76 protein-coding genes and 1 tRNA gene (1 of these 77 running past the window's edge) are annotated in these 115343 nt (G+C 66.6%); 34 read left to right on the top strand and 43 right to left on the bottom strand.

Annotated features, from left to right (window positions below; all coding sequences use genetic code 11):
• From HF877_RS00385 to HF877_RS00375, 3 genes are all read right to left on the bottom strand, one after another.
• Positions 1-16723, bottom strand: the 5' portion of a protein-coding gene (locus HF877_RS00385) for a non-ribosomal peptide synthetase (protein WP_169618989.1). It extends 995 nt beyond the left edge of the window; only the first 16723 of its 17718 coding nucleotides appear in the window; its start codon is at positions 16721-16723; its stop codon lies off the left edge, out of view.
• 73 nt (positions 16724-16796) lie between these two features.
• Positions 16797-17969, bottom strand: a complete 1173-nt coding sequence (locus HF877_RS00380) for an alkane 1-monooxygenase (protein ID WP_169618987.1) — start codon at positions 17967-17969, stop codon at positions 16797-16799.
• Between the two features lie 197 nt (positions 17970-18166).
• Complete coding sequence (locus HF877_RS00375; protein WP_169618985.1) at positions 18167-18370, bottom strand: cold-shock protein; 204 nt, start codon at positions 18368-18370, stop codon at positions 18167-18169.
• A 201-nt stretch (positions 18371-18571) separates the two neighbouring features.
• On the opposite strand from HF877_RS00375, the gene HF877_RS00370 reads away from it, so the two are divergent.
• Together HF877_RS00370 and HF877_RS00365 are read left to right on the top strand one after the other, a co-directional pair.
• Positions 18572-19792: a pyridoxal phosphate-dependent aminotransferase gene (locus tag HF877_RS00370; protein ID WP_169619573.1), complete on the top strand. Its 1221-nt coding sequence runs from the start codon at positions 18572-18574 to the stop codon at positions 19790-19792.
• A gap of 346 nt (positions 19793-20138) precedes the next feature.
• Positions 20139-21422, top strand: a complete 1284-nt coding sequence (locus tag HF877_RS00365; protein WP_169618983.1) for a YibE/F family protein — start codon at positions 20139-20141, stop codon at positions 21420-21422.
• A gap of 1 nt (position 21423) precedes the next feature.
• Here HF877_RS00365 and HF877_RS00360 read toward each other — a convergent pair whose 3' ends face one another.
• On the bottom strand, positions 21424-22851 hold the full coding sequence (locus HF877_RS00360) for an Hsp70 family protein (protein ID WP_169618981.1): 1428 nt from the start codon (positions 22849-22851) through the stop codon (positions 21424-21426).
• 146 nt (positions 22852-22997) lie between these two features.
• On the opposite strand from HF877_RS00360, the gene HF877_RS00355 reads away from it, so the two are divergent.
• On the top strand, positions 22998-23513 hold the full coding sequence (locus tag HF877_RS00355) for a protein tyrosine phosphatase (protein WP_169618979.1): 516 nt from the start codon (positions 22998-23000) through the stop codon (positions 23511-23513).
• On the opposite strand, the gene HF877_RS00350 is transcribed toward HF877_RS00355, so the two are convergent.
• Positions 23484-25100, bottom strand: a complete 1617-nt coding sequence (locus tag HF877_RS00350; RefSeq protein WP_169618977.1) for a polysaccharide biosynthesis tyrosine autokinase — start codon at positions 25098-25100, stop codon at positions 23484-23486. The two genes, HF877_RS00355 and HF877_RS00350, sit on opposite strands and share 30 nt — an antisense overlap.
• Positions 25100-43972 (bottom strand): non-ribosomal peptide synthetase, encoded by an 18873-nt coding sequence (locus HF877_RS00345; RefSeq protein ID WP_169618975.1) that lies wholly within the window; start codon positions 43970-43972, stop codon positions 25100-25102. The genes HF877_RS00350 and HF877_RS00345 overlap by 1 nt, the downstream gene beginning before the upstream one ends.
• A gap of 235 nt (positions 43973-44207) precedes the next feature.
• On the opposite strand from HF877_RS00345, the gene HF877_RS00340 reads away from it, so the two are divergent.
• Positions 44208-46040 (top strand): DUF4012 domain-containing protein, encoded by a 1833-nt coding sequence (locus HF877_RS00340; protein ID WP_169618973.1) that lies wholly within the window; start codon positions 44208-44210, stop codon positions 46038-46040.
• 39 nt (positions 46041-46079) lie between these two features.
• Here HF877_RS00340 and HF877_RS00335 read toward each other — a convergent pair whose 3' ends face one another.
• The 13 genes from HF877_RS00335 to nhaA form a co-directional block, all read right to left on the bottom strand.
• On the bottom strand, positions 46080-47051 hold the full coding sequence (locus HF877_RS00335; protein WP_169619572.1) for a GDP-L-fucose synthase: 972 nt from the start codon (positions 47049-47051) through the stop codon (positions 46080-46082).
• A complete protein-coding gene (gmd, locus tag HF877_RS00330; RefSeq protein WP_169618971.1) occupies positions 47051-48079 on the bottom strand; it encodes a GDP-mannose 4,6-dehydratase in 1029 nt (342 codons plus the stop codon). The genes HF877_RS00335 and gmd overlap by 1 nt, the downstream gene beginning before the upstream one ends.
• 71 nt (positions 48080-48150) lie before the next feature.
• Positions 48151-49395, bottom strand: coding sequence for an O-antigen ligase family protein (locus HF877_RS21580; protein ID WP_169618969.1), 1245 nt, complete (start codon positions 49393-49395; stop codon positions 48151-48153).
• A 113-nt stretch (positions 49396-49508) separates the two neighbouring features.
• Positions 49509-50741: an oligosaccharide flippase family protein gene (locus tag HF877_RS21575; protein ID WP_346765040.1), complete on the bottom strand. Its 1233-nt coding sequence runs from the start codon at positions 50739-50741 to the stop codon at positions 49509-49511.
• 119 nt (positions 50742-50860) lie between these two features.
• Positions 50861-51760, bottom strand: a complete 900-nt coding sequence (locus tag HF877_RS00315) for a glycosyltransferase family 2 protein (RefSeq protein ID WP_169618965.1) — start codon at positions 51758-51760, stop codon at positions 50861-50863.
• On the bottom strand, positions 51757-52551 hold the full coding sequence (locus HF877_RS00310; RefSeq protein ID WP_169618963.1) for a hypothetical protein: 795 nt from the start codon (positions 52549-52551) through the stop codon (positions 51757-51759). The genes HF877_RS00315 and HF877_RS00310 overlap by 4 nt, the downstream gene beginning before the upstream one ends.
• Before the next feature lie 178 nt (positions 52552-52729).
• Positions 52730-53509 carry a WecB/TagA/CpsF family glycosyltransferase gene (locus HF877_RS00305; RefSeq protein WP_169618961.1) on the bottom strand — a complete coding sequence of 260 codons (780 nt, stop codon included), beginning with the start codon at positions 53507-53509 and terminating at the stop codon, positions 52730-52732.
• On the bottom strand, positions 53502-54491 hold the full coding sequence (locus HF877_RS00300; protein ID WP_240951893.1) for a Coenzyme F420 hydrogenase/dehydrogenase, beta subunit C-terminal domain: 990 nt from the start codon (positions 54489-54491) through the stop codon (positions 53502-53504). Before HF877_RS00300 ends, HF877_RS00305 begins: the two co-directional genes overlap by 8 nt.
• Positions 54492-54748: 257 nt before the next feature.
• Positions 54749-55828 (bottom strand): polysaccharide pyruvyl transferase family protein, encoded by a 1080-nt coding sequence (locus tag HF877_RS00295; RefSeq protein ID WP_169618957.1) that lies wholly within the window; start codon positions 55826-55828, stop codon positions 54749-54751.
• Positions 55829-55841: 13 nt separating this feature from the next.
• Positions 55842-56210, bottom strand: coding sequence for a DapH/DapD/GlmU-related protein (locus HF877_RS21460; protein WP_346765025.1), 369 nt, complete (start codon positions 56208-56210; stop codon positions 55842-55844).
• A 334-nt stretch (positions 56211-56544) separates the two neighbouring features.
• A complete protein-coding gene (locus HF877_RS00285) occupies positions 56545-58014 on the bottom strand; it encodes a sugar transferase (protein ID WP_346765024.1) in 1470 nt (489 codons plus the stop codon).
• A 1270-nt stretch (positions 58015-59284) separates the two neighbouring features.
• Positions 59285-60205 carry an SDR family oxidoreductase gene (locus tag HF877_RS00280; RefSeq protein WP_169618953.1) on the bottom strand — a complete coding sequence of 307 codons (921 nt, stop codon included), beginning with the start codon at positions 60203-60205 and terminating at the stop codon, positions 59285-59287.
• Positions 60206-60314: 109 nt separating this feature from the next.
• Positions 60315-62168, bottom strand: a complete 1854-nt coding sequence (gene nhaA, locus HF877_RS00275) for a Na+/H+ antiporter NhaA (RefSeq protein WP_169618951.1) — start codon at positions 62166-62168, stop codon at positions 60315-60317.
• A gap of 492 nt (positions 62169-62660) precedes the next feature.
• Here nhaA and HF877_RS21195 point away from each other — a divergent pair, with 492 nt between their 5' ends.
• On the top strand, positions 62661-63200 hold the full coding sequence (locus HF877_RS21195) for an alpha/beta hydrolase (protein ID WP_240951839.1): 540 nt from the start codon (positions 62661-62663) through the stop codon (positions 63198-63200).
• Between the two features lie 30 nt (positions 63201-63230).
• On the opposite strand, the gene HF877_RS00265 is transcribed toward HF877_RS21195, so the two are convergent.
• Together HF877_RS00265 and HF877_RS00260 are read right to left on the bottom strand one after the other, a co-directional pair.
• Positions 63231-63779 carry a nuclear transport factor 2 family protein gene (locus HF877_RS00265; protein WP_169618950.1) on the bottom strand — a complete coding sequence of 183 codons (549 nt, stop codon included), beginning with the start codon at positions 63777-63779 and terminating at the stop codon, positions 63231-63233.
• Positions 63780-63800: 21 nt separating this feature from the next.
• A complete protein-coding gene (locus tag HF877_RS00260; RefSeq protein ID WP_169618948.1) occupies positions 63801-64286 on the bottom strand; it encodes a nuclear transport factor 2 family protein in 486 nt (161 codons plus the stop codon).
• Positions 64287-64523: 237 nt separating this feature from the next.
• On the opposite strand from HF877_RS00260, the gene HF877_RS00255 reads away from it, so the two are divergent.
• The 4 genes from HF877_RS00255 (at position 64524) to HF877_RS00240 (ending at position 68323) form a co-directional block, all read left to right on the top strand.
• Positions 64524-65696 carry an acyl-CoA dehydrogenase family protein gene (locus HF877_RS00255; protein WP_169618946.1) on the top strand — a complete coding sequence of 391 codons (1173 nt, stop codon included), beginning with the start codon at positions 64524-64526 and terminating at the stop codon, positions 65694-65696.
• A 30-nt stretch (positions 65697-65726) separates the two neighbouring features.
• Complete coding sequence (gene bphC / locus HF877_RS00250; protein ID WP_169618944.1) at positions 65727-66638, top strand: biphenyl-2,3-diol 1,2-dioxygenase; 912 nt, start codon at positions 65727-65729, stop codon at positions 66636-66638.
• Between the two features lie 154 nt (positions 66639-66792).
• Positions 66793-67458 (top strand): IclR family transcriptional regulator, encoded by a 666-nt coding sequence (locus HF877_RS00245; protein ID WP_169618942.1) that lies wholly within the window; start codon positions 66793-66795, stop codon positions 67456-67458.
• Positions 67459-67564: 106 nt separating this feature from the next.
• Positions 67565-68323: an IclR family transcriptional regulator gene (locus HF877_RS00240; protein WP_169618940.1), complete on the top strand. Its 759-nt coding sequence runs from the start codon at positions 67565-67567 to the stop codon at positions 68321-68323.
• 20 nt (positions 68324-68343) lie between these two features.
• On the opposite strand, the gene HF877_RS00235 is transcribed toward HF877_RS00240, so the two are convergent.
• Positions 68344-69132 carry an SDR family oxidoreductase gene (locus HF877_RS00235; protein WP_169618938.1) on the bottom strand — a complete coding sequence of 263 codons (789 nt, stop codon included), beginning with the start codon at positions 69130-69132 and terminating at the stop codon, positions 68344-68346.
• Between the two features lie 110 nt (positions 69133-69242).
• Between HF877_RS00235 and HF877_RS00230 the strand changes: the two genes are divergently transcribed.
• Entirely contained in the window at positions 69243-69830 is a 588-nt protein-coding gene (locus HF877_RS00230) for a TetR/AcrR family transcriptional regulator (protein ID WP_169618936.1), read from the top strand.
• A gap of 35 nt (positions 69831-69865) precedes the next feature.
• Here HF877_RS00230 and HF877_RS00225 read toward each other — a convergent pair whose 3' ends face one another.
• Together HF877_RS00225 and HF877_RS00220 are read right to left on the bottom strand one after the other, a co-directional pair.
• On the bottom strand, positions 69866-71002 hold the full coding sequence (locus HF877_RS00225; RefSeq protein ID WP_169618934.1) for a Rieske 2Fe-2S domain-containing protein: 1137 nt from the start codon (positions 71000-71002) through the stop codon (positions 69866-69868).
• A gap of 55 nt (positions 71003-71057) precedes the next feature.
• Positions 71058-71336, bottom strand: a complete 279-nt coding sequence (locus tag HF877_RS00220) for a hypothetical protein (RefSeq protein ID WP_169618932.1) — start codon at positions 71334-71336, stop codon at positions 71058-71060.
• A gap of 174 nt (positions 71337-71510) precedes the next feature.
• On the opposite strand from HF877_RS00220, the gene HF877_RS00215 reads away from it, so the two are divergent.
• On the top strand, positions 71511-72293 hold the full coding sequence (locus HF877_RS00215) for an enoyl-CoA hydratase (RefSeq protein ID WP_169618930.1): 783 nt from the start codon (positions 71511-71513) through the stop codon (positions 72291-72293).
• On the opposite strand, the gene HF877_RS00210 is transcribed toward HF877_RS00215, so the two are convergent.
• Complete coding sequence (locus HF877_RS00210) at positions 72290-73015, bottom strand: WYL domain-containing protein (RefSeq protein WP_169618928.1); 726 nt, start codon at positions 73013-73015, stop codon at positions 72290-72292. The genes HF877_RS00215 and HF877_RS00210 overlap by 4 nt on opposite strands.
• Before the next feature lie 73 nt (positions 73016-73088).
• On the opposite strand from HF877_RS00210, the gene HF877_RS00205 reads away from it, so the two are divergent.
• Both HF877_RS00205 and HF877_RS00200 read left to right on the top strand, forming a co-directional pair.
• Positions 73089-73865, top strand: a complete 777-nt coding sequence (locus tag HF877_RS00205; RefSeq protein WP_169618926.1) for an alpha/beta hydrolase — start codon at positions 73089-73091, stop codon at positions 73863-73865.
• A gap of 54 nt (positions 73866-73919) precedes the next feature.
• Positions 73920-74798, top strand: a complete 879-nt coding sequence (locus HF877_RS00200) for an alpha/beta hydrolase (RefSeq protein WP_169618924.1) — start codon at positions 73920-73922, stop codon at positions 74796-74798.
• Between the two features lie 10 nt (positions 74799-74808).
• Here the strand turns inward: HF877_RS00200 and HF877_RS00195 are convergent, their stop codons facing one another.
• Both HF877_RS00195 and HF877_RS00190 read right to left on the bottom strand, forming a co-directional pair.
• A complete protein-coding gene (locus tag HF877_RS00195; RefSeq protein ID WP_169618922.1) occupies positions 74809-76794 on the bottom strand; it encodes an APC family permease in 1986 nt (661 codons plus the stop codon).
• The gene (locus HF877_RS00190; protein ID WP_169618920.1) at positions 76781-77848 is read right to left on the bottom strand and encodes a potassium channel family protein; all 1068 of its coding nucleotides are present in this window, start codon (positions 77846-77848) and stop codon (positions 76781-76783) included. Before HF877_RS00190 ends, HF877_RS00195 begins: the two co-directional genes overlap by 14 nt.
• Positions 77849-77955: 107 nt before the next feature.
• On the opposite strand from HF877_RS00190, the gene HF877_RS00185 reads away from it, so the two are divergent.
• Complete coding sequence (locus tag HF877_RS00185; protein ID WP_240951836.1) at positions 77956-78882, top strand: PaaI family thioesterase; 927 nt, start codon at positions 77956-77958, stop codon at positions 78880-78882.
• On the opposite strand, the gene HF877_RS00180 is transcribed toward HF877_RS00185, so the two are convergent.
• Entirely contained in the window at positions 78867-79151 is a 285-nt protein-coding gene (locus HF877_RS00180; protein ID WP_169618918.1) for a hypothetical protein, read from the bottom strand. The genes HF877_RS00185 and HF877_RS00180 overlap by 16 nt on opposite strands.
• Before the next feature lie 447 nt (positions 79152-79598).
• Between HF877_RS00180 and HF877_RS00175 the strand changes: the two genes are divergently transcribed.
• The 8 genes from HF877_RS00175 (at position 79599) to HF877_RS00140 (ending at position 87065) form a co-directional block, all read left to right on the top strand.
• Positions 79599-80273, top strand: coding sequence for a hotdog domain-containing protein (locus HF877_RS00175; protein WP_169618916.1), 675 nt, complete (start codon positions 79599-79601; stop codon positions 80271-80273).
• Between the two features lie 338 nt (positions 80274-80611).
• Complete coding sequence (locus HF877_RS00170; protein ID WP_346765023.1) at positions 80612-81997, top strand: ABC transporter substrate-binding protein; 1386 nt, start codon at positions 80612-80614, stop codon at positions 81995-81997.
• On the top strand, positions 81997-84120 hold the full coding sequence (locus HF877_RS00165) for an ABC transporter permease (protein WP_169618912.1): 2124 nt from the start codon (positions 81997-81999) through the stop codon (positions 84118-84120). Before HF877_RS00170 ends, HF877_RS00165 begins: the two co-directional genes overlap by 1 nt.
• Positions 84098-84811, top strand: coding sequence for an ABC transporter ATP-binding protein (locus tag HF877_RS00160; protein ID WP_169618910.1), 714 nt, complete (start codon positions 84098-84100; stop codon positions 84809-84811). The genes HF877_RS00165 and HF877_RS00160 overlap by 23 nt, the downstream gene beginning before the upstream one ends.
• On the top strand, positions 84808-85512 hold the full coding sequence (locus tag HF877_RS00155; protein WP_169618908.1) for an ABC transporter ATP-binding protein: 705 nt from the start codon (positions 84808-84810) through the stop codon (positions 85510-85512). The genes HF877_RS00160 and HF877_RS00155 overlap by 4 nt, the downstream gene beginning before the upstream one ends.
• Entirely contained in the window at positions 85509-85862 is a 354-nt protein-coding gene (locus tag HF877_RS00150; RefSeq protein WP_169618907.1) for a hypothetical protein, read from the top strand. Before HF877_RS00155 ends, HF877_RS00150 begins: the two co-directional genes overlap by 4 nt.
• 135 nt (positions 85863-85997) lie before the next feature.
• Positions 85998-86522 carry a hypothetical protein gene (locus HF877_RS00145; protein ID WP_169618906.1) on the top strand — a complete coding sequence of 175 codons (525 nt, stop codon included), beginning with the start codon at positions 85998-86000 and terminating at the stop codon, positions 86520-86522.
• A 96-nt stretch (positions 86523-86618) separates the two neighbouring features.
• Positions 86619-87065, top strand: coding sequence for a hypothetical protein (locus HF877_RS00140; protein WP_240951835.1), 447 nt, complete (start codon positions 86619-86621; stop codon positions 87063-87065).
• A gap of 416 nt (positions 87066-87481) precedes the next feature.
• On the opposite strand, the gene HF877_RS00135 is transcribed toward HF877_RS00140, so the two are convergent.
• Positions 87482-87697 carry a hypothetical protein gene (locus HF877_RS00135; protein WP_169618904.1) on the bottom strand — a complete coding sequence of 72 codons (216 nt, stop codon included), beginning with the start codon at positions 87695-87697 and terminating at the stop codon, positions 87482-87484.
• Positions 87698-87824: 127 nt separating this feature from the next.
• Between HF877_RS00135 and HF877_RS00130 the strand changes: the two genes are divergently transcribed.
• From HF877_RS00130 to HF877_RS00115, 4 genes are all read left to right on the top strand, one after another.
• On the top strand, positions 87825-88496 hold the full coding sequence (locus HF877_RS00130) for a pentapeptide repeat-containing protein (protein WP_169618902.1): 672 nt from the start codon (positions 87825-87827) through the stop codon (positions 88494-88496).
• Between the two features lie 40 nt (positions 88497-88536).
• Entirely contained in the window at positions 88537-89862 is a 1326-nt protein-coding gene (locus HF877_RS00125; RefSeq protein WP_346765022.1) for a glycosyltransferase 87 family protein, read from the top strand.
• Positions 89863-89960: 98 nt separating this feature from the next.
• Positions 89961-90215: a hypothetical protein gene (locus HF877_RS00120; protein WP_206036410.1), complete on the top strand. Its 255-nt coding sequence runs from the start codon at positions 89961-89963 to the stop codon at positions 90213-90215.
• Positions 90216-90278: 63 nt separating this feature from the next.
• Positions 90279-90875 (top strand): phosphoribosylanthranilate isomerase, encoded by a 597-nt coding sequence (locus tag HF877_RS00115; protein WP_169618900.1) that lies wholly within the window; start codon positions 90279-90281, stop codon positions 90873-90875.
• Positions 90876-90896: 21 nt separating this feature from the next.
• On the opposite strand, the gene HF877_RS00110 is transcribed toward HF877_RS00115, so the two are convergent.
• Positions 90897-92429: a sugar transferase gene (locus tag HF877_RS00110; RefSeq protein ID WP_169618898.1), complete on the bottom strand. Its 1533-nt coding sequence runs from the start codon at positions 92427-92429 to the stop codon at positions 90897-90899.
• A 518-nt stretch (positions 92430-92947) separates the two neighbouring features.
• Positions 92948-94042 carry a glycosyltransferase gene (locus tag HF877_RS00105; protein ID WP_240951833.1) on the bottom strand — a complete coding sequence of 365 codons (1095 nt, stop codon included), beginning with the start codon at positions 94040-94042 and terminating at the stop codon, positions 92948-92950.
• A gap of 181 nt (positions 94043-94223) precedes the next feature.
• On the opposite strand from HF877_RS00105, the gene HF877_RS00100 reads away from it, so the two are divergent.
• From HF877_RS00100 to HF877_RS00080, 5 genes are read left to right on the top strand one after another with little or no spacing between them, the layout of a single operon-like run.
• A complete protein-coding gene (locus tag HF877_RS00100; protein WP_169618894.1) occupies positions 94224-95960 on the top strand; it encodes an alpha/beta hydrolase in 1737 nt (578 codons plus the stop codon).
• Positions 95957-97354 (top strand): O-antigen ligase family protein, encoded by a 1398-nt coding sequence (locus HF877_RS00095; protein ID WP_169618892.1) that lies wholly within the window; start codon positions 95957-95959, stop codon positions 97352-97354. Before HF877_RS00100 ends, HF877_RS00095 begins: the two co-directional genes overlap by 4 nt.
• On the top strand, positions 97300-98319 hold the full coding sequence (locus HF877_RS00090) for a glycosyltransferase family 1 protein (RefSeq protein ID WP_240951831.1): 1020 nt from the start codon (positions 97300-97302) through the stop codon (positions 98317-98319). The genes HF877_RS00095 and HF877_RS00090 overlap by 55 nt, the downstream gene beginning before the upstream one ends.
• A gap of 12 nt (positions 98320-98331) precedes the next feature.
• Positions 98332-100023: an oligosaccharide flippase family protein gene (locus HF877_RS00085; protein WP_346765021.1), complete on the top strand. Its 1692-nt coding sequence runs from the start codon at positions 98332-98334 to the stop codon at positions 100021-100023.
• A gap of 32 nt (positions 100024-100055) precedes the next feature.
• Entirely contained in the window at positions 100056-101141 is a 1086-nt protein-coding gene (locus HF877_RS00080) for a cellulase family glycosylhydrolase (protein ID WP_346765020.1), read from the top strand.
• Here the strand turns inward: HF877_RS00080 and HF877_RS00075 are convergent, their stop codons facing one another.
• The 10 genes from HF877_RS00075 to HF877_RS00030 all read right to left on the bottom strand — a co-directional run bounded on the left by HF877_RS00075 (position 101142) and on the right by HF877_RS00030 (position 112081).
• The gene (locus tag HF877_RS00075; RefSeq protein ID WP_169618889.1) at positions 101142-102224 is read right to left on the bottom strand and encodes a GNAT family N-acetyltransferase; all 1083 of its coding nucleotides are present in this window, start codon (positions 102222-102224) and stop codon (positions 101142-101144) included.
• Positions 102225-102437: 213 nt separating this feature from the next.
• A complete protein-coding gene (locus HF877_RS00070; RefSeq protein ID WP_169618887.1) occupies positions 102438-103655 on the bottom strand; it encodes an aminotransferase class I/II-fold pyridoxal phosphate-dependent enzyme in 1218 nt (405 codons plus the stop codon).
• Positions 103652-104116, bottom strand: coding sequence for a DinB family protein (locus tag HF877_RS00065; RefSeq protein WP_169618885.1), 465 nt, complete (start codon positions 104114-104116; stop codon positions 103652-103654). The genes HF877_RS00070 and HF877_RS00065 overlap by 4 nt, the downstream gene beginning before the upstream one ends.
• A gap of 74 nt (positions 104117-104190) precedes the next feature.
• Complete coding sequence (locus HF877_RS00060; RefSeq protein ID WP_169618883.1) at positions 104191-104844, bottom strand: PhoU domain-containing protein; 654 nt, start codon at positions 104842-104844, stop codon at positions 104191-104193.
• Between the two features lie 348 nt (positions 104845-105192).
• A complete protein-coding gene (locus HF877_RS00055) occupies positions 105193-106881 on the bottom strand; it encodes a hypothetical protein (protein WP_169618881.1) in 1689 nt (562 codons plus the stop codon).
• 96 nt (positions 106882-106977) lie between these two features.
• Positions 106978-107721, bottom strand: a complete 744-nt coding sequence (locus tag HF877_RS00050) for an N-acetyltransferase (protein WP_296550475.1) — start codon at positions 107719-107721, stop codon at positions 106978-106980.
• Between the two features lie 683 nt (positions 107722-108404).
• Complete coding sequence (locus tag HF877_RS00045; protein WP_169618876.1) at positions 108405-109496, bottom strand: glycosyltransferase family 4 protein; 1092 nt, start codon at positions 109494-109496, stop codon at positions 108405-108407.
• Positions 109493-110638: a glycosyltransferase family 4 protein gene (locus tag HF877_RS00040; RefSeq protein ID WP_169618875.1), complete on the bottom strand. Its 1146-nt coding sequence runs from the start codon at positions 110636-110638 to the stop codon at positions 109493-109495. Before HF877_RS00040 ends, HF877_RS00045 begins: the two co-directional genes overlap by 4 nt.
• Positions 110639-110809: 171 nt before the next feature.
• On the bottom strand, positions 110810-111400 hold the full coding sequence (gene dcd / locus HF877_RS00035) for a dCTP deaminase (protein WP_169618873.1): 591 nt from the start codon (positions 111398-111400) through the stop codon (positions 110810-110812).
• 45 nt (positions 111401-111445) lie between these two features.
• Positions 111446-112081: a TetR/AcrR family transcriptional regulator gene (locus HF877_RS00030; protein WP_169618871.1), complete on the bottom strand. Its 636-nt coding sequence runs from the start codon at positions 112079-112081 to the stop codon at positions 111446-111448.
• An 83-nt stretch (positions 112082-112164) separates the two neighbouring features.
• Here HF877_RS00030 and HF877_RS00025 point away from each other — a divergent pair, with 83 nt between their 5' ends.
• From HF877_RS00025 to HF877_RS00015, 3 genes are all read left to right on the top strand, one after another.
• Positions 112165-112986 (top strand): oxygenase MpaB family protein, encoded by an 822-nt coding sequence (locus tag HF877_RS00025; RefSeq protein WP_169618869.1) that lies wholly within the window; start codon positions 112165-112167, stop codon positions 112984-112986.
• 83 nt (positions 112987-113069) lie between these two features.
• Positions 113070-113140 (top strand) — tRNA-Gly (locus HF877_RS00020).
• A 107-nt stretch (positions 113141-113247) separates the two neighbouring features.
• Positions 113248-113826: a restriction endonuclease gene (locus tag HF877_RS00015; protein WP_169618867.1), complete on the top strand. Its 579-nt coding sequence runs from the start codon at positions 113248-113250 to the stop codon at positions 113824-113826.
• Here the strand turns inward: HF877_RS00015 and HF877_RS00010 are convergent.
• Complete coding sequence (locus HF877_RS00010; RefSeq protein ID WP_169618858.1) at positions 113823-114686, bottom strand: site-specific DNA-methyltransferase; 864 nt, start codon at positions 114684-114686, stop codon at positions 113823-113825. The genes HF877_RS00015 and HF877_RS00010 overlap by 4 nt on opposite strands.
• 112 nt (positions 114687-114798) lie before the next feature.
• Positions 114799-115152 (bottom strand): DUF1844 domain-containing protein, encoded by a 354-nt coding sequence (locus HF877_RS00005; protein ID WP_169618856.1) that lies wholly within the window; start codon positions 115150-115152, stop codon positions 114799-114801.
• Positions 115153-115343: the final 191 nt, after the last annotated feature.

Genomic DNA, 115343 nt, shown 5'->3' with positions numbered 1-115343 from the left:
CGTCGGCCACAGCACGTTCGGTGTCGCCCGACGGGCGCCGGAACTCGCGTGCCCGAACCTCGGGCTGTCGCAGCGCTTTCCGATCGACCTTCCCGTTGGGTGTCGTCGGCAACGCATCGAGCACGACGAACTGCGCCGGCACCATGTACGACGGCAGCACCCGGCCCAGTGCCTCCCGCAGTCGCTGCGTATCGAGTTCACCGGTGGGCACGACGTAACCGACGAGTTGTTCCGGCCACGCCACCACTACCCCGGCCGCAACATCCTCGTGTGCGCGCAGCACCGAGTCGATTTCCCCGAGTTCGATCCGCTGGCCCCGCAGCTTGACCTGCATGTCGTTGCGGCCTACGTATTCGAGTTCGTGATGTGCGTTCCACCGCACCAGATCTCCCGTGCGGTACATCCTCGTCCCCGCACCGTCGAACGGGTTCGCCACGAACCTGTCGGCCGTCAGGTGTGCGCGTCCCGCATAGCCGCGGGCCAACTGGACACCCGAGAGATAAAGCTCGCCCACGACTCCCACCGGCACGGGATGCAGACGTGTGTCGAGCACCAGGGCACCGGTGTTCCGAACGGGTGTACCGATGGGGACGCGCCCACCGCCGGAATCGGGATCGCTTCGGCGGTGCGTGGCCTGCATCGTCGTTTCGGTCGGGCCGTACAGGTTGTGCACCCCGCACCCGAGCATCCTCCGCGCGCGGTCGGCCGTCGCACCCGACAGGGCCTCACCGCCGGCAAATACCAGCCGCAACGACGGAGTGGGTTCCTCCAGCACGTCGAGCACCGCGTCGAGCACGACGGGCACGAACTGTGCCACGGACACCTCGAAATCCACCAGCGCACGCGCGAGGTACTGCGGATCGCGGTGACCGTCCGGTGCCGCGACGACCATCCGCGCTCCACTGTGCAAGGGCCAGAAGAGCTCCCACACCGATGCGTCGAACGTCAGCGGAGTCTTGAGCAGAACGGTGTCGGCAGCATCGGCGCCGAACTCCTCCTGCAACCAGTCCAGCTGGTTCACAGCCGACGCGTGCGAGACCGCCACACCCTTCGGGCGCCCCGTCGAGCCCGACGTGAACAGCACGTACGCCGTGTTGTCCGGGCGCAGTGGGCCCCGTCGCTCGGCATCCGAGATCGGCCCGTCCGGTACACCGGTCGCATCGAACGTGCCGATATCGAACACCGTCCGATCCGCGCCCAGGTGGTGGCGCGAGTCCGACAACACCAGTATCGGATCGGCGATCTCGAACACGTAGGAGATCCGCTCGGCCGGTTGCCCGGGGTCGACGGGCACGTAGGCACCGCCGGCGGCGACCACGGCGTGGACCGCGATCACCGCGTCGATCGATCGCTCCATCGCGATGGCAACGTTCGTCTCAGGGCCCACACCCAGCGAAATAAGATGCCGGGCAAGACTGTTGACTCTCGAAGCGAATTCCGCGTAGGAGTACGAGGTGTCTTCGTCGGCGACGGCGACGGCATGCGGTGTCGTCGCGGCCTGCGCGGCCGACCGATCCGGCAGGGTGGCGCCGCCCGGGCCGGTGCGCACCGCGGGGAGGCCCATCTCGTGTAGGGCCGCACGCTCCGGCGGCGCGAGCCATTCCAGGTCGCCGACGGGAGTTTCGGGATCGCGCACTGCTGCGGTGAGGATGCGGACGAACCGATCGGCGAATCCCGCGACGGTGGAAGCGTCGAAGAGGTCCGTGGCGTAGGTCCACGTCAGGTCGATACCGTCCGGAGTGCCGCCCTCCGAGAATGCTTCGTGCGCGGTGACCTGGAGATCGACCATCGCCTGGTTCAGGTCGGCCTCGACGGGTTCGATGTCGACGCCACCGAGACGGAAATCGACGGGCTGCATGTTCTGCAGCGTCAGCATCACCTGGAAGAGCGGGTTACGCGCCTGCGAACGGGCCGGTGCGAGGACCTCGACGAGGCGCTCGAACGGCACGTCGGCGTGCGCGAACGCGTGCAGATCCGTTTCCCGCACCGAGCGGAGCAGGTCCGCGAACGACCGGCCCGGGTCGATGTCGGTACGCAGGACCAGCGTGTTGACGAACATCCCGATCAGATCGTCGAGTTCGGCTTCACCACGACCGGCAACCGGCGTACCGAGCGCGATGTCGGAGGTGCCGCTGAGCCGGGCGAGAGCGGACGCCAGGGCGCTGTGCAGCACCATGAACAGCGTGGCGTGGTGTGTTCGCGCGAGCCCGAGCAGACCTCGGTGGAGCGACGCGTCGAGACCGACCGTGTGCGACGCACCCCGATGGGACGCCACCGGGGGACGCGGCCGATCCCAGGGCAATTCGAGCTGATCCGGCAGCGACGCCAAAGTCTCGCTCCAGTACGAGATCTGCTTCGACACCACGCTGTCCGGGTCGTCCTCGGAGCCGAGGATCTGCCGCTGCCAGAGGGTGTAGTCCGCGTACTGCACCGGTAGCGGAGCCCACGTGGGCGGCTGACCGCCGACGCGCGACGCGTACGCCGTCATCACATCCCGGGTGAGCGGTCCCATCGAGAATCCGTCACCCGCGATGTGGTGCACCACGAAGACCAGGATGTATTCCTCCGGCCCGGCGCGGAGCAGCCGCACTCGTACCGGCACCTCCGCCGTCACGTCGAACCCCGCCGAGATCAATTCTCCGACGACGGCGAACACGTCGTCCGGTTCGACCGGGACAGGCGTCGGATCCGCGTCCACCTCGGACAACGGCACGACCCGCTGGATACCCGCGCCGTCGGCCTCCGGGTACACGGTGCGCAGGATGTCGTGCCGCAGCAGCAGGTCCTCGACCGCTGCCTTCAGTGCTGCGTGGTCCAGGTCGCCCGACAACCGGAGCGCGACCGGGATGTTGTAGGTCGCGGCGCCGGGGTCGAACCGGTTGAGGAACCACATCCGCTGCTGCGCGAGCGACAGCGGAATGCGAGCGGGACGCTCCTGCACGACCAGCGCCGGGAGCGCTACCCGTCCCATGTACTCCTGCGCTGCCGCGGCGAGCGCACCCACCGTGGGCTGTTCGAACAGGACGCGGAGGGGGATGTCCGCTCCGAGTTCCGACCCGATCCGCGACATGACCCGCGTGGCGATCAGGGAGTTGCCGCCGAGGGCGAAGAAGTCGTCGTCGAGCCCGACCCGGTCGGCGCCGAGCAGTTCGGCGTAGACCGAGGCGACGGTCTGCTGGACCGCGTTTTCCGGTGCGCGGAATGCTCGCGTCTCGAAAGCCGGGACCGGCAGCGCTTTCCGGTCGAGTTTGCCGTTCGCGGTGATCGGCAGTGTGTCGAGCACGAGGATCTGCGCGGGCACCATGTAGGACGGCAGTTCGTCGGCGATCCGGTTGCGGAGCAGGTGCGTGTCGGCGGTATTGCCTTCGGTGGGGACGACGTAGCCGATGAGCCGGTCGCCGGTGCGGGCGTCGTTGTGCACCAGCACGACAGCCTGCGCGACCTCGTCGGTGCGGGTGAGGACGGCTTCGATTTCACCGAGTTCGATGCGCAGGCCCCGCACCTGCACCTGGGCGTCGCGGCGGCCGACGAAGTCGAGCTCGCCACCGGCCGTGCGCCGCACCAGGTCTCCGGTGCGGTACATGAGCCCACCGGTGTAAGGGTTGGCGACGAAGCGGGACGCCGTCAGCTCGGGCCGACGGTGGTAGCCGCGGGCCAGTCCGGCACCGGACAGGTACAACTCGCCGACGACACCGTCGGGCACGGGGTGCAGGCGGTCGTCGAGGACGACGGCCCCCGCACCGCGGATCGGCGCGCCGATGGTGATGATGTCGCCCGCGGTCAGCGGCGCGGTCTCCGTAATGATGATGGTGGTTTCGGTGGGGCCGTAGCAGTTGACGAACCGGCACACGGAGCCGAACTTGGCAACCAGTTCGGGAGGGCAGACGTCGCCGCCGACCATGACCGCTTCGAGGTCGGGCAGGTCGTCGGGTGTGACGGTGCCGAGCGCGGCGGGCGCGGTGAGGATGTGCGTAACCCGTTCTCGCCGCAGCAGATCGGACAGTTCTGTGCCACCGACGATCTCCGGCGGCGCGACGATCATCGTGGCACCGACGGAGAACGCGGCGATCTGCTCGAACACCGAGGCGTCGAAGCTCGACGACGAGAACCGGAGCATCCTCGACCCGGAGCTCAGGCCGAGTTCGGGGCGGTGTTCGCCGGTGAAGGCCGCCAGCCCGCGGTGGGTGACGACGACACCCTTCGGGGTGCCGGTCGATCCGGAGGTATAGATCATGTAGGCGGCGGACCCGGCCGAGGTCGTCCGCCGGATCGGCGCGTCGGAGTATCCGGCGGCGGCGTCGACGCGGAGCCACGAGATGTCGGTCGACGGTGCGTCACCGTGTGTGAGCCCGAGAAGCGCACCGGAATCCGACAGCAAATACGCGATGCGCGCGGCGGGCAGCGCGGGGTCGACCGGTACGAACGCCGCACCGGTCTTGGCCACGGCCCACAATGCGATGATCGCGTCGACCGACCGCGGGAACGACAGCGCCACGAACGTTTCCGGGGCTGCGCCGTGCTCGGCGAGCATGCGGGCGAGACGGTTCGACGCACGATCCAGCTCGGTGTACGTCAGGTGCCTGGCCCCGTCGGTGGCCGCGATGCCGTCCGGGTTCGCGGCGACACCCCCCGCGAAGATCTCCGGCAGCACGCGTACCGGCAGATCCGCGGGCACGGCGTGCCGGAGCGCACGGGCGGCATCGGCGTCCTCCATGAGCGGCACCTCGCCCACCGGCACCGCGGGGTTCTCGGTCACGGCGTCCAGCAGGCGCAGCCATCGCCGCGTCAAGGATTCCGCGGTACCGGCATCGAACAGGTCGGTCGCGTAGGTCAGCGACCCGGCGAGGCCGCCGTCGTCGTCGCGGAGGGTGAATTCGAGGTCCACCTTCGCGACATCGATACCCGGCTCGACGGGTTCGATCTCGAGGCCGGGTAGTTCGAGGACACCCGTGCCCTGGTTCTGGAGCGACAGTGTCACCTGGAACAGCGGCGCGTGGCTTTGCGAGCGGACAGGGTCGACGGCGTCGACGATCTGCTCGAACGGCACGTCGGCGTGCCCGAACGCGGCGAGGTCGGCGTCGCGGGTCTGCTCGAGGGTCCGATCGAAGCCGGCGGCCGGGTCGAACCGGGTGCGCAGCACGAGGGTGTTGACGAACATGCCGACGACGTCGTCGAGCGCTGCCTCCCCGCGACCGGCGACGGGGGTGCCGACGCTGACGTCGTCGGTGTTGCCGAGCCGCGCGAGCAGCACGGACAGGGCGGCGTGGAGTGCCATGAAGCGCGTGGCGCCGTGTGCCCGGGCGAGGGCGTCGAGTGCGTCCACGGTGTCTGCACCGATGCGGAAGTCGGTGCGTGCGCCGCGTTGCGAGGCGACTGCCGGGCGGGGCCGGTCGGCGGGCACCTCGAGCACGGCCGGGACGTCGTCGAGTGCCTCGGTCCAGTAGGCGAGCTGACGCGCTGCAAGCGATCCGGCGTCGGCGGGGTCGCCCAGCACGGCGCGCTGCCACACCGCGAAATCGGCGTACTGCACAGCGAGCGGCGCCCACTGCGGAGCGGCGCCGGCGAGCCGGGCGCTGTAGGCGACGAGGATGTCGCGGGCCAGCGGCACGGTGGAGGCGCCATCGGCGGCGATGTGGTGCACGACCACCACGAGCACGTGCTCGTCGGCTGAAGCCTGGAGCAGGGCGCCGCGAATCGGGACCTCGGTCGTGACGTCGAATCCGCGCGAGAGCACGGCGAGGATCTCGTCACGCTCGGTATCGGCGGTGATCGGGCGCGGCGTCAGGTTCACCGGGGCGTCGTCGAGGACCACCTGGTGTGGACCGTCGGCGTCGGGGAAGACCGTCCGCAGGGTCTCGTGCCGCTGCACGACGTCGTGCACCGCGGCGCGCAGCGCGTCGTGGTCGAGTCGGCCGCGCAGTCGCACGGCGACGGGGACGTTGTAGACCGGCGACGTGGGATCGAACCGGTTGATCAGCCACATCCGCTGCTGCGCCGGCGAGAGCGGAATGCGGTCGGGGCGGGGCCCGGCGACGAGCGGCGGGCGCGTGCCCGGCCCACTGTCACCGACGACGGCGGCCAGTGCGGCCACGGTCGGGTTCTCGAACACCGCGCGCACCCCGAGCGACGCGTCGAGTCGCGCCACCACACGGGTCGCCGACAGGGAGTTACCGCCGAGGGCGAAGAAGTCGTCGTGCGCACCTGCCTGCTCGAGACCGAGCACGTCGGCGTACACCGCCGCGACCCGCCTTTCGGCGTCGGTACGCGGTGCGACGAACTGTGCGGCGGCGAAGACGGGTTCGGGCAGTGCCCGCAGATCGACCTTGCCCGCACCGGTGAGGGGGAAGGCGTCGACGACGGTGATCGCCGAGGGCACCATGTAGTCGGGCAGGGCGCGGGCAGCGTGAGCGGTCACGTCGGCGGCGACGATCGCGTGACCGGGTGCCGGCACCACGTAGGCCACCACGGCGCCGGTTGCGGCGTGGGGCACGCTCACCGCGGCGTCGACGGACGGATGCCCGGACAGGACGGCGTCGATTTCGGACAGTTCGATTCGATGGCCGCGAACCTTCACCTGGAAGTCGTTGCGTCCCAGGTATTCCAGTGTCCCGTCCGCGGTCTTCCGGACGCGGTCGCCCGTCCGGTACATGAGTCCGCCACCGACGGGGTCGGCGACGAACCGCGTTGCGGTGAGCTCGGCGCGATCGTGGTAACCCCGCGCGAGCCCCGCGCCGGATACGTACAGTTCGCCGGGCACTCCGATGGGCACCGGTTGCAGCCGGTCGTCGAGAACCATCGCGGACGTGCCGAGCACGGCACGGCCGATGCGCACCGGTTCTCCCGGCGTCATCGGACCGAAATGCGTTGCCATGATGGTCGACTCGGTGGGGCCGTAGGCGTTGAACATCGCCCGGCCCGGCGCCCATCGTGCCACCAGCGACGGTTCGCATGCCTCACCGCCGACGACGACCACCCGGACGTGCGGCAGCGTCTCGGGATCGAGTGTCGCCAGTGCCGCGGGCGTGAGGAAGAGGTGGGTCACGCCGGTGTCGGCGAGCACCGTCCCGAGTTCGGTGCCGCCGTAGATACCGGTGGGGACGAGCACGAGGGTCGCTCCCCCACCGACCGCCATCAGCAGTTCGAGCAGCGACGCGTCGAAGCTGGGTGACGCGAATGCCGCGACGCGGTCACCGGGCCGCACGCCGTAGTGGCGTTGCTGCTCGGCGACGAATGCGGCGAGGCCGCGGTGGGTGACGACCACGCCTTTGGGCACGCCTGTGGAACCGGAGGTGTAGATCAGGTAGGCGGGATGGTCGGGGTGCGGTTCGCGCGCAGGGACGGGCCGGTCGTCGCCGGTCTGCGCGGCAGCGTCGAGCCACCGCACCTCGTCGGGCAGGGCCTTGCGGTGTGCGTCGGTGGTGAGACCGAGGCGCACACCCGAGTCGGTGAGCATGTGCTCGATGCGAGCCGCCGGATAGGTCGGATCGACGGGCAGGAATGCGGCGCCGGTTCGGGCGACCGCCCAGACTGCGAGTACCGATTCCACCGAACGTTCCACGGCGACGGCAACGACCGTCTCGGGGCCTGCGCCGGCCTCGATCAGCGTGTGTGCGAGCGCTGAGGAGCGGCGGTCGAGTTCGCCGTAGGTGACGATGCGCGTCCCGGAGACGAGCGCGGGTGCGTCGGGATCGGCGGCAGCCTCGGCAAGTAGCTGCGGGAGCGTGCGTACGCCGACGGATTCGGGGCGGCGCAGCAGTTCGCCGTGCTCGGCGTGCGAGAGCAGGTTCAGCGAGCCGACGGAGGCATCCGGAGCTGCCACGGCCGACTCCAGCACCCGCACGTAGCGCTCGACCAGCAATGCGGCGGTGGTGTCGTCGAACAGGTCGCGGGCGAAGGTCAGCGTGACGGTCGCGTGCCGCTCGTGCTCGGTAACGGCGAATTCGAGGTCGAACTTGGCGATCCCGAAATCGACGGGCAGCACCTCGATGTCGAGACCGGGCAGCGTCACCGCACCCGGCTGCGGCACGTCGAGCGCGAGCACCGTCTGGAACAGCGGTTGGTGCGACGTCGAGCGCGCCGGGGCGAGTGCCTCGACGAGTTGCTCGAACGGGAGATCGGCGTGGGAGTACGCGGCAAGGTCGGTGTCGCGCACCGCGGTCAGGGCCGCTGCGAACGAGAACGAGGCATCGAACCGGGTGCGCAACGGGAGGGTGTTGACGAACATGCCCACCACGTCGTCGAGGTCACGATGGCCGCGACCGGCGACGGGCGTGCCGACGGTGACGTCGTAGGTCCCGCCGGTTCGGGAGAGCAGTACCGCAAGGGCGGTGTGCAGCACCATGAACAGCGATGCGTCGTGCGCCCTCGCCAGTTCTGCCGCGCGGCCATATACCGGTGCGGGCACGTCGACGGTGACCGTGCCGCCCCGGAACGAAGGGACCGCCGGTCGACGACGGTCAGCGCGCAGGTCCAAGACCTCGGGGGCATCGGCCAGGGCGTCCCGCCAGAAGGCGAGTTGACGGGCCGCCACCGAGTCGGGGTCGTCGGTGCTGCCGAGTCGTCCTTGCTGCCAGAGTGCGTAGTCGGCGTACCCGACCGGCAACGGCTCCCACGCCGGGGCGCTGCCGGCGCTGCGTGCACCGTAGGCGGCGACCAGATCGCGGGCGAGCGCTTGCATCGACCAGCCGTCGATCGCGATGTGATGCACGACCAGCACGAGGACGTGCCGGTCGGCGTCTTCGCGGACGATGTTCAGCGCGAGGGGAATCTCCCGGGTGACGTCGAAGCCGCGGGCGACGACCTCGAGGAGCCATTCGTCGAGCGTCCCGTGCAGGGCGTCGGCGTCGAGTGTGAGTGCATCGATCACCTCGGCGGCCGGCAGGATCTCCTGCCGGGGACCGTCGCCGGTATCCGGGTAGCGGGTGCGCAGCGTCTCGTGCCGGTCCACGATGTCGGTGACCGCGGCGCGCAGCGCGTCGATGTCGAGCGTGCCGGTCAGGCGTAGCGCGACCGCCACGTTGTAGGCACCCGAGGCCGGGTCGAAGCGGTTGACGAACCACATGCGCGCCTGCGCCGGTGAGAGCGGGATGTGTTCTGGGCGCGGCCCCGCGACGAGCGGCGGACCCGCCTGCCGGTCTTGTTGTCCGTCGATGAGACCGGACAGTCCGGCCACCGTGGCGTTGTCGAACAGATCGCGGATCTGCAGACGGGTGTCGAAGGTGTCGTCGAGGCGGGCGAGCAGCCTGGTCGCGGTCAGCGAGTTACCGCCGAGATCGAAGAAGTTCGCCGTCGCGCCGAGGCCGTCGCGTCCGAGCACGTCGGCCACGATCGCCGCCACTGTCTCCTCGGTTGCGGTGGCCGGGGCGACGTACTCGGTGCCGGAGCCGAATTCCGGTGCGGGGAGGGCTTTGCGGTCGAGCTTGCCGTTGGAGGTCACCGGGAGCGCGTCGAGCACCATCGCGACGGTGGGAACCATGTGCCGCGGGAGGCGCGCTGCGGCGTGCGCGAGGACGGCCTCGCTGTCCACGGCGCCGACCACGTACGCGACCAGGTGTTCCCCGGCTGCGTGGTCGCGATGCAGTGCGACCACGGCCTGAGCGACGGCGTCGTGGTCGAGTAGCGCGGACTCGATCTCTCCGAGTTCGATGCGCTGACCCCGGAGCTTCACCTGGAAGTCGCTGCGGCCCACGTACTCGAGGACGCCGTCGGCGCGCCACCGGACCACGTCGCCGGTGCGGTAGAGACGTGCTGGGCCGGACGGGTCGGCGACGAACCGCGCTGCCGTCAGGCCGGGTGCCGCATGGTATCCGCGAGCGAGTTGCACTCCCCCGAGATACAGCTCGCCCTCGACGCCCACCGGGACCGGACGGAGGCGCGAGTCCAGCACGCGCACAGTCGTGTTCCAGACCGGTGCTCCGATGGGCACCGGGTTCTCCCCGGCCACCGTCGGATGAGCGGTGACGTCGACCGCGGCTTCCGTCGGCCCGTACAGGTTGTGGAGGGGCACGCCGAGGCTCTCGGCGAACCGTGAGACGGTGGTGGCGGGCAGCGCCTCCCCACTGGTGAACACCTGCCGCATGCTGCCGCAGCGCCCGAGGTCGGCACCGGCGAGGAAGACGTCGAGCATCGACGGCACGAAATGCAGTGTGGTGACGCCGTATTCGTCGATCACGCGAGAGAGGTAGCGCGGGTCGCGGTGCCCGTCCGGGCTCGCGAGCACCACCGAGGCACCGGTCAGCAACGGCCAGAACAGCTCCCACACCGACACATCGAATGTCGCGGGAGTCTTCTGCAGCACCACATCGTCGACCGTGAGCGGATAGGTGCCCTGCATCCACAGCAGGCGGTTGACGATGCTGCGATGCGAGATGGCGACACCCTTGGGGCGTCCGGTGGACCCGGAGGTGAACAGCACGTAGGCCAGGTCGTCGGGGTGGAGCGGCGCACGGCGGTCGAGATCGGTGAGCGGAGCGCCGGAGAACCCGGCCGTGTCCGGCAGAGCGCTGAGCACCCGGGCGGGGGCAGCCGTATCGAGTACGTGTGCGGTGCGCGACGCGGGTTGTTCGGGGTCGATCGGCACGTAGGCGGCGCCGGCGGTGACGACGGCGTGGATCGCGGTGAACTGGTCGAGCGACCGCGGCATCGCGACGCCCACCAGGCCGCCGGGGCCGATGCCGTCGGCGACGAGGGCACGGGCGAGGCGGTTGACCCGCGACGCGAATTCCGAATACGGCAGTGCGGGAGCGCCCTCGACGAGGACGGCCCGCGTGTCGGGAGTCCGCTGCGCTTTCTGCGCAAGAAGGTCCACGAGCGTGGTGGGTGGCAGATCCCGATCCGGGCCGCGTTCGAATCCGGCGACGGTGTCTCGTTCGCCGGGCAGGAAGACGTCGACGTCCCCGACGTGCGTGTCGGGCCCGGTCGCCGCGGTCTCGAGTACTCCGACGAGGCGCCTCGCGATGCGGTCCACGGTGGCGCGGTCGAACAGGTCGGTGCGGTAGCGCACGCTCAGGCGCAACCTCGGTTCGAGGATCGCCATGACGGTGAGCGGGTAGTGCGTGGCGTCGCGGGCGTCGATACCCGTGACGCGCATGCCGGCGAAGTCGGTGGTCTCGTCGAAACCGGCGCGGTCGACGGGGTACGACTCGAAGACGGTGAGGGTGTCGAACAGGGTTCCGGCGCCGATGTTCTGCTGGATGCTGCCCAGACCCACGTGGTGATGGTCGAGCATCGACACCTGCGCGTCCTGCACGCTGCGCAGCACGTCGGCGACGGTGTCCCCGGGCTCGAACTCGACGCGCACCGGCACCGTGTTGATGAACAGGCCCAGCATGTTCTCCACACCGGGCAGTTCTGCGGGGCGACCGGACACGGTCGCGCCGAAGACCACATCCGAACGCGTGAGCATCCGGCCCAGGACGAGCGCCCACGCGACCTGCACGACCGTGTTGACGGTGATCCCGGTCTCACGCGACTGCTCGGTGAGCGCGGTGAGCAACTCGTCGGGCAGATCGATGTCGATCTCGCCGGGGTTGTCCTCGAAGGACGTCTCGGCGTTCGGCGCGACGAGCGTCGGCTCGGTAACGCCGGCGAGCAACTCGCTCCACGCCTGGAGCGACCGGTCCGTGTCCTGCTCGCGCCACCATCGGAGATAGTCCCGGTACGGCGCGGGCTCGGGCAGCGCGTCCCGGGATATGTAGTGGGTGAGGATCTCTCGCACGAGAAGGGGCATCGACCACCCGTCGAGCACGAGGTGGTGGTTGGTCAGTACGAGCGTCGCGCGGTCGTCGGCGGTGCGGACGAGTACTGCCCGCAGCAGGGGCGGCCGGGCGGGGTCGAAGGGTGTTCCGCGCTCGGAGTCGAGTATCTCGGCGGCTCCACCCGCACCGGCCCGCACCTCGCGCCACGGCACGGCGACGCGATCGAGCACGAGTTGCACCGGGTCCCCGTTCTCGTCGTGGACGAACGCGGTGCGCAGGCCGGCGTGCCGGGCGACGACCGCGTCGACGGCGCTGCGCAGCCGGTCGCTGTCCACGGCACCGGCCAGTTCGAGGGTCAGTTGCGCGACGTAGACGTCGAGCGAGCCGGCGGCGAGCCGGGCGTGGAACAGCAACCCTGCCTGGAGCGGCGGGAGGGGCCAGATGTCGCGCACGGCCGGGTACTCGGCTTCCCACTGCTCGATCTGGCGCTGGCCCACGGCGACGAGCGGCACGTCGGACGGGGTCAGGCCACCCGCGTCGGGACGATCGAGGTGCGCGGCGAGACCGGTGAGGGCGCTGCGCCACAGTTCGGCCAGTTCGGCGACGTCCTCGGAGGAGACCAGGCGCGGCACGTACGCGAACGACGCGGTGAGGTGTGGTCCGTCGGGACCGTCGACGACCATGGCGTTGATGTCGATCGCCGCTGCGGCGGCGAGCCCGGAGGTCCGGTTCGGATCGAGATCGAGGTCGTCGGGTACCCAGCCGATCTCGCGGATCTCGTCGGGGATGTGACCCGAGGTGAGCCGGCCGAGGTAGTTGAACGAGAGCTGGGATGCGGGCAGATCCGCGAGCACCGTTCCGGTCTCGTCGTCGAGGTACCGCAGGATGCCGTAGCCGATACCGTGGTTCGGCACGGCGGCAAGCTGTTCCTTCACCGCTTTGACCGCGGCGGCCGCTGCGGATCGGCCGGCCAGGGCGTCGTCGAGGTCGCCGGTGACGGCGAGACGCACCGGGTAGGCACTGGTGAACCAGCCGACGGTGCGCGCCAGGTCTGCCGGGTCCGGCGTATCGAGATCGCGCCCGTGGCCTTCGAGGGTCAGCAGCAGCGAGCGCTCGGCACCGTCGTCCCAGCGTGCGGCCGCCAGCGCGAGGGCGGTGAGCAACCCGTCGGCGGCGCCGCTGCCGTAGAGCGCGGGCAGCCGGGTCAGGACGGCGTCGGTGACCGCCGGGTCGAGTGCGACGTCGATGCGCCGGGTGGCGGCGAGGGTGTCGACGTCCGGGTCGAGGGTGCCGATCCCGCGCAACGGACGGGCCCCGGTCAGCGTGCGCTGCCAGTAGACGAGTTCGTCGGCGAACGCGCCGTCGCGAGCGGCGTCGTGCAGGGCGTGCGCCCAGCGGCGGAAGGACGTACCGATCGGCGGGAGAACAGGCTCCTGGGCCGCCGCGACCTGCATCCAGGCCTGTCCGAGGTCGGGGAGCAGCACCCGCCAGGACACCCCGTCGACGACGAGGTGGTGCGCGACGAGCAGGAGTTTGCCCTGCGTATCGGCTGCGTCCACGTCGAACCACACGGCCTGCAGCGTCACACCCGCGGCAGGATCGAGCGCCGCTGCGGCACTGTCGCATCGGGACGCGATCAGATCCTCGATGTCGTCGAGGTCCGCGACGGGAACGCGCGTGACGAGGGTTCCGGGATCGGCGGCGCCGGCACGGACCTCCCAGGTGCCGCCGCGCATCACCGAGCGCAGCATGTCGTGGCGGTCGAGCACGGCACCGAGCGCTGCGGACAGGTGTTCGGCGGTGAGGCCGGCGGGGGTGGTGACGAGTACCGCCTGCGCGAACGTGGAGTAGTCGCCGCGCCGGAGCATGTCGTGCACGATGGGCGTCAGCGGAATCTGGCCGGCACCGCCACCGGGCAGTTCTGCCATGACCGTGGTCGCCGACACCGCGGTGGCGACACGAGCCAGCGCGGCAATCGTCTTGTGCTCGAAAATCTGCCGTGCCGTGATGTGCAGCCCGGCATCCTTGGCGCGGGCGGCGAACTGCATCGCCACGATGCTGTCGGCGCCGAGCGCGAAGAGCGAATCGTCGACACCGACCCGTTCGACGTCGAGGAGCCCCACCGCGAGTTCGGCGAGCGCAATCTCCGAATCTGTCCGGGGCGCGCGGAATTCGGCCGACTCGAACCGTGGTGCCGGTAGGGCGGCGCGGTCGAGCTTGCCCGCGGGCGTCACCGGAATGTGGTCCAGTTCCATCAGCGCGGCGGGAATCATGTGCGACGGCAGCATCCGGCCGACGCCCTCGAGGAGCGTCGCTGCGTCGAAGAGGTGGTCCGATTCCATCCGCACGTACGAGATCGGCACGCTCGAGTGCCCGGTGTCGTGGACGACGGACGCCGCGTAGTCGACACCCGGTTGTTCGAGCAGCGCCGTGTCGATTTCACCGAGTTCGATGCGGAATCCGCGGATCTTCACCTGGAAGTCGGAGCGGCCCAGGAATTCGAGTTCGTGGTCGACGGTCCAGCGCACGTCGTCACCGGTGCGATAGAGGCGGCCACCGGGCTCGAACGGGTTGGCGACGAACCGGTCGGCGGTCTGTCCCGGCCGGGAGTGGTATCCCCGGGCCAGCGCAGGGCCCCCGAGATACAGCTCACCCACGAATCCCACTGGGACGGGCCGCAATCTGCGGTCGAGGACCACGGCTGCGACACCGTCGAGCGGCCGCCCGATGGTGATCCGGTCACCCGAGTGCAGCGGGCTCCCCGCGGTGACCACGATGGTGGTTTCGGTCGGCCCGTAGCTGTTGGTGAACCGGCTGACGGCACCGAAACGCTCGACGAGGTCGGGAGTACAGACGTCACCGCCCACCACGACGGCGTCGAGAACGTCGAGTCCGGTGGGGTCGACGGTGGTGAGCACGGTCGGCGCCGACACGATGTGGGTGACACGGCTGCTACGCAACAGATCGGCGAGATCCTGCCCGCCGAGGATGTGCGGCGGGGCGACCACCATCGCCGCGCCGGCGCTGAACGCCTGCAGCATCTCGAAGATCGATGCGTCGAAACTCGCCGACGAGAAACGCAACATCCTCGATTCGGGAGTGAGGCCGAGTTCCGGCCGGGCGTCGGCGTCGAACGCGGCGAGCCCGGAGTGGGTGACCACCACGCCCTTCGGTGTGCCGGTCGAACCGGAGGTGTAGATCATGTAGGCGGGATGCTCGGGCCTGGCCGCGACGACCGGCGGCGCATCCACAGCCGGATGCGCGTCGTCCGCGGCGAACCAGCGCGGACCCGTGGGCAGGTGGGGTATCCGGTCGCGCGTGCTGATGCCGAGTCGCGCCCCGGAGTCCCGGATCATGTACGCGAGACGTTCCGCGGGCAGCGCCGGATCGATCGGTACGAACGCGGCGCCGCTCTTCGCCACGGCCCAGAGGGCGACCAGCGCTTCGGCACTGCGCTCCATGCTCAGCACGACGAACGTTTCGGGAACGGCGCCGGCGTCGGCGAGTACCCGGGCGAGCCGATCGGAGCGCTCGTCGAGGGCGCGGTAGGTCAGCGTCCGGTCGCCGTCGAGGACGGCGATGCCGTCGCGGTTGCGCCGCACCCCTTGCGCGAGAAGGTCCGGCAGCATCCGGACGGGGCGCGGCGGGCGGCCGCGGAACGGGACGAGCGTGTCCCGCTCGTCCTCGTGGAGCACGTCGAGCGCGCCCACGGTGCCGTCGCATTCCGCGAAGTCGGCAAGGAACTCGATGAATCGGCTGTGGTGGGAGCGTAATTCGTCGATGGAGTACAGGTTCGGGTTGGCTTCGAGGTCGATGTGCGCCGGATCGCCGGGTTTGCTCGGGTAGATGTTGAGCGAGAGGTCTTCGACCGGTCCCGTGCTGACCACGTGGAGACGGCCGACGAGATCGCCGAGACGGATCTCCGTTCCGAACATCATGATGTTGACGGCGGGACCGAAGAAGCCGCGATCGGCTCCGCCCCTCCCGGTGTCGCGCCGCATGTCCTCGTGCCGGTACCGCTGATGACGCAGCGCTCCGGTGAGTTCGAGTTGCACGCGGGACGTGATGTCGGGAGCGGTGTCCGCGGGGTCCACGCCCACTCGGATCGGCACGACGTTGGAGACCATGCCCCCGGATCGTCGCAACTTGACGGTCGTGCGTGCCGAGACCGGCAGGCTGAGCACGATGTCGGATTCACCTGTGACCCGGGCGAGGAACGCAGCGAAGGCAGCGATGACCACGCTCGTGAAGGTGGCCTGCTCGTCACGGGCGATGACCCGTTCGATGGACGCCGCCACCTCGTCGGGCAGCGGCGCGCTGTAGCGGACCGGATTGGGGCCGACCGGCGCCGCCCGGCCGGAGAGGCCGATCGGGTGCGGCAGGTCGCGGGCCCGCGCGGCCCAGTACTCCCGGTCGGTCTCGAACCGGCCCGATTCGCGGTAGCGGTTCTCGTCGTCGACGATCTCGTGGAGCGCGCTGACGGGGAACGACGCGGGTTCGCGGCCCTCCTTGACGGCGGTGTACCGCTCGGCGATCCGGTTGACGAAGGTTGTGGCGCCGAATCCGTCCAGCGCGACGTGGTGGATCCGGGTGTAGACGAAGTACCGGGCCTCGGCGATGCGCAGAATCGCGCACACGATGAGCCGGTCCTCGAGCATGTCCAGCGGGGTGCGGTACTCGGCCCGCATCCACGCGATCGCAGCGGCCTCGGGATCGGGGCGCTCACGCAGGTCGAGGACGGTGGCCCGATCGTTGAGATCGGGATCGATCACCTGGTAGGGCTGCCCGTCGTGCTCGAACAACCGGAGCATTCCGGTGCCGATTTCGCGACCGGTGGCCGCACCGGCGTCCGCGAACGCCTCGACGTCGAGATCACCGTGGACGTCGATGTACTGGGCAATGGTGAGCGGAATGTCGCCGAGCAGATGCTGGGCGAACCAGATCCCGCGCTGCGCCGTCGAGAGTGGGAAGCCCACCTGAGGCTCGTCGTCGACGAGCACCGGTCCACGCGCATACTGCTGTTCCACTCGGCTCCCGACGCTGGTGAAAAAGATTCCGGATCGTTATTCGGACAAGATCGTTCCGTAATATAGCTTCGCGTCAGTCCGAGAATCTGGCAAGGAGCAAATCTCGCTTCGGGGGGTGGATGTTGATGCGTGACAAATCCCGGCCGTAATGCTCCAGCAACCGCTGATCCATGATCCGTCGCCAGAGCGGCGGGACCAGGGACAACACGATCAGGACCGCGTATCCGGCGGGAAGCTGAGGCGCGTCGGGCATGGAGCGCAGCGTCTGGTAGCGGCGCAGCGGGTTCGCGTGATGGTCGCTGTGCCGCTGGAGGTTGTAGAGGAAAACGTTCGAGCAGACATGATTGCTGTTCCAGCTGTGCTCCGGAGCGACCCGTTCGTACCCGCCGCCGGGACGGCTCCGCCGCAACAACCCGTAGTGCTCGATGTAGTTCGCGCCTTCGAGAAACATGATGGCAAGGGCTGCCTGCACTACCAGCCACGGCGCGATCGACCAGCCGAACACCGCGATGAGCGCCGCGTACAGCACTGTGCTCATGAGCCAGGCACTGAGCACGTTGTTATGCCGCACATTCCACCACGAGAGGCCACGTCGCTTCAGCCGCGCGTTCTCGTACCGCACCGCCGAACCGAGACTGCCGAACACCGAACGCGGCAGGAATCGCCAGTACCCTTCACCGAAGCGTGCGGTCGCAGGATCCTCCGGTGTGGCAACCCTGATGTGGTGCCCGTGATTGTGCTCGACGTAGAAGTGGCCGTAGAAAGATTGGGCGAGCGCCACTTTCGCAAGGTTTCTTTCGATCGACGTGCGCTTGTGCCCGAGCTCGTGCGCTGCGTTGATGCCGACTCCGCCGACGATGCCCAGGGTCGCGGCCAGGGCGAACTTTTCGGCGCCGCCCATGGGCTGCGACACCCAGAGCCAGCAGCCGAAGACGAACCCGGCGTACTGCAGCGGCAGGTAGAGGTACGTGCAGTACCGGTAGTACCGGTCGTTCTCGAGGGGTTTCATCACCTCGTCGGGCGGGTTGCCGGTGTCGACCTTGGCAAGCGCATCGATCAGCGGGCAGATCACCGCGATGATGATGGCGCCGGTCGCCCAGAACACCCCGAGGTGGAAGTGCTGCACCAGAACGTAGGCGAGAAACGGGCTCAACGGGATCGCCAGTCCGTACAACCAGAGGTAGCGCTTCGGATCCCGCCATCGCGCACCCGAGCTTGCGCGCTCGGTGTCGCCCCCCACGCTCATTCCCACCTCACACCGGTTCCGTCTCCGACGGCTTATCGAATCCCCACCGACCACAACGCGACTCGCACGCCGGATCGGCTACACAGTATCCATGGGGCCAGATGTGCGGTGAGACCCGGATCGGCACCGGGAGCAGACACGGCGACGGCGCCGCACCCTGAGATGCGACGCCGCCGCTCGGTCAGCAGAGATGCGCTTCAGATAGCGCGCACACCCTGGGCCTGCGGGCCCTTCTGACCCTGGCCGATCTCGAACTCGACGCGTGCTCCCTCGTCGAGCGACTTGAATCCCGAGCCCTGGATCTCGGAGTAATGAACGAAAACGTCCGCGCCCCCACCGTCCTGCTCGATGAATCCGAAGCCCTTTTCTGCGTTGAACCACTTGACAGTGCCCTGCGCCATACCACTTGCTCCTAATCTTCCCGTACGTCACCCCGACGTACGGCCTTGCTGGAATCCCAATCATCGCACTTATCCGGACATTCGTCGCGGTGGATCCCGCCTTAATTCCGCGTGTCGGGAAAATGCGGATGAAATCGGTTTGCGGGACGGTGGCACCATAGAGGCGTGACTAACGAGGAACAGGGCCAGCTTCACCACCGCATGAGCCGCCGTCTGGAGCAGTCGTCCAAGCTCCAGAACGTGCTGTACGAGATCCGCGGACCGGTGCACGCGCATGCGGCACGGCTCGAAGCGGAGGGCAATCGCATCCTCAAGCTCAACATCGGCAACCCCGCACCCTTCGGGTTCGAGGCGCCGGACACGATCGTGCAGGACATGATCGGGTCGCTTCCGCATGCCCAGGGGTACTCGGAGTCCAAGGGCATCGCGCCGGCCCGGCGCGCGATCGTCACCCGCTACGAGCTGGTCCCGGGCTTCCCCAAGTTCGACATCAACGACGTCTACCTCGGCAACGGCGTGTCCGAACTCATCACCATGACGATGCAGGCGCTGCTCGACGACGGCGACGAAGTGCTCATCCCCGCACCGGACTACCCGCTGTGGACTGCGATGACATCGCTCGGCGGCGGCACACCCGTCCACTACCTGTGCGACGAGACCAACGGCTGGAATCCCGACATCGAGGACATCGAGTCGAAGATCACCGAGCGCACCAAGGCGATCGTGGTGATCAACCCGAACAACCCCACCGGCGCGGTGTACTCCCGCGAGGTGCTCGAGCAGATCGTGCGACTGGCACGCAAGCACCAGCTGCTGCTGCTCGCCGACGAGATCTACGACAAGATCCTCTACGACGACGCCAAGCACGTCTCCCTCGCGACGCTGGCCCCCGACCTGCTGTGCATCACGTACAACGGGTTGTCGAAGGCGTATCGCGTCGCCGGCTACCGGTCGGGCTGGATGGTCATCACCGGCCCGAAGGACCACGCCGCCGGATTCCTCGAGGGCATCGATCTGCTCGCATCCACTCGCCTGTGCCCGAACGTTCCGGCCCAGCACGCCATCCAGGTGGCCCTGGGTGGCTACCAGAGCATCGACGATCTGGTGCTGCCCGGCGGGCGCCTGCTCGAGCAGCGGGACGTCGCGTGGGAGCGCCTGAACGCGATTCCGGGCGTGAGCTGCGTCAAGCCGCGCGGCGCGCTGTACGCGTTCCCCCGGCTCGACCCCGAGGTGTACGACATCCACGACGACGCGCAGCTGGTCCAGGATCTGCTGTTGCAGGAGCGCATCCTGGTCACGCAGGGCACGGGCTTCAACTGGCCCGCCCCGGATCACTTCCGGATCGTCACGCTGCCGTGGGCCCGGGACCTCTCCGTTGCCATCGAGCGGATCGGCAACTTCCTCTCGAGCTACAAGCAGTAGCGGCACGCCCGCGAAAGCGATCGTTGCGGAACGGTGACGCAGGGGCGCTAGAGGCGAAAGTCCCTGTTCGGTGCCCTCGGAGTCTGTTCGGACCTGGACGGTCCGTCCGATTCGTGAGGAGCGCCACAGAATCGCGGGCCCCGCGGACCCCCAAAAGCAAGTAGCTTGGATTTCGGCACTCAGTGCCGGGCTCCCTGACCGACGCCATCCCCCCTGTGCGAGGTCAGGTGACGGTGGCGGGGACACCCCCCTGCTCCCCGCCACCCCCAGCCCACTGTCTTCGGTTCACTCCTCGTGGTCGGCCACCGCCTGCGCGTGTCGCGCGGCGGGTGGTTAGCCTGTGGCCGTGAGTCACGGACACGGACACGGCCACTTCGACGGACCTGCACCACTGGGCCCGCTCGCCGCGAAGATCGTCATCGGATTGCTGGTGGCCATCGGCGCCGTCGTCCTCTTCGGAACGGTGCTGCTCTGGCCGAGCAGTCAATCCATCGACGTTCCGGCCCCGTTCCAGACCACCGGCGGTGACGCAGTGGTCACGGAAGCCGGAACAGTGGTGGAGCAAGGTCCGGGTGCGTGCGGGAGCCCGTCGTCCGGGCGTGTGTTCCCCGGCGACCCGCTGCCCCCTCCCGTCGGCGGGGCCTACGAGTGCGAGCGCAGCATCATCGCGATCGAGTCCGGTCCCAACGCCGGCGCGTTCACCTTGCTCGAGGTGGTCCCTGGTCCCGGGCAGCCCGAATTGAGCACCGGCGACGACATCCGGATCGTCCGCCAGACCGACCCCACCGGTGCCACCCAGTACTCGTTCTACGACTTCGCGCGAGGCCTGCCACTGACCCTGATCATCGCGGCGTTCGCGATCGTCATCGTCGCCGTCGCCCGCTGGCGCGGCCTGCGGGCGCTCATCGGCCTCGGCGTCGCCTTCGCGGTGCTCGTGATGTTCATGCTCCCGGCCCTCCTCGACGGAAAACCGGCCGTCCCGGTCGCACTGGTCGGCGGAGCGCTGATCCTCTACGCCGTGCTGTATCTCGCCCACGGGGTGAATCTCCGGACCAGTTCGGCGTTGCTCGGCACTCTCGCGTCGATGGCCCTCGCCGCGCTGCTCTCGTACGTCGCGATCCGGATGACGCACCTGACAGGTCTGTCCGAAGAACAGAACACCGACGTCCAGATGTACATCGGCACCGTGTCGATCAGCGGACTGCTGCTGGCAGGCTTCATCATCGGCTCGCTCGGTGTGCTCAACGACGTCACGATCACTCAGGCGTCGTCGGCGTTCGAACTGGCATCCCTGGATCCGCGCGCGTCGCGCCGGGAGATCTTCGCGTCCGCGATGCGGGTCGGCCGCGACCACATCGCCAGCACCGTCTACACGCTCGTGCTCGCCTACGCGGGTGGCGCGCTGCCGTTGCTGCTGCTCTTCTCCGTCGCCGGCCGGTCGATCTCCGACGTGGTCACCGGTGACGCGGTGGCAGTCGAGATCGTGCGCGCGTGCGTGGGCGGTATCGCGCTGGCGCTCTCGGTTCCCCTCACCACGGCGATCGCCGCCGTGCTGTCCCGTGCCGGAAGCCTGCCGGTCGCGCCCGGCCGGCACTCCCGCGCCAACGGGAGCGGGCAGCCGGGCCGGTAGGTCACAGACCGGGTACGCGGAGTTCCGGCAGCCGGGGCAGTTCGATCGTCGGGAGCGGCGGCAACGTCGGTACCGGAATGTTCAGGCCCGGGATCTGCGGTTCCGGAGTCGGTTCCGGCGACGGAGGCGGCGGTACCGGTCGCGGCTCGTAGGTGGTCGTGGGCGACTCGGTGGTGGTCGTAGGAGTGACCGTCGACGGTGACACAGCGGGCGCGGGCCGCGGCCGCGTCGAGGACGTCGTGGGCTGATCGAACGACTGCGTAGGACTCGTCCCGCGACCGTCCGCGGGCGCCCCGAACACGGAGTTCCCCGCGCTCAAGGCGATACCGATCACCGCGACGACAGCCAGCGCCGACCCGGCCAGTCCGGCACCGGAGATCTGCTTGCCGCTGACCGAAGGTCCCCGCCACGACAGCGCGGCCCACCACGGCTTCGCGTCGTCGTCCGTCTTCTCCGCAGCCTTCTCCGGCGGCGGCGAGGACACCGCCGCCTTGACCACCGGAATGCGGTCGGTGTCTTCGCTGACCGGCGCGGGACGCGGAGGCACGATTCGGGTGAGCGGACTGATGGGCTGCGACGACGGCGGCCGCGCAGCGACGATCGCACCGCCCTTGGCCAGGACGAGTTCGGGTTCGTGAGGTACGACCAGCGGCAGCTTCAGCCAGGACCGCAGCACTTCCTGGACCAGCGGCACGTGCGCGCCGCCCCCGAGCAGCACCACGGCCTCGGGATTGCGGTTCGAGCGAGCGATGACGTTGTGCACGAACTGCGCGGACGACTCGACGCACTGGGAAATCAGCGGGTCGAAGGTGTCCCGCGACAGGAACACCACACCGGCCGCACCGGGCACCGCCACGGTATCGCTCTCGGAGAGCTTCTCTTTCGCCTGCCGGCACTGCGCCGACAATTCGTTGTCGGTGCTCGGGTCGTCGGGACGCCACACGCCGTTGGTATCGAGGGCATGTTCGCGGATGGCTTTGTCGAAGACGCGGCCACCGATCGAGTCGGTCCGTTCGGCGAGGACCTGACCGGCGCGCAGGTCGACCACGGTGACCGTCAGACCGGCGTCGCCGAGGTCGTAGAAGACCGCGGTGTTGCTGCCCAGCTCGCCGGTCGCCTGCAGATAAGTCAAGGCCGCTTCGGGCTCGGACACGAGCGTGAAGTGGTCGAGCTTCTCGGCGGACAGCGCGGCCCGCAGGCGTTCGGCCTGTGCCTGATCGCGGTAGACGAGCCCGACCGTCTCGATCGGATCCCCCGCCACGCCTGCCTGGAACAGCGCGCCGAGTGTGCTCGCCGCGAGTCGCGCCGGATCGTCCTTACCGGTCTCCACGACCTGGAATTGAAAACCCGCAGAGGGTGCGGTCCGATCCACCGGACGCACGATCCGGACGGCGCTTTCCCCCACGGTTACACCGAGAACCGAACTCATGAGCCGCCTTCGACAGTTGGTCGCGCCAGCCGCATTGTGTCTCCCCGGCGCCTTTCGAATCGCTCCGATGCTACCCAATGCCGGATACGACGCCAGGGCCGGTTCGTGGGACAGCCCTTCACGGCGGCGTCCCCTACGATCGGCGGATGCGGATTCTCTTCGTGTGCACCGGAAACATCTGTCGCTCGCCCACCGCCGAACGGTTGACCACAGCATTTGCCGCCGAGTCGGGGCGGGAGGACCTCGACGCCCACAGTGCGGGCACCAGGGCCGTGGTGGGACACGGCATGGAGCCCACCGCCGCGCTCGTGTTGCAGCAACTCGGGGGTGACCCGGAAGGATTCGCCGCGAGACGGCTGACTCCGGATATCGCAGAGGACGCCGACCTCATCCTCACGATGAGCGAACAGCATCGGGGCGACGTGATCACGCTCGCACCACGGATGATGCGCGTGACGTTCTCGCTGCCGGAAGCCGCGCGCGTGCAGCAGGCTTCGGGCGCCGCGTCCGTCGCGGAACTGGCGGCGGCCCGGGCACAGTTTCCTGCGTCCGGGCCGGAAGACATCGTCGACCCGATCGGCCGCGACGAGGAGACATTCGTCGCGGTCGGATCGGAGATCGCCGACCTGCTGTTACCCCTGCTCGCCCGCATCCGGGCCTGAGCCGTCCGTCGGACGCCGCGGTGTGTGGACCACGGGCCGCGGCTCCGACGAGTGACGACCCTCACCGTTCCGCACGGTCGGCGGGAACTGACCACCCAGAGACCGGCCTTTGCCCGGGGACGACCGCGGCGGGCTCGGTGGGCTCGGCGGACCGGGCGGCGCGACGGGTGCGCCGGTGACGGCAGGGTTTTCCACAGACTGCGTGGGCGCCTCGACCTGCTGTTGCGCCTTCTCGGTGTCGTAGTAGTACCGGTACTCGTACGACGCACCGCGTCGCTTCGCGGGAACCATCGTGAGAATCGTTCCGAGCACCGTCGCGTTGACCGCCTGCAGATTGCCCACCGCGCGGGCGAACTGCTCCCGGGTGGTCTTCCCGTATCGGGCGATGAGCAGGGCACCGTCGGAGATGCGTGTGAGGATCGCCGCGTCGGTGACGGGCAGCAGCGGCGGCGCGTCGATGATGACGTAGTCGAACCGCGACCGCAGTTCGGTGACGACCTCCTCGGCGTGTGCCGAGCCGAGCAGTTCCGACGGATTCGGCGGCAGCGTGCCGGCGGCGAGCACCCACAGCGAATCGAAGCGCGTGGACTGCAGCACGTCGTCCAGGGACGCCTGGTGCGCCAAGACCGTCGACAGGCCTGCCTCACCGAGAGCGCCGAGATACTTCGACACCCGGGGACGCCGGAGGTCGGCCTCGACGAGGACCACCGACTTGCCCGCTTCCGCCAGTACGAGGGCTGTGTTGATGGCCGTGGTGGTCTTGCCTTCGGACGGCACCGAACTGGTGAACACCAGCACGCGCGGAGGGTTGTCCACCTCGAGGAACTGCAGGTTGGTGCGCAGTTCCCGGTATGCCTCGGCGTCGCCGCTGCTGGAATCGGAGAACGAGATGGCCGGCTCTTCGTGACGCAACTTCTCGAGCGGAATGACACCCACGACGCCCGTGCCCGCGATTTCCTCGATGGCGTTGCGATCTTTGACGGTGTTGTCGAGGCGGTCGCGCAAGACGGCCAGTGCGATGCCGAGCAACAGCCCTACCGCGAGCCCCAGCGCGACGTTGCGGGTCGTCTTCGGAGCGATCGGGGTCGACGGGGTCGCGGCGTACTGCTCGACGACCACTCGGGCGGTCGGCTCCCCGCCCCCTTCGGGGGTTTCGAGTTCGCGTGCCATCACGACGAATTCGTCGGACAGGGCGTTCGAGAGGTCACGTGCGCGCTCGGGCGACTCGTCGGTCACGGCCGTGTCGATGAGGACTGTGTCCGGTGTGGACGACGCGGTCACGTTGGCCGCGAGCTCGACCGGCGTGATGTCGGTGATACCGAGCTTGTCGAGCGCGCGCGACGCGACGGTGGTGCCGGCCAGCAGTTCCGTATAGGAGGTCACGCGCTGCTGCGAGAAGAGGTTGCCCTGGTAGATCTCCTGGACCGACGCGCCCGACGACGTCGACACGAACAGCCGTGTCTTCGCTTCGTACTGCGGCGTCGTCAGCAGAGACACGGTAAGTGCGGCGAGCACCGCGACGACGGTCACCCCGGCGATGATCTTCCAGCGCGCCTGGAGAATCCGCATGTAGTCGTGTACTTCCATCAGGTCGTCTCCCTCATTGCGGTGGCAGTGCGTGCGCGTCCTACCGGCGGCGGCGCGGTGTGGAGGCTTTCGAAACTCGACAGCGCACGGTCGAGTAGCGGTCCGATCACCCGAAGCGCGTCCGGCGCGGCCAGTTCGGAATGCCCGAACGGCACGGGATGTTCGACGACGCGACCGTCGACGTATCGTTGCCAGGAGGCAGCGAGGCCGGGGTTCCGGCCGGGATCGGCTGCGGCGACGAACAACTCGATGTCGCCGCGGTAACGCTGTGGTGAGTGGTTCCGGGCGGCCGCTTCGACCGCTTCGGACGCGGCGTGACTGCGTCGACGCACGTCGGCGACCACAGCCTCGGGAACTACGCCCGGATCGGGGGTGATTTCGGCGTCGCCGCCTCTGCCCGTGTCGCCGGCCGGCGGTTCGGGGTGGGACGGTACGAGTTCCGGAGTCAGGGTATCGAGCAACGCGACCACCCCGACACCGTCGCCGGATGCTCTCAGTTGCACAGCCATCTCATGCGCTATCGTGCCGCCGACCGACCACCCGAGCAGGTGATACGGACCTTCCGGCTGCACCCGGCGGATCTCTTCGACATAGCGGGCGGCGAAGTCATGGACGGTATCCGGAAGTCCCGGGTGCGACGGGTCGTCGTCGAGCCCGGTCGCCTGCACCCCGTACAGGGGGCGCCCGCCGAGATAGGGCGCGAGCCCGGCGTACATCCACGACAGTCCGCTCACGGGGTGCACACAGAACACCGGTGGATGCGTGCGGACTCCGGCGGCCAGCGTGACGAGGGTACCGAGGGGATCGACGGCGGCACCGTGCTGCCAGTGCTCGATCCGATCGGCGAGTTCCGCGACCGTCGACGTGGTGAACAGCCATTCGACGGGCACCTCCCGCCCGAGTTCGGTGCGCAGGTCGGTAGCCACGGCCACCGCTCCCATCGAACTGCCTCCCAGGTCGAAGTAGCCGCGGTCCGCGGACACCGACTCCGCAGCCAGACCGAGGTGCCGCGCGAAGAGGGCTGCGACGACGGTCGCGACCTCACCCTCGGGCGCGATGTAGGCGTCGGCGGCGACATGCATGTCGGGTTCGGGAAGAGCGACGCGATCGACCTTGCCCGAGGATGTCAGCGGCAGAGCGTCGACAACGGTCACGGAAGACGGCCGCAGGTGCCGGGGCAACAGGGTGAGCAGATCCCGATTCAGCTCGGCGCCATCGATATTCGTGTGACCTGCCTGGACGTACGAGGCCAGGGCGAGTTCGCCGGCGGGGCCCGGACGCGCGACGGTCACCGCGGCCTCGACCCCCGGCCGGCCCAGCAGGGCAACATCGACCTCGGCGGGCTCGACCCGGATTCCGCGGATCTGCACCTGATCGTCGACACGCGCCGTGTATTCGAGCACCCCGTCCGCCGTCACCCGCACGAGGTCACCCGTGCGATAGAGCCGCTCCCCCGGCACACCGAACGGGTTCGCCACGAAATGACACGCGGTGAGGCCGGACCGGTGGTGGTAGCCCTGTGCCAGCCCCGCACCGCTCACGTACAGTTCGCCGACCGTGCCCGGCGGGACGGGATGCAGGCGCACGTCGAGGATGTGGACGCACGCGCCCGCGACCGGCGTGCCGATCGCCGGCGTCGCCGCGCCGTCCACCGGCCCACCGAGCGACACGGCCACCGTGAATTCCGTGGGGCCGTACCCGTTGAAGAGACGGTGCCGCGACCATCGCCGCGCGAGTGCGGACGGCAATGCCTCGCCCACGGCGAGGACGGTCAGGTTGTCGCGCACTCCGGGGTCGACGGTGGCGAGAACGCTGGGGGTCGCGAACAGATGCGTGATGCCTTCGGCTGCAACGAGGTGCTCGAGTGGTGATCCCGCGAAGGTGTGCTCGGGTGCCACGACGAGCGTCGCCCCGTGGGCATGCGCGGAGAGCAATTCGAAGACCGCCGCGTCGAACGTGTGCGACGACGCGTGCAGCACGCGCGAGCCCGCCGTCAGCCCGAGCCGTCCGCGCTGGATCTCGAGCAACGAGGCGAGACCCCGGTGCGGCACGTCGACGCCCTTGGGCTGCCCGGTGGTGCCGGACGTGTAGACGAGATAGGCGATGTCGTCGGGGGTGACCGCCGGTTTCCGAACGCGATGATCGCCGTGGTCGGCGCTCGCGTCGATCCACGGGAGGCCACCGAGGCCGGAGACGCCCACGGTCAGGCCCACGACGGCTTCCGAGTCGGTGAGCAGTGCGGTCACGCGGGCGGCCGGTTGTGCGAGGTCGAGCGACACCCACGTCGCACCGGCCTTGGCGACCGCCCACACCGCGAGGGGCCAGTACTCGCCGCGCGGAACCGCGATGGCGACGACATCACCTCGACGTACCCCACGGTGGGCGAGTTCGCCGGCGATGTCGTCGGACCGGGCGTCGAGTCCGGCGTACGTCCACGCCACAGTGCCGGTGCGCACGGCGATCTGCCCGGGGTGCCGGGCGACGGTGTCGGCGAAGATCTCGGACAGCGTGCGGGGTTCGACGCCGGGCGTCGCGAGAGGTTGCGGTGCCGGCGAGGCGAGGTCGCCGACGGGCCGTTCGGGTTCGGCGAGGGCGCCGTGCAGGAGGGTGACGAACTCGGTGAGCAGACCGTCGGCGGTGCTGCCGTCGAACAGTTCGGTGGCGTAGATCAGACGCAGGTCGATGCCCGCGTCGTCGTCGGGTCCCGCCGCGTGTTCTACAACTTCGACGACGAGGTCGAACTGCGCGGCGGGTTCTCCGGCCGTGACATCGGCCACGGTGACTCCCGGCAGCAGGGCGCCGGGATCGCGGCCGCTCTCGGCCCGGTGGGTGAGCAACACCTGGAACAGCGGGTGATGCGACGGGTCACGGCGCGGTGCGAGTCGGGCGACGACCTGTTCGAACGGCACGTCGGCGTGGCCTACCGCACCGAGATCCGCCGCCCGCACCGCCCGAAGCAGGTCGGTGAACGGTCTGGCCCGGTCGACCGGGGTGCGGAGCGTCACCGTGCCGACGAACATCCCGACGAGCCGTTCGAGGTCCGGATCGCCGCGACCGGCAACTGCCGTGCCGACCGCGATGTCGTCACGTCCGCTGCGGCGCGCGAGCAGCGTGGCAAGCACGGCGTGGACCACCATGAACACCGTCACGTCGTGCCGGCGGGCGAGCGCACGCAGACGCAGGTGCGTGGACGGGTCGAGATGCGAGACGATCTGCGCACCGAGGTAACTCGGCCGCACGGGACGCGGCCGGTCGAGCGGCAACGGCAGCGGGGCGTCGGGCAGACCGGCGAGTGTGTTCGACCAGTAGTCCAGTTGCCGCGCCGCGAGCGAGTGGGGGTCGTCGGGATCGCCGAGTAGTTCGTGCTGCCAGTGTGCGTAATCGCGGTAGGTGACGGGAAGGCGCTCGAAGTGCGGGGCGCTCCCGCCCAGACGCGCCGTGTACGCGGTCGACAGGTCGGCGAGCAGCGGCCCCAGGGATGCGCCGTCGAAGGCGATGTGGTGCACGGCCGCGGCGAGAACCCAGCGGCCCGGCTCCACATCGAACAGCCGGATGCGCAACGGCGCTTCGGTGGTGAGGTCGAACGGCGTGGCGACCGTCTCGGTCACGGCCCCGGTGAGGTCGGCGGGTGCGCGGTGTACGAGCACCGGGGGCCGGATCGGGACCTGTCCTTCGTCCGTGAACACCGTCCGCAGGATCTCGTGCCTGGCGACGACGTCGCCGAAGGCTGCGCCGAGCGCTGCGGCATCGAGTTCACCGGTGAGCGAGAGTACGACGGGCACGATGTACGCGGTGGTGCCGGGTTCTGCGCGTGCCAGCAGCCAGAGGCGCCGTTGTGCGGGTGCGAGAGGTGCCGGGCCCCCGCGCTCGTAGCGGCGCACCGGGAGAGGCTGTGCGTCGTCGTGTCCGATCCGGGCGGCGAGCGCGGAGAGCGTGGGCGCGGCGAGGATCTCCCGGACCGGAACATCCATCCCGAACGCCTCGGTGAGACGGGCGGCGAACACCACCGCGGACAGCGAGTCTCCACCGGCCGTGAAGAACCCGCGGTGCGCGGCAGGACGCACGCCGAGCACGTCCTCGGCCACTGTCACGACGAGTTCTTCGGCGTCGGAGAGCAGGAGGCCGGCCTGGGCATCGTCTGCGTTCACGAGTGAGGTATCGGCGAGCGCATCGAGTTGTTCGAGGGCATCGAGTTGTTCGAGGACACGGCGGTCGAGTTTGCCGTTGGGCGTGACGGGCAGCGTGCCGATCACGTGCACGCGGGACGGCATGCGGTGCGGCGGAACGACGAGCGCGAGGCGCGAGTGGACATCCTCTGCCGTGAGCCCGGTTCCCGCCGCGAAGGCGACGAGCGTGTCGCCGGTGGTGAGCACTGCAGCCTGCCGGATACCGGGCTGGGCCAGCAGCGTGGCCTCGAGTTCTCCGGGTTCGATACGGACACCGCGCACTTTGAGTTGCCGGTCGGTTCGGCCGAGATACGCCAATGTGCCGTCACTGCGCCGGTGCACGCGGTCGCCCGTCCGGTACATACGGGTGCCGCCGATCGCCGCCACGAATCGTTCCGCGGTCTGCGCCGGTGCGTCGAGGTACCCGTCGGCGAGGCCCTCGCCGGCGAGGTACAACTCGCCGACGGCGCCGCTCGGCACAGGGTGCAGGCGTGCGTCGAGCACGTGGGCGACGGTCCCCGGCACAGGCCGTCCGATACCGGCACTGCGTCCACCGGATGTGGTGTCTGCGTCGATGTCGACGAGGGTGGCGACGATGGTCGATTCGGTGGGACCGTAGGCGTCGAGCATCATGCGACCGGCCGCCCACCGCGCTGCCAGCGCACCCGGCAGCGGTTCACCCCCGGAAGCAACGACTTTCAGCTCCGGCAGCCCTTCCGGGTCGAGGGTGCCCAGAACCGTCGGTGTCGAGAGGTAGTGGGTGATGTGCTCGCGAATGAGGAGCCGGTGCAGGTCGGGTCCCGCGTACACGTCGGGGGGCGCGACGACGAGTGTGGCACCGGTGGTGTGCGCGAGCATCAGTTCGAGCAGCGCGGCATCGAACGCCGGGGAATAGCCGTGCAGTACGCGGTCACCCGGCCCCACCCGGTACCGGCACGCCACTTCGGCTGCGAGGGGCGCGAGCCCCCGGTGCGTCACCGCGACCTGCTTGGGAACGCCGGTCGACCCGGACGTGGTGACGACGTATGCGACCTCCGGCGGGCACGTCTGGCCGACGTCGGACGAGTCGGTGAAGGCCGCACCGGTTTTGGTGATCGCCCAGAGTGTCCTGATGTACCCGGTACTGCGAGGCAGGCCGATCGGCACGACGACACCCGGCCCGGCACCCTGTGTCCGCAGTTCGTCGGCCAGTTCGTCGGACTGCTCGTCGAGTTCGCGATAGGTCAGGACCGCATCGGCGCCGCGCAGCGCCTCTCGGTCGGGATGCGCTGCGGCCGCCGCCCGCAGCAGGTCGGCGAGGGTGCGGACGGGTGCGGGGGTGTCCCCTACCAGCGGATCGGCGGGCGCGTCGAACACCGCGTCGCCGACCGGGGCGTCCGGGGTATTCACCAGCACGCCGAGCAGTGCCACGAAGCCGGTCGCGAGAAGCCCTGCGGTGTGGTCCGAGAATCGTGATCGGTCGTAGAGCACCGTGCCCGCATATCCGGACGACTCCGGTGCAAGTGCGAAGTGCAGGTCGAATTGCGCTGCGCTCTCGATCCTCTCGCGAGCTTCGATGGTGAGGTCGCCGAGAGGTGCGATGCCGGTACCGAAATCCTGGAGGGCGAGCGCAACCTGGGGAGCCGGAACCTTCAGTTCCGCCAGGGCATGTTCGAACGGCACCGATGCGTGGTCGAGGGCCGCGACGTCGAAGTCCCGGACCTGTGCGAGCAACCCGCTGAACGGCATGTCGGGTGCCACCCGGGCACGCAGCACGAGGGTGGTGAGGAACGGCCCGATGAGGTCTTCGAGTTGCGACCAGCGCCGGCCGCCGACGACTGCTGCCACGGCGATGTCATCGTGTGCGGCGAGGCGCGCGAGCAGTACCGACAGGGCCGCGTGCAGCACCATGAACTCGGTGGCGCCGTGAGCGCGCGCCATCTCGGACACGGCGTCGCGAACATCGGCGGGCACCCTGAACTCCACGGCCCGGGCGGCGGGCCCGGCACCGGTGGGCTCGACCGGGAGTTCCGCGGCCACCAGGCCGTCCAGCGCCTGCCGCCAGTGTGCGATGTCGGCTTCGGAGACGCCACGTTCGGCTTCCCACAGCGCGTAGTCGGCGTACTGCAGAGGCAGCGGCTCCCACCGCGGGCTGTGCCCGGCCGTGCGCGCCAGGTAGGCGACGCCGACATCCCGCAGCAACGGTCGCAGCGACGTGCCGTCGGCTATCGAATGGTCCACGTCGAAGTGCAGGATGTGGCGGTGGGTGTCGACGCGTTCGAGATGCGCGTGCCACAGCGTGCTGCGGGGTTCGTCCCCGATCACCTGATACACGTCGTCGCCGGTGACGACGTACTCGGTGCGCAGGATGTCGTGCCGGTGCGCGACATCGGCGAGGGCGGAGTGCAGCGCGTCCACGTCGAGTGGTCCGTCGACGCGCACCTCGCTGCGCAGCCGGTAGGCACCGGGCGCGAGGGCGTTCAGTCCCCAGAGGCGGCGCTGGGCGCGGCCGAGCGGGATGCGCTCGGGCCGCGGCGACACCGCCACCGGTCCGGCGTCTTCCTCGAACCCTCCGGCCTCGAGCGCGGCCGCGAGCGCGTCCACGGTCGGGTGGGCGAACACTGTTCGCAGCGGCACAGCGGCGCCCGTCTCTTCCCGCAACCGGCCGACAAGCACGGTGGCGAGCAGCGAGTTCCCGCCGATGGCGAAGAAGTCGTCGGTCCGGCCCACCCGCGCGGGCTCTGCACCGTCGCCGAGGATCTCGCCGAGTATCCCGGCGATCACCGCTTCGGTCTGCGTCGCCGGTGGCACGGTCCCGTCCGCCGGGTCTCCGGCAGGACGAGGTTCGGGCAACGCGGCGGTGTCGACCTTGCCGTGCGCCGTCAGCGGGATGGCATCGACCGGAACCACCACCGCCGGTACGAGATGCGCCGGAAGCACGGACCGCAGACGCCGGCGTACGTCGTCGGTCTCGACTGCCGCGGGAGTGATGTACGAGACGAGCCGGCCGTCGCGCGCGACGGTGACGGCGCGGTCGATGCCCTCGAATGAGCTGAGCGCGGCGTCCACCTCCCCCGGTTCGATGCGGACACCGCGGAGTTTGATCTGAGCGTCACTGCGCCCGACGAAGTCCAGGGTTCCGTCGTACCGCCACCGAACGAGGTCGCCGGTGCGGTAACGCCGAGTGCCACGGGGTCCTGCGACGAACCGTTCGGCTGTTCGGGTGGGGGCGTTGCGGTACCCGTGGGCGATCCGTCCGCCCGAGACGTAGAGTTCGCCGATCACCCCGACGGGTACCGGCTGGAGTCGCTCGTCGAGGACATCGGCGGTGACGCCGCGCACGGGGACACCGATCCCGAGACCGCCCCCGGCGCGCATCGGCTGCGACGCGGTGACGAAGACCGTCCCCTCCGCGGGACCGTATCCGTTGAGAAGCGCACGCTGCGATCCCCAGCGTTCGACGAGCGCCGGAGTTACCCGGTCACCCCCGAGCATGACCATGCGCAGGTGCGGCAGGTCGCGGACGGGGATCGTGGCGAGCGTCGAGGGCGTCAGCACTGCGTGCGTGACGGCGTGGCGTTCGAGAAGGCCGCCCAGCGCGTCACCGGCATAGCTCTCGGAGTCTGCGATGACGAGAGTCGCGCCGGAGATGCCCGCGACAAGAAGTTCGAGCATCGCGGCGTCGAAACTCGGTGCCGCGACGTGCAGTACCCGATCACCCGGCACCGCTCCGAAGTATTCGCCGACGTCCTCGGCGAGTGCGCTGACGCCGCGCTGGGTGATGGTGACGCCCTTCGGGTTTCCGGATGTTCCGGAGGTGAACACGATGTAGGCGGGCGAGTCCGGCGCCGGTTCGGCCGCGAGGTCGAGTGGTTCCTCCTCGTCGGCATCCACGTCGAGCCACACCAGCGTGGCGGGCAGCGTGGCGGCGTCACCCACACCGACGGTGACATGCCCGATCATGGTCTCGAGGCGCGCCGCGGGCTGGTCCGGATCGACGAGCATCGGCGCAGCGCCGCACCGCACGATTCCCCACACGGCGACCACCGATTCGAGCGAGCGGGGCAGCGCGCAGGCGACCGCGTCGCCCGGCCGGACTCCCACAGCCTGAAGGCGTGCCGCGAGAGCGTCGGCGCGGTGCAGCAGTTCGGGATAGGTGAGGCCGCGATCACCGTCGCGTGCTGCCTGGTGCGCACCTCCCAGTTCTGCTCCTGCCGTGAGCCACCGGCGCAGCGAGCGCACCGGTCCGGCCACGGGTCCGACGTGCCGTACGACGGCCGGCCCGGGGAGTTCGATGTCGCCGACGCGCACCGCCGGGTCGTCGACAGCGGCGTCGAGGATCGCCTGATAGCGGTCCGCGTACACCGCGATCGTCTCGTCGTCGTACAGATCGGTGCTGTAGAAGAATTCGAGATCGAAGCCGGCCGGAGTCTCGGTTGCGGTGAGTTGTACGTCGTGGTTGGCGTATTCGGCGTCGACGGGCAGGACCGTCGCCGCCAGTCCGGGCAGGTCCATCGTCGTCGGCACCGGGCGCGCGAGCGACAGCGCGACCTGGAACAGCGGGTGCCGGGCTTCCACGCGGGTGGGGTTGAGCATCTCGACCAGCGTCTCGAACGGCGCATCGGGCTGCATGTACGCATCGAGGTCGCGGGCGTGCGCCTCGGCAAGGAGGTCCGCGAAGGACCCATCGGGGTCGACCGCGGTCCGCAACACCAGGGTTCCTGCATACATGCCGACGAGTTCGTCGAGTTCCGGCGCGCCGCGGCCGGAGACCACCGTGCCGATGGGGATGTCCCGCCCCGCGCCGTGCCGGGTGAGCAGGGCGGCGAGCGCCGCATGGAGGACCATGAACACCGTGGCGTGGCGGTCACGCGCGAGGTCGTGCAGTCCGCGCACGAGTCGGGCGTCGAGCGTGATCGTGTGGCTCCGGCCTCGGCCTGTGGGCCGCGCGGGCCGGGGACGATCCGTGGGCAGCGTCGCTTCGTCGGGGAGTCCGGCGAGGCGATCGGCCCACGGTGCCACCTGGATGCCGGCGATACCGCGTTGCCAGCGAGCAAAGTCGGTGTAGTGCAACGGAAGTGGCGGAAGTTCCGAGCCGGAACCTACGGTACGACTCTCGTAGGCCGCGGCCAGGTCACGCACCAGCGGCGTCAGCGACCAGCCGTCGGCCGCGATGTGGTGCACCACCACGACCAGTACGTGCCGGTCCGGGCCGGTGCGGTACAGCCGCACACGCATCGGCCGGTCGACGGTGAGATCGAAACCGGTGGTGGCGACGTCTCGGACGAAGTCGTCGAGCGCGTCGGCGGGAACGGCGACGGGACCGAGATCGGGTGCCTGGGCGGGCAGCACCGTGTACCGGCCGGCCGCGGGATAGATCGTGCGCAGCGTGCGGTGCCGCTCGGTCACATCCGCGACGGCGGCGGCGAACGCGGCGATGTCGAGGGCGCCGTCGAGCCGCACTGCGAAGGGCAGGTTGTAGCCGGCCGACGAGGTGTCGAGCCGGTTCACGAACCACAGGCGCTGCTGGGCGGCGGACAGCGGCGCGGGAGCAGTGTCGTCGGCGACGATCGGCGCCCGGCTTCCGGCACCCCGGTGCAGCGACACCCGTTCTGCCAGAGCGGATACCGTGCGCGCCTCGAAGACGTCGCGGATCGTGACGTCGACGTCCGCCACGGCGGACAGTCGTCCCGCGAGCCGGGTGGCGAGCAACGAGTGGCCGCCCAGGTGGAAGAAGTCGGCGTCGGCCGCCACTGTCCCCTCGATACCGAGCAGTTCGCGGTAGACCTCGGCGACGAGTTCCTCGACGGGACCGTGCGGAGCGGTGCGGCCACCGGCGGATACCGCGGGTGCTGGCAGCGCGTCGTGGTCGAGCTTGCCGTTGGCAGTGCGGGGCAGCGTGTCGACGACGACGGCAGCGGACGGAACGAGGTAGTCCGGCAGCACAGTGCGCAACTCGCGCAACACCTCCGGGCCACTGCCGCCGACCAGGTACGCGACCAGCATGCCGTCCCGCAGGACGACCGCGGACTGGGCGACGCCCTCGCACCGCAGCAGGGCGGCTTCGACTTCGGCGGGTTCGATCCGGTAGCCGCGCAGTTCGATCTGCTGATCGGCCCGCCCGAGATACTGCAGCGTTCCGGCGCGATCGCTGCGGCCGAGATCGCCGGTGCGATAGCGGCGCGCACCACCGGGCGCGGCGACGAAACGGGCGGCGGTGAGCGCGGGCCGGTCTCGGTATCCCCGAGCCACCTGAGCCCCTGTGACATACAGTTCGCCGACGGCACGCGGCAGGGCAGGCCGCAGCGAGGCGTCGAGTATCGAGACCGACACTCCCGGCAGAGGCACGCCGATGCCGGCAACGGTGGCGTCGCCGGCGGTGACGTGCACGGTGGTCTCGGTGATGCCGAACATGTTGACGGTGCGCACATGCGGGTGCGTATCGGCCCACGGCACGACGCGGTCGGGTTCGAGCGCTTCGCCACCGAAGATGAGCAGCCGCAACGATGTCAGGTCCGCCTGAACAGTGGAGAGTTGCGAGAAGGCGGTCGGTGTCTGGTTGAGCACCGTCACCTGTTCGCGGTCGATCAGCGCTGCGACGGCCTGCGGGTCGCGGGCCGTGAGGTGATCCACGACCACGAGACGGCCGCCGGTGGTGAGCGGACCCCACATCTCCCACACGGAGAAGTCGAACGCCGGCGAGTGGAACAGGGTCCATACGTCGGCAGGTCCGAAGCCGAAGCCGGTGGTCGCGGCGAGCAGTGCCAGCACGTTGCGGTGGGTGACGAGTACGCCTTTCGGCACCCCGGTGGAGCCGGACGTGTAGATCAGGTAGGCGCCCTGATCGGGCAGCACCGGTGCGTCGAAGTCCGCGCCATCGTCCACCCGTGCGGCCACGGCGTCGTCGTCGAGGTACACGGCGGGCACCCGTGCGTCGAAGCCGCGGCGAGCGATCAGCAGCGCCGGTCGGGCGTCGTCGAACAGAGCGCGCAGCCGAGCGGGCGGATGTGTGACATCGACCGGCAGGTAGGCCGCACCGACGCGGGTCACGGCGAAGATCGCGACAAGCAGTTCTGCGGACCGCGGCAGGGCGACGGCCACGACGTCGTCGGGCCCGACATCCTGTTCGGCCAGAACAGCTGCGAGACCACCCGAGCGTGACCACAGCTGACCGTAGGTCAGCGATTCTCCGTCCGCGAGCACGGCCACGGCCTCGGCGTCGTCGGCCACGCGCTGCGCCACGAGTCCGGGCAGCGAGTGCGCGGCCAGTGGCAGCGGTGCACAGTCCGGGGTGTCGGCCGTTCCCCCCGGCTCGATACCGCCCACGGTCACACCCGGATCCGCGGTGACCGCGTCCAGGATGCCCGCGAACCACGTGCCCCACTGCGCGACGGTGTCGGCGTCGAACAGGTCGGCGGCATAGGTGAAGATGCCGTCGAGCCCAGCGGGTGTTCCGGTCTCGGAACGCCGTTCGCGGATCGTCACCTCGAGGTCCACGCGCGCGGGGACGGCCGAGATGTCCCGGATCCGTGCCGTCCCACCGGGCAGGTCGAGCATGTCGACGGCGAACGTCTCGTACGCGAGGATCGTCTGGAACAACGGATGGTGCCCGGACGGGCCGGCGCCCACCGCGTCGACGATCCGGTCGAACGGCACGTCCGCGTGCGCGAACGCGCCGAGATCCACGCGCCGGGTTTCGGCCAGCAGGTCGGCGAAGGTGGTGCGGGGGCGGACGGGCAACCGCAACGGCACGGTGCCGACGAACATGCCGACCATGTCGTCCAGGGCGGCATCGCTGCGTCCCGACACGGGCGTACCGATCGTGACATCGTCCGTTGCGGCGAGAGCGGCCAGCAGGGTGGCGAGCGCCGCGTGCACCACCATGAATGCCGTGGCATCGTGGGCGCGAGCGAGTTTATCCACAGCGGTGTGGATTTCGGCGGGTACCGAGAAGCTCACCTGCGCCGCGGCGCCGTCACCGGAGGCTCGCCGGGGCCGGTCGGTGGGCAGGGCGAGCATCGGCGGCGCCGCGGCGAGGGTGTGCTTCCAGTACTCGAGTTGCCGTGCGGCGAGGCTGCCGGGGTCGGTTTCGTCGCCCAGCAGGCGGTGGTGCCAGCGTGCGTAGTCGCGGTAGGTGACGGCCGGTTCCGGCCAGACGGGAGCGTGACCGTCCCGGCGGGCGTTGTAGGCGGTGGCGGCATCGCGTCCCAGTGGCAGCAGCGACAGGCCGTCGACGCAGATGTGGTGCAGCACCACCGCGAGGACGTACCCGCTTTCCCGCCGGTAGAGACGCATACGGATCGGTGGATCGACGGTGAGATCGAAGCTCTCGCGGGCGAAGCCGAGCAACTCCGTTTCGACCTCCGCCTGCGCCTCGACGGGTGCGAGGTCGATGTCGACGGATGTGAGAACCCGCTGATACGGACCGTTCGGCCCGTCGGGGAAGACCGTCCGCAGTGTGTCGTGGCGACTCACCACGTCCTGGGCTGCGGCACGCACCGCGTCCGGGTCGAGTCGGCTGTCGAACTCGGCCGAGAACGCGATGTGGTCGCCGCCCCCGGCACCGCCGGCGACGTCGAACCGGTTCAGCAGCCACATGCGTTGCTGGGCGGGCGCGAGCGGTGTCTCGTCGTCGGCGTCGAGGTGGACGATCGGGAGGGTCTCGTCACCGTCGCCACGCTCGGCGAGAAGGTGGGCGAGCGAGCCGACCGTGGGGTGTTCGAAGATGTCCCGGACCCCGATGCGGCGTCCCGCTACAGCACTCAGCCGGGTCGCGAGTTGTGTTGCGATCAAAGAATTTCCGCCGATCGCAAAGAAATCGTCGCGATGGTTCACTGCGGAGATCGAGAGCAGGTCCGCGACGATCCGCGCGGCCAGTTCTTCGCCCGGACCGCGATATCCGTCGTCCGGACCGGACCGGGGGGTGGGTGCGGGCAGCGCAGCGCGATCGATCTTGCCGGTCGGGGTCAGGGGCAGCGCATCGAGCACGGTGACGGTCGCGGGCACCATGTGCCTCGGAAGCCGGGTTGCCGCCCATTCCCGGATGTCGTCCGGGTCGAGGTCGGTGTCGCGGGCCTGCACGTAGGTGACGAGCGCGTCGTCGCGTACGACGGTGACGGCGGTGTTCACGCCTGCGTAGCCCTGCAGAACGGTGTCGATCTCGCCGAGTTCGATCCGGAAGCCCCGGATCTTCACCTGGTGGTCGGTGCGACCCGCGAATTCGAGAGCGGCTCGGTCGCCCACCCGGGTCCAGCGGACAAAATCACCGGTGCGGTACATGCGGCCGACACCGAATGGTGAGGCAACGAACCGCTCGGCGGTCTGTCCCGGTGCGTCGAGATACCCCCGGGCCACGCCTTGGCCCAGCAGATACAGTTCGCCGGTTACTCCCTCGGCGACGTGGCGCAACCGGTTGTTGAGCACGACGGGTGTGACGCCGACGAGGCCGGAGCCGATGGTGAGCGGCTGTCCGGGTTCGAACGGCTCGGATGAGGTTGCCAGGACCGTCGTTTCACTGGGGCCGTACACGTTGAGCACCGTGCGTCCCTGTGCCCAGCGTTGCGCGGTGTCGACCGGCCATGCCTCGCCGCCGATCGCGACCACGCTCAGGTCGTCCAGATCGGTGGGGTCCAGACGCGCGGGCACCGACGGTGTGGTGAACCAGTGCGTGATGCGCTCGGAACGGAGCAACTCGAGCAACTCCTCGCCGCCGTAGACGTCCGCGGGTGCCACGACGAGCGTGCCGCCCGACGCCAGAGCCAGGACGTACTCCAGGACGGCCGCGTCGAATGCGGGCGATGCAAAATGCATCACGCGTGCATCGCTGCTCAGGGCGAACCTGTCGTGGAACGACTGTGCCAGCGGCCCCAGCCCGCGATGTGTCACCACGACACCCTTGGGGCTGCCCGTCGATCCCGACGTGTAGACCACGTAGGCGGTGTTGCCGATACGGATCGGGCGCACCCGGTCGGCGTCGGTGATCTCCCCGATATCCCCGGTCGTGGTGAACGGTACCGCGCGCACGTCGCCGGGAAGCGCTACACCCGGTCCGGCGATGGCGTGGCGGACACCGGAATCGGCGAGCAACGCGGCGATACGGACCGGCGGCTGATGGGGATCGATGGGCACGAACGCGGCACCGGCGAGCGCGACGGCTGCCGCCGCCACCACCGAGTGCGTCGAGCGCGGCAGCAGCACGGCCACTCGGTCTTCGGTTCCGAGTCCGAGCCCGATCAGGTTCCACGCCAGCGGGCGCGCGGCGGTGGCGATGTGTACCGGTTCCGAGCCGGGATCGGCGACCCGAGCGGGTGAGCGGTCGATGAGTTCGGCGAACGTCGTCTCGTGCCCCTCGGCAGCAGTCTCGACATCGTGAGGGCCCAGGTCGAGGTCGCCCACGGGTTGTGACGGGTCGCGCACGATCTGCTCGAGCACCGAGGTCAGGCGCGACGACCACGTGGAGATGGTCACGTCGTCGAACAGCGACGAGTCGTAGACGAGACGACCGGTCAGTGTTCCGTCGCGCAGTTCGCTCAGCGAGATCTCGAGCTCGAATCGCGCTTGCGTGGGGTCGATCTCGCGCGCCTGCACCGTCATATCCGGCAGTTCGAGGTCGGGAACGTCGACGTTGTCGTAGGCGAGCATCACGCGGAACGGAGTGAATCCGAGAGCATCGACGACATCGTCGAATGGCACGGTCGCGTGCGCGAAGGCATCGAGGTCGGCAGCGCGGGCGGTGGCGAGCAGGTCTGTGAAGGGCTGCGCCGGATCCACATCCACGCGCAGCGTGACCGTGCCGACGAACATTCCCACCAGGTCTTCCAGGTCGGGATGATCACGTCCGGCGGTCCCCGTACCGATGGCGATGTCGCGTTCCGCTGTCCAGGCCGATAGCCACACCGAGACCGCGGCGTGAACAGCCATGAACGTGGTGGCATCGTGGGCGTGCGCGAGAGAACGCAGCGCGCGGGCCGTCTCCAACGGGACGGTCACGTCGGCCGACGACGCGGGGCCGAGGCCGCGGGTGCGGGGCCGGTCGGTGGGCAGCGGTGCCGCTTCGCTCAGTCCCTTCAGAGTTGCACGCCAGAAGCCGAGTTCGACAGCGGCCCGGCTGTCGGCCGAGTGGGGATCGCCGAGGCGGTCGCGGTGCCATCGGGCGTAATCGCGATAGTGCAGAGGTAGCGGTGTCCACGCCGGCACCTCGCCGCGGGTGCGAGCGAGGTAGGCGGCCGCCACATCTCGGGTGAGCGGCGCGAACGAGGCACCGTCGAGAGCGATGTGGTGTGCGACCACGGCAAGTACGTGGCGGTCGTCCGCGACGCGGAACAAGCGGACGCGGAAGGGAATGTCGGTGGTGAGGTCGAAGGGTTCGGTCGACCACGTCCTGATCGTCTCGACCAGCGCATTCTCTCGGGCTGCAGAGGGTTCCAGATCGACGAAGGCGCACGCTTCCGGTAGTGGCAGCACGTGCTGGAACGCTGCTTCTTCGGTGTGCACGAATACGGTGCGCAGGCTCTCGTGCCGGCCGAGGACGTCGGTGAGCGCGGACCGGAGCGCCTCGAGGGCGAGGCGACCGTCGAGATGTAACGCCCACGGCAGGTGGTAGGCGGCAGAGTCGCTGTGCACACGGGCGAGGAGCAGCAGGCGACGTTGCGCCGGGGCCAGTGGTGCCGGTCCATCGTCCGCCGTTGCGACCGGGGCGGGCACGGCGACCGGTCGTTCGACGGCAGCGGCGGCCAGCCTCGCAACAGTCGGATGCGCGAACACATCGCGGAGGTTCACCTCGCGCCCCAGGGCGGCGCTGAGCCGGGCAGCAAGTTGTGTCGCACCGAGGGAGTGACCGCCGAGGGCGAAGAAGTCGTCGTCGGCCGTGACGTCCGTCGTGCCGGTCAGGCCGGAGACCAAGGAGGCGATGAGGATCTCGACGGCCCCGACCGGCGGGCGCGAAAGAGTCACCGGGAGAGCAGGTTCGGGCAGCGCGCGGCGGTCGACTTTGCCGCCGGGAGTCAGAGGCAGCGCGTCGAGGACCGTAACGGACGCGGGCCGCAGATATACCGGCAACTGTTCTGCCAGGCGGGCGGTGAGATCGGCCGGGTCGACGTCGCCCACCACATACGCCGAGAGGTTCTCGCCGCGCACTGCGACGGCAGCAGAGTTCACCGAGGCGAACGAGGCGAGCACTGCTTCGATTTCGCCGGGTTCGATGCGGCGACCGCGAATCTTGACCTGCTGGTCGGCACGGCCGAGGAACTCGAGTTCGCCGCTCTCGTTCCAGCGGACCCGGTCGCCCGTCCGGTACATCCGGCCGCCGAACGGCGAGGCGACGAAGCGCTCGGCAGTGAGGGCCGGCGCGGCGCGGTAACCACGTGCGAGCCCCGGTCCTCCCAGGTAGAGCTCACCGATCACTCCGGGTGGCACCGGGTGCAGGCGCGCGTCGAGCACGACAGCCGTCATCCCGTCGATCGGCCGCCCGATGGGTACACCGCCCCCCGGCGACAGCGGATCGCTGAGTGTGGCGAGCACGGTGGCCTCGGTGGGGCCGTACGCATTGAGCAGAGTGCGGTCCGCCGACCAACGGTCGGCGACGTTCCGAGGAAGGGCTTCGCCACCTGCGTCGACCACCCGCAGGTCCGGCAACCCCGATTCGGATGTCACTGCCAGCACGGCCGGCGCAGTGACGGCGTGGGTCACCGCTTCCGCTCGAAGTAGGGAGGTGAGCGCCGGACCGCCCACGACCTCGGCGGGGCAGACGACCACGGTGGCGCCGGCGTCGAACGCGAGAAGCAATTCTTGCAGCGACGCATCGACAGTGGGCGCGGCCAGGTGCAGCACGCGCGAATCGGAGTCGGCGCGGTAGCGGCTGCGGAGGGCCGCGACCAGTGCGGACAGTCCGCCGTGACCGACGGTGACCGCCTTCGGAACACCTGTGGACCCCGACGTGTGGATCACCCAGGCCGGATTGCCGGGATGCAGTGGGCGCAACCGGTCTCGGGCCGTGAACTCGTCGGACGGGATATCGCCGGCAGGCGGGGCGATGCGCGTAACGTGATCCGGCAGAGAGACACCGTCCTGCGCGACGGCCACGCCTACCTCGGACAGCATCTCGGCGAGACGACGAGCAGGTGTTCCCGGGTCGAGCGGGGTGTAGGCCGCACCGGTCTTCGCGACCGCCCACAAGGCCACCACCGAGTCGACCGAGCGCGGCAGCACCACCGCGACGAGATCCTCGGATCCGGCGCCGGCTGACACGAGTTGGTGTGCGAGGCGGTCGGAGCGCGCGTCCAGTTCGCGGTACGTGACGGCCAGGCCACCGTCGCGGACGGCAATCGCGTCGCTGGTGGCGTGCGAGCAGATCAGGTCGGGTAGCAGTTGCGACGGGGGTGCGTCGTCACCGCGGGCCGGGGTCAGCCCCTCGAGTTCCGTATCGTCTGCGAGCGGCAAGTCGCCGAGCGGAGTCGTCCGGTCCTGGACGAAATGGGACAGAAACGCGAGGAACCGAATGTGCTGCAGGTTCAGGAGTTCGGGGCTGTAGAGAGCGGGGTTCGCCTCGAAGTCGATGCGGGTGGAGCGCCCGGCGATACCCGGATACACGTTGACGGACAGATCCTCGATCGGACCGGTGGACTGCACGTGGAAGTCGCCCACGACATCGCCGAATCGGATCTGGGGATGGAACATCATCAAGTTCACGACGGGACCGAATGCGCTGCGCGTGTCGCCGAAATCGCGGCCCAGTTCCCGCAGGTCCACAAGCATGTCTTCGTACCTGTAGCGCTGATGCCGCAACGCGCCGGTGAGTTCGAGTTGCACGTCACGAATGAGGTCGGAGGCCGACGCGGACGGCTCGACGCGTACCCGTAGGGGCACCACATTCGAGACCACCCCGGTCGACCGGCGCAACGGTGCGGTCGTACGGGCCGACACCGGAAGACTGAGCACTACGTCGGAACTGCCGTTGGTGCGCGCGAGAAACGCGGCGAATGCGGCGACGACGACGGGTACATCGGTGGAGTTAGCGTCGTGAGCGAGCGCCGCGACAGCTTCGACCACCTCACGCGAAACATCCGCACCAGCCTGCCGAGCGGGGACAGATGCCGGTGCGGAACCGTCTGCGAGCGACAGCGACTCGGGCAGGTCGGCCAGTCGCTGCGACCAGTACTCACGGTCGCCCGCCTGCCGCGACGAACCCGCGTAGGCCGCTTCCCATTCGATGATCTTCGCGAGGGGCATCGACCTGACCGGCGGAGTATCCAGGCCGGCGCTCCACGCCGTGTACAGGTCCGCGCAGCGGTGCATCAGAGTCATCGCGCCGTGCCCATCGAGGGCAATGTGGTGAACGTAGCTCGAGAGGATGTAGCGATCCTCTCCGATGTGCAACACAGCAGTCGCGATCAGACGGTCCCGAAGGGGATCGACACGCTTCGCGAACTGCTGAGTCATCCAGCGATGAGCAGCGTCCTCCGGGTCGTCGGCAGCACGAAAGTCGAGATACGGGACATCGTCCTCGAAGTCGATATCGATTCTCTGTTCGGGAAGACCGTCCCCCGGAACCAGAAAGAGGAAGCCGGATTCGACGTCGCGCCCACCCTGCACACACGCTTTGCGCAGAAGGTCGTGGTCGAGGACACCGAACAATTCTACGTATTGCGCGATAATGAACGGAATGTCCGAATTCAATTGTTGCGCATACCAGAGGCCTCGCTGGCTAGGGGACAGCGGAAAACGTTGCACCGCACTCCCTCACCTCGCCCGATATGACAGATTCGACTGATCCACGAGCGAGTTACACGGTGGTCCTCCCCGCTCGAAACGTGCCCGGAGCCTCCCAACTCCTATTGTCACGATCGAATATCTGAAGTGTACTTACGGATACCGACGGCTACCACTCGAACGAACGGCCAAAACGAACGGCGAAGAGAAAGTCAGGTTATCGTCAGCATCGGAACCAACGAGGGGGGGTTCGATCGTGAGCGATGCTACCGATGAATCGGATTCGGCCGATGCAGGTCGGCGCAGGGTTCGCCGCCGCCCGCCCGACGACGCAATCGCTTCTCGACGGAAGAAGCACCGACGACTCCAGATCGTCGGCGGCGCAGCACTTCTCGTTGTCGGGAGCTTTGTCGGCTGGCTCGGATACGAGGGGCTCCAGGCGAAATCGGACCTCGAGAAGGCCCAAGACTTCGCGATGCAAGCCAAAGATGCACTGCTGTCGGGAGATACCGAGAAGGCATCACAAGCGGCCGATGACGCCGATCGATATGCCCAAAACGCCCAGAATTCCGTCGATTCGTTTCCCTGGCGAGTTACATCCGCGGTCCCCCTTCTGGGAGATCCGCTCGATTCCACCCGCCAGATGACAACGATCGTGGCCGGTTTGACGCAGGACGTCCTGCTGCCGGCGGTGGACGCCGGCAGCGCGGTGTCACCCGATCAGTTGATTCTCGACGGCGCCCGGATCAACCTCGCGGCACTGCGCGATGCTGCACCCGTCCTCGAGACCACCGCGGCCGCGATCACCGACCTGGACGCGCAGGCCCAGGCGGTCGACAGCACCTACATCGGACCGATCGACGACGCGCGCGTGCAACTCCAGGACCAGATGTCCGAATTGTCTGGGCTGCTCAACAATACGTCCACCGCCGCCAAGATAGCGCCGGCCATGCTCGGCGCAGACGGACCGCGGAGCTACTTCGTCGGCTTCCAGACCAATGCCGAGGCGCGCGGTACGGGTGGCCTGCTGGGTGGCTTCGGTGTCGTGCGCGCGAACGACGGCGCGATCGAAGTCGACGATCTGGCTAGCAACCGCCAGCTGCGGTTCGACTACGCCCCTATCGACCTCGGCCCCGATTTTCAACAGGCCTACGGTCGCAGCCGACCCACGCAGGACTTCCGAAACAGCAACATCAGCAGTCACTTCCCATACGCCGGGCAAATATGGCAGTCGATGTGGCAGCAGGAAGCGGGTGAGAGAGTCGACGGTGCAATCGCCACCGACCCCGTCGCGCTGAGCTACGTCCTCGACGTAGTGGGCGACGTGACGTTGCCGGACGGGGAGACGATCACGTCGGACAATGTCGTGGAGTTGACGGAATCGACCGCGTACACGCGGTTCGGGGACGACCAGGCTGCGCGTAAGACGTACTTGGAGACCGTCGCGCAAACAGTTGTACAGAAACTGACGGGCAGCATTTCGCGTCCGCAGGCACTCCTCGAAGCACTCGGTCGCGCCGCGGGAGAAGGGCGCCTGGCAGTCTGGAGTTCCGTACCGGAGGAGCAAGATGTACTGGGCGGAACTCATCTCGGACAGGTAGTTCCCGACGATCCGGCCCCCTACGCCGGCGTGGTGGTCAACAACCTCGGAGGCAACAAACTCGACTACTACCTGGAGCGCGAAATCGAGTACGCGGCAGGCCCGTGTGACGGCGAGACACGCGATTCGACTGTGACGGTGCGGCTTACCAACACCCTGCCCCCGGGTGACTACACGAGCTACGTCGCCGGGATGTTCGACAATCCCATCGGAGCACCGGTGGGCACCAACCTTTCCGACGTGGGCCTACTCGCCACCCAAGGTGCCAAGTTGAACAAGGTCACGGTCAACGGCACTTCCGCGTTCGCCTTCAATGGCAAGGAACGCGGGCATCCGATGTTCAATGTGCAGGTGCCGGTGCCGCAGAGTGAAACGACAGAGCTGGTTTACGAACTGACCGAACCGACTGCGCCAGGTGAACCTCGCGTGCCGATCCAACCGATCATCGACAAACCGATCATCGAGGCTGCTGTGCCGGCGTGCGGTTAGGGACCCTCTCACCCGAGCCGCAGGACCCCAAATGACACGCTAGGTCCGGATAGAGTCAATATTCTCGCGATACCAGGCGACCGTTGAGGCAATGCCCGACCGAAGGTCAATCTTCGGCTCCCACCCGGATTCGCGAAGTTTGCTGATGTCCAATAGCTTTCGCAGCGTGCCGTCAGGCTTGCTCGTATCCCAGTCGATCTGTCCCTCGAAACCCACCTCTTCGGCGACTATCTGCGCGATCTCTCGGATCGTCTGATCCTTACCCGTGCCGACATTCACCTGAGCGGGACCGTCGTAATGTTCCAGCAAGTGAAGGCATGCCGAGGCCATGTCGTCGACGTAAAGGAACTCTCGGAGTGGTGAGCCCGTCCCCCAGTTGATCACGGTACCTATTCCGTCCCTCCGGGCTTCATCGAATCGGCGAATGAGTGCCGGAAGCACGTGCGAGCCCTGGCGCGAGAAATTGTCTCCGGGCCCGTAGAGATTGGTCGGCATCGCGGAAATCCACGGGAGCCCGTACTGACGCCGCACGGCCTGCACGTGAAGGATCCCCGCAATCTTCGCAATCGCGTATGCGTCGTTCGTAGGCTCCAGATGACCGGTGAGTAGATACTCCTCCTTGATCGGCTGGGGAGCTAGCTTTGGGTAGATGCAGGACGAGCCCAGGAACAACAACCTGTGCGTGCCGTTCATGACCGCGGCGTCGAGCACGTTCACCTGGATCCGCAAATTCTCCGACAAAAAATCTACGGGGTAGGTGCTATTCGCAAGGATTCCGCCGACTTTGGCTGCAGCAAGCACTACGTTGACCGGACGATACTTCGCGAAGAACGAGAAGACTGCATCGCGGTTTCTAAGGTCGAGTTCTGCCGACGAACTGCCTAGAAGGTTCCGAAACCCTTCCGCCTCGAGGTGGCGCCAGATCGCTCCGCCCACGAGCCCTCGGTGGCCCGCAACATAGAACGGTGCTTCTCTGTCAAGCGCGGTAGGAACGAAGCCCTCGCCCGTCATCACACCGCCAACCAATCGCCGTGGGTGGGCTTATCGATCCAAGGCCGGCCTTCGTGGGCAAGCGCCTCGATATCAGCGTCGACCATGATCCGTGCCAACTCGGGGGTGTGAACCTTTGCCTTCCATCCGAGTAGCTGATGCGCTTTCGAGGCGTCGCCGATGAGCGCATCGACCTCGGTAGGACGAAGGTATCGCTCATCGAACTCGACGTGCGCTTCCCAATTCAGCCCGGCGTGACCGAAAGCAACCTCTAGGAAGTCCCGAACCGAATGCGCCTCTCCCGTCGCCAAAACGAAGTCATCCGGCTCATCGACCTGAAGCATCCGCCACATGCCTTCGACGTACTCAGGCGCATAACCCCAATCCCGTACCGCGTCGAGATTACCCATATACAGAGACTTCTCAACACCCGCTTTGATTCGCGCAACAGCACGCGTGATCTTCCGCGTCACGAAAGTCTCACCGCGGCGGGGTGATTCATGGTTGAAGAGGATACCGTTGACTGCGAACATGCCGTACGCCTCACGGTAGTTTTTTGTAACCCAGTAGGAGTAGACCTTCGCCGCCCCGTAGGGAGAACGGGGATAGAACGGCGTCGCCTCGTTCTGCGGGGGCGGCGTAGCTCCAAACATCTCAGAGCTTGAAGCTTGGTAATATCTGCAATCAACTCCCGCCAGGCGTACCGCCTCCAGAAGCCTAATGGATCCGACTCCCGTCGTGTTGCCTGTGTGTTCCGGCTCGTCGAAGCTCACTCGCACATGGGACTGCGCCCCCAGGTTGTACACCTCGTCGGGCATCACTTCAGAAAGTAGCGTCACGAGCCTCGCACCGTCGCTCAAATCACCGTAATGCAGAAACAACCGAGCCCCCGGCTCGTGCGGATCTACATACAAATGATCGATCCGAGAGGTGTTGAATGACGAAGCCCTTCGGATCAGGCCGTGCACCTCGTATCCCTTCCTGAGCAAAAACTCGGCAAGATATGAACCATCCTGGCCGGTAACCCCCGTAATAAAAGCAGTCCTCAAAGTACCCACCTCAATCGTTTCGCACTCAGTCGGCAGACTCGCTCCAAGTCGCTAGAGCGCGTCGGGGCCGGTCACAAAGCTCCTGCCTGTACCACATTTGCTCGCTCTGCAATTTCGTCTTTCTGCTTACCCCTCCTTCGGATACTTCCGAGAGATATTCCGAGCAATATAAACAGGAAGGACCCCAGCGTATTCCAAGCTGACAGTGCTGTCGTTAGCCCACCCACCATCAAGGCCGAGCCCATCAAACCAATTGGTGCAATTTGCCGCGGACACATAATGAAGATAATCCAGATGGCAGCGAAGGCGACGAGACCCACAACACCGAATCTCAAAGCCAGAAGCACCAACTCCGAGTCGACCGTATTCCCCAGATCGTAGATAACGGAACGCCCTCGAACGAGCCACACACCACGCGGAATGTCATCGAATCCGACCCCGAGTGGGTTGGACTTGATTATGTCCGGAATAAACGAGTAAATCGCGGGCCTATACGCCGCACTCGACTCCGCCGCGGTCCCCCCGAAAGCACTGTTTGTCCACCTATACACAGACAGGTGCGCAATCACTAACCACAGAACCACCGAACCAGCCATTAGCCACCGCTTTCTGGCAGAGAATGTTTCCAAAAGGCGCCGAGGGCCGAAAACAACTGCCAGTCCCAAAATCACACCGAGAGCTAGCGGGAACCTGCCATCTGTGGACCACACGCCCATCAATAGCAAAGTTACGAGCACCGCGCGCTTTCGGAAGGAAAATTCTAGGGCACATACAGCGCATATCCCTGCAACTAGAAACATTGCCAAAACGAGGGGGTGGTCGGATGCAACCGCTGCACGGAATGTGCGCATTCTAGAAAAGAACTCGAAACGACTGTCGTCGCCAATAATGGACCTCCGAGAGGACCACTCAAAAGTTGCTAGTATCGCCATAACCAGAGAAACGCGCAGGAATATCCGAACCAGACGGAATGTGTATCCACTTATATAGAGGAGATACCCAAGCAATACCGCTACCGGGAAAAGCACCAAATAGCGGAGTTCGGACGATGTGAGACCGAGACCGAGCGTGGAGAGCAATGCCCATGCGGCCAGGAACGGAACAGCGACGTACTTCCACGAGGCCATCGGAGATCTATGCAATGCCAGAAGGCCCAGGAGAACACACATCGACGAAACCACAGACAAACCGACCGGCATGAAATTTACCACCAGGGCCGGAATATACAGCACCAGGCAGAGCACGTAGATGCATGCATTAACCACTATCGAGCCACCCTCCCAAGCAGGCGGACTCTCAACACCGGTAGCTTCCACTCTTGAATCCCATCGTCAGTCGAAGACTGCTTTTCGAAGAACCACTACACCGCCTTCGGAGCTGCGCCGTGCCAGACAGGTGCAACCTATAATGCTGACCTCCAGTGGCCGCATCAGGTACTCCCCCGAAAGAGAATAGACCGCATCGCTTGATAATCACCCCGGGCCGGAATTACATCCCGCGCCCGCAACCTCAGAAACAGAACTGCGGACACCGCGGTCACGCACCATGCCGCCAGCACTGCGAACGCTGCGCCGTTCGCCCCCCAATAGGCCCCGAGTAGATACATCGCACCCACGCCGACACCGATCCCAGCTATCTGGGAAACGGTCATAGCAAGACCCTTACCCATTGCAGCCAGCATTTGGTTGCAAACGTAATTGCACAGCAGTGCACTGCTTCCGAGAAGAGTAATCAACGTCACGGAGATTGACGGCCTGAATTCTTCGCCGAATATGATAGGGATCGCCGTAGGTGCAATGATTGCCAGCATCACAGCGCAGATAATGCCGATCTGCAGTGATACCCGTACGTACCGCCCCGCTTGTCTCTGACGATCAGCCTCACTCGCGACCGCGATTTCCCGGAAAGCGATTGAACCTACCGCGTGTCCGAGCGCGATAGGCAAGCCCGCCACGGTCATTGCGACAGCGAAGTACCCTGATCCCGAAGCACCAACTGCGGTTACCGCCAATATAGGGTAGACAGTCGCGGAGGCAACTTCGGCCAGCTGACTTACCGAGAATCGCCTCCCTTCCCGGACAAGCCGGCCAAGAGGCGCGCGTGGGCCTATTGGACCCACTCGGACCAACACTAACGCGAGAAGTGCAGAGATAGCTGTACCAGCAGCAAAGCTGGCTACCAGCCAAGACAGATTCAGAATTCCGAGCGCCCACGTACCGAATGTACATAAAGCGACGACTATGGTCTGTACTGTCAACAAAAGAGACACCGCGGCGTATCTAGCGCGAACTAACAGCACGCTCTGCACAGACAGGGTCCCAATGAATAGCGCTGATACTAAGACTCCTACCAGAAAGCAGAATCGCTCGATACTTGATAAATGGGGAATTAAAAAGTGCGCGATCGCGACCCCACTGGCCAAAGAGGGCACCGCTAGAATTGGCACAAGAAGGTATGCGCTGCGAACCAAAGGTGCTGGACTCTCGGTTACCACGAGCCTCCGCACAGCCATCGGTATGCCAATCCCGAACACGCTCGGCATGAAGGTCATCGCCGCTAGACACGCTGCATATAGGCCCCGGCCGTCGGGTCCAAGCTCTCGAGCGATTAGAGGAGCCGTCAGTAGGGTTAAACAAATCGTCGCGAGCCTGGCGACCGCCATCATCGATGGAGATTTCGGTATGGCTCGGAAAAACTGCGAAGCAAAGTGCTTCTGCATAGTTGGACCGGGACCCGCGGCGTGTGCGCCCTCCCAGTTTCGTCGACGTCTCACCCTGGAGTTCATTTCTCCCTGAGCCCTTCGCGCAAACCGCCGAGCGAAGCACGCGCCGACGCAATTCTTCTTGACGGCTCAAATAGGGGTGACGATAGAAGCGTCAGCGTCTGAACAAGGCCGCGGCCACGGAACACGTTCCGGCTAGCACCCCATTCCCTAGCGAGCCTCACGCGGTTCCTCTGCATGAAGCGGTAGTAGAGCGGGCTGAGTCCGTGCTCACCCGAGGTACCTCCTACGGCGTGCCATACACGGGCCCTGGTTGCCACGTCCATGCGCATACCAGCGGCATTGGCACGAACAGAGAAATCCGCGTCTTCCCAATACATGAAGAGGTCTTCACGCAGCCCCCCTAACAGATTCCAAATCCCAAACGTCAGGAACGGAGCGGTGCCTGTAATGAATCCGGTTCGAAGAACCGGCGGCAACGAATCTGCGTACTCCACAGGCGTCCCGAAATGACGGTGGGGGGTTTTCATAGCATTAGTATCGACTTCACCTCCAGCAAACCAAATCTTTTCGTGTCCAATTCTTCCGTTCAGAATAATCGGCGACGCGATTGCTGACCCATTTTCCAGGACGCGGATCAACTCGGCAACGCATCCCTCATGAATGACGGTATCGGGATTCAACACCCACAAATAATCGCCGTCTCGACCGTCGGCAGCCGCCACGCCGAGGTTCACGCCTGCCCCGAACCCCGAATTGTTGCTATTCTGTACAATCTCGACGTTCCGGGTGGAGGCGGCGATGGATTGCAATTCTGCGATTTCACCGCCGCCCGAATCGTTGTCGACGATCAGGACTTTGTCGATCGGCTGAGACGCCAATGAGTCTATACATTGGCGAACCAACTTCGCCGAACGATAGTTGACAATCACAACGTAGACCGCGGGAGCTCTGCTCAAAGTAACTCCCTAACGGCACTGATCTGTTCCTTTTCCTGGCAAGCAATCTTCCCTCGAATCGACTTCAACTCAACCTCCGTAGGGCGGCCCCTTCCAATTGCTCGGTCGATCCCCCCGAGCACCGATGATTCCGACGCTGGGTCGACATACTCAGCGAATTCTCCCAGAATTCTCCGCAGCGGAATCGACTCCGCTACGACCGGTCGCGCTCCGACAAGAACGGCTTCGAATGCTGCCCGTTGGATGATGTTCGGCCTCGTACTCAGCGCGACCACGATGTCAGCCGATTCCATCAACTGGTCATAATCCTCCTGCGGGAGGAACCCTGGGGTGCAAATCAATTCAGTCGTGATCGTGGATTTTGCACGGCGCCCCGTGACGACGACTTCCGCGTGCTTCCGAGCAGCGAGACCAGCGCCAACCGCTGCAAAAAGCTCGAGTGGCTCGTCGCTATCCCCCGACGAAGGAAAGAGCACAAGAGGGACGGCTCGCTCGGTTCTAGTCTTCTGGGGTTGGACGGTTCGGCGCTTATCCCGCATCGCAGCAGCGGTCAACGCCGGGTCCTGCAGAATCACAATATTCGACGACACGCGCGAGCGAAGGATCTCGGCATCGACCTCGTTGTGAGCGAGCAGAATATCGTCCGTTCTGAACGCGGCGAGTGTGAATGCCAAGAACGGGCGCCATCTTCGATCGGTAATAAGGCCGCTGTGGACGTCAAATATCGCTCGCCTGCCATCGGGCAATCCGTGTGCAAAAGCAAGAAAGGGAGGTGGCAGCATCACTGCCACGTCCCCAGTGGCGCCTCGGAGGATTGATCGTGACGCAAGGGTAGACCGAATGTATCGGCGTGGTCGTTTGAATGGACCGGATGGCGTAGCGGAAATGTATATCGGTTCCCAGCCGAAGACTTCAGCTAAGTCTTCGGTGCGGCCATGCCGCCCGACCCAGCATACGAACGGGATGCGACTAGAACTGGTCAATTCTCGCTCTCCTGCCGCGGTCGCGGATTTGAATGACCGCGAAGATGAACTTCAAATTGCCGACCAGGTAGCGGCGCCAGAGACGCTTAGGCTCGGTCGCAAGCCTGAACAACCATTCGAAACCCGTCTCTTGGAGCCATCGGGGGGCTTCCTTCGATGTCCCAGCCAAGAAGTCGAATGCGGCTCCAACCGCTACCGTGGGCCTGCCCGTCCTATGCGTGATCGTCGCTCCGGCGTAGTCCTGCTTAGGTGTACCCAGGCCGATCCAGACGATGTCCGGGTCTGCCTTTCGGATTCGCTGCACGGCCTCGGCATAGAATTCGTGGTCCAACGGTCCAAACGGCGGTGAATAGGACCCCGAGATTTTGATTCCCGGGTACCTCCCGTGAGCCGTTGCCAACAGTTTTGCGAGCGCGTCCGGAGACCCACCCAGAAAGAAGTGCCCGATTTCTGCGCCGCGACCGCGGTCCAACACATCGACAAACAGCGAAGGGCCGCGCACCTGTTGAGCTTTGCTGTCGCCCGACTTTCCGCGACGCATGATCCAAGCGACCGGAGCTCCATCCGGGAAATTGACCCCGGGACCCGTCAGGACAGCGCGATAGTCCGCATCCTTCGACGCAAGGGCCACGCTATAGGAATTGGGCAACCTTATAGAGATCGGTAGTCGATCCGTGCCTGCATTCACAATCCAGGAAGCAGCAGCCGTACGGTTCGTGGAAACAAACGGTACGTCGCCCACATTTACGAATACGGGTTCATCCATCAGTTTCCCCTAGGCTCGATTCGCTCTGCTTCAGCCCCTTGACCGAACGCAGGTAAGTGCCGGCAGCTGCCCGCAGGTTTCGGTACGGCGACGACAAGGCAAAACGCCCCGTGCCGAAACCGCGATACAGAGGGACGCGTCGGCCTGATAGGAGTCGGCCCAGCAATCGTCCAGATATGGTCATGCGGCGCTCAACCTGTAGGGGTTGAACCGTGGCGACGTCGTCGAGATCTATCTCGCGAACACATAAGATGCCCGCCGACACTGCTGCCTCCACCACCTCCTGCCCCCTCGTCGTCCTCGCTATCAGCACACTCGTCCCCTTGCGATCCTCGAAGATCGGATATCCGGCGGCGTCTGCGCTCCAGTAGTCCCCCGCCACTACGTCGGCACTCTCACCTATCCCGTCGGGACAAATCTTGCAGCGCCACTGGGTTGTCGGACCCAGCACCCTGCCCCAGGACTCGTCGTAGGACATTCGGCCTTCATTTCCATCCTCATCCGCCACATAGAAATCTCCTGGCCACCCGAAACCTCGGTACCGGAGGTCCACGAGCGGAGACGATTTACCCACACCCATTCGGTCCACTAATCGGTCGGTCGCGGTCTGACTGGGCACACCCGCGCAGAAAAAGGAAATTATAAGGGGTGGGTTTTCCTCATTCCGAATTCTACTTAGCGCACGGAGAGCAGCGGCCTCACACGGTTTGCCGATGAATCCCACAGGCTGGTCAACTGGACGGTACTGAGCGACGTTCGCCACGGGCGCATAGCGTGAACCCGCAGCGCGCAGGACCTCGTCCCTGGTCGTCAGATCGACCGCTACTGTTCGACGGGGGTTCTCGGTTTTTCCTGAAGCACCTGTGACGCTGTATATTTGACCGGTTTCCAACAGCCATCCCGTCAGCGCAGATAGCGCGCCCCCACTGCTGCCCCGGAATCGGAACTGCTCGTCGCTTGCCCACGCTTCCCAAGCGTGCATAACCGGCCCTAGCGACGGGTGGCGCGCCGCCTGGCCCTTCGGTGGCGCGACTACCCTACGTCCGGGACATACTTTTGCGAATTCTCGACGCTGCCTGGCGTCTTCCCTCCCCACTGAGATTTCCAGAGCAGGCCTGAGAAAACCATCGTTACTCATCACCATCGATATTTCCGGGTTGATCTGTACGCATGCACCGCACCCGGAACAGTTCCCGGACTCGATAACCTGCTCAATGTCTTTTGCCAGACCTCCGCGATTCATCCGATGACCCGCTCGAGTGCAGAGGCCGCGAATTCGAGTTTTTCCAAGGCGCGAGCCTCCAGCGCGGTCAGGTCGCCTTCCGATTCGATCTGGTCCATTACCTTCAGGGTCTTTGTGGAGAGGCTGTCCCCCTCATCCTCAATGCTCAGCGTCCAATTCCAGTTGAGATCTTCAAGTAATGGCGCAAATTTCCTCGAGTATGCTAGGGGGATAGCCGGCGTACCCGCCGACAATGCGTTGAGGCACGCATGCATCCTAGCTCCAATAACCAAATTCGCGGAGGCGACAAACCTCCGGACGTCGCCGAGGTCACTTGGCACGAAACGAGTGACGTCAAGATCCTCGATCTGTTCGATCGCTGCCAGAACGGGTACATCGTTGTCCGGATCATTAGAATCGAGCACGTGAGCGAATAACGTCACGTCCCTACCTCGATTCGTCAATTCTCGACATAAATCGATCATGCTTGCCCGGTATCTCCCCGCATTCACATGCGAATTAGGCGACCAGAGAAGTCCCGATACATTAAGCGCAATGTCCACAGTCTTGCTGACCGTCGGCTTCTCGATACCGAAGACGACGTCGGTAGATACAACGTCAACAGATCTGTCCAAATCTGAGGAGTACCGGGCACTCACCGAGTCACGCGCGATGACAGCGCTCGCACCCCGAAGAGCCCGGGCACCCAAGGCGCGACCTAACGGACTACCAAATGGACCTATCGTCTGCGGCCCCAACACGACGGGCACACCAGCACGGCGTGCGATCCCGGAAAACTCGTTCATAGAGATCAGGCGGCGAACACCATATATGTCCGTAAAGCTGTCACCTGCGCGCATATCGAGAACGAGGTCGTATGCCTTGATCCAGTCGTGCAATTGGTTACGCCGAGGCATGCGCTCGGTCGCCAGTGCTCGGTCACTGATGGGCACGGGACCAGCCCCGACTCCGAAGCTCTGATAGTCAACTGACGCGTCGGGCCAGGCCTTTTTGACAAGGTCGCCGGCGCCCTTTGCGAGTGCTCGGACGCCAAGGTTTGTCGAGCGATCATCTGCCCACGCAACGAGAACCTTCACTGATTCCACCTTCTCATTGGAATGGGAGATGATAATTGAGCGCGTATTGAAGATCGGATGTACGGTCGCCGATCTCTCGCGCAGGTGTCCCGCCGACTATTCTGTAGGGTTGGACGTCCTTGGTGACGACCGCCCCGGCAGCTACAACGGCCCCTTTACCGACCGTAACCCCAGGAAGAATAGTTGCCCGCGAGGCCACGTACGCGTAATCTCCGATGTTCACCGCGCCGCCTTGCACTCCGAAGTCGGAAGCGTGCGGATTATGCTCTAGGGTAAAGATGTGTACGTGGCCGCCAATATTGACATTATCGCCGATTTTCAGTCCCCTGCGGCCGTCCAAGAAGCAATCGTTTCCGATAATGCTGTTATTCCCGATATCCACCCCAGGAGGGTGGAAGAACACCGTCCGCCAATGCATCGATGAATTACGGCCAATGCCTACCCGGAAGATTCGACGATAGCAAAGAAGTCGCAGCCGGTGTATGGGGACTCTTCCGATCATAAATGCACCGAACAAGTAGAGCCCCGTCAAATAGCGTTTAACTGGCATCCGTCCTCCGTGCCTTGGATTCGATAACGGCGATTAACGAAGCGGAAAGTCCGGAGAGGCACGGCATCGCCGCGCGTTTCGCGTGACGACTGCCTGGCTCGGCCCGGGTGTCGACCAACCTAAGAGCTACTTGCTCACGCTCCGCCGACCTTATGGCTCGCATACCTCAGTACGCGCCTTCGCTCGCCAGCACAGCCTTGACGGTTTTCCCGATGATCAGCACATCACTGACCATCGACCAGTTTTCGACGTACGAAAGGTCCAGTCGCACTGCCTCATCCCACGACAGGTCCGATCGGCCGCTCACCTGCCACAGCCCCGTCAGACCCGGCCGCACCAGTAGTCGCCGGCGGACCCGTCCGTCGTAACCCTCTACTTCGCGACGCAACGGCGGTCGTGGCCCGACGACGCTCATCTCACCCCGCACCACGTTGATGAATTGGGGCAGTTCGTCGATGCTGAACCGTCGAATGATTCGGCCCACGCGCGTGACCCTCGGGTCCTCTCGCATCTTGAACAGCAGGCCGGCACCCTCGTTCTGGGCCAGCAATGTGTCGACATGCTTGTCCGCTTCGGTCACCATCGACCTGAACTTGATCATCCCGAATGGTGCTCCGTCCAACCCGATGCGCTCGGCCCGGTAGAACACCGGTCCCTTGCCGTCGAGTCTGATCGCCAATGCCACCAGTGCGAACACGGGTGCCAGCGCCGTCAGTGCCGCGAGTGAGAAAGCTAGGTCGAACAAGCGTTTTCCGCTTCGCTTCGCGCCGTGATAGCGCGGCTTCTCGACGTGGATCAGCGGAAGGCCGGCGACCGGGCGCATCTCCAGACGCGGACCCGAGACGTCCACGACCCCGGTAGCGACGACGAGATCGGCGTCGAGGGGTTCGAGCTTCCACACGAGGTCTTGAATACCTTCGTGCCCGAGTGTTTCGGTGGCAGTCACCGCCACGGTGTCGGCACCGGAGATCCGCAACGCCTCGACCACCGATGATTCGTCGCCGTAGATAGGAATCCTTCGTCCACCGACATCGATGTCCTCCCCCGGCACGCCTGAATACCGCGGAACGCACACGCCGACGACCTCGTACCCGTCGGTTTTCTTGCGCTCGAATGTCTGCGCCATGTGCCGCACAGCTTGGGCACCACCGACGACCAGCACGGGAGTGCTGAACTCGCCAGCCCGGCGTTTGCGCGCAATGGCCCTGCGCCACAGCCATCTACTGAGAAGTAATGTCAGCAAGCCCACCGGCAGCGCGATTGCCAGGTACCCGCGGGCGAGTTCCATCCGAAAGACGAGTGCCACTATGGCCACGAGACCGAACAAGCGGAGGGTAGCTGCGATCACGCGCTGGTACTCGTTGAACCCGGAACCGATCACGCGACGGGAGCGCGTGCGAAACCCGGCGAGAATGAGGAGCCAGACCGCTGCCAGCGCAACCGAGACCAGCGTGTAGTTGAGGGTGTAAGCCGTATCCACGGTCACCAGACTGTCCTGACCGAATCGGACCACGTGTGCCAGAACCACCGCGAGAACCACGATCACGGCATCCGTCCAGAACAGCCAGCGCACGTACGCTCGTTGCCAACTCCACCCTTTGGCCTCTGAGTCGTCTTTGCCATTTTCGCTGCGCACATGCTTCCGACGCGCGCCGTGCCGATCGAGAGTAGCTGTAGACCGGCGCCTTTCGGGAACCGTGGTCATCGTGCCTTCGTCCTCATACGTGTCTCCTCCCCGAGACAACCCCCGACCCCCACTCGAGTCCGAGACAGACATTGACTGGGAACGAGTCGGGTAGACCTCCCCGGATACCCCCACGATAAGCGCGTGGACCAACCCCTCCTTTTCACGCTGTCGCTAGTGGCAACTATAACGTCGCTTACAGCGCACGGCATGTCGAGGAATGTTCATTCTGGAGTCCGAAATTCACCCATTATTCGCTAATGGTACAAACCGCGACGCGCGCTCGTAATCATGTGTCACACCTGTAACACCCACGGGCGCAGTGTCGCTCGCGGCATCGGTGGCGGGCGAATTCGGGTGCCCGCAAACGGTCCGGCTGCCTGGTTTGCGCACCTACTGCCCATTCGTTCGAATTCCTTCAGCGCGTTGTGATGCCCTCGTAAACATTTGCCGGAAAGGGGCACCCGGCCCCGAACCACGGGACTACCACTGCGGGCATCTCACACAACAGCTGCGCCCTCGCTTACCCGAAGGGGACCAGGGGATTGACAGGCACGTATACCGATTCATATGCCGGAACGTGGCGCACGTGGTTGATCACCGCAGCGCCCATGGCAGCACCGACAGCAGTGAGAAGGGCGATCAGACCACTGATGAACCAGAGGCTCGGCGTGCTCTTCTCCACGAAAGCCGTGCGCCGCCTGCGAACAGGAACGATGGCCAGCGAACCGGCCTGCTCAGCCCCGTGAGCAGGAAGGATGCGCGAAGGTCCCGGGAAATCGGGACGGACACGGGAATCGGGGCGGTGTCGGTCAAGTCGTCGACCGAGGAAAAGTTCGTCGTCCGGACCTCATTCGGGGTGAGTAACTGCCCCCAAAATCGCCGCATACGAATCGTCCGCTACCGACGAATCGTGATCTTTGGGGTGATGTAGTCCGAACGAATGAACTTTGTCCGCAATGTGCCGGAATCGTAACGAGACCAAGGAGGCAGCGGATACTCCTTGTGTCGCAAGCGAATCCGAGGGGGTTTCGCGATGCGGCCGGTCTCGGGGAGGAGACTCGCTTGGGGGCGGATGCCGATCGAGGTGGACGGGAGGCCACCGGATCGGCGGAAGTACACGAGTTTGTGCGAGCGGACCCGTGCACTATCTACACGTCCGCCCCCATAGGCGAGGCCGAACGGGGATGGATTGCCCCGCATTTCCGCGCCAAGGCGGACCCTACGGGGACGGCATCCCACCGTTGACGTGGATCGTCGATCCCACCACGTAACTCGATTCGGGCGACGCCAGGAACACATACGCCGGCGCCAGTTCGGTGGGCTGCCCCGCACGCCCCAGGGGTGTGTTCTGCCCGAACTCGGGAAGTTCCTCTTTCGGCTGCCCATCGGAAGGTTGCAGCGGTGTCCAGATCGGACCTGGTGCGACGGCGTTGACGCGGATACCCTTGCCGGCGAGCTGGTTTGCCAGGCCCTTCGTGAAGTTGTTGATCGCCGCCTTGGTGGAGGCATAATCCATCAGCGTCGGCGACGGCATGTACGCGACGATCGACGTGGTGTTGATGATGGTGCTCCCGGCCTCCAGATGCGCCAGCGCGGCGCGAGTGGTCCGGAACATCGCGAGGATATTCGTTTCGAACGTCTCCTCGAGTAGCTCGTCGGGCAGCTCTTCGAGACTGGTCGTCGCGATCTGCTTGCCCGCGTTGTTGACGAGGATGTCGAGTCCGCCGAGATGTTCGGCCGCGTCATCCACCACGCTGCGGCAGAAACGAGCGTCCGTCAGGTCGCCACTGAGCGTCACCGCCTTCCGGCCGCTCTCCGAGATGATGCGGGCGACGTTCTCCGCGTCAGGTTTTTCCTCGGGCAGATGTGAGATCGCGACGTCGGCTCCCTCGCGCGCGAACGCGATCGCCACGGCGGCACCGATTCCGGAATCACCGCCGGTCACGAGTGCTTTGCGCCCCTTTAGGCGACCGGTGCCGCGGTACGAGAACTCACCGATGTCGGCTCGTGGCTCGAGTTCGGATTCGTGCCCCGGTTCCGGCTGATGTTGCTCCGGGGGTGTGATCGACGGGTAGCGAGTCACGGGGTCCTGGAAGCGGAGTTGATCGGTCCGCGTTGTGTGGGCGTCCTCTTCAGCCATCAATGTCTCCCTCCATCGGGCCTTCCTGAACTGGTCGGGTGCTGCTCTGCACGTCGGCTTCCCGCTGTATGAGCACCCAAACCTCGCCTGGGTGTGGGTCCGGTAGCGGTCAGGGCTCGCGCGCTTCTTCGAGTCTGCTGATCAAGGTCGCCGCGTCGAACGGCCCGGTGTGCAAGGGAAGACCCGCGCCGGTGGCTCCGAGGTAGAACGTGGGTGTCCCGGACAGGTTGCTGGTCGCGGCGTCGAGATCGTCGTCGTCGACCCGGTGCCGGTAGCGGTCCAACCGCAGATCCTCGTCGAATCGGTCCATGTCGAGGCCCAGTCGCTCGGCGTAGTCGTAGATCTCCTCTTCGGACAGGGCGTCGCTGCGGGCGAAGAGGAGGTCGTGCATCTCCCAGAACTTGCCCTGCGCCGCGGCCGCCTCGGAAGCCTCGGCTGCGAAACGCGCGTGCGGATGCACCGCATCGAGCGGGAAGTGCCGGAAGACGTACCGGAGGTCGTCACCGAAGTGTGTGCGTACTTCCTGGATGCCCCCGGTGGCCCTGGTGCAGAACGGGCACTCGAAATCGGCGTACTCCACGAGCGTGAGCGGTGCGTTGTCCGGTCCCCTCACGTGATCTCGGCTCGGATCGACCGGACGTAACAGCACGAGTCCGGTGACGCCGTCGGTGGGGCGGCGTCGATCCGCCAAACGGAACAGCGCCCAGCCCGATCCGGTCGCGAGCACGGCTGCGACGAGTACACCGATGCGCGCATCGTTGGCGGCCTCGGGCGATTCGAACGCCAGGTCCACGATGAACAGGGAGATGGTGAATCCGATGCCCGCAAGTGCTGCCCCACCGCTGACCTGAGAGAGAGTCAGGCCCGGCGGCAGGCTCCCGGGCCGCAGACGGGAGAACACTGCGGTAGCTGCGGTGATCCCGACCAGTTTGCCCACCACCAGACCGAGGACGACCCCCCACGTGATCGGTGAGACGAGCGCGTCGCCGATCGTCTCACCGGTGATCGCCACACCGGCGTTCGCGAGAGCGAAGATCGGCACCACGAGAAAGGCGGTATACGGCTGATAGAACCGGAGCAACCGCTCGTTGACGGACACCGCGCGGAGAACACCGAGTTGCGCCGCGCGCGCGTAGTCGGGATTGGGTGATTGACGGAACGCCCGCGTGAGCTGACCCGCCCGTTCCACCTCGGCGCGCCGCGGCGGATAGATGGGAAGGATCAGCGCGATCAGCACACCGGCAAGAGTGGGATGCACGCCCGACTCGTAGAAGGCCACCCACGTTGCAGCCGCGACGAGGAAGTAGGCGACGCCACGCCACACTTCGAGTCGGCGGAACTGCATGATCAACAGCAAACCCACGAAGCCGAGCAGCAGGTACCCGAGCCTCAGTTGCTCGGTGTAGAAGAACCCGATGATGGCGAGCGCGCCGATGTCGTCGGCCACCGCGAGCGCCAGGATGAACACCCGCAACCGGGCCGGGCACCGTGGTCCGACGAGCGCGAGCGCGCCCAGCACGAACGCCGTGTCGGTGGAGACCACCACGCCCCACGCACCCGCAGCCTCCCCGCTGGGATTGAGCGACAGGTATAGGACGGCAGGCAACGCGAGACCGGCAACGGCGGCTACCAGGGGAACGGCGGCCCGCGTGCGATCGGTGAGCTCTCCGATCGTGAGTTCCCGCTTCACTTCCAGACCGACGACGAAGAAGAACAACGTCATCAGGCCGTCGTTCACCCAATTCTTCAAGTCGAGGGTGATGCCGTAGTCCCCGATCCGGATGCTCAGCGGGGTGCGCCAGAACGCCTCGTAGGAATCCCCCAGGTTCGCCCAGACGAGCGCCACGACCGTGGCGGCGAGCAGGAATCCCGCCGCCAGCGTGTCGTCATCGGTGCCGTCGCGGATGCCGGCGAGCAGCCTGGACACCCGGCGGAGGTTCGTGGGATTGCCGTCGACCGTCATGTGCCCCTCCGAAGTCCGTTCCGAGTCTCCTCCGGAACACTCCAACGTCCCCTCGAAAGCGTAAAGACGACCGCGCGACATGGCAGGGTACGAACAGACACCGGTAGCGAGCGATAAGGATGCCCATGACCGACCGGACCGAGCGCGTAGCAGTCGGCGACCTCGAATTGGCCTACGAGACGTTCGGCGACGCGGACGCCCCTCCCCTTGTGCTCATCATGGGTCTCGCCACCCAGATGCTCGCGTGGGACGACGAATTCTGCGGACTTGTGGCCGGCCACGGCTTCCACGTGATCCGCTTCGACAACCGCGACATCGGATTGTCCGGTCACCTCGACGAGGCCGGAGTTCCCGACCTGGGTGCGCTGCTCGGTGGACAGGGCACGCCTGTACCGCCGTACACGCTGGTGGACATGGCCGAGGACACGGCAGGGTTGCTCGACGCGCTCGGTCTCGAGTCCGCGCACATCGTCGGTGCGTCGATGGGGGGGCATGATCGCCCAGCAACTCGCGATCGATCACCCCAGCCGGGTACGGAGCCTGACATCGATCATGTCCACGCCGTCGCGGGAGGTGGGTCGGACGCGACCGGAGGCGTCAGCGGCGCTGTTCCTTCCGCAGCCGACCGACCCGGACAGCGCCGCCGAACGTTCCCTTCAGGTGTACCGGGTGATCGGTTCGCCCGGATACTCGCTCGACGAATCACGTGTCGCCGACCTCGGGCGGCGATCGTTCCTCCGGAGCCACGACGCCGCCGGTGTCGCGCGCCAGTTCGCTGCGATCCTGGTCTCCCCCGACCGCACTCCGGGACTACGCAACCTGACGATCCCGACCTTGGTCATCCACGGCGAAGACGATCCGCTCGTCGAGGTGGACGGCGGAATCGCAACTGCCGACGCCGTTCCGGGAGCCCGCCTGGTGGTGGTTCCGGGCATGGGCCACAACCTGCCCCCACAGTTGTGGCCACAGCTCACCGGCGACATCGTCGGCCATGCCCGGGCGGCAGAGAAGGGGTCCGCTGCTCGCGCGTGACGCCGGTGCGCCGCGGGAGTGCCGAAAGGCTCAGAGCGGTTTCAGGAACGAGAAGAATCCCGGCGTGTGCACCTGCCGGAGACGGGTGAGCTTGCGGTACGAAATCAGCCATACACCATCGACTCTGGTGTAACGCTCGTGGTAGTGACCCCACCCGTGCAGCGATTCCTCGGTGCCGGCGTTGTCCCACCACAACCGGTCTTCCATCGCCCAGATACCGCGGGCGGTGGTGTCGGATTCCAGCACGATCTCGGGGCAGTGCCCGTGATGCGCCGAGGTCACCTTCACCGGGCCGTCGAGCAGGGTGCTGATGGCACGCGTCAGTGCCGTACGCCCCACCACACGGCCCGATTCACCGTCGGTGCTGGGGCGTTTGTCGCCGGGCAGGCCCTGCCACGTTTCGCTGACGACATCCTCGGTGTGCAAGGTGGGGTAGTACTCCCACTGCTTGTTGTCCATCACACGGAGCCGGGCGGCGAAGACCCGCTCGATCTCCCGGATGGCGAGAAGCTGCTCTGCGGCACCGAGGGTGAGGCCTGCTGATTCCGAAGCGAGGTTTTGTGATTCGCTCTGCGACAAGATATATCCTCCGGTCGGGCGTCAGCGGGATGCTCGCGCGAGCAACTCGCGTGCTGCGGCGCTACCGTCGAGCAGCCGGGCGGTGCGGCGCGTGATCTTCCAGGTTCCGTCGATGCGCGCCAGCTCGAAGCGGTTGGCCGTGACGCGCCAGACGCGGAAGGAATCGGCATCGAGGTTGCGGCGCAGCAACAGTGAATGACAGGTCGCGACGGCCGTGTCGCCGTCGACCCGGATGTGGACGGGATCGAGAAGGTGGCCGCAGCCCTCGTTGATGTAGTCCTGGTGGGGACGGGTGCGGACCATCTCGGTAATCGCGTCGCGGCCCTCCATCACCCGGATGTCGATGTCGTAGACGGCATCTTCGGCCCACAATTCACCGACGGCGTCGGCGTCACCGGCGTCGACAGCGGGCCCGTACGCCGACAGCACCTCCTGGATCGCTGCCTTGTCCTCGAGTGCCTGGACACGCTCGAGCAGGGAAGCCACCAGAGCTGCGGTGTCGGTCATCTTGCTCCTTCGGACGGTGCGGGCACGGACGGCCGGTGCGTTGTCCTCGTTGTACCGCGACCCCGCAGGTCGCGCAGTTGCTGTCCCGTTCAACGGAAACATCGATGCGGGTGGGTGTGGTCCCTGCCACTGTTCGGGGTAGCGCATCGGCACACTGTGTGCGCCGGTCCCCACCCCTCATCGGGACACCACCCCACCGCTCGGCTTCCACAGCCGATACCCAGGAAGAGTCACGCCATGGGCCACGTTTTGGACAGAATCATGCAGCACGCGGACGAGATCCGCGCCGAAGGCGTCGAGGGCGACAAGCTCATGCGCCTGACCGACACGACCGCGAAGCACCTGCGCGAGTCCGGCATCATCCGCACGTTCCAGCCCAAGGAGTACGGCGGATTCGAAGGTCACCCCCGTGAGGCCGCCGAGACCGTGATGGCGCTCGGCGCGCTGGACGGCGCGACGGGCTGGGTCGCCGGCATCGTGGGTGTCCACCCGTGGGAGCTCGCATTCTTCGATCCGAAGGCCCAGGAGGAGATCTGGGGTGCCGACAACGACATGTGGATGGCGTCGCCGTATGCGCCCATGGGTGTCGCGGTGCCGGTCGACGGCGGTTACATCCTCAACGGGCGCTGGGCATTCTCGTCCGGCACGGATCACTGCGGATGGATCATGATCGGAGCGGCGGTCGGAGACAAGGACGGCAACCGCACCGACAAGGTCCTCCATGTCGTGCTTCCCCGCTCCGATTACGAGATCGACCAGGACAGCTGGAACGTCATCGGCCTGCGCGGCACGGGCTCGAAGGACCTGATCATCAAGGACGCCTTCATCCCCGAGCACCGCACCCTCGACGCGGAGATCGTGCTCAGCGGCAACGGCTGGCGTCACGCCGGGCGCGACGAGCCGCTGTACAAGTTCCCGTTCTCCTACATCTTCCCGCTCGGCATCACGTCGTCGCTCATCGGCATGACCGAAGGCGCGCTCGCCTGCTACATCGCGGCCCAGAAGGAGCGGGTCCAGGTCACCGGCGTCCCGATCAAGGAAGACCCCTACGTTCTCTTCGCGATCAGCGAGGCCGCATCCGAGATCTCCGCCTCGCGACTGGCTCTGCTCGAGACCGTCGACCGCTTCTGGGACAAGACCGACCGCGGTGAAGAGATCAGCTTCGAGGAGCGGGCAATCGGCCGGCGCACCCAGATCTCGGCGGCGTGGCGTGCAGTGCGTGCGATGGACGAGGTCTTCGCCCGCGCCGGCGGTGCGGCCGTCCACCTGAAGACGCCGATGCAGCGTTTCTGGCGCGACGCGCACGTCGGCTTGACCCACGCCATTCACGTGCCCGGCATGATCTACCACTCGGCCGCCCTCACCCAGCTCGGCGGCGAGCCGCAGGGCGCATACCGCGCAATGATCTGATCCACCTACTACTTTCGAGGAACAACTGACATGACAGAGTTACGGGGTCTCGGTTACCTCAGGATTCAGACACAGGACGTGCCGCGCTGGCGCGAACTGCTGCTCGACGGCCTCGGTATGGCCGAGGGTTCCGGTCCCGAGCAGGACGGGTTCTACGCACGCGTCGACGAGCGTCGCTCCCGCATCCAGGTGCTGCCCGGCGATTCGGACAAGGCACTGGCCGTGGGCTGGGAAGTACGTGACGAGTTCGCACTCGAGCGTGTGCGTGAAGCGGTCGAGAAGTCCGGCCGGACGGTGGAGGTGCTCTCCCACAAGGAGGCCACCTACATCGACGCGGAAGGTGCCATCGCGTTCGAGGATCCGTCCGGTACGCGCCTCGAGGTGTTCTTCGGCCCGGTTCTCGACCACAGCCCCGTGGTCACCCGATTCGCGGGACGCTGGGTCACCGGACGCCACGGCCTCGGTCACGTGGTGCTGCCCTCGGCGAACTTCGCCGAGACGTACGAGTTCTACACGCAGGTACTCGGGTTCCTGCCGCGCGGTTCGATCCGTCTCGACGAGGACGGCCTCGTCCGCGTGCGCTTCCTCGGCATCAACGAGCGCCACCACAGCCTCGCGCTGTGCCCGGCACCGCCGAACGAGGAGCCCGGGCTCGTGCACCTGATGACCGAGGTCGACACCCTCGACGCAGTGGGTCAGGCCCTCGATCGGGTCAACCGCATGGACTTCTCGATCTCCTCGACGCTGGGCCGCCACACCAACGACAAGATGATCTCGTTCTACGTCCGCGCACCGGGCGGATGGGATCTCGAGTTCGGTACCGAAGGCATGCTGGTCGACGAACGGTTCTACACGTCCGAGGAGATCACCGCCGACGCGTACTGGGGCCACGACCAAACCGGCTCCGAGCCGCTGAAGGCGTTCGCACCGCCCGCCGGATAGCGCGGGTCAACGTACCCCGCAAGCACACTCGCTCAGAAGCGCCGCGACATCCGTCGCGCCGCTTCTGTGCATCCGATCGCCTCCGCGTTACAGTCGTACCCATCCATTGATCAACCGATCAACACGCTCCGCATTCCGTTCCGAGGAGGGCGTTGTGCCCGACGTATCCGACAGTCCCCAGTCCGTCCTGGGACGAGTCACTCTTCTGCTCGAACCGTTCCGCACCGCCGAGGGCCTGACCCTCACCGAGTTGGCCCAGCGCACAGGGTTTCCGCGCTCGACGACCCACCGGATGCTGCTGCAACTGGTGAAGGTCGGCTGGATCAGCCGCACCGGCACCACGTACCGCCTCGGCCCCAAGATGATCGAACTCGGCGCCCAGGCCCGCGAACGCGATCGGATCTACAAAGCCGCTCTACCCGCGATGTACGACCTTCAGACCCAGACCGGCCTCGCGGTCCACTTGGCCGTCCTGGACGGCGACAGCCTGCTCTATCTGGAGAAGATCGGCGGGCGCTGGGCCACCGAAATACCGTCCCACGTCGGCCAACGTCGCCCGACGCACGAGACGGCGGCGGGCATCGCCCTGCTGCGCCACCGGGACGGCGCACCATCGGACCACATCCACTCCGAATGCTTCCTGTACTCCGAGGGCGTGGTTCGCGGCGGGAATCCGGTCCGCTGCGTGGCCGCGGCCTTCGATGCGGGCTGCGGGGAGATTGCCGCACTGTCGCTGGCCGGCCCTCAGGGGCGCATTCCCGAGGGTGCGAGCCGGTTGGTGCGTAGCGCCGCCGACGCGGTGTCGGCACTCCTGACCTGAAGAAACCTCTTCACGAGAACATGCTGCCCTGCTACTGTCTTCTTCGGTTGATTGATCGATCGATCAATACCGGTGGGCCGGCGTGCCCTATCGATATGGAGGTTTCGTGAGGAACTGTGACGGCTTCCCCGCGGCTGTCGTCGACCGCGTCGCCGGACTGCTCGATGCGTTCCAGACCAACAACAAACTCACCCTGTCCGAATTATCTTCTCGGACAGGGCTACCGAGGTCGTCGGCACATCGGCTCCTCACCCAGTTGATGGAGTTCGGCTGGGTTCGGCGAGAGGGCCACTCGTATGCTCTCGGCCGCACCGTCTTCGAATGGGGCGCACTCGCGCAGCACCACGACGGACTGCACCGCGCCGCACACCCGGTTCTCCACGAACTGCACGCCGTGACGGGACTGGTGGTCCACCTCGCAGTCCTCGACGGCAGCGAAGTGCGCTACCTGGACAAGGTAGGCCGGGAATCGGTACCCGTCCCGTCGCGCATCGGGGGACGTCAACCGGCTTTCCGGACTGCCTTGGGTAAGGCACTCATCGCGCACACCCGGTTCGACCCCGCCGGGACGTCCACCGCGGAGCAACTCGCTCCGCCGGTGGGTATCGACGCAGCACGGCTGCGCAACGAGATCGCGTGGATCCGGGAGCGGCATGTGGCCCACGAGCGCGGCGAATCGATTCCCGGAATCGCGTGCGTCGCAGCACCGATCGGCGACGGGCGCACCTACATAGGTGCCGTGTCCGTCACCGGTGCCGCCGACAAGGTGGACGCCGTCCACCTCACGACGCCGGTTCGAGTGGCTGCCCGCACGATCTGGCGCAGCCTCTCCCGGACCACCACCCCACAACGCCGCGTGGGGTGAATGCGAGGCACACCGCGCCGTTACCGCACCAGCGCTTGCCCTCCGTCGACAGGCAGCGAGTGACCGGTGATGTATCGCGCGGCGTCGCTGCACAGAAACACCACCGCCGGGCCGATGTCGGTTTCCGGGTCGCCGAGCCGGCCGAGGGGCACGGTGTCGAGGTACCCCGCGGCGGCGTCGGGATCAGCGCGGGCCCACTCTTCCATCGGCTGCGAATTCGCGAGCGGCAGAATCGCGTTGACGCGGATACCGTCGCCGGCCCATTCGCACGCCGCGGTGCGGGTCAGTACCCGGACGGCTTCTTTCGCCGCGGCGTATCCGCCGGTGCCCGAAGGGTTCCACCGGATTCCGGCCGCCGACCCGAGGTTGACGACGGCCCCGTGCCCGCGCAGGTAGGGGTGGCACGTGCGCATCATCCGCCACGTCGCCGTAGGACCCGACTCCATGCACTCCCGGTATGTCGCTTCGTCCAGGTCGAGCAGTGGCCCGGGCGCCGGGGTCTGGGCATTGTTGACCAGCACGGTGATTCCGCCGAAACGTTCGGCGACAGCCGGAACGAGCCGCGCGACCGCCTCGGCGTCGGTCACGTCGCACACGTAGGGCTGCGCCACACCGCCCCGGCGGGTGATGTCGTCGGCGACCGATTCGAGTGTTCGTGCCGTGCGCCCGACCACGGCGACCTGCGCACCGGCGGCAGCGAGTGCAAGGGCGATGCCGCGGCCGATGCCCTGCCCGGCACCCGTGACGAGAGCTGTTTCGCCGGCCAGAACCGTGTTCGGGACCGGTGCGACCGTCTGCGAGGTTGTCATACATACTCCTGGTGAGCGTGAGGGATGGGACCTCATTGATCGTTTGATCAATGAGGTCTGGCACAATGGCCTGCCGAGGTACGCCGGTGCCCGACGGCAGGAGGCTCGAAGTGGATCCACACGAACGCAAAAGGCAGATCCTCGACCGGTCGGCCGAGATCTTCTCCCGGAAAGGTGTCACGGCGACCACGATTCGCGAGATCGGCGACGCTGTCGGTGTGTACTCCGGGGCGCTCTACCACTACTTCCCGTCGAAGGAAGCGATCGTCACCGAACTCATCCGTGAGTATCTGGAAGACCTCACGGCGCGCTGCGCCGAGGTGACGGAGCGCAACCTGCCCCCCGTCGAACGACTCGAAGCACTCGCCGAGATCGCACTGGCGACCAGCGAGCAGTACCACGGGGCGACGTCCATCTGGCGACGCGAAGGCGAGTACATGCGCGAACGCGTCGTCGAAGCCGACATGGTCGAGACGGCCGACGCCATGCAAGTCGCGTGGCGCGAGGCGATCGCCGACGGCGTCGCCGACGGCACGTTCCGTTCGGATATCGACCCGGAAGTGTTCCGGGAACTGCTCTACGACGCCGTCTGGCACGCGTCGCGCTGGTTCCGGTCCGGTCCCGACGCGACGACAGCCGATCTGGCGCGCACCGTGATCTCGGTATTCGTCGACGGCCTGCGACGTCGACACAACTGAGCCGTCCCACCCGGCGGGTGGGACGGCTCCGGCTGTTACTCCCCTGTGGCGGAGAGGTTCTCCTCGACTTCCTTGTGCCACGACTCGAGGGCACGACTCGTGTCGACCTCGAACTCGAAGCGCTGGGTCATCTCGGGAGTGACCTCCTCGACATCGACGTAGAACTGGCTGTACCAGCGCCGCAACTGATACACCGGGCCGTCTTCTTCGGTCAGGAGCGGGTTCTCGATACGCGTCTTGTGCTTCCAGATCTCGATGTCCTGCTGGAACTGCTCTTCGAGACCGTCGGTGAACAGCGTCGCCATCTCCGACATCTGCTCGTCGGTCATACCGTCGATCTTCTTGACGATCGTGCCGAACTGCAGGACGAAGGAGTTCGACGTCACCGGGTAGTGGCAGTTGATGAGCTTGGACTCGATGGTCTTACCTTCGGACACGGTGTAGATCGTGTCCAGCATGAAGGACGGACCGTAGTAGAAGGCGTCCGAGATCGTCTGTGCCTCGGGAAGATCCATCTGGACGCCGGTCTTGATGTCGTCGCGCCCGTACGAACGCATGTGCTGGCCGGCGATGTGGCCGTCGAAGACGTTCTTGAAGTACTCGGGCATCTGGAAGTGCACGTAGAAGAAGTGCGCCATGTCGACCACGTTGTCGACGATCTCACGGCAGTGCGAGCCCTCCACGTGGATCGTCGTCCAGGTCCAGTCGGACCACTGCCCGTCCTCGTAGCCTTCGATCTCGGGGATCGCGAGTTCCGGCGTCGGCTCGGTGCCCTGCGGGCAGTTCCACACGAAGAGCACGCCGTTGCGCTCCATCGTCGTCCACTTCTTGGTGCGCGCCACCTTCGGGGTGCGGCGCGCGTAAGGCACTGCCTCGCAGCGGCCTTCACCGTTCCAGCGCCAGTCGTGGAACGGGCAGGCGATGGTGTCGCCCTTGATCTCGCCGCGTGCGAGATTGCCGCCCATGTGCCGGCAGTACGAGTCCAGCACGTGAAGTGTTCCGGAGGTGTCGGCGAAGACCACCAGGTCGGTGCCGAACACCTTGACCTGGTGCGGCTTTCCGTCGCGGAACGACTTGGCGAGGCCGATACAGTGCCATCCTCGCGCGAATCGGGTGGGGTTGGTGCCGGTGTCGATATTGCGGATCTCGATACGATCCTGCTGGACGGTCATTCTGGTCTCCAAGAGGTGTACGGGCGGAGCGAGCGGAATCTGACAGACACGGTGGTCACCGGGCTGCGGTGACGGTGTCCTCGGAAGCGAGGGGCCGGACGGACGGTTCGACCCTCATGGTCGCGCGGAGCTTTCCCTCCGACACCGCCTCGTCGACCGTGCAATCCAATGCTGCACACCGCATGACGTATGCGGCGGGATCGAGATCACGAGCTGCCGCGATTTCGTGGCAGGCCGCGCGGGCGGAGTCGGTCCACTGGATGCTCGTATGAGCGGGGCTGTATTTCGCGACGTGTACGCGGGCCGCACAGGCGCGACAGTCGAGCGACTGCATCAAGGCGTTTCCCTTCCTCGGATACCGCGAGAGTAGGAAGGCTGCTGTGGCGGCGGCCACATCGATTCAGCCCAGTGGAACGCCACGCCGGGCAGGACGTCATCGGTGACGGGACGACCCGGCGATCGTTACGCTCCGCAGGCCAGCCGAACTCGTCTCCGCGAAGGAACGAACATGACCGAGCCGATCCTGCTCACCGCACAACACGGGTCCACCCGTGTGCTCACGTTCCACCGCCCGCAACAGCGCAACGCACTGAGCTCCGCCCTCATCGAGGTACTGCGCACGGAACTCGCGGCGGCGGACGCCGACGAGGCGACCGACGTCGTCGTCCTGACCGGCACCGACCCCGCGTTCTGTGCGGGACTGGATCTGCGCGAACTCGGCGGCTCCGGCGGCAACCTGGGCCGCCTGTCGGACGACGGCATCCCCGTCGGCCATCCGTGGCGACCACTGTCGAAACCCGTGATCGGCGCGATCAACGGTGCCGCCATCACCGGCGGGCTCGAGATGGCACTGGCGTGCGATTTCCTCATTGCCTCCGAACGCGCACGGTTCGCCGACACTCATGCGCGGGTCGGGGTGCTTCCCGGCTGGGGACTGACCTCCCGGCTTCCCGCCGCCGTGGGCGGCGCGTTCGCACGTCGCATGAGCCTCTCGGGAGACTTCGTCGACGCCGAGACAGCTCTGCGAGTCGGATTGGTGACCGAGGTGGTGGAGCACGACCGGCTTCTCGGCGCCGCTCTGGATCTGGCCGCGACCATCGCGGGCAACGACCGGGTGGGCGTGCGGACACTGCTCGCGTCGTACCGCCGAGCGGAGGAGCATGTCGCCTCTCCGGCACTGCAGGTGGAGAACGAGACGTCGCGGCAGTGGATGGAGAACTTCACGCCGGAACGTGTTGCCGAGCGCCGCGACGATGTCATCGGACGCGGGCGCGCCCAGAACGCTCCCTAGCTGTTCGCTCCGGAACCCTCGGTCGTCTCGCCTCGTCCGTTCACGGGCCTGGCTGTCGCTGGGGGAACGCCGATCTCGTCGAGGTGATGGCCGCTGCAGGCGATCCTGGTTGCAGCAGCGTGCTCGATACGGGACACCAGGAACCACCGCATGGCGCTGCGCAGCCTGCACCACCCGATCAGGTACCACTGGCCGTTCGTGGAGGCGAACATGACCGGCTCGACATCCCGGGTGGTCGTGTCGCCGTCACGCGCGGTGTAGCGGATACGCACCACCCGTTGCTCGGCCATCGCTTCCTCGAGCGCCGACTTGACCGCGCGAAGAGGAGGTGGAGGCGAGTTGACCCAGACGCGACCGGCCAGCGCATCGGCCTTCGTCCGGGTCTGCGGATCGAGTACGTCCATGATCTTCCGAACGCTCGCCGCGGCGAGATCGGCGTAGGGGGCATCGGGTGCGGCAGAGACTGCCGCGAGGAGCGCGACGGCCTGCACGGGGGTGAGGCTGACCGGGGGCAGGGTGCCTCGGGCGACCAGCCCGTAGCCGCCGCCGGGGCCCGGGCGCGACCAGATCGGCGCGCCGCTGTTCTCGAGTGCGGTGAGGTCTCTCTTGACCGTCCGCACGGATACGCCGAACTCCTGTGCCAGTCGGTCGGCAGTGCATCCACGCGGTCCGCTGCGTCGCAGCATCTCGGACAGAGCGTGGAGTCGCTCCGCCCTCTTCACGTCCTACCCCGGCAGAAAATCATGTCAAAAATGGTGACACACCGTTGTCCTGCCGGCGCGAGAGCATCGTGGTGTGACGAACAACGCGAGTAGCCCGACCATCATCCTGATCGCCGGCCATTGGCTGGGGTCCTGGGCATGGGACGAGGTGCTGGAACATCTGAACGCCGACGGCCTGCGATCCATCCCGATGACGCTTCCCGGCCTCGATGAGTGGGACGCCGACAGGGCGTCCAGGACGCTCGACGACCAGGCGGTCGCGATCGAACAGACCATGATCCGGGCTGGGGCTTCCGAGGCGCAGCCGGTGGTGATCGTGGCGCACAGCGGAGCCAACGCGCCGGTAAGCCTGGTGCTCGATCGGCATCCTGAGCTTGTCCGCCGAGTGGTGTGGGTCGACAGTGGGCCGGTCGCGTCCGGCAGTGTGTTCGCCCCGGATGTGCCCGCGGGTCCGGACGAATTTCCCCTGCCCCCCTTCGCCTCGCTCGGGGAGCAGGCCAGCCTCGAGGGCCTGACCGCCGAGGTTCTCGAACGCTTTCGGGCCAAGGCCGTTCCGGAACCCGGTCCGGTGTTACGCGGGCTGGTGACGCTCACCAACGATGCGCGTCGGGCGGTCCCGACCACTCTGGTGTGCTGTTCGATCCCGAGCGCGCAGGTAATGAAGTTGGCCGACGCGGGTCATCCCATGTTCGCCGAGGTGTCGAAGCTCGGCCACGTCGATGTCGTCGACCTTCCGACCGGGCATTGGCCCATGTGGAGCCGCCCCGGCGATCTCGCGCATATCCTCGCCGCAGCAGCGACTTCCCCGGCAGGCGACCACACAGCACAGCGGAACCGGACACGTCGATGAGTTTCCGGGCGGCACCGAGTCGACACGGGTACATCCGGATCGAAGGAGCCTCCCATGACCCAGCCCGACACCCGCACGCTCGATGTCCCCGGAGCATCGCTCGTCTACGACGTGCGACCCGCGTCCGGCGAGCAGCGGTTTCCCACCCTGATCCTCGCCGCATCGCCGATGGATGCCGGTGCGTTCGGCACCTTGGCCTCGTACTTCCCCGACCGGACGGTGGTGACCTACGACCCGCGCGGCACCGGGCGTGGCGTGCGCACCGACACCACCGTCGACTCGACGCCGCGGCTGCACGCCGACGATCTGGTTGCGCTGATCGACGCGCTGGGAACCGGACCGGTCGACCTGTTCGCGACCAGCGGTGGCGCAGTGAACGCGCTGGAACTGGTCTCGGGCAACCCCGAACTCGTGCGCACCCTCGTGGCACACGAACCCCCGATTGCGGGCATCCTCCCCGACCGCGACGGGCTGGTGGCGGCGTGCGCCGACATCCACGACACCTACCTGCGCAGCGGGATGGGGCCGGCGATGGCGAAGTTCATCACGCTGGTCGGGTGGAAAGGTGAACTGTCGGACGCCTACTTCGAGGCGCCCGCCCCTGATCCGTCCGCCTTCGGTCTCCCCACCGAGGACGACGGCACGCGTGACGACCCGCTGGTAGGTCAGAACATCCTCTCGTGCACGGGCTACGAACCGGATTTCGATGTTCTTTCCGCCGCGTCCACCCGGATCGTCCCCGCAGCCGGGCGCGAGTCCGCCGAGGAGATGGCAGGGCGGGGTGGGGCAGCCCTCGCGGCACGACTCGGAACGGAGGTGACGTGGTTCCCCGGAAACCACGGTGGGTTCCTCGGCGACGAGTACGGAATGCCCGGTGAACCCGAGGGGTTTGCCGCCGTGCTCAGAGAGGTACTGCAGCCCGCTCGGGTGTAGGCGCTCTGCGTCAGTTGCGGTCGTCGGACAGGCGGGACGACGACCGCAGCTGCCACGGCACGCTGGTGACCATGACGCCGGGCTGGAACAGCAACCGGCTCTTGATCCGCAGCGCGCTCTGGTTGTGCAGCAACTGTTCCCACCAGTACCCCATGACGTATTCGGGAACGAAGACGGTGACCACTTCCCGCGGTGAATCGCCTCGCCGTCGCTTGACGTAGTCGAGTACGGGCCGGGTGATCTCCCGGTACGGCGACTCGATGACCTTCAGCGGCACATCGATGTCGCTCTCCTCCCAGGCGTGGACGAGCCGGCGGGTCTCCTCGTCGTCGACGTTGACGGTGACCGCTTCGAGCGTGTCCGGGTTCGTCGCACGGGCGTAGGCGAGCGCGCGGAGGGTGGGCCGATGAAGTTTCGACACCAGCACGATCGAATGAGTTCGGCTGGGAAGCACGCCGTCCCACTGACCGCGCTCGAGTTCCACCGCGACCCGCGCGTAGTGGCGGTGGATCGCACGCATCACGAGGAACACGGCCACCATCGCGACGATGGCGATCCATGCGCCGGCCACGAACTTGGTGACCAGCACGATCACGAGCACGGTCGCGGTCATCGCGAGACCCACCGAGTTCACGATCCGGGAACGGTGCAGGTGGCGTCGTTCCTGTGGATCGGTTTCGGTGGCCAGATGCCGGGTCCAGTGCTTGATCATGCCCATCTGGCTGAGCGTGAACGAGACGAATACCCCGACGATGTAGAGCTGGACTAGCTTGGTGACCTCGGCGTCGAATGCCCACACCAGGGCTATTGCCGCGGCGGCGAGCAGGACGATGCCGTTACTGAACGCGAGCCGGTCCCCGCGGGTGCGCAGCTGACTCGGAAGGTGACGGTCCTGCGCGAGCACCGACGCCAGCACGGGGAACCCGTTGAACGCGGTGTTGGCGGCGAGCACCAGAATCAGTGCCGTGACCCCGGTGACGAGGTAGAAACCGATCGGGAACCCCGAGAACACCGTCTCGGCGATCTGGGCGACCATCGTCTTCTGCCGGTAGCCTTCCGGTGCTCCGGTGAGCTGGGTCGCGGGGTCCTCGGCGATCACCACGCCCAGCCGCTCCGCGAGCACGATCATGCCCATGAACAACGTGATCGCGATCGCGCCCAACATCAGCAAGGTCGTCGCAGCGTTGCGGGACTTCGGTTTCCGGAACGCGGGGACCCCGTTGCTGATCGCCTCCACACCCGTCAGTGCGGCGCACCCGGACGAGAATGCCCGCGCGATCAGGAACACGAACGCAAGGCCGGCGAGGTGCGACTGTTCCGCGTGCAATTCGAAGTTCGACGACGGCGCGCGCAGGTCGGTGTGGAGGACGAAGATCCGGATCAGGCCCCACAGGACCATCGCGCCGAGACACACGATGAACGCGTAGGCAGGTATCGCGAACGCCACGCCGGCTTCCCGCAGTCCTCGCAGGTTGACGGCGGTGAGGATGACGATGGCGGCCGTCGCGAACAGCACCTTGTGGTGGTCGATGAAGGGAACGGCCGAACCGATGTTCTGTGCGGCGGACGAGATCGAGACCGCAACGGTGAGCACGTAGTCGACGATCAGCGCGCTCCCCACTGTCAGGCCTGCCGCGACCCCGAGGTTCTTCGTGGCAACCTCGTAGTCGCCGCCCCCGGAGGGATAGGCGTGCACGTTCTGCCGGTAACTGGTGACCACCACGGCCATCACGACTGCGACCGCGATGCCGATCCACGACGAGAACGCGTAGGCCGACAACCCAGCGATGGACAGGACGAGGAAGATCTCCTCCGGCGCGTACGCGACCGAGGACAATGCGTCGGAGGCGAAGACCGGCAACGCAATACGCTTGGGCAACAGCGTGTGACCGAGGGCGTCGCTGCGTAGCGGCCGTCCCAGGAGTACCCGCTTGGTGGTGCCGGAGGGTGCGGCGTGGAGGTTCGCGGCACTCCGGGCGTGGTCAGCCGGAGACATTGCGCAGATACAACAGGCGGTCGCCGCCGCGAAGGACGTCGACGTCGGCCGTGCCGACCCGCAGCAGCCGCCCGTCGCGTTCGATACCGACGACGAGGTCGGTCAGGCTACGAGGCGACACTCCTGCTTCCTCGGGCGTGATGTTCCGTTCGGCCATGGCGAATCCCTCTTCGGGTGTGAGCAGGTCGTCGATCATTTCCACCACGTTGGGGGTGGTTCTGGCGACGCCGAGCAGCCGCCCGGCGGTTTCGGCCGAGACGACCACGGTGTCGGCGCCCGACTGCCGCAGGAGGTGGGTGTTCTCGACCTCGCGGGCCGCCACGACGATGCGCGCGGTGCCGGACAGTTGCCGGGCTGTGAGGGTGATCAGGACCGCGGTGTCGTCGCGGTCGGTCGCGATGACAACCGCCGAGGCTCGCTGGACTCCGGCCAGGCGCAGCACATCCGAGCGACTCGCCGTGCCCTGGACCGTCACCAGGCCCTGTCGGCCGGCAGCATCGATCACAGAGCGGGCAACATCCACCACCACGATTTCCGACAACGCGATCCCGTCGCTGATCATCGCGTCGACTGCCGTGCGCCCCTTGGTGCCGTAGCCGACCACGACGTAGTGGTTGCGCACGCGGCGTCGCCACCGCTGGATGCGATGGACCTGACGGGAGTTCTCCGTCAGGGCCGCGAGCGTGGTACCGACCAGGATGATGAGGAAGAGGATGCGCAATGGTGTGATCACCAGTGCGTTGAGCGCGCGCGCACCAGGGGTGACAGGCGAGATGTCGCCGTAGCCGGTGGTCGACAGCGACACACTGGCGTAGTAGATGCAGTCCATCAACGAGAGAGAATTGCCCTGAGTGTCCTGGAAACCGCTCCGCCCGATGTACACCACCACGACCGCCGCCGTGAGCACCACGATCGCGTAGGCGATCCGGCGCGCGATCTCCCACGTCGGGCTCACGAAGACGTGGGGTACGCGCACGGTACCGACCAATGTGAACGCCGGTCGCTCGGGTGTTCGTCCCGATCGGCTCGGCCGAGCACGCAGGCTTCCGGCCACTCCGGCTCCCGTCATGTCACTCGCGCGGGGATGCAGAATTGCAGAGTACGCCCGTCCACGGATGGCGCAATAGCGTTCGACCGGGAGATGATGGCAATATGATTCTCATGAATGAGAATGGAATTTCTAGCGACGGTTCGTCACTGCTGGTGATGAGTCAGCACACCTTCTCGTCCGACTTCGGCCTGCTCTCACGGCTCGTCACGAAAGAACGCGCGGTGATGCGTTCGGTCCTGACCGACAAACTGCGCTCCGACGCGGGCTCGGCATCGCTCGGAGTGCTGACGACGCTGGTCGACATCGTCACCTCGAGTCCGGCGCTCGCCGCCTGCGGGCAGGACTGGGTCGCCACCCAGGACCTCACCCTCCACGCGACCGGCCCGCTGACGGAAGGTCCCGTCGTCATCGACGCACAGCTCGTGCGCATCGGCAAGAAGATGATCCACGTGTCGGCAGACGTGTACGACGCGCGCGGTACAACCGATCTCGACGAGCTCATCGCCGCGCTCGATACGGGCAGCGAGGGTGGTCCGGTGCTCGCGGCCCGCGCGCTGGTCACGTTCGCGCGCTTGCCGCGCGCCGCCGCGCCGAGGGCGGACGAATACACGCCGGGCGAATGGGTCGGTGTGGACCGCGAGTACCCGGTCGTGCCGGTCGAGGGGACCATCTACTCCCGACTCGGCATGCGCATCCTCGATCCGGACGAAGGGGTTCTCGAGCTCGACCGAACGCCCTTCGTAGCCAACATGATCGGGACCATTCAGGGCGGTGCGCAAGCGCTCCTCGCAGAGTCGGCCGCACACGCGATGCGACCCGATCTTGTGGCGACCGACATTCAGATGCACTTCTTGTCCCAGGTGCGCGTCGGTCCGGCACGGTCGTACGGCATGGTGGTTCGTGACGGGGCCGACCATTCGGTGATCAACGTCCGTCTCGTCGATGCCGGCGCAGACGACCAGCTGCTCGCCCTGACCACGGTGACACTGCAGCGTCCGCCGGCGAGGGCGGCCGAGTCGGGTCAGCCCGAACTGTGAGTGGCCGCGAAGACGATGAACACCACGAACAGCGCACCCGTTCCGAGCACCGTGCCCACGACGGTCTCGACGTAGTTCGTCGCGAGACCCTTCTCGATCCTCAGAAGTCCGATCCAACCGCACACCACGGCAAGCAGGCCGGCGGGGATGGACACGAAGTCGCCGACGACAGGAACGAACGCAGTCAGCGCGGCAACGATGCCGGCGATCAGCGCAGTGTTTCCCAGTCCGTTGCGATCGCGGAACTCGGTGGGCGGTGTCGCCGACATGCCTACTCCCAAGAGTTCGGCGGATGGGTATCGGTACATCCTGCACCCTCGACGGGGGTCTGTCTCGGAGGACGACGCCCGTGCTCGACGTGGGGCGCCGTCCTCTTTCGGCACTCGACCGACCGGTGAGGGTCGCACACACGCCGTTTCTCCGCCGCCGAGTCCTCGATTCACCCCCGGGTCACCTGCATTTCGCCGGCGGCGTGCCTGAAGGATGTATAGCGTGTTTCGGAGTTGCTTCTGGCAACACGCTGCACGCGCCTCCTCCCCTCCGGCGCTGCGGTCGGCCCCGTCGGCCCCTCCCCTCGAATTCGCCGACGGGGTCGCCGCCGCTCCAGGCACGCCGGACCGGCACCTCCGTCCCGTACGTCGGCACCGGCGTTTGACCCGCGGGCACGGACACGGTCGACTAGCGGTGGCCCCTCACACGAACCCGGAGACCCCGCGATGACCGATGCTCTCGACGCTGCCGCCCGCCTTTTCGTCAACGACGGGCTTTCCGAAGACGAAATCGCTCGTCAGGCCGCGTTGTACGGTCCGCTCGCCGACGATGTCCGCGCACTGATCCCGCTTGCCGTGCAGAGCCGAGCCGATGACGACGACGTGCGACGGGCCCGGGAGCACCTGGCAGCCGCGAGGGAGTTGCTCGGGCGCCGGAAGGAGGACCACCCCTTCGGTACCCGGTTCAACGACGCCGGCAACTTCCGGGTGTGGGGCAACGCCGCCATGGGACTGCGGAACGCGATCGCCCCACTTCCCCGCATCAACCAGGATCCCGACGGTCGCGTGTGGGCCGACTTCCATCTGCATGTCGGCTTCGAAGGGCCCGCGGGACATACCCACGGCGGAGTCTCGGCGCTGATCCTGGACCAGCTGCTCGGTGACGCGGCCCGGGTGGGCGGCTCACCCGGAATGACGGGCACGCTCACGCTGCGCTATCGCAGGCCCACCCCTCTCGGCGATCTGCACGGGGAAGCAAAACTCGACCGGATCGAGGGGCGTAAGGGATTCGTCACCGGACACATCGCGGGGCCGCACGGGATCTGCGTCGAAGCGGAGGGCATCTTCATCAGGCCCAACTGGCCTGACGGCAACGGCCGCGACCGGCACCGCGCGGGATAACAGCACGCCGCGCCGCGTGCCGGCCGTCGAGACCGCCGGTCGTGCCGGGAGCGACACGGCCGTCCGCCGTATTCACCCATCCTGGGCGTGACCGGGCCGAACAGTTCCGTAATACCTGTTCCGTGACGATCGTTGCTTCCGGGACAGAACGACCCTTACCACGTCGCACGACGCGTGTCTCGTCGAGCACGGAAAAATCTTTTGTCTGATTCTCCAAAAGCGAGAAGTCGGTTCCCCTCCTGTGCAAGCATCATGCCCGACACCGGCGAAGTGGGGGCTTCGGACGCCGGGTCACCCGTTCACAGCGCTGGCCGAACGGCCCGGTGAAGGAGGCAGACGTGAAAGCACAACGGACGCTCGTCGCACTGGCGGCGATCGCCGTGCTCGCCGCAGGATGCAGCGGGCGCAGCGAGAGTGAAAGGTCCGGAGACGACGAATCGCGCGGCGGTACCGCGCAATCCGCTTCGGGCGACTTCGGCGACCTGAGCGGTCTCTGCGGGCCGGGCGACGCCACGACTGCGACCGCGCAGGGCGTGACCGCCGACGAGATCCGAGTCGGCGTCCTGTCCGATGTCGGCTTCACCAAGAACTCCGAATTCGTCGATGCCGCACATGTGTTCACCTCATGGTGCAACGCCGCCGGCGGCATCAACGGCCGCACACTCGTGGCCGAAACCCGCGACGCGAAACTGATGGAAGTCCGGCAACGGATGATCGAAGCCTGCCGTGAGGACTTCTCCCTCGTCGGCGGCGGCGCCGCGCTCGACGGTCTCGGCGTCAAAGAACGGTTGTCGTGCCTGCTGCCCAGCTACCCCGCCCAGGTCTCGCAGACGCAGGCTGTGGGCGCCGATCTCGAGATCAGCGCCTCCCCCAGCAGGGTTCCGGGCTACGACCCCTACTACGGCTTCCGCGAATGGCTCATCACCGAGAAGTACCCGGAGTCCGCGGGTTCGGTGGGAATCATCAACGGTGATTCGCCTGTCACCCGCGACCTCGGGCAACAAGCGGTCGACAGCATCACCGCAGCAGGTGGCACCCTCACCTACAACGACCTCTACCCCGCGATGGGCGTCGCCGACTGGACCCCCTACGCACAGTCCATCAAGAGCAAAAACGTTCGCGGACTGGTCTTTTACGGTGACTTCAAGCAACTCGCCAAGCTCGAAGAAGTGCTCACGGGGATGAACTACAAGCTCGACTGGATCGACGCCAACAACAACGCATACAACGATTCGTTCATCGAACTTCTCGGGAAGTCGGCCGAATTCCAGAACAACTACGTCGATCTGGGCGGCAGCGCTCCCTTGAGCAGCGCCGACGACGAGCCCGCCGTACAGCAGGTCCTCGACATGTACGCCGAATACGCGCCGGATGCCGAGATCACCTTCCCGGCGCTACGGGCGATGTCCGCGTGGGCGCTGTTCGCGAAAGCCGCGACGAGTTGCGGCGACGACCTCACCCGCTCTTGCGTCTACGAGGCTGCGTTGCAGGAAGGCGCATGGACCGGCGGTGGCCTCCACGCCGCCGGTGACCTCGCGAATCCTGTTCCCCCGCAGCCGTGTTTCAACGTCGAGGCAGCCACACCCGACGGTTGGGTCGCGGCCGACTTCGGAGCCGACAACGGGCTCTATCGATGCAACACTCCGCCGTTCGCGTACCCCGGTGACTACGGCGTGCCGATGACACTCGCCGACGTCGGCAAGAGCATGGGCGACATCCAGTAATGGAACAGTTCGTCACCTTCGGGATCGTCGGCCTCAGCACCGCTGCGATCTACGCGATCATCAGCAGCGGGCTGGTGGTGACCTACACGACCACCGGGGTGTTCAACTTCGCGCACGGCGCCACCGGAATGATGGCCGCGTTCGCGTACTGGCAACTCAGCATCGGCTGGGGCTGGCCGGTATGGCTGTCGGTGATCACGGTGCTGTTCGTGCTGGCACCGGCGTTCGGGCTACTGGTCGAGCACCTGATGCGGCCCGTACAGCGTCTCGGGGAAGCCGAGAGGCTCGTCATGACAATCGCGATGCTCAGCGGCCTGATCGCCGTCGCCCGGTGGATCTGGGATCCCAACAAGTCCCGTTCGCTCCCGACGTTCTTCGCCGAGAAGGACTCCTTCCACATCGGCGCGGCCACGGTCTCCTGGCATCAGGCCCTGACGATGGTCGTCGCGGTCGCAGTGGCGCTCGGGCTCCGGTTGCTGATGTTCAACACCCGCACGGGCGCGGAAATGCGGGCGACGGTGGACGACCGGGCCCTCGTCGGGCTCACCGGCGCCGACCCGGTGCGCGCCAACCGCGTCGCCTGGATCCTGGGCACCACCTTGGCGGCCCTCGGCGGGATCCTCATCGCGCCGATGGTGGCGCTCGATGCCACCCAGTTGTCGCTGTTGATCGTCAGTGCTTATGCCGCAGCGATATTCGGGCGGCTGAAGAGCTTGCCGATGACCTTCGTCGGCGCGATCGTGATCGGCTGCATGGAGGCCTACCTTGCCGGTTACCTGCCGCAGAACGAGTACCTCCCGGGGTTGCGGCTGGCCGCACCCGCGCTCGTGTTGCTGCTCGCGCTGCTGCTCTTCCCGCACGGAAGGTTGCGCGGGCGAGACCGTCACCTGAGCCCGGTTCCCTTGCCGTCGGTGCGCGGAACGTTCGCGTTCGCGGGCGTCATCGTGGCGTTCGGGCTCCTCCTCGCCACCGTGCTCGGCGCGGGCGATCTCGTCACCTACGGACAGATCTTCGCCTTCGGTGTCATCGCGCTGTCGTTCGTCCCGCTCGTCGGGTACGCCGGCCAGGTCTCGCTGTGCCAGCTCAGCATGGCCGGCATCGGTGCGATCGCGTGCGCACACCTCGGCGGCGACGGACAGTGGTGGGCGCTGATCGCAGCGGTGGTGGTCGCGGGCGTCGCAGGAGCCGTCGTCGCGGTACCCGCCCTCCGGCTGTCGGGGGTGTACCTGGCACTGGGCACGGCCGCGATCGCCGTCGTGCTCGACCGGTGGATCTTCTCGCTGCCGTCGTTCGAACTCTTCGGCATCGACATCGCGCTGTTCGACCAGGGGTCGGTAGAACTCGTCGGCCCGTCCCTGTTCGGGATGCAGGTCGACACCCCCGCCGAACTGACGGTGTTCTCGGCGGTCTGCCTCGCGCTGGTCACCGCGGGCATCGCGGCACTGCGCCGGGGCAGGCTCGGCAGGCGCTTGATCGCTTTGCGCGACAGCGAAGCCGCATACGCAACGCTCGGCGGCAGCCTGCTTCTGACGAAGATCGTCGTCTTCGCGATTTCCGCGGGGATCGCCGGTCTCGGCGGTGCACTGTACGGGATGCAACTGCAATCCGTCGCGGCCGACCAGTTCAATTTCGTTGCCGGACTGTCGATCTTCCTCATCGCGGTCGTAGGCGGCCTCGGGGTGGTGGGTAACGGACTGTTCACCGGGTCGATGCTCGCCGGACCGTTCAACGCGATCGTGGCACTGTGGCCCGCCGCGCAGAACCTCGTTCAGGTCGCACCGGCCGCCGCGGGTCTCGCGTACGGGTCCGGCGCGGTGGACGACGGTGTGGTCCCGTCGCTGCGGCGGCGCTGGGAACCGGTTTTCCACGATGCACTCGTGATCGCGGCCGTCGTCACCTGGGTGGTGTTGCTCTGGCTACTGCGACTGATCGACGTGATCAACGGATACGTGCTGATCGCCGGGATCGTCGCCGGAGCGCTGGCCGCACGGAGCTGGGCTGCCGCCCGCCACAGGCCGGTTCCGCACTCCGAGGAGATCCCCGTGGAGTGGTGGGGCGTGAAGCGTCCATGGACTGCGGAAGACGAGGAGGTGCTCGATCGTGCCGTCACAACTCGCAGTTGACGACATCTCGGTCGCGTTCGGCGGCCACCGCGCGCTCGACGGGGTCGCGCTGACCGCGGAACGCGGAGAGGTGACCGGACTGATCGGCCCCAACGGTGCGGGCAAGAGCACTCTGTTCGACGTGGTCTCCGGACTCCGGAAACCCCTCTCGGGCACCGTGTCCCTCAACGGCCGGGACGTGACACGCGCCGGTCCGGCTCGCCGCGCACGACACGGGCTCGCCCGTACATTTCAACGCCTCGAACTGTTCGGCCGACTCAGCGTGCGCGACAACCTGCGCGTAGCAGCAGAATTGGGACCCGAGCGGCGACATGCAGGTCGCGTCGCCGACGAGATACTTGCCCGACTGGCTATCGAACATCTCGCGGACACCACCGCCGACTCACTGTCCACCGGCATGGGACGCCTCGTCGAGGTAGCCCGGGCACTTGCGGTGCGTCCGTCTCTCATCCTCCTCGACGAGCCGGCAGCAGGCCAGGATGCGCAGGAGACCGCACTGTTCGCCGCACTCCTGCGCGCGCTCGCCGCGGACGGGACCGCCGTCCTGCTGGTCGAGCACGACATGGACCTCGTCATGAGCGTGTGCGACACGGTGTACGTGCTCGATCTCGGGAAGATCATCACGTCCGGGCCACCGGGTGTCATCCGCAGCGACGAGACCGTGCTCGCAGCCTATCTGGGAAAGTCATGAGCGCCATACTCGAAATGCGCGGTGCCCGAGCCGCATACGACGCCATCACCGTTCTTCACGGAATCGACCTGCAGGTAGCTGCGGGCCAGGTGGTGGCGTTGCTCGGCCCCAACGGAGCCGGCAAGACCACCACCCTGCGGGTCGCGGCCGGCGTTCATCCCGTCTCGTCCGGGCAGCTACTACTCGGCGGCCGTGACGCCACGGGAGTCGCGCCCAGGGATCTGGCACGGGCGGGAGTGTGCCTCATCCCCGAAGGCCGAGGGGTGTTCCCCAACATGTCGGTTCGGGACAACCTCCTGATGATGACCTTCACCGGTCGTCCACGAGCCGAGGTCGAGGAGATCGCGTTCTCGCGCTTTCCCATTCTGGCCGAGCGAGCGGCGCAGACCGCGGGAACACTGTCGGGGGGCGAACAGCAGATGCTGGCGCTCGCCCGCGGTCTCGCCACCGACCCCGCCGTGCTCCTGCTCGACGAGCTGTCCATGGGTCTGGCACCGATGATCGTTGCCCAGCTCTACGACCACGTCTCGGAGATCGCCCGGAGCGGAGTGGCCGTGCTCGTCGTCGAGCAGTTCGCCGACGCGGTACTCGATTTCGCCGATCACGCAGCGGTGCTGACCCGCGGGCGGATCCAGCAACAGGGACATCCGGAAGACCTACGCACCGAACTCGCATCCCTCTACCTAGGAAGTGCGCCATGACCTCGACCGAAGACCGCGCCGACAGGTTCACCCGCGAACTCGCCCAACTGAAGATCCCGGATCCGGCGGCCGGGCGACACGACCTCTGGCTGCGCCTCGGCCTCATCCTGATGGTGGCAGGTCCCGTGCTCGGTGTGGCGTCGTACTTCCTGTCGCACAATACCTCCGACGCTCTCGTGCAACGCGACGCGATCGTACTCGCGATCGTCGGCGTTGCCGTGACCGTGGTGGGCTCCGCCGTGTTCCTGCGGTACTCGCTCACCGGCTTTCTCCGGTTCTGGATGGCGCGCCAAGCCTTCGATCTGGCGGTTCTCTCCGACAGTCTGTCCCGCCGGGACGGATCTTCCTAGACAACACCGTTCGCCGTAACAACTCGAGGTCGCGACCGCGTCTCCGTCACGACCACGACCACATCTCCGGTAGCGGGATTCCACTGCCGGCCGAACAGGGTGACGGAAAACGTCCGGCACCCGGAGAGGACTCACATGCGCGTCTCGATCACCCGTCGTGCGCTCGCCGTCTGCGGTTCGATGGCCGTCGCCGCCGCAGTCGTCACAGGCTGCAGCGATTCCAGCGACGACACGTCCGGCGACGACACCTCCACCACGTCCAGCGTCGCCACCACTACCACTGCAACTGCGGAAGCGGCCTCGGCCGACACTGCTACCACGGAGGCGGTGACCGCGTCCTATGTCACCTTCTTCGACGGGACGACCCCGGCGGCCACGCGCGCCGGCGTGGTGGAGAACGGCGAGAACTTCCTTCCCGCCCTCGAGGGCATGGCCACCGACCCCCAGGCCTCCGCGACGGCAGCAACCGTCGAGGGTGTGACGGTCGCGGATGACGGCACCGCCACGGTCTCGTGGACGTTGCTCATGAACGGTGCCCCCGTACTTCCCGATCAGTCCGGCGAGGCGATCGAGGAGGACGGCACGTGGAAGGTCAGTGCCGCGACGTTCTGCGCGCTGCTGGCCATCCAGGGAGACGGCAGCGCCGTACCGGGCTGCTGACACAGCGAATCACCGTCGCTGCCCGAACGACTCGGCGGTCGGCGCCATTCCGGTTGCTGCCGGCATGGCGCCGACACGCCGTCGTTGCATCGGCAGATGCCCTCCCCAGTACAGTGGGGCACCGCCGCCGGCAACGAGAGGGAGCCCATGCAGCACGCCCTGTTCTGCTCGCTCGTCGCCATGTGCTCGCTGTTCGCGGCATCGACATGGTGCCTGGCGAGGCCGCACGCCCTCTCGAGCCTCGCCGCTGCGGTAGCCGCCGCACTCTGGTTCCTCATGAACGGAATGCTGGAAGGACGGGTGCTGTACTCCGTCACTCCCGACCACGGGCTCACCGAAGCGGACCTGCTTTCCGGGGTGGCACTCGCCATTTCGGCCTGGGGTTTCCGGACGACCGCCCGCAACCGGCGCAGACGCGAGCGTCGGCCACGACCCGCGCCCCGCAGCGTCGACGTCGACGAGACACGCGCGATGCCCCAGCAGATCCTGGCCGCGCAACAGGACGTGAGTGTGCCCCCGCGCGGACTTCGGAATCGGCACTAGGCGAGGCTGCCGACCCTGCGATCCACATCCCCGCAACCGATTTGGGTATCGGTTTCGTCTCGATGCTGGACCGGGTGCGCGTACCTGACCTAAACTCCCCGACGGCCACATTCAGGTGGCCGTGTCTCCAGAAGTCCTCCCCGACACACATGGAGATACAGCGCAGGGCCCCGCCGGCTCCTCCCCCTCATTTCGCTGGCGGGGCTTCCCTGCTCACGTCACTCCTGGGTTCACAGCTACTCCGACGGCACTCGACCCGCCCCGCCGGGTTCCGCAGCGACGGCGTCCGGCGTGACCGGTAGCAATACCGCACCCGCTCCCGCGGTTGCGATACCCCTCGCGCTACAACTGCCTACTTCACTTCCTCCCGCGCCCACGATAAATCTATTTGTCCACGCTGTGTCAGGATTCACTGATCACCGCTCGTCGAAAGCACGCGCACGACAGCGGTCGCCGAGCGGCGGGCTGTAGACCACGGCGTCGCACACGCGGCACGCATGTGTCCGGTGCATCACGCCGCAGTCGCATACCTGCGATCCCACCAGCGTCCGGTTCGGTCCCAGCCGATGCCCGTTGGGGCAGCGCGCGGGAGCAGGTTCGGCCCAGCCGGACGGGATTCGATACAGCTTCACCGTTCGATCATATGTTCGAATGCATGACCTGTTCGACCCCTCCGGCGAGGGAAGGATCAGATTGCGGTCGCCCGGTCACGCGGAGGGTCCGGATCTGCGCGGCACCCGTACGGGCGACACTGGTCGCATGACCACTCGCGCCTCCCGGACCACCACCAAGCCCCCGAAGATCGACGGACGTCGGCCGGTCGAACTCGACGACGGGGACGCCGGCGACCTGGCGGCGCACACCACCGTCGAGCGAATGCGGTATTCGGACGTCGACCTGTCCGGACTCGATCTCGCGGGTGTGACGCTGTCCGAGTGCGAGCTCACCGGGGTGTCCGTCGACGGCACGGACTTCACGAGCGCACGAATGGTCGACACCCGCATCGAGCGGATGCACGCACCGAAGTTCTCCGCTTCCCGCAGCACCCTGCACAACGTGCGGATCGTCGGCAGCCGGATCGGCGCGCTCGACCTGTACGACTCCGGACTGCGCTCGGTGGTGGTGACCGATTCGAAGATCAGCCTGATCAACCTGCGCGCAGGGAACCTGCGTGACGTGCTGTTCCGGGGATGCATCATCGACGAACTCGACCTCGCCGAAGCGAACCTCACGCGGGTGGCGTTCGAAGACAGCCGAATCGGCGACCTCGATGTGAACCGCGCAACTCTCGCGCACGTCGACTTCCGGGGCGCGGAGATCGGAGTGATCAGAAATCTGGACGGATTGAGGGGATCGACCATCAGCGGCCATCAGGCCGTCGCACTCGCAGGCATGTTCGCCGCACACCTCGGAATCCGGATCGACAGCTGAGGTTGCCCGAAGATCGAGGAAAGATCAGTAAAGTCATCGAGTGCGACATTTATGGCTGAAGCGAGACGACGACCGCCCATCGACCGAACTCTCCCTCGACCTCCGCGCACACACCACCGCGATCGCGGTGATCTTCGGTCTCTCGATCGCCGCGACGATCGCCTTTCTGGTCGGTAACGACTACATCGACCTGCTGGTCTACCGCATGGGCGCACACGTGCTGCTCGACGGCGGAGACCTCTACGGTGCGATCCCTCCGGTCGTCGACGACTTCGGACTGCCGTTCACCTACCCCCCGCTCTCCGCGATCCTCTTCGTACCGCTCGCACTGATCCCCGTCACACTCTCCAAGTTCGTGTTCACCGCGGTGTCCGTCGCAGCCCTCGTGGTGACAGTGCGCATGGTGCTCGGACGTGTGCGTCCCGACCTGGAGAACCGCACATCCTGGGTCGTCACAGCGGTCACCGTCGCCGTCGCACTCCAACTCGAACCCGTCCGCGAAACCATCAGCTTCGGCCAGATCAACTTGGTGCTCATGGCCTTGGTGGCCGTCGACGTACTCGCCTCCAAACCCAAATGGCCCCGGGGTGTGCTGATCGGTCTTGCCGCCGCCATCAAGCTGACACCCGCGGGTTTCCTGCTGTTGTTCCTGCTCGCGCGCGATTGGCGGACCAGCGTCCGCATCGTCGTCTCCGCACTCGGTTTCTCTGCGGCGGCGTTCGTCCTCCTGCCCGAGGCGTCCACGCGGTACTGGTTGCACACGCTTCCGGACACCGGGCGAATCGGCTCGGCGTACTACGCGGCCAACGAATCCTTCAAGGCCGTCGTCTCGCGGTTCGCTCCGCCCGACCCGCTCGAGTCGGCGCTGTGGCTCGGTGCCGTCGCCGTCATGCTGATCGTCGCGGTCGTCGCAATCCGCCTCGCTCTCTCGCGGGGAGACCTCGTGACGGCGCTGCTCGCCACTGCGACTGCGGTGCTTCTCGCCTCGCCGGTCTCGTGGTCGCACCACTGGGTCTGGGTCGCTCCGGCACTGATGGTGCTGACACTCGAGGTGCTGCGTGCACCCAGCCGGCGCAACGTCGCCGTTGCTGTCGCCATCGGTGCGGTCTTCCTCATCGGGCCGCACCACCTGCTGCCGGCGGGCGACGGACGCGAACTCGCGTGGGCGCTGCCGCAACACCTGGTAGGCGGCGCGTACGTGATGATCGGCGTCGGCTTCCTGATCCGGCTCGCACAGCTGCGTCAGGACACAGTGCGTCAGGACACCGCGTCCGGTGCCGAACTCGGGCGTCTTCCGGGCGCAGCTTCCGACCCGGCCCCACGGGTGGGAACGCTCTCCCCACCCGACGACACACCAGGCGTGTGACGCAGATCTCACGTTTTCCGGCACCGAAACGGGTACCTGACGGTGGGAAGTTGCGTCCGCACCGCGCGGGACGCGCAGAAGGAGAAAGGTGCAGACCTGTGCGCCAGAAGGCAGATCTTCGGATGGTCACCCCGACGCAGGGCATCGCCACGCAGGACGTCGCAACACGCGGCACCGAGCATTTCGGTGCCCAGCGCTGGTCGTTCCGGTGCGAGCGATGTGACCACTCCTACCGGACTGTCGCACACACCTACACCGTCGCCGCGCTCGCAGCCCGCGCCAACGGCTGGGTCGTGGACCCCACCGCGCTGTGCCCCGGGTGCGCCAGCGTCGCCCTCTCCCTCGCCGCATAGCGGGTCGAAAAGCCTCCCTGCCGTACCCATATCCTCGTAGGGAATGAGGACGGAAGGCAGGCGATGACGTTCATCAAGATGTGCGGGCTTCGAGACGAGGCCACGGTCGACCTGGCCGTCGAACTGGGTGTCGACGCGGTGGGCTTCGTCTTCGCCGACAGTCCGCGCCGGGTGTCTGCCGAAGAGGCGACGCGACTGCGGTCGCGGGTGCCCGACGGAACACTCGCGGTGGGGGTCTACGTGAAGATGGCTCTCGACGAGATCGTCGCGACAGCCCGTGCGGCCGGCCTCGACCACGTCCAGGTGCACGACTTGCGTTCCGCGGACGACGTCCGGGTGCTCCACGAGGCGGGACTGACTGTCGTCCGTGCGGTGAACAAGAGCGGCGCCGCGTCGGTGTCCGAGGATTTGGGCGCCGATCTGCTGCTCGTCGACGGTGCGGTTGCGGGTGCCGGGGTCACGTGGGACTGGCAGGATCGCAGCGCTGTCCCCGACGGGCGCTGGATCCTCGCCGGCGGCTTGACCCCGGACAATGTGGCGCGAGCGGTCGCCACGTCGGGAGCCTGGGGCGTCGACGTCTCGAGCGGCATCGAGTCCGGTCGCGGGATCAAGAGTGCGGAGTTGATGACGGCGTTCGCACACGCGGTGCGAGGAGCCTGAGCCGGCGGGCCGAAACGTGGCTCAGTAGGCGCCGTCGCTCGCGAGGACAGCGCGCACCGTCTTCGCGACGATCAGCAGATCCTGCACCATCGACCAGTTCGCCACATAGAACAGGTCGAGCCGAACACGGTCGGCCTCCGAGAGATTCGACCGTCCCGACACCTGCCACAGCCCGGTCATGCCCGGGCGCACCAGCATTCGGCGGTCGACGAAGCGCGGAATCTCCCGGCCTTCCCCCACCGTGAGGGGGCGCGGACCGACCAGACTCATATCGCGCGTCAGAACGTTGAACAACTGCGGCAGTTCGTCGATGCTGGTTCGGCGAATGAACCGTCCGACCGGGGTGATCCGCGGGTCGGACGACGACTTGTAGAACACCGAGCGACTGCTGTCCGTTTCGCGTCGCATCTCATCGATCATCGTGTCCGCGTCCGTCACCATGGACCGGAACTTCCACATGCGGAAGGTCGCTCCGTTCAGCCCGACGCGTTCCTGGCGATAAAAGACGGGCCCCCGATCCTGAACTTTGATCAGAGCCGCGACACACAGCATGACGGGTGCGAAGGCGAGGAGAGCGAGAGTCGCGCTCACGAGGTCGAAGACGGTCTTGGCCATCCGGTTGGACCCGCGGTACTGGGGTTCCTCGACGTGGACGAGAGGGAGACCGCCCACCGGGTACATCGACAGCCGGGGTGACGCGATCTCGGTGACACCCGGCGCGACCACAAGGTCCACCCGGTACGGCTCGAGGTCCCACGCGAGGTCTGCGAGATCGGAATTGCCCCACTGCGCATTCGTGGCCACCGCCACGGTGTCTGCGCCCGTGAGCTTGACGGCGTGCAGCACATCCTTCTCGCCACCGAGGACCGGAATGTCGAGCCCGCCCGCGGTGAGCGTCCGGATCTGCTCACCGGTGTATCCCGGGGTGCACACTCCCACCACCCGGTAACCGGAATCGGCGTCACGAGTGAAGGATTCGACCATCGCCTTGACCGCCTGGTCACCGCCGATCACGAGTACCGAGGTGCGGAACTCGCCGCGTTCACGCCTGCGGCCGATCTCCCGGCGCCACCGATGCCGCCCGAGGAGAAGGCCGGCCAGCCCGAGGGGCAGGGCGACTCCGAGATAGATGCGGACCGCGTCGAGGTCGATCACGAACGACTCGATCAGGAACGACAGGATCGCGATGAATCCGAAACACTGGAGCGTCGCCCTGGTGACCAGACGGTATTCCTCTTCGCCCCTGCCGATTACCGTGGGTTTGCGGGTGCGAGCCAGCGACAACGCGGCGAGCCAGCAGCCGGCAACGGCGACCGCCAGCAGCATCGAGTTCGGAACACCGGCCTCCGGAACTTCACCGAAAGCGAACCGAACCCACTGTGCAAGTGCAAGAACCGCACACACGACTGCGGCGTCGGTCAGGCACAACAGCCGGGTATGGATGGTCTGCCATTGCCTGCGGGTGCCGTGCCTCTCGGTGGATTCCCGCGTCGTGTCCGGGCTCGGGGCGGGTAGGGCGCGCAGTCTTCGCGCTCGCCCGGCTTCGATGCTCATTTACGCCCCATGCTTCGGCTTACCCCTCGCCCCCCGACCGTGTGACGGCTCGGTCGGTCCCGACCGTTTCGCCCTGCCCGACTGCTATGACCGTTATGCCGCTATTACCGTTTTCCTGCCGAGAAGTGTTTCAGTGCTCTAGGTCACACCGGAACGGAAGCCTGTCCGTGCGAGAATGTCCGGCCGCGGGGTGACAGCACCGTCCGGAAGCGTGCGATCCGTTGTGTGCACGTGCGGCGTGTTTCGGCCCTCGTAACCGCGGCGACACCCGGTTCCGTCCGTAGAACGGCCGGCGACCCTACAGCCGTTCCGGTGCCAGGGGCGCAGAGGATTCGGGCGACGCCAACATCCGGAGCGGGTCCACAAGAAGGCCAACCGTCGTACCGAAGTGCATGCCGAACCCCCACTTGTCCCCCATCGAACAGGCCCGCGACCCGCGTGGAACCTACCTCAGGGCACGAAGCGAGACAAGATCGACTCAGCGAGGGCGGGAGCCGTCGTACGTCACCGTTTCCGGCTCACGAGGAGACCCAGTTCCGGATGTCCGCACGGAATCTCTCCGACGACAACTCCGCCACCGAATTCCGGCCCCGTCGGGGAACCGTGTCGACGGCCGCGATGCACTCCGCGAGCGACTCCACGGAATCGTCCCGAAAGTGCAAGCCGTCCACCCCTTCCACCACGGTCTCCCCAGCTCCGCCGAGTTCGTTGACGATCACCCGCGCGCCGGCAGCGCGCGCTTCGACCGGCATGATCCCGAAGTCCTCGATCGCGGGAAAGACGTAGACATGCGCGCGCTGATACAGGGCGTACAGCATCTCGTCCGACGGACGCGCAAGCACACGCACGGGCACACGGGCCTCGTCGGCCAGCTTCCGCAGCCGCGCTTCCTCCGGACCCGACCCCGCGACGACGACGGGCAGACCCGCGAGATCAGCGGCACGGATGACCCAGTCCAGCCGCTTGTACGGAACGAACCTCGACGCCCCGAGGACGAACGTGTCCGGAAGGCTCTCGAGGAGCGCCGATTCCGGCTCCGAGAGTTCCGCACTCCACTCCGGGACCGACGAGATCCGTGTCGTGTCGACCGGAGGAAAGATCACGCGGGCCTCCACGCCCCAGGCCCGTTCCACCCGGCGTCGAACGAAATCGCTGTTCGCAGCGAACTGTGCCCCTTCTGCCGCCCGCCGGCGGTCGAGACGCCGGAGCGGCGGCGATGCCAGTTTGACCGCCGTCGACGCACCTCGATCGTCGAGTTCGGGGTTCCACAGGTAGCGGGCGGGGGTGTGCACGTAGACGAACTTGCGGAAGTCGCGTGCGGCACCGCGGAACGACACGTGGTGGGCGAAGCAATGCGAACTGACCAGCGCGAAGTCGTAGTCCCCGGTCCTCCGCCGCCACACGTAGGGCATCGCGGGGAGCGCGAGCGCCTTGTGGCGCCGCAGGGGGGTGCGCGCAAGTCCGCTCTCGCGCACCGTCCGCGTCGGGTAACGCTCGGCGTCGTCCCACAAACAGAGGACGTCGGCATCGGGATAGCACCGCACGAACTCGTCGAGCACCTTCTCCGAACCGCCGTCACGTGCGATCCACTCGTGCACGAGCACTCCCGGCATGACCATCCCTCCGAACGCCCGAGCAGTAGGGCACGGTAGTTTATGGCACAGGTTGCGCACCGGTACCGCCGGGTGTCGACGGCCCGATTCGAATGTGTCGTAGCAACAACCCGATTCAAGAGGTGGCGCGTGGTGCGCCGTCCGCCGCCTTGGGTCACCCGCATGATCTGGAGGTTCGAACGTGGGCGTGCAGCACTCGTCGTGGTTCGGGCCCGCCGACGCACCACTCCTCGCGCACATTCACGTTCCCGACGACGGCCGGTCCCGCGGCGCCGTGGTGCTCTGTCCACCGCTGGGCAAGGAACACCTCGACACCTACCGCGGCATGAAAGCACTCGCCGAGCAGCTCGCGGACCGCGGCCTGACGTCGGTGCGGTTCGACTATTCCGGTGCCGGTGACTCGTCGGGCGACCAGGATTCCCCTGACGCGGTAGCGGCCTGGCAGCGCAGCGTCGTCGCGGCGACCGCACTCGCGCGCGCATGCGGAGCAGCGCACATCACCGTGGTCGGTCTGCGCGCCGGAGCACTTCTCGCGGCCACCGCGCTTCCCGGCTGCGGACCGGTCGACGCCGTGGTGCTGTGGGATCCCCTCCTTTCCGGCCGCAGCGCCCTGCGCGAACAACGCGCCCTGTACCGGGTAACCCAGGGGACCGACGATCCGGCCGATCCCCGCATCTCGATCATCGGCGGGGCCCTCTCCCCCGACGCCGCGCACGCGCTGGGCACGCTCCGCATCGACGCGAGTGTGTTCACCGCCATCAGGACCATGCTCGCGACGCGCCCCGCGGCGCGCGACACCCCGGCACTGTCCGCGCTCGCCGACGCGCTGGTGTGCGACGAACTGCCCCTCGTCGACCACGAGGCGTTCACCGCCCCCGCAGCTCTGTACGCCGACATCCCGTTCGGCGGTATCCGGGAGATCGCCGACTGGATCGCCGGAGGGTCGCCCACCGACACCCACGAGGTGGTGCTGTCGCTCCGGCATCGCGCGGCGGTGGCCACCACGACCGACGGATCTCCCGTCTACGAATCGGTGGAATCGCTCGGACCCAATGCGCTGTTCGCGGTGCGGACCCATGCGGTCGAATCGGCGGGCAGCGACGATCACCGACCCACCGTGCTGTTCTTCGGGACCGCCTACGAGCACCGCATCGGCCCGAGCCGGCTCTGGGTGGAACTCGCCCGCAGCCTGGCCGCGCACGGCGTCTCCTCCGTCCGTTTCGACCGCACCGGGGTCGGTGACACCGGAACCGTGGACGCCGGCCGGCCCGCGTCGCTCTACTCCGAGGTGTCCGACCGGGACGCGATCGACGCCGCCACTGCGCTGGGGACCGAACCGGGCGACCTGATCGTGACGGGACTGTGCTCCGGTGCGTGGTACTCCTCGTACGTCGCTCTCCGGTTACGCACCCGCGCAGTGGTCCTGGTGAACATGATCCTGTGGTCCACCCACCGGCGTAAGTCTCTGCGTGAACAGCTTCGCCCGCCGGTACCTGCTGCACCCGGCGGCGGAGATCGCGAGCCGGAACCCGCCTCGGTTCCGTTGCGCGCGCGCATCAAACCGTTCGCACAGAAGCATTTGCCTTACCCCGCATGGCGATTGCTGGGCCGGCTCGGCGTCACCCAGGTCCCCGAGGTGATCCTCGAAGCGCTGCGCCGCGCAGGTGTCGATGTCACCGTCGTGCTCTCCGCACAGGACTACGCGTCGTTCCGCTACCAGCGGGGCGACGAAGGACTGCGGCGAGTCGAGCGACGAGGATTCACGGGACGCATCCGCGCCGGTGTGACCGGGGACCACGGCGCGTACCAGCGTGACGGGCGCGAGTTCCTTCGCGCCGAGATCACCGCGGCCGTGCTCTCGTCGTTCGGCCGGACCGACCCGGTACGCGAACCCGTTGCCGAGCCGGGCGTGTCATGACGGCCTTGCTCGTCCTGGCGCTGCCGTGCGCGGCCGCACTGGGTTTTGCTCTCTATCGGCGGCCGCAGCGTGGACTGCTTCTCATCGCCGCGCTCACACCTCTGCACGGGTTGCTCGTGATCGTGCCCGGCGGTTCGGCGCTGTCCCCCTGGAAAGAGGGGGTCCTCCTGCTGACCCTGGCGGCGACCTTCGTCAGCCCTTACCGCAGACGCACTCCCGCGCCGGCGTTTCCGTGGTGGCCGGCAGTGGCGGCATGGGTGGTCCTGGGTGTCGTGTCGGCGATACTCGTGTCGGGACCGGGAGCCGTTACCCCGCTGAAGATCACCTTCTTCTATCTCATCATTCCCGTGATCCTGTGGCGCGCACCGTTCGACGCCCGCGACCGCGACACCTTCGTCACGATCCTGATGGGCATGGGGGTGTTCACAGCGGTCGTCGGATTGGCGCAGCAGGTGATCGGTGGTGAGCGTCTCGCGGCACTCGGATACCGCTGGGACGACCATCTCCGCACCACAGGCGGGATCCTCCGTAGCTTCAGCACCTTCACGACCCCGTTCGCATTCGGGTTGTTCGTGATGATCAGCCTCGTCGTCGGCGGCGCGATCGCCCTCGCCGATCCCACCCGGCTCCGCAACCGGTTGTTTCTCTGCGCGACACCGATCATGCTGCTGGGCATGGGCGTGACGATCGTTCGTGCCAGTTATATCGGTCTTGCGGTCGCACTGCTGTGGCTCGCTGTCCACCGCCACCGCGCGCTGCTGCTGGGATTCGGTGCCGCCGCCCTCGCCGCGCCGATCGCTCTCCTCGTCGTACCGGGCTCGTTGCTTGCTCCGCTCTTGTCGTCGTCGAGCCTCGGTGAACGCGGCGACGGGTGGTCGGAGACCCTTGCCTCGCTGTGGGTGCATCCGTTCGGTCAGGGACTGGGCGCAACCGGTTCCGCCGCCGCCAAGGCCGCTTCCGAAACCAACCCCATGCTCTCGGAAATGTCGTTGCAGGCTGCGGTGACCTTCGGATTCATGCCGTACCAACCCGACAACTACTACATCAAACTCGCCGTCGAACTCGGACCGATCGGAGTGTGGTTGTTCGTCCTCGTTCTGGTCTGCGCCGCCGTGTCGACCCTTCGCGCCTCGCGGGTCATGCGCGGCCAGGACGCCGCGCTCGCGCTCGGTGTGAGTGCGTCGGTGGTGGCGGTGGCGGTCGCGTCCACCGTGTCGACCTATCTGGAGATCTTCCCGCTCGACGTCTACTTCTGGTTACTCTTAGGAATCGTGGGATGTGCGCTCACACAGCACCGTTCGCAGCTTCATCGACCGGATACCGAATCGGGTTCGGAGCCATGGCGCTCCGCCCTGCCGGCAGCGGAGTCCAGACCTACGCCCGTGAACTGCTGAGGGCGCTGCCCGCGCTTCTCCCCGGGACCGAGTTGTGCGCGACAGTTCAGCGCGACGCGGTGGCAGAGTTGCCGCCACAGGTCTCTGCCTCGCGGCGCCCCGTGGCACGCGGTGTGCGCCGCGCCCTGTGGAACGCGGTGCCCCTCCCCTCCACAGACCTGTTCCACAGCCTCGACGTCGATCTCCCTCTCGGTCAGCGCAGTCTGACGGTGTCGACGTTTCACGATCTGGCCGTCTTCGACGCACCGTGGGCGTTCAGCCGGTTCCGGGCGACAGGGGAACGCCGGTTGCTGCGCGACGCGATGCGCCGGGCCGATGTCCTCGTGGCCGTCTCCGAGTTCACCGCCGAACGCATCCACGCGTTGTCGGGCCGCGATGCCGTTGTCACCCCGCTGGCGCCGGCCCCGTGGGCCACGCCCCCGTCGCCCGGCCAGGTTGCCGAGGTGCGCGCCCGCTACGGACTGCCCGACCGCTTCGTACTGCAGGTCGGCACCGTCGAACCGCGCAAGTCCGTCGCGCTGGTGGCCGAAGCGTGCCGGAACCTCGACGTGCCGTTCGTCCTCGCGGGCGCCGGTTCGACCGGGCGCGACGCACCGTCCGGGGCCCACGGGCTCGGTTATGTCGCCACCGCGGACCTGCCTGCCCTCTACGCTGCCGCGAGTGTCGTCGCATACGCCTCGCGCTACGAGGGCTTCGGTCTCCCACCCCTCGAAGCGATGGCGTGCGGCGGTGCTGTCGTCTCGAGTGCCGTCGGCGCATTGCCGGATTTCGCCGACGACGGGGCACTGCTCGTCACCGAGCACACCGTGCCGGCATGGACGGCGGCGTTGCGCGCCACTCTCCTCGACCTCGACACCGCCCAGGCACTGAGGCGACGCGCCCCGGAGGTCGCCTCGACCCTCACGTGGACTCGGACGGCGGAACTCACCGTCGGCGCCTACCGCACCGCCGGCCTCCGACTGTGAAGGTGACTCCCGGTGGGTAGGCATTCACGTCCGGACGACGTGGACGACGACGAGAGCATCCACATTCCCGCCGACCTCGCTCCCTCGGGTCGCCACGCGAAGATCTGGGATTCCCCGTCACTGTCGGGCTACGCGCATCCCTCGATGACCAACACGGGGCAACTGCACATCGACCTCGTCGCCGAAACCGTCCTGATGGAACGGATCGTCGCCAAGGTCCACGAGGACCGCGACGGCACCCTGCACGAACCGCGACAGCCGCAACTGGACGGACGCGCGGCGCGGCGCAATACCGTGGCGATGCTCGGGAGCCGTCTGGCCATCGCGTCGATGGGCTGGGCCGGATCGATGATTTTGGCACGGGTGCTCGCCCCCGACGACTTCGGCAAGTTCTCGTTCGTGTTCGGTTTGCTCGGAGTGCTGTCGGTGGTGACGGATCTGGGCGTGGGCCGCGTCGTGCTCGCCAAACTCGTCGAATGCAATCCGTGGGAGGTCTCCTACGTCACGACGGCGTTCATCGCGCTGCGCGGGGTGCTCGGCTTCATCGGCTACGCCCTCGCGGTCGGATACGTGGTGCTGCTGGGCTATTCGTCGGACGTGGTGTGGGCAACGGTCGTGGCAGGGCTGGTCGTGGTGGTGGCGACCCCCAGCAACGCATTGTCGGTGATGTACCAGAGCCGTCTGCGTATGGCGTCGGTGGCCGCGGCCGAAACACTCGGCCAGCTCGCGCAATTGGTCTGCACCATTGCGGCTGTCCTGTGGCATCCGGTCCTGCTGGTGGTCGTCGCACCCGCGGTGATCAACGAAGTCGTCGCGGCCGCACTCAAGATTCGTGGCGTCCGCGCCGGCAAAGCCGGACCGCTACCGGCCGCGCGTGCCCAGTTGTGGCGCTGGCGCGAAATGCTGATCGAGGCGGTGCCACTGACGATCGGTTTCGCGCTGCTCACCGTCCTGTCGAAAGTCGACGTGCTGATGCTCGGCCGGATGGACACCTTCGACTCCGTCGGCCTCTACACGGTGGGGTACAAATTCGCCGACCTGTTGTCGATGGTCGCCTCCACGGTCGTCGGGCCCGTCACCACGCTGCTCGTCGCGACGTGGCCGGCGCAGAGCGAGCAGTTCCGGCAGCGGACGCGTGAAGCGGCGATGCTGCTCGCGGTCCTCGGAGCGGCGGCGACCGCCGCATTCTGGCCGACCGCGGACGGTGTGCTGGCGTTGCTCTACGGAGAGCGATTCGCCGAAGGTGCCGATGCCTCCCGAATGCTCGTGGCCGGCAGCGCACTGTCGATGCTCACCGAACTGGGCCTGATGGTTCTCGTTGCGACCGGCCGGCACCGCGTCTACCCCTGGGTCGCGCTCGCCGCGCTCGTCGCGAACGTCGCCATGAACCTGGTGCTGATCCCCCGGATGTCGTTCGAGGGCGCGGCCCTCGCGACGGTCCTCACCGAGGCGGTGATGGTGGTGGCGATCTGGGTCGTGGTCGCCCGGACGGTTGCGGTCCGGCGGCTGTTCCCGTTCGCCCAGGCGTCGGCCATCGCCATGCTGGGTGTAGCAGTGACCGTATGGGCGTCGCTGCTCGCCGAGCAGTTCGACGTGCCGTGGCCGATCACCGCCGTCGTTGCTCCCCTGTGTGTGTTCGCAGGTGTTCATTTCCTTCCCATCACCGGTGGGCTGGGACTCGTCGGGCTCGTGAAGTCTCGGTGAGTCCGCGCCGGGCACAGCAGTACGGAGAAACAGTGAGACGGAGAGCGGTGCTACGGAGACGACTGCTGAGCGCAGTGGCGGTGCTGGTCGTGCTCGGTACAGTCGCGTGCGGAAGCACCGAGCCCGCCGGGTGCCGCACCGATCTGTCGGCCGACAGCCTCGGTGTGGCCACGGGTTCGGGGCTCGACACTCTCGGGGATGCGGATCTCGACCGGTACTTCGGCGCCGCCGCGGACAGCGGTGCGGCGTGGGTCCGGTTCGACTTCGACTGGTCGATTCTCGAGCCGAGCCGGGGAGAATTCGACTGGTCCGGAACCGACCGGGTCGTCGATGCGGCCCGCGCGCACGGACTGCAGATCCTCGGATTGCTCACCCACACCCCGGAGTGGGCACGCGCCGGTGACGCAAACGATACGCACGGCCGGCCCGCCGATCCGGACGAGTTCGGGCGGTTCGGCGCGGATGTCGCGCAGCGGTACCGGGACCGGGTCTCCCACTGGGAGATCTGGAACGAGCCGAACCTCGCGGTGTTCTTCGGACCGCAGCCGGACCCGGTGGCGTATGCGGCCCTACTGGAGTCCGCCTCGAGTCGTATCCGTGCGGCGGTGCCCGGCGCCGTGGTCGTGAGCGGCGGATTGTCCCCGGCGACCGACAACGGGACGGATATCGCTCCGACGACCTTCCTCTCGGAACTCTACGAACTGGGTGTGGCGGAGAGTTTCGATGTGGTGGGCATGCATCCGTACAGCTACCCCGCCTTGCCCTCCGACGCCTCGACCGAGAGCTGGAACTCCTTCTACCGGATGCGCGACATGCGCGACATCATGATCGGGCACGGTGACGACGGAAAGCCGATATGGGCAACCGAATTCGGATCTCCTACCGGAACCGGCACCGATGCGGTGGATGCGGAGCGGCAGGCAGAGATACTGCGCGACGGCATCACCGAGCAGCGGCGCCTCGGTTTCGTGGACAAGCTGTTCGTGTACAGCCTCGTCGATCGTGGCACCGACGAATCCGATCGCGAACAGAATTTCGGTGTCGTCGACCATGCCCTTGCACCGAAACCCGCCTGGCACGTGATGCGCACGGCGGCAACGACACCCGGATGCCTCTGATCAGACGGATTCACCTGCGGGCCGGAGCACGTCGCGTGCGGCGCGACGCACCGGCCTCACCCAGTCGCTGCCGCGCTCGGCGAGCTGGAGCATCCATCGGGCGCGGCGGCGGCGGACGGGTGTGGCAACGACGGTTCCGACCCGGTATTCGCCGTTCGCCCAATGCGATTTGAATTCCGAGACGCCGACCATGTAGTCGAATCTCGCGATGCCGAGGGCGTCGTGATGGTCGGCGAGCCATCGCTGCAACAGCTGACCGGGTTGGTACCGGCGCACATCGGGATGAAAGCGGGCCATCCACATCTCGGCCACGTCGCCGGTGCGGAACATGATTTCGTGTGCGCACCACCGTGTTCCGACGACCAAGCCCACCACGAGCAGAGTTCCCGCCCGCGCTTCGGCCTCGAGCAGAGGTTTGGTGAACGCCGCGAACGACGGCCCGAAGAAATTGTCGCGGTCGGTGTGCTCGTCGGCTGCCGCTGCGACGGCGACGATGTCGTCCCAGCGTCGCTCGAGGTGTTCCGGATCGCGGATCACCTCGACTCGCGCGGGTGTACCGGCACCCTCGAGTGCTCGTTCGGCACGGCGCAGTGTCTTGAGCGTACGACTGCCGCGCAGCGTCGTCGCACCGGCGCCGCTCGGCAGATCGATGGTGAGGCATCGATCGTCCACCTCGACGCCGACGTTCCACAGCGGCGACGTACGCAACACCTCCACCAGGGGATCCGCTACGTCGATGTGGGTGAGTTGCAGCGACATCCCGGTTTCGGCGATCCCGTCCACCAACTCGGCGAGGGCAGCACCGTCGGTTGCGACGAACGTGCCGATCGTGCCGAGGCCGTGCCCCGGAAAGCGGAGGGTCTGTACGCCGAGTCGATTGCGCCGGTGGAGCGGAGCCACCGCCACGAGTCGTCCACCGCGGCGTGCCGTACCCACTGCCAGTCGTCCCCGCCCGAGGTTCCGGTGCCAGTTCAGCGCGTACGACGGTCGCGCGGCGACACGTGTGCCCACGTGCCGCGTGAGGTCGGACCATTCCGGGACGAGGGCGTCGACTGCACTGCCCTCGACGATGTCGAAGGTCATTGTCCGGGGCGGCGTCCGCGCTCCGGCTCGGACCGCCGGTGCTCTGTGTGCCGGCCTCGCATGTACCCAGCTCCTTCTCCCGGAAAGCACCGCGACGCCCGGCCGCGAGGGACGCGACGTCTCTCGCTCCCCGAGAACGATCGTAGGCGGAGGGCGCACCGTTACGTCGTCCGCACCGAGCTACCTCCCGGCGCTCGGCCGGAGCCGGCGCGTCTACCGGACTCGGGGCGCCGCGAACGGTGCCGCAGGTACATCTGCTCCGCTGCCGAGCGCCGAGGTGACGCCCTCGAGGATCATGTCGAGAAGCTCAGCCGATGTCGCGAAGTTTATGCGCACGTAGTTGCGGCATCCGCTACCGAACCGCAGCCCTCCCTCGACGAGGATCCTGCCGCGCTCCCGCACCCGTTCGACCGGATCATCGAATCCGAGCGGTCCGGCGTCGATCCAGGTGAGATACGTTCCCTCCGGAAGGTGGTGCCGTGCAGCGGGGATCCGTTCTCGAAGCACAGCGTCGACATGCCGGCGATTCCGTTCCAGGACCTGCATGAGGTCGCGCTGCCATGCGTCACCGTGCCGCCATGCGGCAAGTGTGGCGATCACTCCGGGCACGGACACAGCGCCGTAGAGGTCGAACGGTTCGGCATCACGCCGTCTCAGTAGCCGTTCCGATCCGTAGTGCACGACCGCGCACCGTAACCCGGCCAGGTTGAAGGACTTTCCCGCGGATGTGATCGTGACAGTACGTCTCGCCGCGTCAGGACCGAGCGACGCGAACGGAATGTGCACATGGGGTTCGTAGACCAGTTCGGCATGGATTTCGTCGCTGACCACCAGCAGGTCGAACCGTTCGGCGATGTCTGCGATCTGCTCGAGCTCCGCGCGGGTGTGAACACGGCCGGTGGGATTGTGCGGGTTGACGAGCACCAGTACGCGGGGGCGGTGGCGCGCAACCCGCTGCTCGAAGGCTTCCATGTCCAGCACCCACCCGTCGCCCCGATCGACGAAGGGGAAATCGAGCTGCTGCAGGCCCATCCGGCGGATGGAGGCGAGAAACGGCGGATAGTTCGGGGTCTGAACGACGACCGAGTCACCGCGCCGCGTGCTCAAGTGGAGGATCAGTTGCAGGGCCTGGATCAAGTCCGTTTGTTCGCGGACCGAGCCCGGGTCCGGTTCCCATCCGTACCGGTCGCGCATCCGTGCCGCGAATTCTTCACGCAGCGGGGTGCCGTGCACCCAATTCGGGTAGCCGAGGTCGGTCTCGATCTGTTCGTGGAGCGCACTGCGGATGACCGGCGCAACGGGGAAGTCCATGTCGGCGACCCACGCGGGCAACAGCCCTTCGTCGACGGCACGAGCCCATTTCGCCCCCGCGCGAGCCGACAACTCGGCGATGTCCAGGTCATCGAATCCTGGGAAAGAAATCCTGCTCATCGGACCTCCTCGGATGCGGAGAGCAGCAGATCGCGCGTGATCTCGATCTGACCGTGATGCTGCGCAAGCTCTTCGAGGACGTGGAGCAGGACCCCGTCGACCGACACCACGTCACCCCGGTACTTCTCCGGTACAGCATGCGCCAGCCGGGCGGCCGGGTCCACCGCAGCGAGATCCTCGGCCAGCCGGGTGCGCTGCTCGGCGACCATCCGCGCCAACTCCGCGACGGTGCCCGATGCACCGAACTCCGACTCGCGGTCGCGGTTGCTCTCCCGGCCGAGGACGATGTGGCCCACCCAGAACTCGACGAGCGCGCAGCAGTGATAGGTGATCGCCCACACCGAGTTGGCGCCCGGCAGCGGCGGTACCGTGTTCGCGCCGGCGTCGCCGAGCTTCGTCGACGCGGACAGCATCCCGTCGAAAGCACGATCGACGAAGTAGAGGTACTCGTCGGTTTTCATCGCCCTACCGCCGTTCATCCTCATGTTCGAGTGAGCTGAGAATGACACGGTTCGGGGAAATCCGCGCGGCGAACTCAGGCGACTTCCGCGGGTCTTTCGCCGGTGACGAAGAAGATGAGCCGATCGGCCACGTCGGCGGCCTGGTCTCCGAACCGCCCGTAGAAGCGCGCGACGAGAACGGTGTCCACGGCCGTCGGAACGTCACCGTCCCAGTTCTTGCCTTCGACGGTGGCGAGGATCCGCGAGTGCACCGCGTCCAACTCGCGCTGGAGCGCACGGACACTCTGAATCGCCTCGAGGTCGAGATGAGTGAACACATCGCGCAGCACGGCTGCGATCCGGGCTGCGACGTCAGCCATCACAGCGAGGTCGTCGTGCAGGGCACCTCGCACGAGCAGGTCCGGGAAGCGACGGCGTGCAACGCGCGCGATGTGGAGCGTGAGTTGCCCCATCCGGCTCAGATCACCGCTGATCCTGACTGCAGAGAACACGAGTCGGAGGTCCGCGGCGACAGGCCCCTGCAAGGCGAGGATCTTCATGGCCCGATGGGCGCAGTCCGTGGTCAGCTCGTCGAGGCGGGCGTCGAGGTCGAGCGTGCTCTGCGCCGCCAGCAGGTCACCGCGGAACAGCGCCTCGGTCGCCGACGAGAGACCCTCCGCGGCCACAGCGCCGAGTTCCCCCAGCCGTTCGAGCAGTTCGTTCAGTTCGCCCTTGAACACTTCCCTCATGCAGCACTCCTCTCGGTAGCGCGCGGAAGTCCCATTCTGCTGCGGTGGGTGCCACCACAAGCTGAATGCCCGTCCCCCCACGTTCTACACAGGCTGATGATTCACTTCTTTGCGCTCGGTGTCACTCCGGATATCGGCAGGCGAGAGATCGTCCATGCGCGCAAGGTGAGCTTTGATCCATTCTGTACTTCCCGGTGTCGCGACGTGCTCATGCGTTGTACCGGCGATGCGGGTAGTCAAGGCAGTCCTTCGAGGTAATGTGCCGACGTTGCTCGGCTCGCAGGCCACCCCACACCCCCGGAGTGACCGCCATCACTATATAGCGAGACCGCGAGGATACAACTCGGCCTAGTCCGAAGCTCGGGGTGTGGAGTCCGGTGCAGGAGCCGAATCGCTGGACGGCGGCCGATTTCCCTGGTCGTCTCGGTTCCGGACGATCTCCTGGGCGTACTCGCGGTTGACCGACTCGCTCACCGGAGCATATGTCTCCTCCGCATGCGGCGGGTGCCCCTGCGGCGTGTCGACCTGCCCCTCCCCGCTCCGGTAGCGGGGATGAGGGGTGTTTTCCTGGGGCTCGAAGAGCGACTTCGAGAGCGCCGCGATGGGCCGGGTCGGCGGTGCCGGATCGACGAACGGAACGGGCCCGGACGACCGGTCGCAGTCGGGCACAGGCACAGGCGTCGGCATGGGAGGCCGGCGCTGCGGGTCCACGGGCACTTGCGAGCGCGCGTGCGGTTGTTGCGGGTGCGATTGCGGGCGCGGGTGGGGTTGCGGCTGCGAGTGCGGTTGCGGGGAGAGGGCAACACTGCTCGGCTCGGGCGCCGTCGGGGCGGCCACCGGCTCGTCCTTCTCGGGTGCCGGCGGCTTCTCGACGGACAAGACGACCAGCCTGGTGGGGACCTCGATCTCGGCCAGCGCACGAAGACTGTTCTCCACGGCAGCCCGGTCTTCGCTACCCGTCGTGACGACGATCAGGGCAAGCCCGACCTTCTCCTGACGCAGTTGCTTCCACCATTGATCGGTCAAGCCGCACCGGATGATGCGTTCGGCGGCGTCGTCGCTGAAGACGTCCGGGTCCGCCTCCACCCCGGAACCGTCGAGAACGAGAATCGCTTCGCCGAGCGACGCGCGCTGCTGCAGCATCACCACCGTGTCGAGCGGCAGGCGTGGGGTGCCGGAGGTATCGACCTGCAGGGCCGTGCGATACCGGCGGGAAGTCCGCCGCGCCCATGCCGGCGTGACGGTCCTGCCGAACCGGCCGTTGAGGGCGACCAGCAGCTCCGCGACCACGATCAGCGTGAACAGGAATGCGACCGCAGCCTCTGCCTTCGGTTTCGGCGAGACCTTCGTGCCGCTTCCGGCGGGCGCGGCCAGCACCTGGAGGTGTTCGGCACCGGCACCGGAGCGCACGGCACGAAGCTGGTCGAGGCGGGAATCCAGTTCGGCCTGCAACACCGGGTCCGGGCTGCCGTCGTCCGTGCTGTCGTCGGCACCGGCCGCGAGTTCGGCACGGAGACCCGCGACGATTCCGTCGAGATCCGCGATGCGCGATTCGAGTGCGGTGCGGTTCCGGGTGCTCTGAGCCTGGTCGAGCGCAGCAACGACCACCTGAGCGAGCCGGTCCGCTTCCTCCTGGGACCCGTCGCGTGCCGTCACCGTGAGCAGTGTCGGCGACGTTCCGTAGTCCACCCAGATGTTGCCGGACAACGCAGCCGGATCCTCACCGACCTCCGCCGCGATGGCGGCCACCACGCGGGAATCCTCCGACAGCGCGACGTAGGGAGCGATCAGCTGCCCGAGGGACGCGTCCGAGCCCGACACCGCTGCGCTGCTGCGAATCTCCACCACGACGGTCGACTCGTAGACGCCGGGTCCGCTGTCGCGGACGAAGAACACCGCGAGTGCCACCACCGCCGCCGCGACGGCCGCCGGAAGCGCGACCCGCGCCAGTTCGCGAGCGTGCCCGAGGAGATCGACGGCCGGAGGGACGCCGAGTTCACGACGCAACTCGGCGTCGCGGATGTTTCCTTCAAGCACGTCGCGGACCCTTTCGCGGAACTGCCGTATGGGGGGAAATGTCGCTTTTAGGTCGCGAAAATCCGGCCGAACGTTACCTCACTCCGGAGCGCGCGGCTACACGCCGAGGAGCCAGCGAGGGCGCGACCACATCTGCCAGTTCTCGACCACCTGCGCACCGGCCGAGACATACAGCGGGGTCACCTGCGGGCTGGTGAGACCGCACATCGGCACCGGACCACGCAGTGCGAACGTGCGGGCTGCCGCCGCATCCACGAGACGCCGCGCGTAGCCACGACGCTGCCGTCCCTTCCTCGTCCCCAGCGACCACACGGTTTCGATCTCGCCGCCGTCCGAAATCAGTGTGCAGGACTGTAAGCGAGCGTCGTCGAAGATGCCCGTCGCCGTCAGGCCGGGTGCTTCCGGAACGGTGTCGGCGTACGCAATCGCCGCGGTCCCCGGCGACACCCCGAACGCACCCGCAGCCAGGTCGCGCGCGTCGGACATGTCCTCACGCCCCAGGACCCGCAACGCGTCGTCCTCGGGTGCGAGGACCGGAACGAACACCGTCAGGTCGAGAGCCCCCGCGCACACCCAGCCGCGGTCGGCGAGCACCTGTGCGGCGGCGAGGCCTCGTCCGGCGAGCAACACGATCGCCGGGAAGCCGGCTGCGGTCACGATGTCGTATACGTGTTGCGCATGCGCGGTGACGTCGCCGTTGTGGACGAGCGCGAGGTTGTAGTCGGGATCCGGTGCTCCGGTGATCCCGGCCCACCATCCGTCACCGTCCAGGTACGACCCCGCAGCGGTGAGCGGCCGCATACTGCGTCCGTAGGCACGGCGCAGGACGTCGAGCGTCACGGTGGTACCTGAGATGGAGCCGGGTGTCACTCGTGATCCTCCTGCTTCTCGGCACATCCGAGTTCGACCGGTACGAGATGAAGTTATCGTCCACTACCTCGCACACGCATCGGCGGCACCCCTGGAAGGGTGCCGCCGATGTGCGACGGAAGGGGACGTCAGGAAGGATTGCCGATCAGGTCGCGAAGGAACTCGACGACCCCGCTGGGCAACTCGAAGCCCGGAACCGCCGGGATCGCGCCCGGTCCCGCGGTCGACCTCTGGCGCGCTCAGATCGAAGGCCTGCTGCCTCGGATCCGCCTCTGCCGGACGGTCGCGTCGGCGACGTACGCCGGAAACGGTACCGTGCCCGAGCTGTGCTGTCGCGACAACAGTTCTGGCAGAACTTGTTTCGACGTTCGGTATGCCGGAAATGTCGGCGGGAATAGTGAAGCCCCGGGCGACTCTGGTGGAGTAGACCGGGGCTTCTGCGTAGGCCGGCGATGGGGGTTACCGGCCTGCGCAGTCGCCCGCACGATGGGATGTGAGGGCAACGGAAGAGACTTTATCCCGATGCGATTGCTACTCGCGAGTACACCGGAAAAGGGCAGGAACAGCGTGTGACGGCACAGTGCCTCGTTCAGGACACTCTGCGCGAGCGCCGTCCGTGAGCCGGTGCCCCTGCTCGGAGCGCCGGGCCGCACTCATGCCCACAGCGCGGACGCCATGTCCGGCAGCGTTCGGTCGATATCGTGCAGTGACAAGACGCGCTGCCGGGCGATATCGGATATCTCGCGTCGCGCTACCGGGTCGTCGAGGAGGCGCGTCAGCGCCTCGGCGAGAGCCTCCGGATCACCGGGCCGCACCAGCACACCGGCGCCGTTTGCGAGGTATTCCGCCGTGCCGCCGTGATCGGTGCCCAGTACCGGCACGCCGTGCGCCATGGCCTCCAGCACTCCGAGGGGCCCCGCTTCCGGTGACGTGCTCGCCGAGACCAGGACGTCCCACGTATCGAGCACCTGCGCGGGAGGGACATGCCCGAGGAAAACGACGCGTCCACGCAGATCGGGCATCGCAGCACGGGTGCGCAACTCGTCGAGGAATGCCTCGTCGCCGGGAAACGGCGTGCCCGCGATATCCAGCCGGACATCGGGAATGCGGGAGACCGCTTCCAGAAGAATCCGGTGCCCCTTCCACTCGGTGATCGAGGCCAGGATGCCCACGCGCGATGCGCCTGGGCCCGCCGGGTCGCGGCGACGCTCGCCGACGGATACACCGTTACGAGCGACGACCGTGCGAAATCCCAGTGCCCGGACGGGTTCTGCCGTCGCACGCGACACGGCGACAGCGGTGCCGACGCCTGGTCGGCCGAGTCGGGCGACGAGGATCTGACGTCGAGACGACAGGGTGTCGTGTACGAGCCATGCCGCGCGTCCGGCGCGCCGGGTTCCGGCGACGGCCAGGGAGACCGCCGGCAGCGCGAACAACGAATTACACACGACTCGAGCATGTTCCGTGGACTGTGCGCGGCGGATCCGGGCTCCGGCCCTCGCCCACCTCACGGGAAGAGATGCCAGGCCGAGCACACGACGGACACCTTGCTGTCCCTGCATCCCGAGCGGCGGTACCACCAGTCGCGCCACCTCGCCGGGCAGAGCGTCGGCGAGAGGCCCGTCGGGACATGCCACGATCACGCGTCGTCCTTCGTTCCGTGCGTGGTCGATCAGCGCGAGCATGACCTTCTCCGCGCCCGATCGCTGCCCGGTGTGTGCGACGAAAAGCAGCGGGTCGGTCACCGCGCAGCGACCGACCCGTGCGCCTCGTACAGCAGTTCGGTCAGACGGTGGGCCGTGGTCCGGATATCGAAGTGCTCGGCGATGCGCTCGTGGGCCGAAGCGCCCATCTCGCGACGGCGGATTCCATCGGCCAGCAGCAGACGCATCGCGGCGAGGAGCGCGTCCTCGTCGTCGTGGTCGATGAGCAGGCCGGTGTCGCCGTCGACCACCATTTCCGGAATCGACCCCACCGTCGAGGCGATCACGGGCAGTCCAGCGGCGCCCGCTTCGAGAATCACGTTGGGAGCCTGATCCATTCCCGACGGGAAACACATGAGGTCGGCGTCGGCGAGGATGTCCCACAACCGGTCGTCACCGCTGGTGAGGTCGTCGATCACGGTCACGGCGCGACCGGCCGGCACGGCATCCTTGGTCACGAGAACCAGATCGCACGCGTCGGCGAGGTGCTTCTGGTGCAGGCGCAGCAGGGTGTTGCCACCCTTTCGTTCCATGCTGGTGCCGATGAAGACGATGGTCGGTCGCGCTCGCCCCGTGCGATCGGGGAGCGCTCTCTCGCCGGTGAGAAACGGCGACCAGATTCCCGGGGCCATCGTCGTGACCTTGTCGTCCGACAGGCCGTACGTCGGCCCGGTGAGCGACGCCGCGGTACGACGGCCGTTCGCGACAACGGTCAGCGCCGCGTCGAGGACGGGTTGCTCGAAACGCACCGCCGCCCGAACGGCGAGGCGGGTGAACCGGGTCGCCGCGCGGTAGGGCAGGAGGTAGGCATTGAGTTCGTTGGTGCTGTCGGTCGTGACCACAGTGGGGAGTCCACGCACCATGTCGGCAGAGCCGAGCATGCAGTTTTGTGTGTAGACGTGCAGAACATCGACGTCGCCGTCCGCAAGGCGTTCCCGCAACCGGCGGCGCAGTCCGCGCGAATGCACGAGTTGTCCCCGCAACGCCTGCAGGTCGAGATCGAGCCGTCCGAGGCCGGGAATCGGCGCGCGCATGATCCGGCCGAGCAGAGAAGGCCCGCCCGCGTCGAGGAATTCGACCTCGACATCGTCGCGCTCGGCGAAGGCACGGCGCAGGGAGTGGTGCACAGTTGCATGGCCACCGATGTTCTCGTTCACGAACAGCGCTTTCAGCGGTGCTCCCACGCACTCACGACCTTCCGTTTCGTCCGTTCCCTCCCGATCGAGCCATCGAAATCGGGAGGTTGCCCGTTACAGCCGTGACATGGTGCGGCGAAGGCCGACCGCGAAGCCCGCCTCTCCGATCGCATTCCTGTCGTCCACGGGAAGCGGCGGCGTGGCGATTCCGCGCCGCGCTCAGCTGGGACGGGCGTCGGGATGTTCGTGAACGAAGTTCAGATACGCCTTCGACGGCGTCGGGCCACGCTGCCCCTGATACTTGGATCCGACCTTTGCGCTGCCGTAGGGATTCTCGGCGGGGCTCGTCAAACGGAACAGGCACAGCTGTCCGATCTTCATCCCGGGCCACAGCGTGATCGGCAGGTTCGCGACGTTCGACAGTTCGAGGGTGATGTGACCGTCGAATCCGGGGTCGATGAAGCCGGCCGTGGAGTGGGTCAGCAGCCCGAGACGCCCGAGTGACGATTTGCCCTCGAGGCGGCCCGCGAGGTCGTCGGGCAGGGTGCACCGCTCCATGGTGGATCCGAGCACGAACTCGCCGGGGTGCAGCACGAACGACTCTCCCTGCGGCACCTGCACGAGCGTCGTCAGCTCGTCCTGCTGCTTGGCGGGGTCGATGTGGGTGTAGCGGGTGTTGTTGAAGACACGGAACAGGCTGTCGAGTTTGACGTCCACACTCGACGGCTGCACGAGCTCCGGATCGTAGGGGTCGATACCGAGATGCCCGGAGGCGACCTGGGCGCGGATGTCACGATCGGAGAGGAGCACGGGGTAAAGGTTAACAACCACCGAAGATCGGCGACGAAGACGTCGTCAGCTCTCGGCGTCCTGCCGCAGTTGTGCAGACATCGTGAGCAACAGTTCGGTGCACTGCTCGACCACGTCGTCTGCGTCCAGCGGAACCGTGCCGTCGAGCCACGCGGTCATCGCCTGCGCGAGCCCCCCGACGACATAGTGCGCGGCCAGGTCGAGGCGGGGTGTGTGAGTGATCGAGTAGATGTTCTCGGCCTGGGCGGTGACGAGCCCGGCGAACATTCGCGTCGAAGCGAGGCGTCGCTTGGCGAGTTGGGGATTGGCCTGGCTCACGGAGAACAGCATCCGCCCGAGCCGCGGGTCCTCGCCGATCTCGCGGACGATGTTCTCGACGCAGGCGCGGACGATCGCGCGGTCGTCGCCGGGCTGCGCACCGACGACCGCGGCAAGAGTGCTTTCCGCGATCCGCTGCACCGCGTAGTCGTACACCGCTCCGGTGAGCTCGTCGCGGTCCGCGAAATTCTCGTAGAAGTACCGTGATGCCAAGGCTGCCCGCTTGCAGACGCCGCGGACCGACAAAACGGGTTCGCCGTCGGCTCCACCGAGGATGTCGAGCGCGGCTTCGATGAGCTGAGCCCGGCGATCGGCCTGCCGTTCCTCACCCGCGCGTCCGCCGTAGAGCCGTCCTGTTGCCATGCGCCCATCTTCTCAGACCTCTTTACGCGACGCGCATATCTGAGTACATTCGTGTTCAGTTGAGTCGGCCGACAAGGAGCACGATGACGATCCTCGAGAAACCCGCAGGTCTGGACGACACCATGGACGGTCTCGGGCTCGCCGCGGGTGCGGCGAACATCATCATGCAACTCTCCTGGCCCCAGGTGGGCTACGGCGTCTTCGAGAGCCGCGTCGAATCCGGGCGGTTGTTCGATCACCCCCTCAAACGCACCCGCACCACCCTCACCTACCTGGCGGTCGCGGCACGAGGCACCGACGACGAGAAGCGGCTCTTCCGCGACGGCGTGAACAAGGCCCACGCGCAGGTCCGGTCGACCGCCGCCAGTCCCGTGAAATACAACGCCTTCGACCACGAACTGCAACTGTGGGTCGCCGCGTGCATCTACCGCGGCTTCGAAGACGTCCACCGTTCCCTCTACGGGCCGATCCCCGAGGACGCCGTCGACTACTTCTACCAGCGCGGGGCCGCCTTCGGGACCACGCTGCAGGTCCCTCGGTCGAAGTGGCCGAAGGACCGCGACGCCTTCGAGCAGTACTGGAAGGAAGGGCTCGAGAACGTCCGCATCGATCCGGTCGTGCGGGAACATCTGCTGTCTATCGCGCGCATGGAATTCCTGCCCCAACCGATCCCGTTCCTGTTCGGCCGGCTCAACCTGTTCTTCACCGCGGGCTACCTGCCGCAGCGGTTCCGCGACGAGATGCTCATGGCGTGGACGCCCCGCGATCAACGGCGCTTCGAACGGCTCATGAAGGCGCTCGGCGCGCTGAACAAGCGACTGCCGGTCGCGCTGCGCGAACTGCCGTACCGCGTCCTTCTCGCCGATATGCGCCGGCGGATCAGGAAGGGACAGACCCTCGTGTAGGGGTGCAGCGACCGATCGGGGAGTCTGCTAAAGTTTGCTCCTAGCTTGAGCGGAGCCGGTGAAAACCGGCAAAAGCCCAGCGTGCCGATGTAGTTCAATGGTAGAACATCAGCTTCCCAAGCTGAATACGCGGGTTCGATTCCCGTCATCGGCTCTCCAGAAGGCCCTGGCCAGCGCATCGCGCAGCCAGGGCCTTCGTCGTTGACGGGTTAGTCGGTACCTCCGTGGTACCTCCGGCGCGCGGGTTGATACGGTCCGAGAATGCGATTAGTGGAATGGAAGCACCTTGTAGATAATGACTCATTCACCGAGAGCAAAGCTTTTTCGACGATCAAGGAACACGTGACTGCAGCAGTAGACGCAGTTCATTGGCCGCCCTCTGCAAGCGGCTTCAGGCTTAACCCCACCAAAAAGGGCAACGGCGTCAAACCAATTAAAGAAGGTTTCGTTGACTATCTCGCCCTCCAGGGATGGGCAATGGAAGTTGACCGCTTCGACTGTCACTACACCTTTCCCAGTAGTGACCTTTTACCCTTTGCCATCGAGTGGGAGACTGGCAATATTGCATCCAGCCATCGGGCAATTAACCGAATGGCCCTCGGGATGGTTGAGAAGCGAATCTGCGGAGGAATTCTAGTACTGCCCTCTAGAGAGATGTACCGCTACCTGACCGATCGAATTGGAAATGCACAGGAACTCCTTCCCTACCACCGCCTCTGGGAGCGCTGGCAGGGCGACGTGGAGCTCCCTTACTTGGGCATCATTACCGTCGAGCATGAGCGTCTCGACGACACCGTACCGCTGATTATGAAAGGGACGGACGGACGGGCGCTTATCTAGAAGAGTTTCTCCTCTCCAGGGGGCGCAGTCTTCTTTCTGGAAACCTTCTTGGCAGCGCCCTTTCCTGCGTCCCCTAGATTCGGCAGCTCAACTTCTGCATCCTTCCCGGTAAGTCTGCGCACGATTGGATCAACGTCACCGAGCTCCGTACCGATCCAGTGGCGGTGCATACGTTCCGCAACAGCGTAGGTCGTGCCACTACCGCCGAACGGATCAAACACGAGGTCACCGGGCTCACTGGAGATTGTGAGGACTCGCTCTAGCAACTTCTCCGAAAGCTCGTTTGCACCACGCTTCTTAGTTTTCGCGTGCCGTACAGGAGGAATGTCCAGCCAGACATCGGTCAAATTAATACCATCGGGATGAAGTTTATTCCGATGACCACCGTAATCTTTTATATCCCCGCCGCAGTGCCGACAGGTCTGAATAGGCAACCGTGGGCGGGTAAATCGACCAGGCTTACCCTTTGTGTAGTAGAGCATGCTGTAGTGCGACGGGTACAGCTTATTAGGGATCGGCAAGCTGTACTTAATATCGATAGCTACCCAGTGTCGAAAATCCATACCGGCGGCGTTTAGGAAATGACCAAGCTCAATATTCCATTTCGGAATGTTGAATAGATAAAATGCTCCGCCAGGCTTTACGATCCGTACACACTCTTTAATCCAAGCCTCGCACCACGCCAAATACTCATCAGCCTTGAGGGCGTCATTGATGCCCTTGCCGTAGTCCTTATTTAGATTGAAAGGAGGGTCAGCAAATACCAAGTCTACCGACTCATCCTCGATCGTCGGCAGCACAGCCAGGCAGTCACCTTGATAGAGGGAGCCCAGCTCTGAATTAAAGATTGGTTTCACCACATGCGCCTCTCATGACAGCTGACCGCTTCAGCGTAGCCAACAGCAACATCGTACGTACGTTCGATTCAGCTCATCGTGGCATTGACCACTGACAGGTCTCTTGGTGGCAGCTTCAGTACACCGGTCCGGTATACTTCTCACCTGGCCCTTGGCCCGGCTCGTCGGGATGTGCCGATGCCTCGCGGAATGCGCGCTGGAGCGCCTGAAGCCCCTCGCGGATGGGACCCGCATGAGGACCGAGGTACTCCACGGACGCCGTGACAAGACCCGCGAGTGCCGTAATGACCCGACGTGCCTCATCCAAATCGCGGTGAATACTCCCGTCAGGATCTGGGTCGGCAAGACCCAGCTTCTCAGCAGCCGAGCTCATGAGCATCACTGCCGCACGACTGATCACCTCCACTGCAGGAATCTCGGCTAAGTCACGGACGTCTTCTACATTCGTGTTCGGGTTTTCACTAGTCATGCCAACAAGGATTTCATTCAGCACCTAGAGAGGCATACACGGGGCACCTATCGCTCGCTGCCCTTCACCGGAAACTTAAACGCACCACGTTCCCGGCCACAGGCTGGCCCATTGGGGACTGCCCCCGGTTTGGTTGACATCTGATCTGTGAGGATCACTCCTCACGATGGAAGGATGTTTCCCATGCCGAA

Origin of the sequence: Rhodococcus sp. BL-253-APC-6A1W (assembly GCF_012843405.1) — a bacterium.
Taxonomy (GTDB): domain Bacteria; phylum Actinomycetota; class Actinomycetes; order Mycobacteriales; family Mycobacteriaceae; genus Rhodococcus.
Note: the sequence above shows the minus strand (reverse complement) of the source record. Positions and strands in the feature narration are given on the sequence as shown.

Coding starts and splice junctions, on each gene's coding strand:
- HF877_RS00380 (WP_169618987.1), bottom strand. CDS start 17,969: ATGAGCGTGGGGGGCGACACCGAGCGCGCAAGCTCGGGTGCGCGATGG.
- HF877_RS00375 (WP_169618985.1), bottom strand. CDS start 18,370: ATGGCGCAGGGCACTGTCAAGTGGTTCAACGCAGAAAAGGGCTTCGGA.
- HF877_RS00370 (WP_169619573.1), top strand. CDS start 18,572: ATGAGCCGCCGTCTGGAGCAGTCGTCCAAGCTCCAGAACGTGCTGTAC.
- HF877_RS00360 (WP_169618981.1), bottom strand. CDS start 22,851: ATGAGTTCGGTTCTCGGTGTAACCGTGGGGGAAAGCGCCGTCCGGATC.
- HF877_RS00355 (WP_169618979.1), top strand. CDS start 22,998: ATGCGGATTCTCTTCGTGTGCACCGGAAACATCTGTCGCTCGCCCACC.
- HF877_RS00350 (WP_169618977.1), bottom strand. CDS start 25,100: ATGGAAGTACACGACTACATGCGGATTCTCCAGGCGCGCTGGAAGATC.
- HF877_RS00335 (WP_169619572.1), bottom strand. CDS start 47,051: ATGACGGGCGAGGGCTTCGTTCCTACCGCGCTTGACAGAGAAGCACCG.
- HF877_RS21575 (WP_346765040.1), bottom strand. CDS start 50,741: ATGGCGGTCGCCAGGCTCGCGACGATTTGTTTAACCCTACTGACGGCT.
- HF877_RS00305 (WP_169618961.1), bottom strand. CDS start 53,509: ATGGATGAACCCGTATTCGTAAATGTGGGCGACGTACCGTTTGTTTCC.
- HF877_RS00300 (WP_240951893.1), bottom strand. CDS start 54,491: ATGCACGCTTGGGAAGCGTGGGCAAGCGACGAGCAGTTCCGATTCCGG.
- HF877_RS00280 (WP_169618953.1), bottom strand. CDS start 60,205: ATGGCTGAAGAGGACGCCCACACAACGCGGACCGATCAACTCCGCTTC.
- nhaA (WP_169618951.1), bottom strand. CDS start 62,168: ATGACGGTCGACGGCAATCCCACGAACCTCCGCCGGGTGTCCAGGCTG.
- HF877_RS21195 (WP_240951839.1), top strand. CDS start 62,661: ATGATCGCCCAGCAACTCGCGATCGATCACCCCAGCCGGGTACGGAGC.
- HF877_RS00260 (WP_169618948.1), bottom strand. CDS start 64,286: ATGACCGACACCGCAGCTCTGGTGGCTTCCCTGCTCGAGCGTGTCCAG.
- HF877_RS00255 (WP_169618946.1), top strand. CDS start 64,524: ATGGGCCACGTTTTGGACAGAATCATGCAGCACGCGGACGAGATCCGC.
- bphC (WP_169618944.1), top strand. CDS start 65,727: ATGACAGAGTTACGGGGTCTCGGTTACCTCAGGATTCAGACACAGGAC.
- HF877_RS00235 (WP_169618938.1), bottom strand. CDS start 69,132: ATGACAACCTCGCAGACGGTCGCACCGGTCCCGAACACGGTTCTGGCC.
- HF877_RS00225 (WP_169618934.1), bottom strand. CDS start 71,002: ATGACCGTCCAGCAGGATCGTATCGAGATCCGCAATATCGACACCGGC.
- HF877_RS00220 (WP_169618932.1), bottom strand. CDS start 71,336: ATGCAGTCGCTCGACTGTCGCGCCTGTGCGGCCCGCGTACACGTCGCG.
- HF877_RS00215 (WP_169618930.1), top strand. CDS start 71,511: ATGACCGAGCCGATCCTGCTCACCGCACAACACGGGTCCACCCGTGTG.
- HF877_RS00200 (WP_169618924.1), top strand. CDS start 73,920: ATGACCCAGCCCGACACCCGCACGCTCGATGTCCCCGGAGCATCGCTC.
- HF877_RS00195 (WP_169618922.1), bottom strand. CDS start 76,794: ATGTCTCCGGCTGACCACGCCCGGAGTGCCGCGAACCTCCACGCCGCA.
- HF877_RS00185 (WP_240951836.1), top strand. CDS start 77,956: ATGAATGAGAATGGAATTTCTAGCGACGGTTCGTCACTGCTGGTGATG.
- HF877_RS00180 (WP_169618918.1), bottom strand. CDS start 79,151: ATGTCGGCGACACCGCCCACCGAGTTCCGCGATCGCAACGGACTGGGA.
- HF877_RS00175 (WP_169618916.1), top strand. CDS start 79,599: ATGACCGATGCTCTCGACGCTGCCGCCCGCCTTTTCGTCAACGACGGG.
- HF877_RS00165 (WP_169618912.1), top strand. CDS start 81,997: ATGGAACAGTTCGTCACCTTCGGGATCGTCGGCCTCAGCACCGCTGCG.
- HF877_RS00155 (WP_169618908.1), top strand. CDS start 84,808: ATGAGCGCCATACTCGAAATGCGCGGTGCCCGAGCCGCATACGACGCC.
- HF877_RS00150 (WP_169618907.1), top strand. CDS start 85,509: ATGACCTCGACCGAAGACCGCGCCGACAGGTTCACCCGCGAACTCGCC.
- HF877_RS00145 (WP_169618906.1), top strand. CDS start 85,998: ATGCGCGTCTCGATCACCCGTCGTGCGCTCGCCGTCTGCGGTTCGATG.
- HF877_RS00140 (WP_240951835.1), top strand. CDS start 86,619: ATGCCCTCCCCAGTACAGTGGGGCACCGCCGCCGGCAACGAGAGGGAG.
- HF877_RS00130 (WP_169618902.1), top strand. CDS start 87,825: ATGACCACTCGCGCCTCCCGGACCACCACCAAGCCCCCGAAGATCGAC.
- HF877_RS00115 (WP_169618900.1), top strand. CDS start 90,279: ATGACGTTCATCAAGATGTGCGGGCTTCGAGACGAGGCCACGGTCGAC.
- HF877_RS00110 (WP_169618898.1), bottom strand. CDS start 92,429: ATGAGCATCGAAGCCGGGCGAGCGCGAAGACTGCGCGCCCTACCCGCC.
- HF877_RS00105 (WP_240951833.1), bottom strand. CDS start 94,042: ATGCCGGGAGTGCTCGTGCACGAGTGGATCGCACGTGACGGCGGTTCG.
- HF877_RS00095 (WP_169618892.1), top strand. CDS start 95,957: ATGACGGCCTTGCTCGTCCTGGCGCTGCCGTGCGCGGCCGCACTGGGT.
- HF877_RS00090 (WP_240951831.1), top strand. CDS start 97,300: ATGGCGCTCCGCCCTGCCGGCAGCGGAGTCCAGACCTACGCCCGTGAA.
- HF877_RS00075 (WP_169618889.1), bottom strand. CDS start 102,224: ATGACCTTCGACATCGTCGAGGGCAGTGCAGTCGACGCCCTCGTCCCG.
- HF877_RS00070 (WP_169618887.1), bottom strand. CDS start 103,655: ATGAGCAGGATTTCTTTCCCAGGATTCGATGACCTGGACATCGCCGAG.
- HF877_RS00065 (WP_169618885.1), bottom strand. CDS start 104,116: ATGAAAACCGACGAGTACCTCTACTTCGTCGATCGTGCTTTCGACGGG.
- HF877_RS00060 (WP_169618883.1), bottom strand. CDS start 104,844: ATGAGGGAAGTGTTCAAGGGCGAACTGAACGAACTGCTCGAACGGCTG.
- HF877_RS00030 (WP_169618871.1), bottom strand. CDS start 112,081: ATGGCAACAGGACGGCTCTACGGCGGACGCGCGGGTGAGGAACGGCAG.
- HF877_RS00025 (WP_169618869.1), top strand. CDS start 112,165: ATGACGATCCTCGAGAAACCCGCAGGTCTGGACGACACCATGGACGGT.
- HF877_RS00015 (WP_169618867.1), top strand. CDS start 113,248: ATGCGATTAGTGGAATGGAAGCACCTTGTAGATAATGACTCATTCACC.
- HF877_RS00005 (WP_169618856.1), bottom strand. CDS start 115,152: ATGACTAGTGAAAACCCGAACACGAATGTAGAAGACGTCCGTGACTTA.